Here is a 115343-nt window from a genome sequence, read left to right as displayed (position 1 = left end):
TCGGTGTGGTGACCCCCGAACCGTTGTGTAGTTGATTTTCAAGTATCGTCTGCGTGGTGTTCTGCTGTGGTCGTTCAGGCGGTGCTATAAACGCCCGGCCTGAGCTATTATCAATTTCACCCCAGATATCATCACCAACACCGGGTTGGATAACCTGTACCGAGAAACCGTCACCTCCGGTAGGATACGATCCGGAAGTCCGCAACGTAGGATAGAAGAAATAAATGGTTTCTCGTGGCATAACTTCCGGTCGGTCGGTAATGATGGTAGTCAATTTCCCGTCGAATAAGACCTCTTCGTCAGTAATGTTACTAACAACGCGCACGACGGGCGTCAATGTATCGTAACCCGAGTAGGCGTAACCTGGCGAGAGGGAAACCTCTCCCGTTTTACCATCGATGACCAGCTTGTCTTCTTCTGTTGCCAGCTCATAGGTCACATCCGGATTGGCACTGGGCAGAAGCGGAGCGGAGGTTTTACTATCCGTTTGGCCATATACCAAATTTTGATTTTTCGGCGTATAAACAAGATTTGTCGGCAATAGTGGCCCCACGTTCAAATGAAATGCTTTCTTAAATACCGCTTCGTACTTGGTAGTACCATCCTGCGTCGTTACTTTAATATCAAAATAGTAGTCGCCCGCGGTAAAAGTGTGTCCCGCAGCTACCGTGATTATACCATTGCTCGCTGTGTTCTCCGAAGCAAAAAAAGTAAGTGGGTTTCCATATTCATCCACATAACCTGCATCTGGACTAATGGGAATATCCACCGTATGGCTCTCGCCAATATGCACGTATTGCAGGTAGGAATCATCCAAAGATGAGCCGTCGCTCCTTGAAATACCCATCAGCTCAAACGTCGGTGTCAGCCCTCCGGTCTGTACTGTAGGTGGGGCCGTCACAATCTGGCCACCCTCCCGGGCATTGCCAACACTTACATACCGTAGATCGTAGGGAGCTCCAGGTGGGTTGGTTTTAAAATCGTCCTTACAAGAAAAGGAGACTACCACCCAACAGCAGAGCAGGAATAAAAGCCGTGTCTTATTTTTCATGATCGTATCGTTTATAAAAGCTAGCATATACACAACATGCTTCTTTTGGTTTTATAATTGTTTTTAAATAATGGTTTTAATAACTGCGTGTTGCAAATATCTAAAAACAATCCGCACAGCAAAGGGGGTAAAGTGTCTAAATTAAGGGGGTATTTTAAACCCTGGACATTTAACACCTTTCATTCAGACGATTACCCCCCTACCGCTCCAGTTAAAATTTCTTTAATTTGTTTGTCGCTAACAATTTGGTAAGACTAATGAGAAGAAATCAAATCAAACCTTTTCGTTCAGATCGGATGGACGATCTTTAAACGACATATTAGCTGAACAAACACATCGCTTTAAATAAATATACAACAGAATGAAGATAATCAAGTCAACCTTACTTTTATGCTCCTTGACGTTTTTTAGCTGCCAGATAGACGATAGCAGCAAAGCATTACTGGATAGAGGTGAAAAACAGCTTTCAGCGCTGCGCGACGTAGCGCTCCAAGAGAACAAGAATCCTAGAACCTTGACGAAGGACGGCCATATTCATTGGATACAATCTTCTTATGACTGGACCGAAGGGTTTTGGCCGGGTACTTGTTGGATGCTATACGAGGTCTCCAATGACAAAAAATGGAAGGAGGCAGCCGAAGCTTCACAGCAGTTATTTGAAAGACATAAAGATCTGACCACAGATCATGATTTGGGCTTCATTTTTAACAACTCATATGGAAAAGCTTATAGAATAACGAAGGAAGAGCGATATAAACGAGTATTGATTGACGCTGCCAACGCATTATCCACCCGCTTCAACGATACGGTGGGGTGCATACAGAGTTGGGACGTAGATCAGGGCTGGCAATCCGAGAGAGGTTGGACGTTTCCGGTCATCATTGACAATTTGATGAATCTGGAGATGTTATTTGAAGCAAGTAATATCACGGGCGATAGTAGCTATAGAAACGTAGCTATTGCACATGCCAATACAACCATGACGAACCATTTTAGGCCCGACGGCAGCTCTTTCCATGTTGTAGACTACGACCCGGAAACAGGTAAGGTGGCTCATAAAGTAACAGCACAGGGTTATTCGGATGAAAGTGCATGGGCGCGAGGACAAGCTTGGGCCTTATACGGATACACTATGTGTTATCGTTATACAAAGGATGGAAAATATCTTGATTTTGCAGAGAAAATAGCGGCTTTTATTCTGAATCATCCTAACTATCCCGAAGATGGTGTTCCCTATTGGGATTTTGATGCTCCCAACATCCCAAATGAAATCAGAGATGCTTCAGCCGGTGCCATTATCGCTTCTGCATTGTTGGAACTGAGCAAATATACAGATGATAAATATCTCTCATCTGCCCAGCATATTCTTGACTCTTTGTCAAGTGACACGTATACCGCAAAGAGCGGAGAGAACGGAAATTTTATTTTAAAACACAGCGTCGGAAGTATACCTCATGGAAACGAAATAGACGTTCCATTAAATTATGCTGATTACTATTATATAGAAGCACTGATTCGCCTTAGGGAAAGAGGGCTATAATGCTTAAATTTGACTCATAACTGTGTTTCGAATGAACATTTATTTCTTTTCTTTTGCACTTTTTTGGGGGACATTTTTTCAGACGGCATATGCACAAAAACTAAATACTATACCGGAGGATCTAAAATTCCAGCATTTCACTTCTGTAAATGGCTTGTCGCAAAGATCTGTAGCAGAGATTATACAGGATAAGAAAGGATATATCTGGTTCGGAACGCGAGATGGCTTAAACAAATTCGATGGTGAAAAATTTGTGGTCTATCGACACAATACAGCAGATAGTACTAGTCTAAGCAACAGCAATATACACGCTATATATGAAGATCAGGACGGGAATCTTTGGGTAGGTACCGAAGGGGGTTTAAACAAATACAATCCTATTTCTGACAACTTCATTCGTTACACATTCGCGGATTCCCCGAATGCCGTGGCGGATAACGTGATACGCGGGATTATACAGGTAAGCAACCGTATACTATGGGTCGCCACCGAAAACGGTATTATCCAACTAAATATAAAGACAAATGAGGTCAAAAAAATTCAAAAAAAACATGGAAAATCTAATTCACTGAGTGACAATAACCTACGATCCTTCCTAAAGGACAACGAGGGTAATATCTGGATTTGTAACACCAAATATATTGATGTGTACAACAGGGAGAAAGGCTTTTTTAAACGAATACACTATCCACAGAAAGCTGACAATAGTCGTATACATCTCAATGATCTACCTACCTTATTTATCGATAAAAAAAACACGCTTTGGCTTGGTTATGAGCAAGGTCTTGCAATGTACGACCGTTCCACCGAAAGTTTCATAGACTTCGAATTTCAGCATAAAAAAGCTGTTACATCATCCACACGTACGTTATGTGAAGATCATTTTGGAAATCTTTGGATAGGGAGCTATTCGGGGCTTTATATTTTAAGCAACGACCGCCAGAAATTAAAGCATATTGTACACGATCCGGACAATTTCACGAGTTTAAGCCAAAACTCGATTTATAGAATTATCCGTGATTCCCGCGGCGACATGTGGATTGGAACATGGGCGGATGGTGTCAACTATTATAACCAGGATAATGGTGCTTTTAAAAGCATCTATTCGGGCAATACCGATAACAAATTAAACTACAAAGTCGTTAGCGGGATAACAGAAGACGCCGAGGGAAACCTATGGATAGGTACGGAGGGAGGTGGATTAAACTTTTACGACAGACGCACACATAAATTCACCTACTACAACCATAACCCACATGACCCAAACAGCCTGAGTGCCAATAATATCAAATCAGTTCTAATAGACCGCAATGGCAATATCTGGATTGGAATACACGATGGTGGACTAAACTTTCTAAATCCCAGACAAAAACCCTTTAAATTTCAAAAAATAGATTTTCCTCAGAACCAAAATATCTCCTTAAAAGCCTATAAAGTTCTAACACTTTTTGAAGACTATAACGGAAATATATGGATCGGGACTCTTACGGGAGGTTTGATTTTTTACGATACACATAAAAAAACGCTTTCTAAAATCGACAAAGATATTAAAACCGTCATGAGTATCGCCCAGACCCACAATCCAAATGTCTTACTTATTGGCGGAAACAATGGCCTGGAAACCATTCATATTGAAACAAAGCAAAAACAGCGCATACAAGTCAAGGAAGTAGCCCAAACCGAGCCGCCGCTCTATGTAAATAGCATATTCGTAGCTCCAACCGGCTATTATTGGATCGGAACAGAAGGGCAAGGCTTGTATATATACAACCCTAAAAGAAAAACAACAAAATCTTATAGTACAAAAGACGGTTTACCAAATGATATTATTTATGGTATCCTACCCGACGACAACGGTAAGATCTGGATAAGTACCAATAACGGTCTTAGCCAAATAGAAACAGCATCCAACTCGATAAGAAACTATAACCAATCCGACGGGCTCCAGGGCAACGAATTTAATTATGGTTCTTTTTTTAAGACAAGTAAAAAAGAACTGTTCTTTGGTGGAACAAATGGGCTGACTTATTTCAATCCAAAGGACCTTCGAAGAAATACCTTCGTTCCACCTATTGATATCACCAATATCGACGTAAATAATACTTATTTCACTAAAATCACCGATTCCATTACCTCGATTACATTAACATACAATGAAAATAATTTCAGTATCGATTTTACCTCGCTTAGTTATATGCGTCCTGAGAAAAACGAATTTGCATATAAATTGGAAGGAAATGACGACAACTGGAATTACATAGGCAATCAGCGACGCGCCGTATACACCAATATTCAACAAGGGGAATACATTTTTAAAGTGATCGGCGCGAACAACGATGGAATCTGGAATGAGCGAGGGGCAACACTTCACATTCGTGTACTCCCTCCCCCATGGGAAACCTGGTGGGCGTATTTACTTTATTTCCTCGCGTGTAGCGGCCTGTTTCTTTACATCCGAAAATTGACACTTCTTCGTATAAAAGAGCGAAAAGAAAAAGAGCGAGCAGAAGAGACCAACCAATTAAAGCTGCAGCTGTTCACCGACATATCCCACGATTTCCGAACACCGCTGACATTAATTATTGGCCCGCTCGAAAAGATGGTTCACAAGAAGCTGGGCGACTCTCACATCAAACAGCAACATGACATTATGTTGAAAAACGCGAAGATGCTATTACAGTTGGTCAATCAGATATTGGATTTTAGAAAAAGTGAATCCGGAAAGCTTACCTTACAAGCTACAAAAAATAATATTATACCTTTTATAAAGGATGTAAAAAGCTCCTTTGATGAACTTGCAGATAAAAAAAACATCCAATATCGGTTCATCACGCGCCATGATCATATTCCCGTCTGGTTCGATAAGGCTAAGCTGAAAAACATGTTGTTTAACCTATTGTCGAATGCCTTCAAATTCAGTCATGACGACAGCGATATAACGATATATGTTTCTACTACCTCAAAGAAAGTGAATGGTAAGCTTGTGAATTATGTAAAAATTAGTGTCCTTAATTTCGGGCCAGTTATCTCCAAAGAAGATCTTCCGCTCATTTTTGAGCAGTTTTACCAGCTTCCTTACAAACAAAAGAATCTCGGATCCGGTATAGGACTTTCCCTGACCAAGCGACTCGTGGAGCTTCATCGGGGCAAGATCATCGTCAACAGCTCTGAAACCAAGGGTACACGTTTTAGTATCTTATTAAAGTTGGGAAACGAACATCTGGAAAAAAATGAATGTATAGAAGAATCAGCTATCTTCGAAAGATACGAAGAAGACTTCCAATACGTGGATGTAGGAGAAGATCAACTTGACCTACAGCAAGAGATAGGTATAGACACAGAACCTTCGTCCGACACCCATTTTGTGGAAAGCCGACAAAATCTTCTCATTGTGGAAGACAACATCGATCTTCAAAAGTTCATTCAAGAAATATTCAAGGACAAATACCGTGTTTTCACCGCCGAAAACGGAGAAGATGCTATTGCGATCGCTCATCAAGAGGCTATTGATCTGGTCATCAGCGACGTACAGATGCCCGTTATGGACGGTTTTGAACTCTGTCTGCGCATGAAAACGACGCTGATCAGCAGTCATATCCCCGTGATATTATTAACGGCGAAAACGTCTCCCATCCATCAGGAGAAAGGCTATCGTACAGGGGCAGATGCCTATATTACCAAACCGTTTAATGCAGAAATTTTAGAGCTTAGGGTCGACAATTTATTAAAAACAAGAGCCAATCTCGTCCGCAAATTTAAACAAGATACCATCTTGGAGCCTAAAAAGCTGACGTTATCTTCCCCAGACGAACTCTTTTTGGAAAAAGCCATTTCAGTTGTTGAACAACACATAAGCGATCCCGATTTCAACGTTGGCACATTCATCAATCAGATGAACATGAGTCGCACGGTTATTTATACCAAACTCAAAGCACTTACGGGTCAGAATCTTTCTACTTTTATACGGCTCATCCGGCTTAAGAAGGCAAGCAGACTGATTACCGAAACACAAATGAACGTGTCGCAGGTGGCCTACGAAGTCGGTTTCAACGACCTGAAGTATTTTAGGGCGAGTTTTAAGGAATTGTATAAAATGACGCCCTCGGAATACAAAAAACAATACCAAAAGAGAAAACATCAGGAATAGGAAAACACCATCTCCCGCATAAATACAATCAGGACAATCATCGCTAAAAATGTAGCCAACACCACGCCATTACCTGTAGCTTCTTTTTCGTTACGGTATAAGAAACGAACCGAAATAAGATTTATGGTAGCAGCAATTACATACAAAGCGATAGGCTTTTGTATAAATAAAGACGTTTGAATGGTCGTAAAGATTGTTGCTAAATGAGCTAGCAACGGAAAAACAACCCCTAATGCCGCTCCTACCCAAAAGTTATTTTTCATTTTTCATATCAAAACTCCAAGAATTTAATTCCGTGATGGTATGATGCGCGGTCATATCAAACTGCGTTGGCACAATGGAAACATAGCCATTACTCAAAGCATAAGCGTCGGTATCCTCCCCCCTATCTAATAATTGAAATTTACCCGTCATCCAAAAATATTCTCTGTCATATGGATCCAGACGTTCGTCAAACTCCTCGAACCATTTTGCGGTAGCTTGTCGGCATATTTTAATCCCTCTCAATTCCTTGCTGATATGCGGAAAATTTACATTTAATAACGTAGCCTTTTGCAGTCCATTATCCAAAACCTGCTGCGCAATAGTCCGCACGTACGGCCTGCAATGGGAAAAGTCGGCGTGATGGGAAAAATCATCCAACGAGAAACCAATCGATGGAATGTCCTCTATAGCTCCCTCAACGGCGGCAGACATTGTTCCCGAATATAGCACATTGATAGAATAATTCAGTCCGTGGTTGATACCCGATACACATAGATCCGGCTTTTTGCCTTTAAAAATTTTATTTACCGCAAGCTTGACACAATCCACGGGTGTTCCGGAGCATTTATACATTTCTACCCCTTCATATAAATCGATTTTATCCAAACGAAGCGGCTTGCCAATGGTAATCGCATGTCCCATTCCTGATTGGGGGCTATCCGGGGCGACCACCACGACATTGCCTATTTTCTGCATCTCCTCGAGCAGTACCTTGATACCGGGAGCCGTAATACCATCATCGTTGACGACTAAAATCGTCGGTTTCCTTTTCGCCATAATGCGAATTTAGGAAAAAGAAACTCTTCTTTATCATCTGATTTTATTTGTATCTTCCTCAAAAATATATTATGGAAAGAAGAAATTTTTTAAAATCGGCTGCTGTCGCAGGTTTAACAGGGACTTTACTCACATCATGCACCTCGGAACCAGCAGTACAGCAAGCAGAAAAAGCATCCTCGCATCTCGGTAGCGGTATCATTCTACACAGTGTATATTTTTGGTTAAAAGAAGATATTTCCGAGGAGGAAGAACAAGACTTTTTAAATTTTTTTGAAGAGCTTCGTAAGGTCCCCGGCGTGCAAACATTGCAATATGGGAAACCGGCGCCCACCAATCCACGGCCGGTCGTAGACAACTCATTTCAATACAATCTGTTGGTTACCTTCCAAAACATGGAGGACATCAACACGTATGAAACGCATCCCAAGCATACCGCTGCGGCAGAAAAATACAGTAAATATTGGACAAAAGTAGAGGTTAGGGATACGATCATTACGTAAACGTTTCCGAAGATACTCTTCATTCAATACACTTTAACTCTTATCTTAGAACATTTATCAGTTTAATCATTATAATATTATGGCAAAGCACACTGTCTTCGAGAGTCGATACGCGATTAGTCCCAATGAAACGAAAACATTGGATACCCAAGGACTTCGCGAAAACTTTCTGATCGAAACCGTTTTCGCACCGAACAAAATCCATTTTGTATATACTCACTACGACCGTTATATGGCTGGAGGCGCCATGCCTGTTGACGGGCGCTTACAACTGGAGACGATAGACGATCTTTTAAAGGAGCCCCATTTTCTTTCCAGACGCGAGTTAGGCGTTATCAATGTCGGTGGAGAAGGGAAGGTAGAGGTAGATGGTATCGTGTACGAAATTGGACACAAGGAAGCTTTATATGTAGGAAAAGGTGCAAAAGAGGTCTTTTTCAGCAGTAATGAAACCGCTAATCCAGCGAAGTTCTATCTGAATTCTACGCCAGCACATCACAGCTATCCAACAAAGCGTGTGACCAAAGCCGAAGCAAACAAGATAGAACTCGGCGCGATGGAAACGGCAAATCACCGCGTTATCAACCAGATGTTACTACACAAAGTACTCGATACCTGTCAATTGCAAATGGGCATGACGGAACTGCAACCAGGTTCCGTTTGGAACACGATGCCATCGCATACACATGATCGCCGTATGGAAGTATACTTCTATTTCGATCTACCAGAAGATCAAGCTGTTTCCCATTTTATGGGACCGATTGACGAAACCCGCCATATCTGGATGAAAAACGAGCAGGCAGTTATATCCCCACCATGGTCTATCCATTCGGGTGCTGGAACCAGTAATTATACATTTATTTGGGGAATGGCTGGTGAAAACCTGGACTATGACGATATGGACAAGTGTGCTATAACAGATCTAAAATAAGTTAACATCATGCAGAAAATAACTTGGCTTATCCTTGCTTGTGCCTTATTGGGCGCAAGCTGTGCCGAGCAACAAAAAGGTATCGTGGTAAGTAATCCAACAGATATAGCACGTGAAGAGCTTATCAGTATTCCCTATGCAGAATTTACGGCGCATTTTGATGTAGATTCTATCTTTTCGGTTAGATTGGCGGATTCCGAAGCAGAACTTCCATATCAGCTTGAAAAAAAAGGAAACTCCGTACCCGAAAACATCTTAATTTTAGTTCCTGTAGACGCGAAAGGCGAGGTTACGCTAACTATAACAAAACAAGATTCAGAACCGAAGTTCAAAGCGAAAACCTATGCTCGTTTTGTGCCGGAGCGTTTTGATGATTTCGCTTGGGAAAATAATGTGCTTGCTTTCCGTATGTATGGGAAAGCTTTAGAAGGCCGACCAGACGATGCCCAGGGAACCGATGTATGGGCAAAGCGCACCGAAGAGCTAGTCATTGATAAATGGTACAAGGAAAACGATTACCACACTGATCATGGTGAGGGACTAGACTATTATTCTGTGGGGCAAACGCTGGGCGCAGGAGATATTGCTCCCTACTTTGATAACAAGATACACTTCACCAAGCACTATCGGAAATATCAGATCCTCGATAACGGGCCGCTTCGCACCGCATTCGTACTTAGCTTTGATCCCCAGGAGCTAAATGGTCAAACAATCTCTTTAACAAAAACAATATCCCTTGACGCAGGAGAATACTTTAATAAAGTGGTTGTGAATCTTAAAAACCAACAGTCGAAAAGCACACCGATCGTTGTTGGGCTGGCGAGACGCGGTGAAAGTGAACCGCAATACGATTATAGCGAATCAAATCGCAGCCTAGCTTATTGGGAGCCGGATGTTCAAGGACATGGTCACACCGGGACTGCACTGATATTGGCAGAAAACCAACCTACCTTTATCGATAATGACAGCACACAATTTTTGTTAAGCGCTGAAGTTGAACAAAATCGCCCTTTTATATACTATAATGGTGCTTCCTGGAACAAAGCAGGACAGATAACTTCTGCCGATGAATGGAAAAATTTTGTCGAAAAACAAGTGGAAAAAATAAATAATCCGCTGACTGTCCGGCTCAAGTAGTTGGGATAAGGACTAAGGACAAGGCGGACACCTCTCCAACCGAGGGAAAAATAACGAGTTACGAACAACAAAATCACAAAAAAATGTCTGTTTTAAATACATTTGATTTATCCGGAAAAGTAGCCTTGATTACAGGCTGCAAACGCGGAATTGGAAAAGCGCTAGCGGAGGCGCTGGCTGAGGCTGGCGCTGATGTTATCGGTGTTTCTGCGACGCTAGAGTTGGCAAACTCAAAAGTCGCCCAATCTGTGGAAGCCATTGGACGCAAATTCTATGCTTATCAATGTGACTTCTCCAATCGCGAATCGCTTTATCAATTTATTGCCGAGGTCAAGAAAGACCACCCGGTTATTGATATTCTGTTTAACAACGCTGGTAATATTCTCCGGAAACCTGCAGCAGAGCATCCAGACGAGTATTGGGATCAAATCATAGAAATCAACCAAAATGCACAGTTTGTGCTTACGCGGGAGATTGGAAAAGATATGATTGCACGCGGATCGGGTAAAATTATCTTTACTGCATCGCTATTGACGTTCCAAGGCGGTATAAATGTTCCGGGATACGCCGCATCCAAAGGTGCGATAGGCTCCTTGACAAAGGCTTTTGCTAATGAATGGGCGTCTAAAGGTGTTAACGTCAATGCTATCGCTCCCGGTTATATCGCTACAGATAATACAGAAGCTTTACGCGACGATCCAGAGCGTTCCGCTTCTATCTTGGGTCGTATCCCTGCCGGACGTTGGGGTGAACCGGAAGACTTTAAAGGACCAGCCGTATTCCTGGCTTCCAAAGCTTCGGATTATGTGCACGGTACTATCTTAACCGTCGATGGTGGCTGGATGGGAAGATAAGTTCTTGCCTTAAACAAGAGAAATGGTGCGACAACGCAACATATTCGCACCATTTCTTGTCATTATAACAACGTTTTCCCGAAATCGTACAGCTACCCAAACCATCCAAGACATTTCCTTCCGTTTTATCGCCGAATCTGCTAAGCGCACAAGAACTAAAAATACCTGCCGTGTCACCTATATCGGCATCGATCCTACAGCGATACCGTATCAAGCTATGTCGTTTAAAAGATCTTTATTAAAGACATACCGCGCAGTGCCGTCATTTTATATTTCTGTAAAAGGTTAAAAACGAGCGTTGCTACTCTTAAAAATTAAGTTAAAAATTTTTCGTAGTTTTGAGAATGTTTCAATCCGTTTTTGTTTTTCCATAGAACTTATTGCGACCAAAATAATAATTAATAAGCGTGCTTATTGCACGTGGGTTTGTCGGCTACTATTTAGAAAGGAGAGAGCGTATGCGGCATATCGACTGTCATGAGGAAAGAATACATACCTGCGGAAAGGTTCAGTCTTTCGGCTATTTATTTGTATTTGACAGGCATGAACAATGTATCGCTGCGAGCGAAAATATGGAGCAACGTTGGCTCTGTACGGTATCTAGTGTAATCGGAAAGAGTATAGACGAACTTCTGTATTTTCTTTTGCCAAAATACAATACCCTTTTTCAGCATTTTAGAGAAGAAATCGCAGATCCCATATTTTACCGCTTTGTAGAGAAGGTGAATCTGGATGGTTCTGATTACTATGTTAGTATTTATCGATATGCAGAAAAGTTATATCTGGAAATAGAACAGAGTAACGGATTTGATCTAAAACAAACAAAACTCTATTACTACGCTAAACATCTCGAACGCGAAGACAATGATGTCTGGAAATCACTTACGCAGCTGATCAAGGAGATTATCCAGTTTGACCGCGTCATGGTTTATCGTTTTAAGGAGGATAAAAGTGGTCAGGTAATTGCCGAATCGATTAGCCATAATCTTGATTCGCTTTTGGGATACCGCTATCCAGAATTTGATATTCCAGAACAGGCACGAGCACTGTATAAAGCGTTTTTAGCCCGACATACAGCCGATACTGAAAGTATTGTTAGCCCTTTGATACAGTCAACAGGAGAAGATATAGATCTTACCCGCTGCAGTGTACGGGCGCTATCCCCTATACACCTCCAGTATTTGCGCAATGCGCAAGTTCGTGCAAGTGCTAGCTTTTCGATTGTTGTAGATGGTGAACTTTGGGGCTTGGTGGCTTGCCAAAACGTGTTACCCAAGCATGTCGATCTTGCACAAAGACACGCTTGTACGTTTTTGACACAGTATGCGGTCAACTACTATCTGGCTGTGTGCCGGAAACAGGAATCACAATATATCGAGCTAACAAGTCAGCTGGAAGCAGAACTGAAAGAGAAGCTGTGGTTAACTAATGACTTATTGGCCACTTTTAACACGTTCGCACATCGATTAATGCACAAGTTGGCCGCAGACGGCATGTGGATTGGCAATCATGAAGAACAACTTTCGTTTGGTCATGTACCGGCAGAACGCCATATCGCCACCCTTCACACAGTACTGGACGAACAGCAGGAAAATGTTTTTGCAACACATGAATTTAACTATACCGGGGGGCTGCAAACCAGCGAACAACTATTCCCTGGGATCATTAAAGCTAATCTTATTCCCGATTCGTCTTGGATTTTGTTATTTTTCCGGAAAGAATATAGAATAGAAGAAGTATGGGCGGGTAAACCAGAAAAAATCATACAGTATGACCCGGTTAGCAATCAGAAGTTTCCTTCTCCACGTACTTCTTTCGAGGCTTGGAAGCAAATCAACCAAGGCACATCCATCAAGTGGGAACAACGGGAAATCCAATTTATCGAACGTATCGTCCTTTTAGTACAACAGGTTCTGGCTAAAAAAGCTGGAGAGATACAACGACTAAACGAAGAACTTGTGAACGCAAACAATACATTGGATACATATAGCTATACATTGACGCACGACCTCAAAAATCCGCTATCTGCTATCCGGCTTTCCGCACAAATGATTCAAATGAAACCGGATCTAAGTGAGGCGTTTTTAAAACGATGTAGTACCAATATATTGGATGCTGTGCAATTGATGTCTGAAATGATGGAGAAGATGCACGAAGAGTTTGCAGCCAAAAGTTCGGTTGCACTGAAGCCTTACCTCATCGACCCGACAGCACATATTCAGTCTATTGTAGAAACAGCCAAACAGGAACATGGCGTGCACAACCTACATTTTGAACTTGGAGAAGTTTATCCTGTTTTCGCCGAAAGAACGCTTCTTTTTCAGCTGTTCTTAAATTTAATCGGCAACGCCATAAAATACAGCGGGAAGGAACAGCATCCTTACGTGAAAGTATATAGCAAGATTAACGATACTCACATATCCTATTTTATTGAAGACAATGGTATCGGGATGGACTTGAAAAACAATAATGATATTTTTGAGATTTTTCTGCGTATGCCAAATTCTACTGGTTATGAAGGATCTGGCGTAGGTTTATCTATTGTGAAGAGAATTGTCAATAGACTAAATGCAACAATTGCTGTGGAAAGCGAACTCGGCAAAGGTACATTGTTTCGGGTAGATTTTGTTCGACCCCGATAAACGGACAGCTGTATTAACGCAGATAAAGTCCTTTTTTATCAATAAAATCAATAACCTTATCCGGTACATAAAACTGTATACTCTTTCCGGCTTTTACTGCCTGACGAACAAAGGTAGAAGACAACTCCATTACAGGGGTATCTGTCATCGTAATAGATGGGTGATTTTTAAGCTCTCCCCCATCATGGCCTGGCCTTGGGTAGACAATAATTCGGTAATCACGAAGAATAATATCGGCATTCTTCCATTTATGAAAACCGACGAGATTATCCTCCCCCATAATCAGGGAAAACTCCCTTGTGGGGTACTTCTCTGCCAGATGGATTAATGTATCGATGGTGTATGAGGGCTGGGATAAAGAAAACTCGATATCAGACACCCGTAGCTTTTCGGCACCTTCGATAGCCAGGTTGACCATCTCTAGGCGGTCGTACATATTTCCCAGGTTCTTCTTTTCCTTAAAAGGGTTTTGGGGAGATACCACAAACCATACCTCGTCAAGCTCGGTATAGTTTGCCATATAATTGGCAATAATTAGGTGTCCGACGTGTATAGGATTGAACGAGCCAAAGAATAAGCCAATCTTTTTGTTTACCATTACTTATTCAAAAAATCCAAAACCAATTCTTCTGCTTCTGCACACGCGGTTTCCAGATCAAAATTGTTTAACACCACATCAAATTTATCTGCATAGCTCAATTCCAACTCAGCTTTGGCAAATCGTTCTTGCAATTTCTCTTCCGAATCTGTTCCGCGACCTCTCAAGCGTTCTTTCAATACTTCCAATGACGGAGGGTTTACAAAGATGGCTAAAGCTTCTTCTGGATATTTAGATTTTAGACGTAGTCCCCCCACTACGTCGATATCGAAAATAACCGACTTTCCCATGGCCCAGATGCGCTCTACTTCTGTTCTCAATGTTCCATAAAAAGTCCCGCTATATACTTCCTCGAATTCGATAAATTCTTGCTTTGCTATTTTATGCAGAAAATCCTCTTTAGAAATGAAATAATAATCTTTTCCATCTACCTCTCCGCTTCGAGGCTCCCGCGTGCTGGCAGAAATAGAAAACGAAATCTTATCTCCATGATTTGATAATAGCCGCCTTACGATAGTCGTTTTTCCTGCACCAGAAGGAGCCGAGAATATGATCAGTTTTCCACCCATTTCTTATAACACATTAAGTAGCTGTTCTTTTATCTTTTCCAATTCCTCTTTCATCCGCACAACGATCTGTTGGATGTGGGCATCATTCGCTTTAGATCCTAACGTGTTGATTTCCCGACCTATCTCTTGCGAAATAAAACCCAGTTTCTTTCCGTTGGAATCGCTTGCATTTAATGCTTCAACGAAATAATTACAATGACTTTTCAAACGGACTTTTTCTTCCGTGATATCCAGCTTGTCTATATAATAAACAAGCTCCTGCTCAAAGCGGTTCATGTCCACATTCTCCTTTCCAACCGCTTCATCTAGATAGCGGTTTAAACGCTCACGTATCAACGGAATACGGTTTCCGTCCACTTCTTCCACTTGCAACAGATAGGAAAGAATCAGATGTACGCGACTTTCCAGATCTTTCTTTAAAACCTCGCCTTCATCTTGCCGAAACTTTGTAAAGTTTGCAATCGCTGTATAGAAAGCCTCCATCAGTACCTTTCCCTCTTCTTCATCTACCGCATCTTCATTGGCATTCACAACTTCGGGCATCGTTAGCGCCATCTCAAAGATGGATGCCTTTGTTTCCCCTACCTCCTGCGCTATTTCTTGTAGTTGCTTATAATACTGCTTTAAAAGTGCTGCATTGATGTTCGAAGCTTTTGCTGTTTGGTCAACATATTCAGCCGATACGGTGATATTCACCTTACCGCGTTCGATCAGCTTGCTCGCTTCGGTGCGAAGCGCCAACTCCCGGTCAGAAACAACTTTCGGTAAACGCAAGCTAAGTTCAAGAAATTTGGAGTTCAGGGATTTCAATTCTACTGTATATTTGACGGTTCCATTTTCATGGCGTCCTATACCGTACCCTGTCATAGATTTTATCATACGCAAAGGTAAAAACTTTATATACTTTTTTCCCTCAAAAAAGTATCCAAACCGAACAAAGTGAGCTCATGAACTCCAAAATAAACACAAGTTCATAAAAATCGTCGCTGCGGACATTTGACATAAGAGATAGTGCTGAGGGTAGATAACTGCGATTATCAAATTTACGGAGGCAACATTAGATGTTAAGATGGGACAGTGAAAATAAAAAGCAAAAAAGGAAGTTTAAACTTCCTTTTTTGCTTTATTGCTTGCTATCTTTTCTTTAATAACTTCGAAAAATATCGGTAAGATAGATAGGAAAATGATGAGTAATACCACTTTTGAAAAGTTATCCCGAATAATAGGAATATTACCTAAAAAGTAACCTGCCAAGGTAATACCCACTACCCACAAAAAACCACCAACGACATTATACGTTAGAAACGTACCATAATGCATTCTGCCGATTCCCCCCACAAATGGAGCTAACGTCCGAACAATAGGTACAAAGCGTGCAATGACAATCGTTTTACTCCCATATTTTTCATAAAAAGAGTGGGTTTTTTCTATCTGCTCGTCTTTCACAACACGCTTTCCAAACAATTTAAATTTGGTTATCTGCATGCCGAAACGCCTCCCGATAGAATAATTCATCGAGTCTCCAGCAATGGCGGCAACCAATAGAAGGGCAATCATAATCCATACATTCAGTTCGTTGGGCTGCGCGGCCAACATGCCGGCGGCGAACAAAAGGGAGTCGCCAGGTAAAAAGGGCATAACCACAACGCCCGTTTCTATAAAAATAATCAAGAACAGGATAAGGTATGTCCAGGTCTGATAATCATTCACAATCTCCACAAGGTGCTTATCGATATGGAGCACAAAATCTATTAGTGAATATACTACTTCCAAAATGACGAGTTTAGATATTGTTCAACATAACTGGCATCACCAACATCAAAATATCTTCATTGTCTTCTTTCATCGCGGGAATCAATAATCCAGCTCTGTTTGGCGTACTCATTTCAATCACGACTTCACTTGAATTTAAATTGCTTAACATTTCCACTAGAAATTTAGCATTAAATCCAATTTCCATATCTTCCCCTTCAAATTGGCAATTTAAACGTTCGTGTGCTTCATTAGAAAAATCTAGGTCTTCGGCCGAGATATGTAGTTCACTTCCCGAAATCTTTAGCCTCACTTGATGGGTCGTTTTATTCGCGAAGATAACCACGCGACGAAGGGTGTTCAAAAATAACAGCCGATCTACCGTAAGCTTATTCGGATTTACTTGCGGGATAACAGCTTCGTAGTCCGGGTAGCGCTCATCAATCAGCCGACATATCAAATGAATATTTCCGAATTGGAAAAATGCATTGGTGTTATTGTATTCTACAGAAACGATCGTGTCATCAGATGGAAGCGAAGATTTCAATAGCGCTAACGCTTTTTTAGGCAAAATGAAGGATGTTGGTTTTTCCGAGCTTATGTCTGTACGGCGGTAACGGACTAATTTATGTGCATCTGTAGACACAAAAGTAATACTTTGCTCTGCCAATTGCACCAATACCCCTGACATCGCCGGGCGTAATTCATCACTGCTTACTGCAAAAAGTGTTTTGTTAATGGCTTCTGAAAGAATAGATGCATTTAGTGCTACGGTAGAAACATTATCTACTACCGGAATTTTTGGGAAATCATCCGCATTCTCTCCACTTAATTTATATTTCCCATCGCCCGCACTAATCTCAATAGCCAATGTATTGGTATCCACAGAAAATGCAACAGGTTGATCAGGAAGGGTCTTTAATGTTTCTATCAAGATTTTAGAGGGCATCGCCACCCGACCTTCTTCTTTTGCTTCGATCTGCAAAGATGTTACCATACTCGTCTGCAAATCCGTAGCCGAAATGGTCAATAAGTTATCTTTAATTTCGAACAGAAAGTTTTCAAGAATAGGTAACACTGTACTGCTACTCGAAGCTCCGCTAATTGATTGTAGTTGTTTTAATAAAATTGACGTGGATACAATAAATCTCATTTCCTGAATTTTATAGATTTTTATATGCAATATTACACAAAAGAATCTATATTTTATAAACTGAATACGTGTTAATTCTTATCGCAAATTAATTAATTAGTACCTTTGTGAGGTTAAAAGACATGCAGTTTAAGGATATTATAGGTCACCATACACTCAAAGCGCATTTGGTTCATACCGTAAAAGACAACCGGGTGAGCCATGCGCAGCTATTTCTTGGTCCGGAAGGGTCGGGAAGCTTAGCGCTGGCTGTCGCTTATGCACAATACATCAACTGCGAACAAAAGTCGGAAAATGATAGCTGTGGAACCTGTAGCTCCTGTCGGAAATATCAAAAGTTAATCCATCCCGATCTGCATTTTTCTTATCCATTTTTTGCGAGTGGGGAAAAAGACGTCGCTACTACTTATTTGGAAGAATGGCGCACCGCTTTTCTGAATAATCCTTATATGGGGTTGGATTATTGGCGCCATCAACTGGAAGCGGGCAATAAGCAGGCAAACATCAATATCGCAGAAGCACACGACATCATCAAAAAACTGAGTTTGAAAGCGTTTGAAGCTGAATACAAGGTGTTGGTGATGTGGCTTCCCGAATACCTCAATACACAGGGAAATGCGTTGTTGAAATTGATTGAGGAACCGCCCGAAAAAACGCTGTTCCTTTTCGTATCTGAAAATCAAGACAGGATATTAAACACCATCATATCACGTACACAGCTGGTGAAAATCCCCAAACTTTCACTTCATGATATGAAGCAATATCTAACAGAAGAAAAAACAATATCAGAAGAACGGGCAAACGAAATTTCCTTTATAGCCGATGGAAATATACAAACGGCTATAGATCTCATAGAAGAGCACACAAATCCCTATTTTGATATGCTCATCCATTGGTTAAGGTTCGTTGTAACCGATTCGGGTTTAAATATTATCCGTTTCTGTGAGGAGGATTTTCCTAAGCTAGGACGTGAAAACCAAAAAAATTTTTTACTTTACGCCATTAATGTGTTCCGTCAGGTTCTGTTGATACAGATGGACCTGTCACAAATAGTACTTTTACAGGGCGAGGAGTTAGATTTTGTTAAAAAGTTCGGCGATAATTTTAAAGGAGAGCAGTTGGAGGATGCTATTAATTTACTTGAAAAAACACATTATAAAGTAGAACGTAACGCTAATCCTAAAATTTTATTTTTAGATTTATCTTTGCAATTAGTTTTAATATTTAAATATCAAATGGAAATATCAAAAAACCCCATAGATCAAGGCCTTTAAAAAGATTAGACCCGGAGTTTACTTTCGTAAATGAGGATTTTAATTTTTTTAAGTAACGCAGCGATATGGGTTTCAGGTGTTCCAGAAACGTTCCGCCAACAGGTGGACTCAATATATATAAAAGGAAGAATATGGGATGTGGCAATTGCTCATCCGGAGGTGGGTGCGGTAGCGGTTCTACCGGAAAAACGCCTGCAGGATGCCAAAATAACGGCTCCTGCATGACCAGCGGATGTAATAAACTAGATGTATACGACTGGCTTTCCGACATGGATTTGCCAGCAAATTATAAACCCTTCAATATTGTAGAAGTGCGGTTCAAAGGATCGCGAAAGGATTTCTACATGAATACGGACAACCTTTATCTTGAAATGGGTGAAATGGTTGTTGTCGAGCCTTCTACTGGAGGGTATGATATTGGACACGTATCGTTAACCGGTGAACTGGTACGTTTACAGTTAAAGAAAAATAACGTAAAACCTGAAACGGTTGCCAAAAAAATATACCGAAAACCCACGGACGCAGACGTACAGAAATATAATACGGCAAAAGAACTGGAATGGGAGACCATGCACCGGGCGAGAAAGCTTGCCTTGGATCTGGGATTGTCTATGAAGATTTCTGATGTCGATTATCAAGGAGACAAAACCAAAGCAACCTTCTATTATACTGCAGAGGGGCGTGTGGACTTTAGAGAACTAATCAAGCGTATGGCAGAAGCGTTTCGTATACGTATCGAAATGCGACAGATCGGAATGCGGCAGGAGGCCAGCCGTCTAGGCGGTATCGGTTCATGCGGGCGGGAACTTTGCTGTTCTACATGGCTGACAGATTTTAAAACCGTCTCTACCGCAGCAGCGAGATATCAAAACCTTTCGTTGAATACGCTTAAACTGGCCGGGCAATGTGGTAAATTAAAGTGTTGCCTTAACTACGAGCTTGACAGTTATATGGATGCATTAAAGGATATTCCTACCAATGTCGATCGGCTGGATACCGAAGCAGGAACTGCCTTCTTGCAGAAGACTGATATCTTTAAAAGAATTATGTGGTATTCTTATCCGGGAGCAGAAAGCTGGATTCCGTTGGACGTCAACATGGTGCGTGAATACGCTGAAATCAATAAAAGTGGTCGCAAATCACAAGACTTGAAGGTCCATCAGGAGCCGGTGGAAGAAATTGAAAAACCTGCTTCCTACGACTACGAAAACGTGGTGGGCCAGGACTCTTTAACACGCTTAGACGAAAAGAATAAGAAACGAAGAAAGAAGAAGCCGAAAAACAAAAAAGAAACAAACGCAGGCGGAAACAAAATTGCCGAGTTAAAGAAAATAGAGACCAAAGAAAAAAAAGTCGTTACATCTAACGAAGAAAATGCCGGCGGAAACAAGCCTAAAAGGCGACTTAACAGAAATAAGGGTAAAAACAGGAATAAAACGCCAAATAACAATAAAGGCGATAGCTAGCAGTTGTTTTCAGATATGAAATTACATAAAAGGGTTGTTGGGTTTAGTCTGTTATTTTTCACACTGGCTTGTGCCAACCAGCCTTTTTATGATGTTTATAAATCGACAGTAAACAGACGATGGCATCATCATGAGAAGCAAGCATTCCAAGTGCATATAGACGAAAATGATGCGCAATACGATGTATGGATCTATATAAGGCATACTGGGGAATACGATTTTGCCAATTTGTTTTTCCTCTCGCATGAAACCGGACCGCAGTTAAAGGACAACTCCTATAGACACGAACTTAGACTAGCCACTCCAGATGGGCGCTGGATAGGAAAAAACGCGGGTAATCTATATGAGAACAAACTTCTTCTGAAAGAAAACTATGCTTTTCCGGATACGGGTATCTATACATTTGAGATCGAACAAAATATGCGGGAAAATCCTTTATTAAATATTACGGATATTGGTTTAAAAATTATTAAAAAGTAATGGTTAGGTTTATCCGTTGGTTGCTTTTTCCGTTTTCTATTTTATATGCAGCGGCCACACTACTCCGGAACTGGGCTTATGACAACCAACTTTATAGCAGCACCCCTTTTCATTTTCCCGTGATAATTATTGGAAACCTGTCGGTGGGTGGCACAGGAAAAAGTCCGATGACAGAATACGTGCTTCGTCTAATTAAACCTCACCTAAACGTAGCTGTTCTTAGCAGGGGATACGGGCGGAAAACCAAAGGATTCCGGTATGTTGAGATGCATGACTCTGCTGAACTTGTGGGAGATGAACCGCTCCAAATAAAACATAAGTTTCCAGATACGATGGTGACGGTTTGTGAAGATCGAGTGTATGGTATCCAACAGATTCAAGATCAAATCGATGCTGTGCTCTTGGATGATGCCTACCAACATAGAAAACTACGTCCGAGCTTTTCTATACTGCTACTTGACTACGAATCATTACAACACCCTATTATTCCACTACCGACTGGAAATTTTAGAGAGTTGCTCCACGGTTGTAAACGTGCGGATGTAATCGTCATTACCAAATGCCCGCAAGAAATTTCCGCACAAGTGAAGTTCTCCATAGAATCGAAGCTTCGAAAACATACGCTAGTACCCTTGTTTTATACAAAAATAGCCTATAAAAAGCTACAGACAACAACTGGCTTCTTATTGGATAACACACGTCTTGATGAAACTGTTGCAGTAGTCGTCACTGGTATTGCCAAACCTCAACCGTTGCTATCCCATCTAAGACCACAATTTAAAAGAATTATCCATTTGTCTTTTCGTGATCATCATAATTTCTCAAAGAACGATCTTGATAAAATAAGCCAAACCTTTCGGCATATCGGCACTTCTCAAAAAGTGATTATCACAACTGAAAAAGATATGCAACGGCTTTCATCTTCGTTCATAGCTCAACATCCCCTGTATTTTCTGCCTATAGAGCAAGAGTTCTTGTTTAACCAATCAAATACGTTTGATGCCATTGTAACGCGTGCATTCTCTTTTGAGTAGCGTTATTTTGTTCCTTCCAAAAGAATCCCACCCGGATCTGATTGCTTTATAATCAAATTATACGCAGATTAATAAGGATTTAGCACATATACAACCCTGTATTTATACGGAAACATAGTTAATAAATGTTAAATTGTAACATAAATAATACATTACAAACACTAAAGAAGAGAATAATCTGTTATATAGTTGTAATCTTTATGTTACACAGTAGATTTAACAATTAAAATATAATGACATGAAAAAATTATTTTTAACCGGGATCAGTTTATTATTTGCGCTGACGTTAACATTTGCCCAAGATGCAAATCCGGAAGACAAAGCAAAAGAAAAAGTAACAAAATTAACGGAGAAACTCACATTAACAGATGAGCAACAGACTTCGATCTATGACATTGTTTTGGAACATGCAAAAGCAAAACAGGCGTTAAAAGCAGACGCGTCACAATCGCCGGAAGCGTTAGCGGAGGCAAAGAATAGGTTGCAGGAGACGACAGACGCTCAAATCAAGGAAAAATTGTCTGATGAACAAAAAACATTATATGATAGGATAATCTCCGAACGTCCTAAAGAAGCAACTCCTACACCTACTACGCCGATGACACCACCTGTAGAACCAGCTGAACCAGCACAGCCGGCTGAACCAGCACAACCAATGGAGCCACAGCAGCCAATGGGTGAATAAATAAGGGGATTAATAACTTTACAAAAAATGCGAAACCTTAATCGGTTTCGCATTTTTACATTCAAAAATAAACTTAAATAATAATGTATATTTTATTTAAGACGATTTCAACTTCTTCTGGATATCCTGAACATACGTTTTAAACTTCTTATCTGTTTCAATTAAATCTTCTACTGTCTGGCAGGCATAGATCACAGTAGAATGATCGCGTCCGCCGAAAAAGTTTCCAATCGATTTCAAAGAGGATTTTGTGTGGTTTTTCGCTAAATACATGGAGATTTGACGAGCCTGTACGATCTCCCGCTTCCGAACTTTCGATTTGACCATCTCCACCGGTACTTCAAAATACTCACAAACCAATTTTTGGATATATTCCATGGAGATTTCCTTGTGCGTATTTTTTACAAAATTTTTCAGCATGGATTTCGCCAGGTTCAGGTCAATTTCTTTTTTGTTCAATGTAGATTGAGCTAAAAGGGAAACCATGGCACCTTCTAACTCTCGCACACTGTTGTCAATCTGTGTAGCAACGAATTCGACAACGTTCTCTGGTAATTCAATACCATCAGAATACATTTTTTTCTTCAAGATAGCCATTCGGGTCTCTAAATCCGGAATCTGAATATCTGCAGACAGTCCCCATTTGAAACGACTTAATAAACGTTCTTCTAAGCCAGATAAATCTTTAGGAGCTTTGTCTGATGTTAAGATAATCTGTTTACCAGATTGATGCAGATGATTGAAAATATGGAAAAAGATATCTTGCGTTTTTTCTTTACCCGAGAAGTTGTGCACGTCGTCCATAATAATCACATCCATGGCTTGATAAAAATTCACAAAGTCGTTTATCGTATTATTTTTTAACGAATCCACGAATTGCTGGCAGAATTTTTCGCAGGAAACATAGATGACCAGCTTATCAGGTAAATTCTTTTTAATTTCATTACCGATAGCTTGTGCCAAATGCGTTTTTCCTAAACCAACGTCACCATAAAGCATTAAAGGATTAAAAGAAGTACCTCCTGGCTTATTCGCTACGGCGAAACCTGCCGAACGTGCCAATCGATTACATTCTCCTTCAATGAAATTATCAAACGTGTAATGTGTGTTCAATTGTGGGTCTACCTGTAACTTTTTTAGTCCGGGAATAACGAAGGGATTTTTGATATTCTTATTTAAAGCCACAGGAACGGGAATAGATTGTTTTTTGCCCTCTGCACCATTCCCGTTGGAAGGGATATTCGTAGTATAAGGTGTATTGGCGGAAGATTTATCTACAATAATGTTATATTCCAAACGGCCTTGCTCACCTAAGAATTTCTTAATCGTTTTACGCAAAATACCCACATAGTGTTCCTCCAACCACTCGTAAAAAAATACCGACGGTACTTGAATAGTCAAAACGTTCCCATTTAAACCTACTGCTTTAACAGGCTCAAACCAGGTCTTAAAACTTTGCGCAGGTATATTGTCTTTGATGATCTGAAGACAGCTATTCCAAACACTTATACACGTTTTTTCCATTCTTAAATTGTTAATAACTTGAAAACCAATATTTGACAAAAAAATTGTTTAAAACTTTCTCTTAAGACGAAGATGACAAAAAAAAACGACCAAAAAAACTAAAATGTTAAAAAAAACATAACAATCTATTAAACAGACGTTTATATAAAAATTATTCGCTTTTATTGCCAAAAAACCTTGTCAAAACTATTTTTTCAACATACAGAATTTCGACTTTTAAATACCGCTTTTTCCAGATTAAAACACAGTATAATCTTCTTTAATGTGGAAAACTATTAGGCTTATTTCGTTTATAAATATAGGGAATTTTTGAACACAAAAAAAAGCAGAATTTGTTAAATCCCGCTTTAAGTCTTTCTATATCATTCTACTAAGACACCATGGTATCTGTTTTTATTCCTGCGGTCAATTTTTTAACCTGTATTACGATAGACGAAGCATCATATCCACATATTTTCCAAAGCTCTGCTTGTTCTCCATGGTCAACGATTTCATCGGGAATTCCTAATCGAAGCAGTTTCGCTCCATAACCATGGTCTGCCATAAATTCCAACACGGCAGAACCAACTCCTCCCATAATGCTCCCGTCTTCTACTGTGATAACTTTATTGAATTTCTTAAACACCTCGTGTAACAAATCTTCGTCCAACGGTTTTGCAAACCGTAAATCGTAATGGGCCGGGTAAATACCTTCTTCATTTAATGTTTGAACAGCTTTTATAACTTCATTTCCAATAGCGCCGAAACTCAGAATAGCTACTTCCTCACCGTCATGCAATTTGCGTCCTTTTCCAATTTCGAACTTGGCGAACGGGCGTTTCCAATCGACCATTACGCCATTGCCGCGTGGATAGCGAATGACAAACGGGCCAGTATCCGGTAATTGGGCCGTATACATAAGATTGCGAAGCTCCTCTTCGTTCATTGGAGCAGAAACAACCAGATTCGGGATACAACGCATATATACGATATCGTATGCTCCATGGTGTGTTGGACCGTCAGCTCCAACAACCCCTGCGCGATCTAAACAAAAGACAACGTTCAATTTCTGCAATGCTACATCATGGATAACCTGATCATAAGCCCGCTGCATAAATGAGGAATAGATATTACAAAAAGGTATCAACCCTTGGGTAGCTAAACCTGCACTAAAGGTCACCGCATGTTGCTCTGCTATGCCCACATCAAACGCCCGATTAGGCATGGCTTTCATCATCATGTTTAACGATGATCCAGAAGGCATCGCTGGCGTAATACCCATAATTTTATCATTGGCTTCCGCCAACTCTATCAAAGTATATCCGAAAACATCTTGATATTTAGGTGGTTGCGGTTTATCTAAAACCGATTTCTTGATCTCTCCCGTGATTTTATCAAATAGACCCGGAGCGTGCCATTTCGTTTGATCCTTCTCCGCTAATGCATATCCTTTGCCTTTTACGGTCACTACATGCAACAATTTTGGTCCGGGGATATGTTTAAGATCTTCGATGGTTTTTGCCAGTTTCGTCACATCGTGGCCATCTACCGGACCAAAATAACGGAAATTTAACGATTCGAATAAATTCGCATTCTTCAACAATGTTCCCTTAATACTTTGCTCCAGTTTTTTCGCCCACCCATAAGCATCCGGTCCATTCTTCGAAATTTTGGCCAATACAGCAATTAATTCGTCCCGAAATTTATTGTAACTCCTAGACGTCGTAATACTGGTTAAATACTCTTTCATCGCACCCACATTGGGATCAATAGACATGCAATTATCGTTGAGTATAACCAATAAATTAGATTTTTCAATCCCTGCATGATTTAAGGCTTCAAATGCCATTCCACCGGTTAACGCTCCATCACCGATTACCGCCACATGTTGTCTATCTTTCTCTCCTTTATATTCCGAGGCAACGGCCATTCCCAACGCGGCTGAAATAGAGGTCGAAGAATGCCCGACACCAAAAGCATCATATTCGCTCTCGCTTCTTTTTGGAAAACCAGATATTCCTCCTAGAATCCTATTTGTATGAAAGGTCTCTTTTCTGCCTGTTAATATTTTATGCCCATACGCTTGATGCCCCACATCAAAAATAACTTGATCGTAAGGTGTGTTCAATACATAATGTAACGCAACGGTTAATTCTACGACGCCCAAACTAGCTGCAAAATGTCCACCGTTCACAGAAACAATATCAACAATGAATTGCCTCAATTCACGACATACTTCTTCCAAATCACTTGGTTTCAGCTTCCTAAGGTCGGACGGATAATTTATTTGTTGTAATAGTGGACCTGCCTCTACTTGCATATTTTCAATTATATAAAATAAGTTACAAAACTAATAACTTATTCCCTAAACTACAGAACAATAAAAGTTTATTCTTGTTCTTTTTTCCTCAAAAAAGAACCAAAAAAATCGTCGCTTCAAATCTTTGAGGATAGAGGTAGTACTAAGAATGAGTTTCTACAGACCTCAAAAATTTGGATGCGACATCAAAAGTTAAGGAGGGTTAGTACAAGTCACAACTATTGTTAATAGAACGTAAATTGTGGATAAATATAATGTTGCCTTCGTGTTCGATTTTCTATTTTTGAGCAGGATATGCAAACAGGTTACGAAATCAAACTAGAGCAATTTGAAGGTCCTTTCGATCTTTTGCTTTTCTTCATCGAAAGGGATGAGTTGAACATCCATGATATACCTATCTCTAAAATAACAGATGATTTTTTAGACTATATTCAGAAAATGCAGTCCTTGAATATAGAGCTAGCCAGTGAGTTTATATTTGTAGCCTCTACATTGATGCGTATCAAGGCAAAAATGCTTTTGCCTCGACCAGAGCTGGATGACGCGGAAAATGAGATTGACCTGAAGAAAGAACTAACCCAGAAGCTTATTCTTTACAAGCAATTCAAGGGGATATGCGAAGAGTTACGTGTATTAGAAGAAAATCGAACAAGATTACACACCCGTGGGAATATTGCGAAGGACAATAAGATCGCAAGATATACCGATACAACGGATGAAGAGTTATCCTCGTTCGACCTATATAAACTCTTGATAGTGTACGAAAAACTAATGTTCAACTTTACCCATCGTATTCAAGAAGTTACTCATACGGTCGTAAAATTTCCATATACTATCGAACAGCAGAAGACGGCAATTGCACAATTGATAGAAATGAATAAAACGCTGGATTTCCAACAAATCATCAAAAATTCAGAGAACAAAGTACAACTTGTATTCAATTTCTTGGCGATCTTGGAAATGCTTCAACAACGTTTATTAGAAATAGAAATAGGGCTAGGATTCAATAATTTCTCCATCGGAAAAAAAGAACCTTGTTACGAGTCCGAATATGTAGCTTAGTTCTTTTTATTACTACAAGCCAGTATATTTCCTAAAGCTTGCGCTGTACGACGAAGATTCTGTTCCGTGTTTGCAAGTGCTTTCGTCAGCGGCATAGCTTCGTGACTAATGGGCAGGAGTACATCAAACATATCCAATAACGCAGATGAAGGTTCTAATGGTACTCTTCCTGCTATTCCCACAGTTGGAATTCCATATTGCTTTGCGAAAGAGGCCACGCCTACCGGAGCCTTACCTAACAGCGTCTGCTCATCGAGACTCCCCTCTCCCGTGATGAGCCAATCAGCCGTTTTTATCACGTCTTCAAAACCCGTCTTTTGCAGAAAATAAGCTATTCCATTTACCAATTGTGCATTCGCTAAAGCATACATGCCCGCAGCCGCACCTCCTGCTGTACCTCCAGAAACTACATCCGTCATATTCTTCCCCGTCGTTTGTAAAACAATATCACTCAATTGACGTAGAAAACTATCTAAAACTTTCACTTGTTCTGGAGAAGCTCCCTTTTGAGGTCCGAAAACGTGCGCTGCCCCCTCCTCTCCAAGAAGACGATTTTCTACATCACAAAGAATCTTAATGTCAATACCTAATATGCTTTTGTTCAACCCGCTTGTGTCAATACGTCCTAGATATTGTAATTGCTCGGGAATTGGGTTAAGTTCCTCTCCTTTCTTATCAAAAAATCGTACACCAAGAGCATGAAGTATACCACACCCACCATCTACCGTAGCTGACCCTCCCATCCCTAAAATAATCTGGTCTACCTTATGATGTTCCAGCGCGTGCAAGATTAATTGGCCGGTACCTTTACTACTTGCCTGAAGCGGATTTTGTTCTTCTTCTTTTATCAAACGGATACCCGATGCATCGGCCATTTCAATTATAGCAGTTTTCCCATCTTCTACCAGGCAATATGAAGCTTCAATGATCGTTCCTAACGGTCCCAAAACAGTCGTTGTCACTAACTTCCCTTCTAATTTTTCACACAAAAGTTTACATGTACCATCACCTCCGTCACCAATAGGAAACAGCGTAGTACAACAGTCTAGTCGGCTCTGGGAAAAACCTTCGCTTAGGGCCTCTGCAACCTGCCGAGCGTCCAGACTATGTTTAAAAGCATTCGGGGCAATAAGAAGATGTAACATAGGAGGAGAATAGCGTTCTAGACAATTCGATTTTTCACCTCTTCGGAAGACTTCAATTCATACAACTTTTTTAACAAAAAGCCGTATCGTTTCTCACTGGCAACAGAGGGGAGTTCTCTTGCCGCTTTAAAACCGGCAACAATTGCGGACGAGCTAATATTATTAAATTTAGCTAAAAAATCTTCTATATCCATCTCTTCCAAAAATCCGTCCACCAACCCGTATTCCATAGCTTCTCGAGCAGAAAAATAGTCGGTATGCAAACACAGCTGCAACATCTTTTTTTCCGGCATCACCTGCAATAAACTCGCCATAACTTGAAATGGGAATATTCCGAGATTTAACTCCGGCAATCTAAACTGTACGTTTTCCGAGCAGAAGACATAAGTACATCCGGCAATTATTAGAAATGCGCCAGCAATAACATTTCCTTCAACAATGGCTATCGACGGTTTGTGCAAACGGGCAAACACTTCTCCTAAAGACAGATCTTTATTTTTGATCTGCGGATTCTGCATATCCAAATCGACATCCTGAAAAATTTTCAAATCCATACCTGCGCAGAAAACAGGGCCTTCGGCTTTTAACATAACCACTTTAATGCCGTCATCGTCATTTACGCCTTGAAAAGCATGTGCTATTTCGTTCACCATCGTCGGTGTAAACGCGTTCCGTTTCTCCGGCCGTGCAAGCGTAACTTCCATCCGGAAATCTATTTTTTTTACCCTGATGTATTGATATGTTATTGTCTGCATATATCAAAGATATCGCTTTTCCATTCTTTATTTTACAGTCGCAATCAATTCCTGAAACTCCGTCAATAAAGTCTGTATTTTGCTTTCATTTGGTTTTCCGAAACGACGCAACAACATTTCCATAGGAATATTACCTACCAGATCATCTTGTGCAAAAGGACAGCCACCATAGCCCATTATGGCTCCTTCAAAAATACGACAGCCAGCCTCATATGCCGCTTCGATTTTCAAAAGTGCATTTTCTGCTCGACTATGCAGATGAATACTAAATTCTAACTTGGGAAATGTATGTTCTATTAACGTAAATAACATCTTAATGCTCTCGGGTGTTGCTTCTGACGTCGTGTCTGCAATGGAAAAACGAGATATTCCCAACGCGGAAACCCTTTCTATCCACCCCAATACCAAGTCGATATTCCAAGGATCGTTATAAGGGTTACCGAATGCCATAGAAATATACACAATCAGCTCCTGTCTACCTCCCACCATGATATTTTTAATCTGTTCTACCCGCTGAAACGATTGCTCCACGGTAGAATTGGCATTTCGTTGCTGAAATGTCTCAGAAATCGAAAATGGATAACCCAAGAAATCAATATTAGACAACGGTTTCGCAATTTCAGCCCCTCTTTTATTAGCAATAATCGCCAATAATTTTGTATCATTCTTCTTTTCTAATCCCTCTAGAACCTGTATGGTATCCTGCATTTGCGGAATAGCCTTGGGCGATACAAAACTCCCAAAATCAATACAATCGAATACGTTACTCTCCATCAGCTGATTGATATAAGTAATTTTTTTCGCTGTGGGAATAAAAGACTTAATCCCTTGAATAGCGTCACGAGGACATTCAATTAATTGTGTTGTTTCTTTATCAAACATCTTTTCTAATTTCTCTTGCTATAACCATCTTTTGTATGGCGCTTGTTCCTTCTCCAATCGTACATAATTTTGCGTCCCTAAAGTATTTTTCTGCCGGATAATCTTTCGTAAAACCATAACCACCATGCACCTGCACACTCTGATTAGATACCTCTACTGCAACTTCTGAAGCATAGTACTTCGCCATTGCACTTTCCTTGGTAACTTTTTGACCCATATCTTTTAAATGTCCTGCTCTTCGTATCAATAATTCAGCTGCATCGATTTTTGTAGCCATATCTGCTATGGTAAAACCAACATCTTGAAAATCAAATATTTTCTTATTAAACTGTTCTCGCTCATTTGCATACCGCAGTGCACACTCATATGCTCCCCGGGCAATACCTAATGAGAGTCCAGCAATGGAAATACGCCCACCATCCAACAACTTTAATGCTTGAACAAATCCGTTGCCTACCTCACCAATGACCTGATTTTTGTGAATGCGACAATTATCAAAAAACAAACTTGCCGTTTCTGACGCACGCATACCTAATTTGTCTATTTTTTTACCGGCAGTAAAACCAGGTGTCCCTTTTTCAATGATAAATGCTGTAACACCATGCTTATCTCCCTTATTACCTGTTCGCACCATCACAACAGCTACATCTCCACTAATGGCGTGGGTGATAAAGGTTTTGGAGCCATTAATTATAAAATAATCCCCGTCCTGTACAGCAGTTGTTGTCAAACCTCCTGCATCCGAACCAGAACCTGTTTCCGTAAGTCCCCAAGCGCCAATCCACTCCGCAGTTGCCAATTTCGGAAGATATTTTTCTTTTTGTTCTTCGTTTGCAAATGATAAAATATGATTGGTGCACAACGAGTTATGCGCCGCTAAAGACAATCCGATAGAACCACACACTTTTGATATTTCGTCAAGGATTGTGATATATTCTTGATACCTTAGACCGGCACCTTGATATTTCTCCGGAACCAATACTCCCATAAAGCCGTAATCCCCCATTTCTTTGAACAATTCCACAGGAAAAAATTGCTTTTCATCCCACTCCATCACATAAGGCATAATAAATTCCTTAGCAAACTGTCGGGCGCTGTCCCGTACCAAAGCTAATTGTTCATTCTGTTGTGTTTGCAATATCATATTTTAGAAGTTTACATCTATATTTGTTAAATATATAAAAAATAAGCTATATTTTAAAATATTCATATTTTCACCTATAAAAACAAATATGATATTAAAAGGTTTTCAATAGAAGACATTGCAGAATTTAAATTCCTGAAGGTTTTGTTATCTTTGGGAAAGGGGGATAAAGAATGGAAAACCTACTAAAGACACTCAAAAGCAAATATGAAAAACTTCTTCTTGGGGGTGGATTAAGCAAGATAGAAAAGCATAAAGAAAAAGGAAAAACGACTGCATGGGAAAGGGTCATTTATCTTTTGGACGACGATAGTCCTTATATAGAAATTGGTTCCTTCGCAGGGGATGGTATGTATGAAGAACATGGAGGTTGTCCAAATGGTGGAGTGGTTGTCGTCATGGGATATGTGAAAAATAGGTTATGTATCATCGTCTCCAACGATGCAACGGTAAAAGCCGGGGCCTGGTTTCCCATTACCGGAAAAAAGAATATAAGAGCGCAAGAAATTGCCATGGAAAATCACCTGCCCATTATTTACTTGGTAGATTCTGCGGGTGTATATCTGCCTATGCAGGACGAAATCTTTCCAGATAAAGAACACTTTGGCCGCATCTTTAGAAATAACGCCAAAATATCCGCGATGGGTATCCCGCAAATTTCAGCCATTATGGGCTCTTGTGTCGCCGGAGGCGCGTATTTACCTATAATGTCGGATTACGCATTGATCGTAGAAGGTACAGGTTCTGTTTTTTTAGCTGGTTCCTATTTGGTAAAATCTTCCATTGGTGAGGTCATTGACAATGAAACCCTAGGCGGAGCTACTACACATTGCGAAATATCTGGCGTAACCGATAATAAATATCCCGACGACAATAGTTGCCTAGACGCCATCAAAAATATTGTAGACAAGTTCGGTAAAACCGATAAAAATCAATTCTCGCGTATTACGAGTAAATCACCCGAATTTCCAGCAATATATATCTATAAAAATCTTCCCGAAGATCGCCTGAAACCCTATAACATGCTGGAAATATTGAAAGCCATTGTAGATAGAGATTCGTTAGAAGAATATAAAAAAGATTATGGTAAGACACTAATTTGCGCTTTAGCGCGCATTGACGGCTGGGCAGTAGGTATTGTGGCCAATCAACGCGAAATGGTTAAAGCGAAGAAACCTGGCAACGCCACCGAAATGCAAATGGGTGGTGTTATCTATTCGGATTCCGCAGATAAGGCCGCGCGGTTTATTATGAACTGTAACCAACAAAAGATCCCGTTGGTATTCTTTCAGGATGTCACCGGATTTATGGTCGGTTCCCGGTCAGAACATGGGGGTATCATCAAAGATGGTGCTAAAATGGTTAATGCGATGTCAAATTCAGTCGTGCCTAAATTCACTTTTGTCGTGGGCAACAGCTATGGTGCAGGTAACTATGCGATGTGTGGAAAAGCTTACGACCCACGATTGATATATGCTTGGCCTACCGCTCAAATGGCTGTTATGAGCGGTGCTTCTGCAGGGAAAACATTATTACAGATACAGGAAGCTGCACTTAAAGCGAAGGGAATATCGTTATCAGAAGAAGAAAAGAAAGAGTTGCTTTCCAAGATTGAGCAGCAATATAATCAACAGCTTAGTCCTTATTACGCTGCCGCACGCCTTTGGGTGGATGGCGTTATTGATCCAAAAGACACACGGAAGATTATTTCGATGGGCATAGAAGCCGCTAACCAAAACCCGACTATGGATCGGTATAATGTAGGGGTGATACAGGTTTAGATTCCTCAATTAGAATACGCATGCCCCCTGTTTTCTTCTGATTATATACTGCTTGTATATTAATATGGGGTTTATATGGGGATAACAGGGGGTTAGTAGGGGGTTAGTAGGGGTTAAACCCCTTTTAATACCCTATAATATCCCTGTAAAATACTTTTTAAGGGTTAACTTGGGGAGGAGCAGGACAAAAGCTCTGCCCTAGTGTGTGTACGTATATCTGTATATATTCTTCCAGACATTCGGGGTTACGCATTACATCTTTTGTAACAGCTTTCTCTATCGGATAACCGGAGAAAATTTTCTTAATTGGAATTTCCAGTTTTTTGCCGCTCAATGTATAAGGAATATCATTGACAACATAAAATAAGTCCGGCACATGCCGTGCACTATATTGCTTACGAAGTTCGATTTTGATCAGAGGAACAATAGTTTCCAATTCTTTTCCTAGATCCAATTGGATAAATAATAGCATCTTCGATTGCCCCTTCTCGTTATCCGTCGAAATGACCAAACTATCCCTTACACCATCCATTTCATTCACAACATTGTATATTTCTGCCGTGCCGATGCGTATACCACCTCGATTCAACGTAGCATCCGAACGTCCATACATCACAATACCACCATGATCCATAATAGAAATCCAGTCGCCATGGCTCCATACGCCTTTCCACTCAGAAAAATAGCTTTCTCTGTATTTTTCATGTTCTTTATCATTCCAAAAGTAAAGTGGCATCGAAGGCATGGGTTTCTTAATAATCAATTCACCGACTTCGTTATTTACGTCCTCACCTTGATCATTTATGGCTACGATATCTGATCCCAATGTTCGGCATTGAATCTCTCCAGCATACACAGGTAAATATGCACATCCAGATAAAAAGGCACTACATACATCTGTTCCGCCACTTAATGATATGATATGTGTACCTGGAAATTTTTTCTGAAGATTTTCGAAAGTAGTTACAGACAGAGGTGAACCGGTCGAACCTATTACCTTTGGTTCATAACTCTCTATTTTCAGATCATAAATAGCTGAAAAATATGCCGCCCCTCCTCCTAAATGATGCACGTTTGCCTGTTTTACAAATTGCCAAAATGCCTGGTGATCATAATGGTGGATAGCTCCATTAAACAAACAAAGTGTAGCTCCACAGAGCAAGGAAGACAACGCATAATTCCACATCATCCATCCTGTGGTAGAATACCACAAAAAATTCTCTCCTGATTGTACATTTTGATGGATAGCCAAGGCTTTATAGTGTTCCAACAAATTTCCTCCGGTACTGTGTGTGATCGCTTTGGGTTTGCCTGTCGTACCCGAAGAATATAAAATCCATATCGGATGAGAAAAAGGTACGCGCAAAAAATGTAATACCTGCGGAAGATAATTAGTAAATATCCATTTCCAGTCTTCTTCATAAACAGCAATTATTGTCTCAATCGACGGAATATGATTTTGGATAAAATCCAATGTTTCTCTTTTAGAGAATGTTTTGCCATTGTATTGATAATCCAACTCCATAAATAATATTTTAGGTTCTATTTGTGCAAAACGCTCGACAATGCTCTTATCACCAAAATCTGGTGAGCAACAAGACCAAATGGCACCCAAAGAATTCGCGGCTAAAAAAATAGCGACCGTCTCCGTTGTATTGTTTAATATACCTACTACCCTATCTCCTTTTTGAATACCTTTTTCTTTTAAAAATTGCTGTATGGAGGATACCTTTTCACGCAGCTCATTCCATGTGATGTCCTGGTAATTTCCTATCTCATCTGTATACTTTATAGCGGGATCAGCGCCTTTTTTCTTGCAAAAGATATGTTCCGCATAGCTTAAAGAAATACCTTCAAACCATCTAGCATCAATAAAATCGGTATTTGTATTTTTCCATTTTAACACCTGTTCATATTCTCCATCATAATCTATTTTAAAGTACAACAAGATAGCTTCCCAGAAACTGTCCGGCTTTTCAATCGACCATTGATGAAAAGCCGTATAATCCAGAAAGCACCGATTATAGCGCTGTTCTACAAATTGTTGAAAATCATAAAGGACGGATGATTTAATATATTGTTCAGACGGTATCCAGATAGGCTGCTTCATTGTGTTTACGACTGATTAACAGTCCTAAAGATAATAAAAACCACCAAATTTTCCCACCACGGGGTAACAATTCCAAATTGTGCTTGTGGTACGAGCTTACCTATCAGCACCTTTAAAAGCATTCCAACCTTGCGCTTTAATCGGATGTACATTTCCCGATTTGGAAATCATTTCACAGCCAGCCGCTTCTTCCGTTATATAACCGATTATCGTAATATCCAACTGATTCTTTACTTTATCGTATTGCTCCTGCGGAACAGTAAACAGTAGCTCGTAATCTTCGCCTCCATTTAGCGCACATACTGTTGGATCTAAACCAAATTCACGAGCAGTATCGTAGGTCATCGGATCGATTGGTATTTTATCTTCATATAATTTACATCCTACCTTAGATGCATTGCAAATGTGTAATATCTCCGAAGCTAGCCCATCGGACACATCAATCATCGCATGGGGTTGTATACCGTAAATTTCAAATAATTCCACCACATCCTTACGTGCTTCCGGTTTTAGTTGTCGCTCCACAATATAGTCTTTTCCCTCCAAATCCGGCTGAATCTGTGGATTCTCCAAGAAAATTTGCTTTTCACGCTCCAGAAGCTGTAATCCTACATAAGCACCGCCCAAATCACCACTTACACAAAGTAAATCACCTTCTTTTGCGCCTGAACGATAAGCTATTTTAGCTGCTTCCGCATATCCAATACTTGTAACAGAAATAACTAAACCTTGTGCGGACGCCGAAGTATCACCACCTATAAGATCCACGTTATATTTTTTACAAGCTATCAGTGCTCCCTCATAGATTTCTTCTACCGCTTCCAACGGAAATTTAGAAGATAAGCCTATCGAAAAAGTAATCTGTGAAGCTTTGCCATTCATGGCATAAATATCGCTTAAATTGACTTGTACCGCTTTATATCCCAAGTGTTTTAATGGAACATACCGGAGATCAAAATGAATACCTTCGAGCAATAGATCGGTGGATATCAATGTTTTCTTGTCAGAAAAATCCAATACTGCCGCATCATCACCGATACCTTTTACCGTTGACGGTTCCGTAAGCTCTACCGTCTTGGTTAAATGCGCTATCAAACCAAATTCTCCTAACTCGTTTATTTCTGTTTTGTCTTTGTTATCAAACATTTTATCCTTATTCTTTTTGTCCTCTTCCCACAACAACTTATAATCCCAATCTTTCAGATATTTCCAACATCCGTTCGATCGGTTTTCTTGCACGTTCAACCACATTCATGGGCAAATCTACTTCCGGGCGTTCGTAATATAGACAGTTATAAAGTTTTTCCAAGGTATTCAGTTTCATGTGCGGACAATCATTACAAGCACAGACATTATTTGGTGGCGCAGGGATAAAAGTCTTCGTAGGACTAGCTTTCTGCATCTGGTGCAAAATACCAGATTCTGTAGCAACAATATATTGTTGTGCACTATCCTCAATTGTGAATTTTAGCATCCCAGAGGTGGATCCGATATAATCCGCTTCTGCTAAAATATGATCTTCACATTCCGGATGAGCTATGAATTTCGCTTCTGGAAACTGTTCCCTTAAATCCGCAATCTTATCCTGAGAAAAAATCTCATGCACCATACATGCACCATTCCATAACACCAAATCACGACCGGTTTTCTTTTTGACATATTCCCCCAGATTACGATCGGGTCCGAAGATAATTTTTTGATCTTCCGGTAAGCTTTCCACGATCTGTACCGCATTGCTCGAAGTACACACAATATCCGATAAAGCTTTTAGCTCCGCAGTACAGTTGACATAGGTAATAACCACATGGTCTGGATATTTCTCCTTAAACTTAGCAAACAGATGGGGTGGACAACTATCTGATAACGAACATCCTGCTTTCAGATCGGGCAATAATACTTTTTTTGAGGGAGATAGAATCTTAGCTGTTTCAGCCATAAAATGTACACCAGCAAAGACAATAACATCCGCATCCGTCTTAGCAGCTTGTTGAGATAATCCTAAGCTATCTCCAATATAATCAGCAATATCTTGAATCTCAGCCTCTTGATAATAATGTGCCAAGATAACTGCATTCTTTTCTTTTTTAAGTCGCTGAATTTCAGCTACAATATCTATTGTAGGGTTGATAGGTTCATCTATATAGCCTTTCGCTTCCAAATCCCTTTCAAAAATTGCATTCATTAGTTCTCTCTCTATTTAGCTTCCTTAGTTTGACTAAACAACGATACAAAGGTAAAGAAAGAAAATCAAACGAAATCCACATTCCCTTTTTTCAATAAATGATAATGTTTTTTTAAAGAAAGAATCTTGTTGTTTATTAGCTTGTGGAAATTGGGGATAAGTGACTGAAATTTTATTTGGAAATATGTTTATTCTTTCGTTTTCCACAGGTTGTCCACATTGGAGAGAAGTTTAAGGCTTGATTTTCAATGAAGTGATTTTTTGATATTTTCTTTTTCTATAATTTTTTGTTGAATGTTTGTTATTTACAATTTGTTAATATTAGGTTGATTTTATCTTAACTTTTATATCTGTTTTGTGGGAATTGCATGCCAATTGTGGAAAGTTATAAAGTTTTCATTTTTAGTTCACCCTTTTTATACAGGTTTTCCACATATTTTGTTAATTTGTTCCCTATAATAAATAGAGCATTGTTCCGCTATATACTTTATGATACATAGACACGTAGATTTTTTGGTAATTGGTTCTGGCATTGCTGGGTTGAGTTTTGCGCTTAAAGCAGCCGAATTGGGTAAAGTATTGATAGTCACCAAGTCTAACGAAGACGAATCGAATACCAAATATGCGCAGGGAGGGGTAGCTGCCGTTGTGGATAAATCAGATAGCTTCGAAAAGCATATTACTGATACACAGACAGCTGGAGATGGATTATGCCATGTGGATGTTGTGGAAAACGTTGTTAGGGAGGCTCCGGAAAGGATTAAGGAGCTTATTGATTATGGTACCAATTTTGATAAGGTTGACGATGAGCATTATGATCTAGCTCGAGAGGGAGGACATTCCAACCATCGTATTCTTCATTATAAAGATATTACAGGCTATGAAATAGAGAGGGCACTGCTGGAAAAGGTGCATCAACATTCGAATATCGAGATATTAACACATTATTTTGCTGTCGATTTAATCACCCAGCATCATCAAGGTGTCCATGTTGATAGAAGTACTGATGATATCCGCTGTTTTGGGATCTATGCATTGAATACGAGAAGCAATACGATTGAAACCTTTCTTAGTAAGGTGACATTGATGGCCTCTGGAGGCGCAGGCCATGTATATGCGAGTACGACAAATCCGACAATCGCTACAGGTGACGGAATTGCAATGGTATATAGAGCAAAGGGTAAGGTCAGAAACATGGAATTTATCCAGTTTCATCCCACATCATTATACAATCCGAAGGAATCACCATCTTTTCTTATTTCTGAAGCGGTGCGCGGTTTTGGCGGAATTTTGAGACGAGCGACTGGAGAGTCCTTTATGGAAGAATATGACGAACGAGCATCTTTAGCGCCACGCGATATTGTTGCTAGAGCGATAGATAATGAAATGAAGAAATCTGGACTTGATTTTGTTTACCTGGATATTACACACCGTAAGAGAGCAGATATCATTGCCCATTTTCCCAACATTTACGAAAAATGTATTTCGGTTGGATTGGACATGACAAAAGATTATATCCCGGTGACGCCTGCAGCGCACTATTTATGTGGTGGTATCATGGTAGATGAAAAGGGAAAGACTTCTATTCATAATTTGTATGCTTGTGGAGAATGCTCTTCTACCGGGCTTCATGGAGCTAATCGTTTAGCTTCAAATTCTTTGTTGGAAGCAGTAGTATATGCTCATCGAATTTTTAGCGATGCCTCCTCAACGCTAGATACATTGGATTATGCTACGAATATTCCGAGTTGGGATGAATCCAAGGTCCAATTGATGAATGAAGAGATATTGGTTACGCATAACTTACGTGAAACGCAGAAATTGATGAGCGATTATGTAGGGATAGTGCGATCGGATTTTCGTTTAGACAGAGCAATGAGGCGACTTGGATTTCTTTATGAGGAGACGGAGGAATTTTATAAAAATACTAAGTTATCGGTGAAATTGTGTGAGTTGCGTAACGTTATACAGGTTTCCTATTTAATAGTTAGATCAGCTATGCAACGTAAGGAAAGTAGAGGTTTGCATTATACGACGGATTTTCCATATAAGTCTGAAGAATTAAAGGACACGGTTCTATAATATTTTTAAAGTTAGACAGAAAATATGCCTACTATTTTACCAGTAAAGGATGTATATCCGCAGATTCATGAATCTGTTTTTATAGCTGACAACGCGACAATCGTAGGTGAGGTCGTCATCGGAGAACATTGCTCTATTTGGTTCAATGCCGTGATAAGAGGAGACGTGAATTATATCCGTATAGGAGATTATACCAATATCCAAGATGGTGTTGTTATCCATTGCACGTATCATCAAAACGGGACTGATATTGGTAGCTATGTGAATATTGGGCACGGTGCCATTGTGCATGGGTGTGTGGTACATAATTATGTGCTGATTGGTATGGGCGCTATCGTGATGGATAGAGCTATTGTAGAAACGAACGTCATTGTCGCTGCTGGTGCAGTTGTTTTAGAAGGCACGGTATGTGAATCGGGTTATCTATATGCTGGGGTTCCAGCCAGAAAGATAAAGCCATTAACAGATGAGCAATTGGCCATGCTACAGCAATTGCCACACAATTATGTGTTATATAGTTCGTGGTTTTAAAAGTACTTTATTTTAAATCGATTGTCTCATTTTGGTCCCAATTCGCCCGGATCGTAAATGTTTTATCTAAGTACCAGATATTTTCTGCTTGTTTTTTTGCGTAAACGTCTGCCGGATCCCATCTTCCGTTATTGTTCGCGTCATAAATAATCCGTAACGAATATTTACCTCCGGGATAATTATTATAATTAATTTTAGGATTTGATGCATGAAGAGGCCGTCTATCAAATACCTTTTCTTTTGCTTCGTCAATAAGTTCTACAATGTAGTTCATCGTAGAATCCAATCCATTTACAGTGAAATTGATATTACCATAATTATCTGATTCATCTAGGGTAAATCTCGTCTTCGATTCTAAATTGATGTCGTCAAATGGTGTGCGCATAGCTCCTTCTTGAATAACCAACTCGTAGTCTCTTTTAGGACGCCAGTTGTAACGTATATGATATAAGTTTCTATTTATGGTATCCTGCTGTAATTGGAAGTTTCTTCTGGAAACGGAGTCTTCATGAATAAGGATTTTTGATTTATCAACATTAGCCAGTGGGCTTGCACTTGTCAATGTAATATGACGGACACGATCTACCTTATTTGTAATGCTTAATATAGGTTTAACCTCCCTATCGAATTTTGCGTTTTTATTTGTTCTGATAAAGATAGTATCTATTATTTCGCCTCTATCTCTTAATTCTATTTTTATAGAATCAAGTTCTGTTTTTGGTATATAGATTTTGGCTGAGTCGTTATTAAGACTGTACTTTTCTATTTTATTATTATCTAATTCTGCGGGAAATAGAATTTTTGTCTCCGGTTGTTCTATTGGTTTTGTAAAGGTTAATAGGATATAGCCAGTTGGTTCAAATTTCTTTTCCAACGTACGAAAGTCTTTAGGATATGCTTTTGTTATTTCAAGTTTTATATTTGCTATATCCTTATCTAAGTGTATACTATCTTTCAGAAAACCGATCCATTCATCATTTCCGTTAAAAATACGGTCATTATTCTGCTCCTTTAATGCATAGATTCTATAAGTATCTTCCCTTAGATTACTGAATTTAAAATTGCCGGAGGTATCTACGTTGGCAAATATGTTAGCTTTTCTTTTTCCAAATATAGAGTCTTGTGATGTCGGAATTAGAAGAATCTTTATGTTTTCATCTTTTTTTTGATCGAATTCTCTCGTGAAACCATTGATGACCGAGCCGCTAATGGAAAGAGAGTCGAGTTCATCTCCTGTTGCAAATACATAGTTGTAATCTATAAAGGGGTTGCTTTCGTTGTAATCTACTAATCCCTTACCAAAATTGATCGTGTAGGTGGTATTCTCTTCCAATGAATCAGGCAAGGTAATAATCAGATCTTTTTTTCTTACTCGATAATCTACGATATCCTCAACATCCGGACTTATACTAAATTCTTTGTATTGGTTATTCAATTTAATGAATTCATCAAATCGAAGAGTAATCCTTTTTTCAACAAAATTTGTCGTGAAATTCGATGTGGAAACCTCTAGCAATTTTGGCGGTATGGAATCTTTCGGTCCTCCTGTGGGACGCTGCATGTTTGCGCATCTTGTTAAGCTAGAAAGCATCAATAGAATAAAACTATAGATAACTATATTTTGTAAATTTGTAATTTTAAAGCTATCTAACGCACTTTTATGTATTTTGGGCTTATGACTCATAAAATTAAAAATAATCTCTTATAAGGCTTTATTTGAAGTTTTATTATTAATTATTAATGTATTGAAAATCAATTAATTAACTCATATGTACCATTAATACACTGATATCAGATGGAGAAACTCCTGAAATACGTGAGGCTTGCCCCAACGTTCGTGGTTTTACTTTTAATAGCTTTTCACGCGCTTCGATGGAAAGGGATGTAAGCGAATTGTAGTCGAAATTTGGATTTATTTCTTTGTCTTCCATCTTCTTCATTCTATTTACTATCTCCATTTCTTTTGCGAAGTAACTGTCATACTTAACCTTTATTTCTGTTTGTTCGATAGTTTCCTCTTCATATTGATTCAGCAAGTTACTAAATTCTGTGTTCGCTTTTGCAATATCGGTGATGTTGATTTGCGGTCGACTTAATACACTGAACATTCTTGATTTTTGGGTCAGTGGACTGGAACCTACTTCTTCTAGAACGGGGTTCATCTCACTTATTGAAACGCTATTTTGTTTCATATAATTCACTAAGTAGTCAGAATCTGCTACTTTTTTATTCACTTTTTCTAGACGTTCGTCAGTTACCAGACCTAATTTGTGTGCAAGAGGCGTAAGTCGAATATCTGCATTGTCTTGTCGCAAGAGAAGTCTATGTTCTGCTCTAGAAGTAAACATACGATAGGGTTCTTCGGTCCCTTTGGTTACCAGATCGTCTATCAGGACTCCTATATAGGACTCTGAGCGTTTTAATATCAACTCGTGTAGATCATTAATTCGTTGGTGGGCGTTTACACCTGCGATGAATCCCTGTGCTCCTGCTTCTTCATAGCCAGTCGTTCCATTAATTTGACCGGCAAAGAATAGGTGTTTGACTTTTAGCGTTTCTAACGTTAGATCCAGCTGCATAGGAGGAAAATAGTCATATTCTATAGCGTATCCGGGTCTATACATTTTCGCGTTTTCAAAACCCGGTATTAAACGCATTGCTTTCAATTGTACATCTTCCGGAAGAGATGTGGAAAAGCCGTTTACATATATCTCTACTGTTTTGAAACCTTCTGGTTCTACGAAAATTTGATGTCTATCTCTTTCGGCAAATCGGTTTATCTTATCTTCGATAGATGGACAGTATCGAGGACCTAATCCTTTTATGCGACCGGTAAACATGGGTGACTTTTCAAACCCTGTTTTTAGCACTTCATGGACTTTATCGTTGGTGTAGGTAATCCAACAGCAGCGTTGTTCCGTCGGTATATCAACGTCAGTATAGGAGAATCGTCCTTTTTTTTCATCTCCCCACTGCTCCTCCATTAGAGAGTAGTTAAGGGATCGTCCGTCCACGCGAGGAGGAGTTCCTGTTTTCATCCTACCAGATTCGAAACCCAAAGTTGTCAATTGTTCTGTAAGTCCCGTTGCTGCTTTTTCTCCCGTACGCCCCCCTCCTATCTTTTTTTCGCCTATGTGTATTATACCATTTAAAAACGTACCATTTGTAAGCACCACCGCGTCTGCTTCTATTCTAATACCAAGCGATGTAACAACCCCTCGTGCCCGTCCGTTTTCAACAATTACTTCTTTGACGGTATCTTGCCACATATCGACGTTAGGAAGAGATTCAAGTGTGAGTCTCCATTCCTCTGCGAAACGCATCCGGTCATTTTGCGAACGCGGACTCCACATTGCCGGACCTTTAGAAAGATTCAGCATTCTAAATTGTAACGTTGATTTATCTGCGATAATACCGGTATATCCACCCATTGCGTCAATTTCTCTGACAATTTGACCCTTCGCTACACCCCCGATGGCCGGGTTACAACTCATTTGAGCAATAACCCCCATATTCATCGTTATCAATAAAACTGACGATCCCAGAGTGGCTGCTGCTGCTGCTGCTTCACATCCTGCATGACCAGCGCCCACTACTATTATATTATACTTATTAAACATTTTATTTATGTACTGATGTTCCACGTGAAAAATATATGTCTTAATGTTGTTTCACGTGGAACGAATTATATATATTCCGATAGTTCTAACCAACGTTCCGATTTAACATCAAGCTCTTTTTGTAATTTTTCTATATCTAAGGCAATCGACGTTAACTCTTGATGATCCGAGACGGTATTTAATATATTCGTTTTTTGCTTGATTATAAGTTCAATTTCGGTAATTCCTTTTTCCAAAGATTCGTATTCGAGTTGCTCTTTGTAGGATAGTTTTTTCTTCTCTATTCTTGATTTTCGTGTAGACTTCTCGGGTTGTACGTTTTTTATTTGATTTTTTTCCTTACGTGTATTTTCCTCCTGTTCCAGTTTGTAGTCCGCGTAGTTGCCATTGCAGATGATTAAGTTTCCTTCACTTTCAAAAATGAAAAGTTGTTCTGTTAACCTATCTATTAAATATCGGTCGTGGGAAACTAATAATAGTACGCCTGGATAATTTTCCAAAAAAGCTTCGAGAACATTTAATGTATCAATGTCTAAATCGTTGGAAGGCTCATCGAGTATTAAGAAGTTTGGATTAGACATCAACACACGCATCAATTGCAAGCGTTTCTTTTCCCCTCCACTCAAGCGGCTTACTAAATTGTATTGCTTTTCTGGAGGAAATAAAAATAATGTTAATAATTGCGAAGCTGTAATGACGTCACCATTGGCCATTTCAATATAGTCTGCTATATTTTTTACGATATCTAATACGCGATCGTCTTCTTTAAATATAAGACCTTCTTGTTTGTAATATCCAAATTTGGTAGTTTCGCCTACCACGACATGACCGTGGTCTGGAGATAATACCTGCGTTACCAAATTTAGAAAAGTTGATTTTCCGCTCCCATTTTTTCCAGCTAGTCCTATTCGGTCGCCTTTCTTAAAAGTGTACGAAAAGCAATGAATAATTTTGGTATTGGAAAACGATTTTGAAATATTTTCTAGTTCTAATATTTTGGAACCTTGCCTACTCATCTTCACGGAAAGTTGTACATTTTCCGCTTTCTGTATTCCTTTCGACTTTTCCTCTAAATTGTAAAAAGCGTCGATTCGTGCTTTTGATTTGGTTCCCCGTGCTTGAGGTTGACGACGCATCCATTCTAATTCCCGTCTAAGTAAATTCTGTGCTTTTTCTGCCGTTATCGCATCTATAGCTTCGCGCTCGGCTTTCTTTTCTAGAAAGTATGTATAGTTTCCTTTATAGATATATAAATTTCCTTTATCTAGTTCTCTTATTTCTGTACAAACATTATCTAAAAAATACCTATCATGGGTAACCAGAAGAACAGTCTTGTTTCCTGTGGTTAATAATTTTTCCAACCATTCTATTGTTTCTATATCTAGATGATTGGTTGGTTCATCTAAAACATAGACATCAGGCTCGTCTATTAGCAATTTAGCCAAAGATAGACGTTTTTTCTGTCCACCAGATAAACTGTCTATTGTCTGATTAAAGTCTGAAATTTGTAGCCTATTTAAAATTGTTTTAATGTTATGCTCGTATTCCCAAGCTTCCATGGCGGACAATTTGTCAGTAAGTTCCGCTAATCGTTGTTGGTCTATTTTATTGCTATTCAATAAATTTTCATACGCTTTTATTAACTGCTGCTGTTCATTATCCGGGCTATAGATAAAATCGTTAATGGTTTCCATTCCGCTAAAGCTTGGTTCCTGAGACAAGAAGCCGATTTTTATACCTCGTTCTTTAACAACTTTTCCTGCTGTCGGAACTGTCTGTTCTGCGAGAATTTTGAGCAAAGTTGACTTACCTGTTCCGTTGATACCTACCAAGGCCACTCTGTCCCCTTTTTGTAAGCCAAAATGAAGATCAGTAAATAACCACCTATCATGGAACGAATGACTGACTTGCTCTGTTGCTAGAATACTCACTTATAATTTATTGATAATAAAACATTTGTATATTTATTTGTTTTTTCAATGATTAATATACAAACTATATAAAAAATTCTTTTGCTCGTCGTAAATGGATATAAATTTCCGAGTACAAAAGTACGTAAATATCGTCGTAAATACGTGTTATTTTATAAGCGCGTGTTGAATTGCTTTTTGATATTATTTGAGCTTAACATGGAGTTACTTTTTATTAAACCAAAAGAACAGTTGTATTCTGTTTTAGTTTAATTTAAATGAAGCTATCAAATTGAACCGTGGAATTTCTACATGGAATATGCTACCATCTATTTCCTTGATCATCTCATAATAGCCTTCCATATATCCTATCTCACTTTTTAGGTTACATCCTGAAACATACTGATACACGGCTCCGGGTGCTAATATAGGTTGTTCTCCCACTACACCTTCTCCTTCAACTTGTTTAAATTCGCCAATCGAGTCAAAAATGTCCCAGTGTCTGTTGATAAGTTGTATCGTAACATCCCCAAGATTCTCTATAGTTATTTGATAGGAAAACATAAAATGCATCTTTGAAGGATTGGAATACTCGGGCTGGTAGACAACGTCGACAGATACTTTTACGCCGGATGTTATTTGTGTATTCATCTATCTAAACGCTCGTTCTTTAACTGTATGTCGAATACTCTAAATAGTTCATTTGTTAAATGAACACTTTAATCGAGAGCAAATTATCAATTATCTTTTTAAATATCAAACCTAAAATAAAAACATTTTAATATGCAATTTAATTGTGGACTATATAAGATGAGTTTATTTCGCTCCTCTGTCATTGAAAGCTTGTCTTAAAGAGGAATTTGATTTTAAGTTTTTAAAAAACGTTTTTACGCTTTCGCTCGAAAGGGGATCTTATGAAGATTGTAAACAAAAATGTTTGAAAACCAGTATTTGTCATAACAAGTCTACATGGCGTAAAATATTTTAGTAGTTTTGGGTTATGTCTTTAGGAGCGTTATATCTTATACCTGTACCGTTAGCGGAAAATACGGAGAAACAGTCATACACCTTGTTTCAGCAGGAACTCATTAACCATATTGATGAGTACATCGTTGAAAATGAAAAGACAGCAAGACGATTTTTGAAGCAAGCAGGATTAAAAATTCCACAAGGTGAACTGAAAATACACGATTATGGCAAACATGTCCGTGAAAAGATAGATTATAATTGTATTTTTAAATCGGTCATGGAGGGAAAGGATTTGGGATTGATGTCAGAAGCTGGTTGTCCTGGCGTTGCTGATCCAGGTGCCGATGTGGTCGCCGAGGCACATAAAAGAGGGATAAAGGTTGTTCCATTGGTAGGTCCGAGTTCTATTTTGTTAGCGTTGATGGCTTCAGGATTTAGCGGACAAAAATTTACTTTTCATGGCTATCTTCCGATAGACAAAGCTGAAAGAGTAAGGAAAATTAAGGAATTGGAGTTTCAATCACAAAAAGACCAACAAACACAGATATTTATAGAAACACCTTTCCGCAATAACGCCTTATTTGATGATTTGATTAAAAATTGCAAACCGAAAACGAAGCTATGCGTAGCTTGTAATTTGACCGCATCCGACGAGCAGGTATTAACACTTTCGGTTTCGGAATGGAAAAATAGAAAACCCGAGCTTCACAAGAAGCCCACTATATTTTTGATGTATGTTCAAAGTTAAATATATGCCATGTTAGATATAATGCCCGAAAATATAACCCGTGATATGGCATTATATATGCTTATTGGTGGAGTAATCAGGATTATTATCTGGATATTCTTCGCCCTAACCCTTTATCGAACGTTAAAACTGGTAAAAAAGGATAATTTGTGTATACTGCCGAACCAAGCGTGGTTCGTGGCGGTACCTTTATTTAATATATACTGGAACTTTGAAGTGGTAAAACGTTTAACAGATTCTCTTAATAATGAGTTTTATGATCGAAAAGTAAAAGTAGAAGAAAGGCCCACACAAAAATGGGGTCTTATATTTGCATGGACTTTTTTATTGACTAATATTCCATTACCTCCATTTGTGCTGACGATTATCAGTATTTTGCATTTGGTATATTTTATCACTTATTGGGTTAAGGTTAATGAATATAAAACACTGCTGCGCATGCATGTTGAACATTACGGAAAAGATTTTATAGCAGAGAATAAAGAAGATGAAAATTAGAGAGCTTACCCAATACTTGGAACAAATCGCACCGTTGGCGTATCAAGAATCGTATGATAATTCGGGATTAATTGTCGGTCATCCGGATGATGAGATACAGCAGGCATTGGTTGCTTTAGATTGTACGGAGAATGTCGTTGATGAAGCCATACGAAAGGGTTGTGATATTATCATTGCGCACCACCCGATTGTATTTACAGGTTTAAAAAAACTAAATGGTAAGAATTACGTAGAACGTGTCGTTATTAAAGCGATACGACATGGTATCGCGCTGTATGCTATTCATACTAATTTAGATAATGTCTTGGGTGGAGTAAGCAGTAAAATTGCAGACAAGTTAGCACTAGAATCGCATGCGATTTTACGTCCTAAACGAAATTTGCTTAAGAAGCTGGCTGTTTTTGTACCGCGCACACATGTAGAATCGGTTCGGGAAGCGTTATTCAGTGCGGGTGCCGGTGCTATTGGGGATTATAGTGAATGCAGCTACAATACGTTGGGATATGGTACATTCAGACCGTTGGAGGGCGCTAATCCAGCAATTGGTAAAGTCAACGAACAGGAACGTGTTGAAGAAACGAAGATAGAGGTTATTTATCCGGAAAGATTGGAACGCTCTATCTTGGTGGCGATGTACGCTGCACATCCTTATGAAGAAGTAGCACATGATGTTTTTGCTTTAGAAAACACGTTGCAAACTGCGGGTTCAGGCGCTATTGGTAATTTACCATCTCCCATGAGCGAAATGGACTTTTTAGGATATGTGAAAGATCGGTTGAATGTACAAGTTATCCGACATACGAAATTGCGAGATAAGCCTATTTCCCGTGTTGCCGTTTGTGGAGGTGCTGGCGGATTTCTCTTAGAAGATGCAAAACGATCCGGTGCTGATATTTTCATTTCGGCAGATTATAAATACCATGAGTTCTTTGATGCAGAAGAGAATATCGTTATTGCAGACATAGGACATTTTGAAAGTGAACAATTTACGCAAGAATTATTATTGGAAATTATTCAGAAAAAATTTGTTAACTTTGCTGTCCTATTGACAGAAATAGAGACAAATCCTATTAAATATTACGTTTGATAATGGAACAATCCGTAGAACAAAAGTTAAAAGCATTATGGACGCTACAGTCCATCCATACGAAGATAGATAAGATTCGCCAAGTGCGTGGTGAGTTACCTATTGAGGTTGCTGATCTGGAAGACGAGATCGCAGGTCTTGATACCCGAATTGAAAAAATCAGAACAGATTTGGATGATTTGGAAGATTCCATCGTGAATCGTAGAAATATGATTAAAGATGCACAAGCTGCGATTAAGAAATACGAGGGCCAACTCAATGAAGTAAAGAATAATCGGGAATATGATGCTATATCGAAAGAGATTGAAATTCAAGGTTTAGAAATTCAGGTATGTGAAAAACGTATTCGTGAAGCTGAATTCGAAATAAAGAATAAAACAGAACTTTACGACAGTACGCAGAAAAGTCTGGAATATAGCAAAGGTGAACTGGATGTAAAAAAGCAAGAGCTTGAAACCATTACTGGCGAAACACAAAAAGAAGAAGACGCGCTATTGGACAAGGCGGCCAATGCCGAAACAAACATTGAAGACCGTTTGCTAAAAGTTTACAATAAACTCCGCGGAACGTTCAGAAACGGTCTAGCCGTTGTTTCTATTGAGCGTGATAGCTGTTCGGGATGTTACAATAAAATTCCACCTCAATTGCAATCAGAAATCCGTCAGCGTAAGAAAATCATTATTTGTGAACACTGCGGAAGAATAATTGTAGACGAAGGGATTGTTTTCGAAGAAGAACACGCCTAGTCTTGTTTTTAATAATATAAATAAATAGCCCCGCGAGAACCGCGGGGCTATTTATTTATTAATAAAGCAATGGACTCCTGCAACGAATGCACGAACTCTCTTTAACCTTAAATGCTTAGTACTTCCCCTCTCCTCAAAGATTCCTCGCGACAAGTTTTTATGGACAAGTGTTTATTTTAGTGTCCATGAGCTCACTTCGTTCGGTTTTGCTTCTTTTTTTACAGGAAAAAAAGAAGGTAAAAGATCTGTTATGAATCCTGTTAATATAAAAATTCTATTATTTTTGAATATGAATTATCCAACAATCCGCCTGAAGAATTTTTCGAAGACTTCACAAGCATTTTTCCTTTCTTTTTTTCTTTTTTTTGGAGCAAAAGCTCAAGAAGAAACACTCCTTTTGCGAAGTCCAGATGTCAGTGACAAGTACATTACTTTTGTATATGCCGGAGATGTGTGGATAGCCGACAAAAACGGGCAGAACCCGCGCCGTTTAACTGTAAATCCAGGAGTAGAACAGAATCCGATGTTCTCGCCAGACGGACAACGTATAGCGTTTACAGGTAATTACGATGGTAATACAGATATTTATGTGATGTCTATACACGGTGGAACACCTAAACGTGTCACCTTTCATCCCACAGCTGACGTGCTTCGCGGCTGGCTGAATAACGACGAAGTTTATTTTACAAGTACACGGGAATTCAACTATTCTTTAGGTTCTCGATTATATAAGACATCATTGGATGGCGAGTTGGCTTCTCCCTTGTTGATGCCGGAAGCTTATCAAGGAAGCCCCTCTTCTGATGGGCGTTATTGGGCATATATTAAGAATGCGGATCCCACAGAACGGGATCGTGTGGCTTTCAAACGCTATCGCGGTGGCGGTATGCCCTCTATTTGGATATTTGATACCGAAACAAAGGAGGTGGAAGTAATTCCTGGAGAAAGAAGCAATGATGTGAAGCCGGTCTGGCTCGGTGGCAAGGTTTATTTCCTTTCGGATCGTGACAAAATAGTCAATATTTTCAGCTATGATACAAAGACAAAAAAACTTGAAAAACTGACAAATTACAAAGACTACGATGTGCGTACGCTCAACGGAAAAGGAAATGAGCTGACATTTGAATATGCCGGTCGTTTACGTATTCTCGATACTGCGACTAGAAAAGTAAATAGTCCAGCTATTAACGTCTATGCTGACGCTATGTATAAACGACAGCATTATATTGATGTGGGAAAGGATATTCGTTCCTATACTATATCCCCTACAGGGCAAAGAATGCTGTTCGAAAATCGGGGCGAGATATTTACTATCCCTAAAGAAAAAGGTGATGCCCGGAATATTTCCAATGCGCCTGCATCGCACGAACGTTTTCCTGCTTGGTCACCCAATGGCAAATGGATTTCCTTCATTTCAGATAAAAATGGGAAATATGAATTAGTGCTACGCGACCAAATGGCAAAAGATGAACCCGTTTACATTTCACTAGGACAAACAGCTTTCTATTATCAACCCGTTTGGTCTCCCGACAGCAAGAAACTTTTCTATAATGATGCTCACCTTAATCTCTATTACGTAGACATCGAAACAAAGAAGGTAACTTTGGTAGACAACGATCGCCTTAGTTCAACAACGGGCAGGGTATCCAACCATTTCCAGCCATCGTGGTCTTATGATTCCAATTGGATAGCCTATATAAAAAGTTTAGGAAATGGCATTCGCACGCTTTTTATGTACAACTTGAAAACAAAGCAATCTACGCAGATTACAGATGGTATGAGCACTGTCAATCAGCCTACTTTTAGCCGAGATGGAAAGTATCTTTTCTTTTCGGCAAGCACCAATACCGGGTTGACAAATTCTGGATTACATATGACGGCCTATGAAAGAAATGTAAATTATAATGTTTACGCATTTATTCTTTCGAAGGATACACCCTCCATTTTTAAGCACGAAAGTGACGAAGAGAAGATAAGAGATAGTAGTAAGGAAGCGGATGACGAGAAGAAAGAAAAGAACGATGGTTCTGAAGAAAAGCTAGAGGATAAAAAAGCAGACAAGTCTTATACGAAAATTGATCTAGATGACATAAATCGCCGGATAGTTGCTTTACCACTGTCTCCAGGCCGATATTGGTTAAACGGTGCAACGGAAAATATGCTGACCTATATGCGAGATAGTAAAATAGGTGTATACGACTTAAAGAAACTGGAAGACAAGGTGCTTATTGAACACGCGTCCGGATTTGATATCAGTGCGGACGGTAAGAAAATGATATACAGAAGCAACCATGACTTTTTTATCGTGGATTCCGGAAAAAAACCTGCTCCTGGCAATGGTAAAATAGAAATTAAAAACTTGAAGCAGTTGGTAGACCCTGAAGCCGAGTGGAGACAGATTTTCTACGAAGTATGGGCCATGCAAAGAGAATTTTTCTACGTGGAAAATATGCATGGTGTGGATTGGGATGCCATGAAGGTAAAATATGAAAAATTCTTGCCTTATGTAGGCCATCGATCCGATTTGGGCTATTTATTGAATGAAATGATGGGTGAGATGGTCGTAGGGCACAATTACATTTATCCGGGTGATGAACCATCGACGCCTTCGGTGCATACAGGAACATTAGGAGCAGATTTTGAGGTGGAAGAAAATGGGTACAAAATCAATAGGATCTATACGGCGCTAGATTGGAATCCGTCGCTCAAAGCGCCATTGGCGGAACCGGGATTAAACATCAACGAAGGAGAATATATTGTTGCCGTAAATGGTACCGTGTTAAATAAGTCAACTAACATTTACCAGTTGCTGGAAAACACCGTAGATAAACAAGTGACGTTGAAAATAAATGATATGCCTTCGTTAAAAGGTGCGCGAGAGGTTGTCGTAAAACCGATATCCTTTAGTGGAGAAACAAGTCTACGCCGGATGGATTGGGTGGAATCCAATCGTAAAAAAGTGGATAAGCTAAGTAAAGGACAGATAGCATACGTATATATGCCAAACACCGGACCGGAGGGATATACCTATTTTAACCGTTACTATTTTTCCCAGATGGATAAGAAAGCGCTTTTATTGGACGAGCGTAATAATGGGGGTGGTTGGGTCGCGGATTATGTCATCGATTTGCTATCTAGAGAACTTATATCTGGTTGGCGGATTCGTGACGGTAAAAGTTTTACGACACCGGGGAACGGCATCTATGGTCCCAAAGCGATGATTATAAACGAAAATGCAGGCTCAGGCGGCGACATGATGCCTTATATGTTCCGTTACAAAGGGCTCGGAAAATTGGTTGGACGTACCACCATGGGCATATTGGTGGGCATTTCCGGATATCCTCCATTGTTGGACGGTGGACGTATCACTTCACCAAACTTCGGAATATTCGATTTGAATAGTAATTACATCATTGAGAATGAAGGCGTAGCACCCGATGTTTTTGTAGAGCAGATGCCAAAAGATTTGCTCGAAGGTAGAGATCCTCAGTTGGAAAAAGCCATCGATATTTTGTTAGAGGAGATGAAAACCTATCCCTATAACGAACTGAAAGATCCTAAAGACCCCGTTCGGGTAAAGTAACAAAACATAAAAAGGAGTGAATTTCACTCCTTTTTATGTTTTAACATGTTTAAATACCTATTTTTAGCATTATGAATGCGTCTGATATGCAACAAAGGAACCCTTGGGTAGATTTGATTTTTCTGATCATAGTCATGTTTTTCTGTGTTTTCACGGTTTCGCTGTTTCTCGGCGGGCTGGGATATATTCTTTTTGGAAATATCGACTTCTTTACTGATGTGTCAGGAGCTAATCAGGCGCAGAACTATTATACTTATGTAGTATTGGGTGTTAGCTCTGCTGCTACATTTATTGTACCAGCTTATATTTTCCAGCGTAGGAATAAAACGGAAGAATTGTTTCCATGTCAGGATCTCACAAATTGGAAAACCTATGCCTTAAGTATATTGTTTCTTGTTGCCTTTGCACCTTGTATGTCATTAATTTCGGATTGGAATGCCCATATGAAATTTTCGGAGTCTTGGCGCGATATAGAGGATTGGATGCGGGTAAAAGAAGATGAGATGGCTTTATTAACCGAGCGTATTGTTATGACCACTGCCTGGGATCGATTGTTGTTAAACATTGTTGTCATGGCGATTTTGCCTGCCATAGGTGAAGAGTTATTCTTTAGAGGCGCGTTACAACAGATAGGTACGCGAATTTTTAAAAATGAATATGTTGCCATTTGGCTTGTTGCGCTTGTTTTCAGTGCTATACATATACAGTTTTACGGTTTCTTTCCTCGTCTGCTCTTGGGTGTTTTTTTTGGTTATATGGTGGTTTGGACGCGAAACATCTGGACGGCTGTCATCGCCCATTTTGTTAACAATGGCATGGTGGTTATATTGGGTTTCTACTACGCTACACAAGGTAAAAGCTATGCTGAGCTCATGGAAAACGATTCTTATCCAATAATTGTGTATCTTGGCAGCTTCGTTTTTAGTATCATCATTGTTTTTATATTTTATCAATACGTAACAAGAACAAAGTTATATGGAAAAAGGTTGGATTAAAATACAAACCTATACAGATGTTATTCGGGGGGAAATAGATAAACAAATGCTGGAAGAAAACGGCATTCCTGCGGTGTTGCTCAACAAGCAGGATTCATCCTTTATGTTTGGAAAAATTGATCTTTTCATCAACGAAAACGATTTTGAACAAGCCCAAAGGCTAATACAGGAAAGCGGATCGGAAGAAAATGAGAACTAGGGCGATAACAGGATTCTTTTTTATTGTGATTTTGATAGGCGCTGTTTTGCTGGGGCCTTATGTGTTTGTTTCTCTTTTCTCGTTAATAGCGACTTGCTGCGTATACGAGTTTTATCGCATGGTGCATACCGAAAACACGCAACCATTATTTTTTTTGGGTGTAGGCGTTACTGCTCTTGGATTGGCTTTGGTGGGCTTTGTGTTTTTAGATCTACTACCCTATTCCGTTCTCTCCTTTGGTATAGTAGCTATTCTGTTAGTTTATATCGCTACTCTTTTCCGAAAAACGACACATCCCATTCAAGATGTAGCATATTCGCTTTTTGGATTGATCTATGCGGCCACACCATTTATTTTCTTTATAGGATTAGGCTTTGTGAAAGATACCTATAACGCCTATATCCCGCTTGGCTTTTTGATTCTTCTTTGGACAAATGACACGGGGGCTTATCTCGCGGGGAGAAGTGTGGGACGCCGTAAATTATTTGAACGAATTTCACCTAATAAAACGTGGGAAGGATTTATTGGAGGAGTTGTATTGGCGGTCATTGCCGGTGGTATACTTTCGCATTATTTTGGTGTTTTTCCAGTGTGGAGTTGGATGTGTATGGCTTTGATTATCGGTATATTTGGAACTTTCGGAGATCTGGTAGAATCTATGCTCAAACGAAATGTAGGGGTTAAGGATTCTGGAAATATATTGCCAGGACATGGTGGTCTATTGGATCGATTTGATGGTTTGTTTATAGCAGCACCATTGGTATATTTGTTTTTAAAAAGTATGCTCTGATATGACGATAGAAAAACAAACATTGGACTTTTTAAATCAACTCCGCAAAAATAATAATCGGGATTGGTTCCAGGAGAATAAAACGATGTACGAGAAAGCGTTGGTTAACGTAAAAGACTATATTACCCAACTTATTGCTGAATTGGCAGAATTCGATCCTCATATCAACACCGATATCCAGGCCGCACGTTGTTTATTTAGGATATATCGTGATACTCGGTTTTCAAAGGATAAGACACCTTATAAGACGTGGTTTGCGGCAGGAATATCGGTTGACGGGCGAAAATTGGATGGCCCGGAATACTATCTGCATATAGAGCCCGGAAAGCATTTTCTCGCAGCAGGATATTGGCGTCCGGAAAAGCATCACTTAAATGCCATTCGGCAGGAGATCGACTACAGCTACCAGGAGATGGTCGATGCACTTGCACAGGGGGGATGGACAGTTGAAGACTTGTCTACGGAAGATAAATTGAAAAGAGCTCCCGCAGGATATAGTGAAGACGATCCCCATATCGAAATATTGAAACTGAAAAGTTTTATTTTATACCAATCCTTTAACGACTCTGAGATAACGGACACTAAATCTTTGCATAAGGTGGTAGACACTGCGAAACGGATTCTACCTTTTAAACGCTTTATCCACCAGGCTTTGGATCAATAAGGTAAACTAATTTTACCCATGCATACCGCCGGAGAATCTTTAATTTGTTGCATATAAGATGCTGAACCTGCTATCGTCTCATTAGCGAGGACAGCAAAAAGGCATGCTTCTTTGGCATCTGGGTTTAAACCTAAGGTGCTGAATGACGATACCCTAATCGGTGAAAGAGCTTTACGGATGTTTTTCATCAGTAAAGGATTGTGGAGACCTCCCCCGCTAACATATACATGCACATTTTCAAGGTCTTTCGATGCACGTTTAATACCATCCGTTATCGTTTGCGCTGCAAACTTATTTAATGTTGCCAAAATGTCTTCAGGCGCAAGTGTGGAGGTGTGGGAAACAGATTGGGCGTTTTTCAAATAGGTTAAATTAAATAGTTCGGGCCCTGTAGTTTTTGGAAAATCCTCACGGAGAAAAGATGATGTTAACAACGTTTCCAGAAGCGTGAAATGTACAGTTCCGTTTTCGGCGATTTGCGCGTTTTCATCCATTTCTAAACCAAACTGATCATAAACAAATTGATTCATCATCGTATTTCCTGGCCCGAGATCGGTGGCATATGCTTTTAGGTTGCTTCCATGTTTAGGAAGGAATGTGAAATTGGAGATACCGCCTATATTGAGTAGAAACCTGTTTTCCATTTCGGACGTAAAAAGAAGGTAATCTCCATAAGCCGCTAACGGTGCTCCCTCTCCCCCTGCGGCTACGTGCTTTTGTCGGAAATCTGAAAGGGTAATGATACTTGTTGTGTGGGCAATATGATCGCCATCTCCAATTTGTAAGGTGCTGTTGGGAAAATTTGTATCCTCGGTTAAGCGTTGAGGAGCATGGTAAACGGTCTGTCCATGACTAGCAATTAAATCCACATCTGACGGAGAAATCTCCCACCGTTCCAATGCTTGGTTGATGAATTCGCCGTGTGTCCTTCCGATATAAGCGTGTAGCCCCGACAGTACTTGTTGATCTACTTGACGTTTGGCAAATATTTCCCGAACGTATTTGCGAAAAGCGGAATCATATGGAATGGTGATAAAATTTTCGAGAAATAATGTAGTACCTTGACCACTATTGCCTATACGGCATAATGCGATGTCCAAACCGTCCAATGACGTTCCGGACATTAGACCGATGATACGACGCTCTTTTTGTTTTGCAATTCGGTACAGTTTTTCAATTTGTGGATTCATAAGGTGAAGATAGGAAGGAATTTTTGGTTATGTCGGTGGATAGTTATATTTTTGGGCAAATATTATACGTATGAATTTTCCAGTAGAATTAAAATACACGAAAGATCATGAATGGGTTCGTGTTGAAGGTGACGAAGCCGTTATTGGGATTACCGATTTCGCACAACGCGAACTAGGAGACATTGTTTTTGTTGATATCAGTACCGTAGGAGAGGAAGTTGCTGCAAATGAAGTTTTTGGTACGGTTGAGGCTGTTAAAACGGTGTCAGATTTATTTATGCCTGCGGCAGCTATGGTATTGGAAGTAAACGATACTATCGATGCATCTCCTGAATTGGTTAATACAGATCCGTACGGTGAAGGTTGGATAATCCGCGTTAAATTGAGCAACCCCGCTGATGTGGATGGACTGTTATCCGCAGATGAGTACAAAGAAGAGATAAATGCTTAAATAAAAAATAAAAGCCGCTTTATAAAGAGGCTTTTACTTTTTTATTCTATTGTCACTTCCACTTCCTTCATTATTTTAGCACCTTGTATTTCAACACTTGTTTTTAAAGCGCTAGTTTTAGTGAAATGAGTTTCCTTATCTAACGTGTAGTTGCCCGATACAGTTCCAATTTCGTTTCCGGAAAGGTCCAACATTTTACTGGCAACATTGATGACATAACCTTCGGTATTCTCTTCACTATAGGTAGAAACTGTCTCTATTTTTGAGAGAAATGGGTGATCGTCCATTTCATTAATATTATCCCAAGACTCACCGGGAGCTACGGCTTTATCGGGGAAAGATGGGGAAATGTTAGTGAAAGCACTGGGGTCGAATCCGTTAGAGGATATGCTTGACGGCAGATCAATATCGATTGTTTTGCCTTTATCTGTAATTACTGCTGAAATCTTTTGGTCAACTATTTTCGAAAATTGCTCTCCAAGCATCTTCGTCGTTTCATCTGTGGACACTGTTTCCGAGTTATACGACACAGTGTTCATATCAGCATTTATATCAATCTTAATCGCTTTTATCACATTTTCAAGCCTGAAATTCTCGTCTTCTTTCTTTGATGGATGCAATTCCATTTTCATGTTCATATCCATAATGACGCTCTGAGGGCCGTCTATATCTGTTTTGATTAGCATATTGAGTTGAAGCGGTTTTCCAACCTCTGGATTCAGTTTAAAATCTACCGCTTCTTGGGCAAATGTAGATAAACTCATGCATAAGGCAAAGCAAGTAATAAGAAGTCTTTTCATCTAGTACATTAATGAAGCGTGAATATAGGGAAAATTGGGTAAAAGAAAGAAATAAAAAAGGTCTTCCATATCATACGGAAGACCTTTTAACTATTTTTTATTCCCTCCGAGAGGTTTTAGAATTATTTGGTAATATAAGACACTTCTTTTACTGCTTTTACCACTTTAGCCACGTTTGGCAAACTTGCTTCTACTAATGTAGGGGCGTAACCAAGAGGCACGTCGGCAGATGTTACGCGGATAACCGGTGCGTCAAGGTAATCGAACGCATCCTTTTGAACCTTGAATGCTATTTCGCCAGAAATAGAAGCCAACGGCCATGCTTCTTCCACGACAACTAAACGATTTGTTTTTTTCACCGATTCGATGATGGCATCGTAATCTATAGGACGAACGGAACGTAAGTCGATCAATTCTACACTAACGCCTTCTTTTGTTAATTGCTCAACAGCAGGGATAACAACGCGTGGAACCATTTTACCAAAAGATACAACGGTTACGTCTGTACCCTCTTGTATGGTGTGTGCTTTACCGATTGGTAGATAATATTCTTCTTCCGGTACTTCACCTTTATCGCCATACATCACTTCAGACTCCATAAATATGACAGGATCCGGGTCAAGGATAGATGTTTTCAACAAGCCCTTCGCATCGTAAGGATTGGAAGGGATAACAACTTTCAAGCCGGGCGTATTTGCGTACCAATTCTCAAAATTTTGGGAGTGTTGCGCACCCAGCTGACCTGCATTACCTGTTGGCCCGCGGAAAACAATCGGACAAGAGAATTGTCCGCCACTCATCTGGTGCAATTTTGCAGCTGAATTGATAACTTGGTCGATAGCAACCAACGAGAAGTTGAACGTCATAAACTCGATAATGGGTTTTAGGCCATTCATTGCTGCGCCAACGCCGATACCAGCAAAACCAAGCTCTGCTATAGGTGTATCGATAATACGTTTCGCTCCGAACTCTTCGAGCATGCCTTGGCTTACTTTGTAAGCTCCGTTATATTCAGCGACTTCCTCGCCCATCAAGAATATCTTATCATCTTTACGCATTTCTTCGTTCATCGCTTCACGAAGCGCTTCTCTGAATTGTATTTCTCTCATCAGTTGTAAAATTGTGTCTTTTTTGAATATCGCAAAACTACTAAATAATTTGATATTTTGTAGTGGACTATAAGCAAAAAAAGCGTGAAAGTGCCGTAAATATAGAATTGTTTTGACAATAGGAAAAGGCTTAGCAGCTGCGATTTAAAGATTCCAGAAATTCTTCCAAAAAATCATTTAGATTCTTGATCGCTAATCCAATTTCCCAAGTATCTCGGTTTCTGGGCTCAATATAATTAGAAATAGCCCGGAATTGTAAACAATAAATTTTCTCCTGTTCGGCTACAAAAAAAACCGCAGCGCCTTCCATTGATTCAATCAAAGGCTTTTTATAGCGCTTTTGAAGCCGGATAATGCTGTCGACTGCACCGTGTACATTATTAACGGTAATACCTTTTGCTTTGTTGATTTGAGGGAGCAGCGTATTGGCCGGAGGGTTCTCTGCATATATCCGTTTGCCGAAACCAAGTTCTTCGATCGGTATAAATAAGCCATTATCATCAGCTCCCAATTCAAATATTTCGTCGGTACATATTTGATATACCTCTCCCAAACATGCTGATCGATCCAGTATCCCACCGATGCCAACGTGAATAAGTAAATCAATTTTATGTTTTTGTAAATACCTGGTCAAGGTATAGGTTGTGGCAACCATACCCACACCAGTCGTGAGATATGGTATACCGTGCTCTTTCAGGAAAGAAAGAGAAGGCTTTATTTCTTCGGTAGTGGCGGCTACAACTAAAATCTGCATATGAAGGAATCGCTTTAGCCAGTGAAGATACTAAGAATCTAGTTTTTATCCCCTATCTTTGTCTTATGATTTATATCACAAGGCGCGAACGGTTCAGCGCAGCACATAAGCTATATCGGGAGGATTGGTCTCAAGAGCAAAATGAGGCTGTATTTGGAAATTGTTCGAACCCTAACTGGCATGGCCACAATTATGAGCTTTTCGTAACGGTAAAAGGCGAGATAAATCCCGAGACAGGTTTCTTAATCGACCTCAAGAAGATGAAGAGTATCATTTTGGAGCATGTGATCAGTAAGTTAGATCACAAAAATGTGAATCTTGATGTGGACTTCATGAGCGGTAAGAAAGCTTCTACAGAGGTTATCGCTGTGGAAATATTTCGGGTGTTAAAACCGTATTTTGATCAGGAAAACGTTCAATTACATGCTGTTAAGCTGTACGAAACAGAGAATAATTTTGTCGAATATTTTGGTTAAAAAATAAGTGCCATTTTTAATTTAAACAAATGAGTAATCTAACATCCTTCGAAAGTGAAGAACAAGATGGTTATATCAAAATTGATCAGTATAATCAAAAACACGTAGAAGAAATTGCGGCCTGTTATCCCACCATTTTACGGGCTATTGGTGAAAATCCCCAAAGGGAGGGGCTGATTAAAACTCCTGAGCGTGTTGCGAAGGCTTTGCAGTTTTTAACGCATGGATACGATGTTAACGCTGCAGAAGTATTGCGAAGCGCCATGTTTGAAGAAGAGTATAGCCAAATGGTGGTGGTGAAAGATATTGAGGTTTATTCTATGTGCGAACACCATATGCTTCCTTTTTTTGGAAAAGCCCATATTGCTTATATTCCCAATGGGCATATTGTGGGATTAAGTAAAATCCCACGTGTGGTGGATGCATTTGCAAGACGTTTACAGGTACAGGAACGGCTAACTAACGAAATACGGGATTGCATACAACAAACGTTAAAACCCGCAGGTGTTGCCGTGGTGATGGAATGTAAGCACATGTGTATGGCCATGCGTGGTGTGCAGAAACAAAATTCAGTGACAACGACCTCTGCTTTTACCGGCGCGTTTCAAAATGATGTTACACGATCGGAATTTCTAAGACTGATTACGGCATCGTTGGATTAAGAGAATAACGCGTTAAAAAAGCCCTTCTTGATATCAAGAAGGGCATTTTTTTTTTTATAGACATCGAACAATAGTACCTTAATTTATGTTAAATTTTTTTGTAATAGGGGCGCTGGATATTAATTTTGCGGCTATGCTTGAAAATGAAGACGCATTAAACGCGTATTTGGAGAAGACATGTGATATAGAAAATGGGCTTCTAAAGCGGATAAATAGGGAGACCTATTTGCGTGAAACGATGCCTCACATGTTGTCTGGTCATTTTCAAGGAAGAGTTCTTGCGATGTTGGCGAAGCTAGTGAGACCAAAAAGAATATTGGAAATAGGTACATTCACTGGTTACGCTACATTATGTTTGGCTGAGGGGCTTGATAAAGAAGGGGTATTGCATACGATTGATATCAATGAAGAGTTAGAGGAGCGTGTACAAAGCTATTTTGATGCTTCTTCTTTTCGGGACCAAATAAAGTATCATGTCGGAGATGCGGCCGAAATCGTCTCAACAATAGAAGGTGATTTTGATTTGGTGTTTATTGATGCAGACAAAAAGAGAAATTTGTATTATTTTGAAACACTCATTGACCGTGTTTCCTCTGGAGGATTGCTCTTGATAGATAATGTACTTTGGAAAGGAAAGGTTTTGACGGATAATCCGGATAACCAAACAAAGAAAGTAATTGAACTAAATGAAACCCTGGCAAGGGACAGCCGTATAGAAAAGCTGATCTTGCCCATTAGAGATGGACTTTTTGTATTACGCAAAAAGTAATGGTTGAACAAAAATAAATGATATGCAAAAAACAAGTATTGGTAGGTATATAATAATACTACTAATGTTTGTGTTTACGGTCACGTCGACCATTGCACAAAAGTTTTCACCAAGTAGCTATATTGCGCAGCACAAGGATTTAGCTCAACAATTAATGAATGAAACAGGAGTGCCAGCTTCTGTTATCCTAGCGATAGCGTTTCACGAGAGTGCATATGGCAACAGTAAAGTAGCAAAGCACTTAAACAATCACTTCGGAATTAAGGGTAAAAATAACAGCAAAACCATCCGCTCCGCCTATAAGGGATATGGGTCTGTGGAGGAATCCTATCGTGATTTTGTAGGACTGATGCAACGGCGGAAAGCAAACAGGGTACTGTTCGAGAAGTATGATTCAGATGATTACGAGGGTTGGATCAAAGGTATTTTTAAAGCGGGTTATACAAGGTTAAGCAGTTGGACGCCTAAAGTTTTGGCTACGATAAGGCGCTACAAACTGGATGAATATGATAGGATACAAACAGAGCCGGTATCAAAAGGAATGTTAGCAAAAAGTGGAACAGCAAAAATTCAACAGGATATCTTGCTGCGTTCTATGGAAGCTAATGATGCGTCTGCAGATTTTATGGCAGGTGAGACGCATGTCGTAACAAAAGGAGATACGCTTTCGGAGTTAGCGACACGCTATAATACATCCGTCGACGCCTTAAAGAGACGGAACAACTTACATTCTTCGAAATTATCTATCGGCCAACGTTTGCTGTTATAATCAAAAATTAGGAACTTCGTGGAAAATAGGTAGTGATTCCGATGAAAAATAAAGGTCTATTTTCGATGTTTGTTGCTGCCTTATTGGTATTAGGGTCCTGTGCTTCACGCAGAACAACATTACAACATCCGGATTACGGAAAAAATAAGACAGGTCAAGTTCGGACCCCAACCCGGGGGGGTACCTCGACATCCGGGCTATCCTATATAGAGCAATATAAGGATATAGCCATTGCTGAAATGAATGAATACGGTATTCCTGCCAGTATAAAGTTAGCACAGGCGCTGTTGGAATCGGGTAATGGGAACAGCTATCTAGCGCGAGAAGCCAATAACCATTTTGGAATAAAATGTGGTGGTGTGTGGCAAGGAAAGTCGGTTACACGTCCAGACGATCATGTGCGGGATTGTTTTCGCGTATACAATAACCCCCAGCAATCATTTCGTGACCATAGCCAGTTTCTGTTGAGAAAACGTTATCAAAAACTATTTACATTAGATAAAAACGATTACAAGGGTTGGGCAAAAGGTTTGAAAGAAGCGGGATACGCTACGAACCCGCGCTACCCTGAACTGCTCATTGATCTTATCGAGCGGTATCAGCTTTACCGATACGATCGACCGGAAATATCTTACGTCAATAAGGAGAATCGAGAAGAAAAAGTAGAAGATATTATTCATGAAAGGGAAGTAAAAGAACCAGAGACAGCCAGGAATACCGAAGTAATCAAAAATGCGGTAGCTATGGTCATTTACGAAGTGAAAGTGAATGATACACTCTATAGTATTAGCCAGCGTCATGGCGTAAGTACAGATCAAATCAAACAATTAAATGGTTTGGCTTCTGATGATCTGTCTGTCGGTCAATTATTGGTTATCTCGAAATAAATGCCCCAGAGCGGTCAACCAATTGATGATTTTTTTTGGATGCCGTCACTAAAAAATGTTAAATTTTCGTATTATAAACTTCTTTCCCTTAGTTTTATAAAGTGAAGATCCGAACGTATATCGTCTTATTTTATTTGTTTCTAAATGTGCCTGTTGTCGTGGTTGCACAGACTAAATCCGTGCAGGGAATCGTGTTGGATAAAGCTACCAATCAACGTGTGGGTAAGGCTTTTATTAAAAACGATGATACAAAACAAAATACGTTCAATAATGCCCGGGGAGAATTTGAGATTGGGGTATCTTTGGGGGATTTGATAATTACGTCTAAAGAAGGTTATCTGACGGATACCATCAAATATGTCGGACAACAAGTATTAATGGTATATTTAGATCGTACTTCCATTTACATTCCGGAGGTAAGAGTGGTAGCGCGGCGCTCACCGGAAGAAGTGCTAAAGCAAAGAAAAGAGGAATTTAACAAAGCATACAAACTTGCCGACCCAGGATCCATATTCAGTGTTGGACAGACGGGCGCCGGTCTCAGTATTGGATCTATATATAATATGCTAAGCCGGGAGGGAAAAAATGCACGCCGCTTGACGCGTTTTATTCAACGAGAATATGAAGAAGACGTGATTGATTCGAAATTTACACGTGATCTCGTCAGTAATACTACAGGTTTAACGGGTGAACGCCTTACCATTTTTATGAGTAACTATAGGCCTACCTATTATTTTGTTTCTATTGCCTCGCCTTATGAATTGACAACTTATATTAGAAGCAAGTATGAAATATTTAAATTAAATCCTAACTTGCGCTTTTTACCAGAGTTACCAGAAATTGATTTAGAAGTAGATAAATAAAACGCCATGTTTAAGAGCATAAACTTTCTGTTTGTTATTTTATTACTCGTTGTGAGCCAAAAGAGTATAGCACAAATCGATCTTAAGAAGTTAAGGGCAAAACCTGATACTAATATTGTGGAAAAACCACAGGCACCAGTATCTAATCTACAAGAAGTAGCAGTTCCCATCCCGCAGTTGGATCTAGAGGTCAATTATTGGAAGCACTGGACGAAATTTGGGATAAATATGAATCAAGCGTCGTTTAGTGAGAATTGGAGTGCAGGGGGAGTAAATTCAATAGCGGTAGGTTTGCTTGGGTGGCATAAATCAGAATACAATAAGAATAACTTTCAGTATGTTACAGAATTGGATTTAAGATATGGAAAGATTCGGAACAAAGAGCAGTTGGCAAAAAAAAACAACGACCGGATTTTCTGGGATCATAAAATAGCGCATAAACTCTCTAAAAGTTGGGCGCTTTATTTCGCAGTAACGTTTGAATCTCAGTTCGATGCCGGTTATAAATATGGAAGAGATAGCGAAACGAATGAGGAAATTATTACCGATACGATGTCTAGATTTATGGCTCCAGGTTATTTTACGGAATCTTTCGGTTTGGAATACAAACCGGACAACACGTTTTCATTGCGTCTAGGTACAGGTACGGCTCGGCAAACGCTTGTAGTGGACGATCGTATTTCACAAAAAGAAAATGAAAAAGACAGGTTTGGTGTTGAGCAAGGAGCGCGTTTTAGAAATGACCTCGCTTTCCAGATAACAGCCAATCTTGATAGAAATTTATCTAAAAACCTAAATATAAAGTCTAGATATAATTTGTTTGCTGACTATAAAGAGTTAAGTGACCCAGACCATCGTTTGGATGTCATACTAACCGCTAAAGTTACCAATTTGGTGAACGTATCGTTGACGGGCATTATGGTTTACAATTCCGCAGAGGCGGATAAAGTACAATATAGCCAAGCTTTGGCCTTAGGTTTGACTTATGCATTACCAAGATAGTATTATTGTTTATCGAGGGAGAAAGTATTGTTGCGTTTGAGAAAGTTTTGTTATTTCATTTTTGTTGTATTCCTGTTGGCGTCTTGTAGTACACCAAAACAGCGTGTATTACGTAATGGAAATGCACCCCTGCTCCGCGCAGACACCCTTAAAATCAATCCAGACTCGATAAAATTACCTTCAATAACCGAATCGTTAGCTGAAAAGCAGGTTATGGCATTACCGGTAGCAATCACTACCGAGGATAAAATCAACATGTTGATGCGTGAAGGTATCAATAAGAATGCCGATTGGTCAGAAGCAGCGCATTACGACGTTAGAAAACCGAATTTTGTTATTATCCACCATACCGCACAACATAGCTTAGCACAAACCATACGGACTTTTCAATTGGAACACACCAAAGTATCTGCACATTATGTGATCGGTAAAGATGGTCGTATCGTGCAAATGTTGAACGACTATCTACGTTCTTGGCATGCGGGAAAATCAAAATGGGGAAATATTACAGATATGAACTCGGTATCGTTAGGGATTGAGTTGGACAATAACGGAAGAGAGCCCTTTCCGGAAGCCCAGATAAATGCACTTGTGACGCTATTGGATACGTTAAAAACGAAATACCAGATACCATTTACTAATTTTTTAGGTCATGCTGACGTAGCTCCGACGCGTAAGAATGACCCCAGCGCATTGTTTCCTTGGAAGCGATTGGCAGATCGTGGCTTTGGAGTATGGTATGACGAAAGTAACCTCATTTCTCCTCCGGATAACTTTAACTATATCGATGCGCTTCGTATTATTGGCTATGATATTGGTAATCTAAATAAGACGATTACGGCATTTAAACGAAAATTTATTGTTACGGATATTAGTGAGACATTAACGGAGTACGATAAACGCGTTTTGTATAACCTATATCGACGGTACTTTTGATTTCAACATTATTTGTAAAATCAACCCAAAGGTGATTACACATACACAGCCAATCAGGTTGAGCCATAGATAAGCCATGATATCGGCTTTCCAGATACTGAAAACGACTACTTCGGAAAGTACCGCAGCCCAAAATACCGCCTTTCCACCAATACGTTTCACATAAAAAGCAACAAGAAAAATTCCGAGAATGGTACCGTAGAAAAGCGACCCCAAAATATTGACAGCTTCTAAGAGGTTACCGAGCTGGCTGGCGTAAAGTGCTACAGCAAGTGTAATAATGCCCCACACCAATGTAAACAACCTCGATGCATTGAGGTATCCCCTATCGGATCCCTTTTTGTTGATAAAACGTTTATAGATATCCACAACGGTCGTTGATGACAACGAATTTATAGCACTGGCTGTTGCACCCATAGATGCAAGGAAAATGATGGCAATCAATAATCCGATAAGTCCTTTTGGAAATGTATTCGTTACAAATGAAAGGAAAATATAATTGTTATCGTTAAGTTCTGCATCAGGATTATTTTTTTGCAATAATGCTTCTACCTCTTTTCGCAATACCTGATCCTGTTGATTTTTCTCGTGTAAAGCTTGCCGGGAAGCATTGATTGTTTCAGAATCATCAACTTTAATGGCCGTGACCAATTTTTCTACCCATTCTTTTTTTTCTTCGCCTATAACCTCATGACGCTGCATTATAGCAGCGTATTCATCACTGTACTGACTATTTTCTATTTTGGCAACTTCCACATTATTAAAAAACAAAGGAGGTGTATGGAACTGGTAATATGCAAATACCAAGATACCAATCAATAAAATACAAAATTGCATCGGTACTTTTAGGAGGCCATTCATAAGAAGTCCTAATCTTGAGTCCCGTATAGACGATCCCGTTAGATATCGCCCTACTTGACTTTGGTCTGTACCAAAATAAGATAGCTGCAGGAAGAATCCGCCAATAAGCCCTGTCCATACCGTATATTGATTGTTTAGGTCGAAGCTCCAGTCTATCGCGTTGGTTTTACCAGATTTACCGGCAATGTGTAGCGCTTCGTTAAAACCAATATCTGCAGGCAGATAATGGATAACCATGACACCGGCAGCCAAGAGAGCGGTAAAAATGATACCCATTTGAAGCAATTGGGAATAAGAAACTGCTTTTGTTCCACCCCAAACAGTGTAGAAAATGACCATCGTTCCAATTATGAGCGTGGTATAGGTTACGTCGAGATGCAGGATACTCGAAAGGATAATTGATGGAGCGAAGATGGTGATCCCCGTAGAAACTCCCCTTTGAATTAGAAAAAGTAGTGCCGTGAGTACTCGTGTATTCACATCAAATCTTTTTTCTAAAAACTCATAGGCGGTATAAACCCTCAACCGGTGGAAGATGGGTACGAAAGTAATACAGAGCACAATCATGGCCAACGGCAAGCCAAAATAGAACTGCGCAAAACTCATTCCGGACGAATAAGCAAGTCCGGGCGCGGACAAAAACGTAATGGCACTGGCCTGTGTTGCCATCACAGAAAACCCTACGTTATACCAAGGTAGTTCACGGTCGCCTACAATGTAGCCATCAATGTTTTTGATTCCCCTGCTCTTGTAAATGCCATAAACAACGATGAGCAGGAGCGTAAAAAAGAGTACTATCCAATCAATAGTACTCATGAATAATATTTAGTGAACCAATACATGAGTAAAACGCATACTGCGAGCCATATACAAACGTGTATATAGAACTGTCGCCAGCTTTTTACAAACGGTGGAAGCCCCTTATCTGTCACTTGGTTTATGTGGGAGGATTACGCTGATGAAAAATATAGCGAAAATTAATCCAATAACTAATCCGGAGATAAAACCTAAAAACGTTCCACACGCAATGATGGAGATTAAGCCACCGAATACGGTGCCGAGCAATAGGATGATACCTTTTACATTTAGGTTTTCGTTGTTTTCTACTTGATTTTCCATTATACTATATTGTTTCTATTTTTCTTTTGCTAACAAATTTACAAATAATCTATTAGCTCCGGGAACTCCAGCGGGTAATTGTCTGAAAAAAGATAGGGAAGTATAAACGAATTTACCTTTTCCCATTTTATATATGAGTAAGGAGCCGTGGCGTTGTGGCTCGTTTTTATCTCCCATGGCAAGCGGCGTGCGATAGCTTGGGTCGATGTCTTCTGCAAAGTAAAGGCCCCGCTCCTGCACCCAGCCATCGAAGTCTTCCGAAGTAATCTTGTTCGGATAATTTAACACCAGGTCTTCTGGATCAGTGAAGCTGACTGTGGCGTCCTCTTCTGTTACTCTGGCACGGGTAATCGTAAATGGTGCCGGCTTTGGCGAAAAGTGTTCTTCCTGTAGTCTGGAATTTACGTTGTATTGCATTAAAACAACACCACCCTCCCGGATGTATGCATAGATCAATGGCAGTTTTTGCGTTATGCGTGTGTGAATATTTAGGGCGCGTATACCAAATACGATGGCATCGTACTGCTGCAGTACACTGGAACTGATTTTAGTTATATCCAGAATATCGACGGCTGTGCCGATGTTGCGCAATGCCTCCGGAACAAGATCACCCGCCCCCATGATGTAGCCAACTCTTTTTACAGGATTAATCAGTGTGATAGGGCGTAGTTTTACCTCGGCATCGGGAAACCACGTTTGTCGCGGAATGTGATCGTATGTAATTTCGCGAATTTCTTTTAACTTTTTCCCCTCAACCGTGAAGTTCAACGTTGCTTCCTTTCGTCCGGCATCGACATTCGTTATCTCGATAGTTTTCGAGAGGATGTTCTGCCCATTTGGAAAGGATAAAGCCAATTTTTCTGGAAATATCTTCCATCCCGTAGAAGACAGGTGTATATCGACCTGTGTTTCTGCCTCAGTACCATGCTTTTGGAACGTAACCTGCAACGGTTTCCGCTCGCCTTGTTGAACAAGCAGATTATTGACGTCGACTGAGGCTGTAACCGTTGGAGCGATTTCTATATATTCGTGTACTTCTCCTCTTACAGGGTCGACATAGCGATAATGTATGGGCGTTTCTATATGAAGGGGAATACCTGCGAGATTAAAATGAATATGTGCAGCAGGTAAATCCGGGCTCATCGGATAACCAAAGTTCTCTCGATCAACGTCAAACTTACCTTGTGTATGTGGTTTGCGCAACCAATACGGTTGGGTGATGTTTGTCGGTGGGAGAACCTGTTCAAAGGTTGTCACCTCGTTTATCGGAAGCGTCTGGCCGATTTTTTTTTCGTTAATGCGTAGAAGTTCCACGTGGACATCGGGATTGCGGACCACTATTTCCGTTTGAAAGGTTATTGGTTGTCCTTCGACTAAGCGCAATCTAGGTGTAAGACTTTCGACTTTTATCCCCGCGCAGGCAAGCATAATGTTTTCTACCTCTTTGCTCTTTCTTTCTTTCCAGTAATCATCTTCTAGCTTTTGAATATCTTGCCATATTGCTGCGAGTTGGGGAATAGAGGACTGTGGTTCGTTTGCATTGAAAGAGGATAAAAGTTGCTGGATGCCCAATTGAATAGACTCGCTGTGAGGAATACGACCCCAAGATAGGTCAATGCCATCGAATAGATCTTCCGTCGCCTTCATGCCAGCGACGTTTTCAAAAGTTTCAAGTGATATGCCATTGCTACTTGCCGAGCCGAAGCCTTGGCTTTTGTGTTGTGATCGGCTGATGGCGGACAGTTCCCCATAAGATTTACCTAGTAATGGGTTGTACTGACCTATATCAATGCGAAGCCGATTGGAGTCATCTCCTTGGAGACGCATAAAACTGGCGGTATTCCAGAGCAGGCGCTTAGCCTGCCAAGGCTTTACCTCATTTAATTGATCAGGAAACATTTTGGGGTCGGCGGCTGCTATAAAAGCTTCGTGCGCAAGGATAGCGGAAGCTTGATGATGGCCGTGCCCGCCACGTTCATCTGGAGGAAAGCGGGTAATAATAACATCAGGTTGAAGTTTTCGGAGAAGCCAGACGGCTTCCCGTAAAACCTCTTGTTTTTGCCAAAAATTAAAGGTCTCGTCGTAAGTTTTTGAGAATCCAAAATCGAATGCGGACGAAAAATATTGCTCTCCCCCATCAACTTGTCGTGCTCGTAAGAGTTCCTGGGTACGTATTAGCCCTAATTCAATTCCTTGTTCGGTACCAATTAAATTCTGACCACCATCCCCGCGTGTCAGCGAAAGGTAAGCCGTACGAACCTTACGTTCGGAAGCCAGATAGGATATGAGTTTTGTGTTCTCGTCATCGGGATGCGCAGCAAAATATAAAACAGATCCCAAGACGTTCAGTCGTTCCATTTGTAGCCGGATGTCCGATGAACTGCTGGAAAAGACGGATTGCGCTAAAGAAAAATGAACAGCAAAAAAAGATATAAGAAAAATGCAGGTGACGTGTCGTTTCATAATGCCTAAAAATAGGAAATATTTAAAAATAAAAGGAATCAGATGCTTTTCTGATTCCTTTTACCAACAATTAAAAATCTTTTTTGTCTAAAACTTCCAATTCGACCCAGCGAATTTTGAAAAAACCAAACGGGAACAGTCGATAGTTTTAAAATAGTAACCTTATAGTGATAGTAAAAATAGGATTAATAAGTAGGAATCGTTCGCTTGTCGACAAAAAACTTTTCCACACCGACAAAGTTATAAACACATGGTGTATTATCTATTTATCGATGGCGCCGAGAACCCGTTGCATAAAGCCATTCAACGCTTCTTTTTTAGGAGTTCCTTCTTTAATCAACTTGTGCACCTCAATAGCCCCATACATATTGGAAATCAGCTCTCCTATCACGTCGAGTTCTTCATCTTTAAGCGAAGGAATCTCCGTTAGGGATTCTAATGTTTCAATGGTTTCTAATACAAAATCCGCGTCGTTCTGTTCTATAAACTCGATCAGGTGCTTAATTACTGGTAACTTCATTTAATAGTTCGATTAAACCGTCAATTTTATTTGTTTGTACTTGATTTACTAGTTTTCCGTCTTTATATGCAGCGAATGTCGGTAAATTGTTCACATTAGCAAGCTTTCTCGATTCTGGAAACTTTTCTGCATCAACGATGACAAACGCAACATTATCGTTTTCTGAAGCTAATTTTTTGAATTTTGGTTTCATGATACGGCAATTTCCACACCAAGATGCCGAAAATTGTACCATGACGGTATTATTGTTGTCTACAATTTCTTGTAGAGCATCTTTTTCTAACTCTTGTAACATAATAATCTTTTTGAAAAGAAAGGAGAGAGAACCTCTCCTTTCGGGCTTAAATATTTCAACTAGTTTGCAGATAGGTAAGTAGCAACGCCTTCACGAGTAGCGTTCATTGCATCTTTACCTTCTTCCCAGTTCGCAGGGCAAACCTCTCCATGTTTTTGGACATGGGTATACGCATCAATTAAACGGATGTACTCTCTTACATTACGGCCTAGTGGCATATCATTTACAGATTCGTGGAATACTTTGCCTGTCTCGTCGATAAGGTAAGTCGCACGGTAAGAAACGGCAGATCCTTCTACCAAAGTACCATATTCAGGATGCTCTACTTCTTTCATTTCCAAAATACCCAATACGCTTGATAGGTTGCGGTTAGTGTCCGCAATAAGTGGATATTCTACACCTTCGATGCCACCGTTGTCTTTTGCTGTATTTAACCAGGCAAAGTGAACCTCGGCCGAATCGCAAGAAGCACCGATCAAGATCGTGTTTCTCTTTGCAAACTCTTCAGCAGCCTCTTGGAAAGCATGTAGTTCTGTTGGACATACAAAAGTGAAATCTTTTGGATACCAGAAAAGTAAAACTTTTTTGTTTTCTGCTTTTGCTTTTTCGAATACGTTGATCGTGAAATTGTCACCTAAATGATCAATTGCATCAACTGAAATGTTTGGAAAATTTTTACCTGTAAAACTCATAATACTTATATTTATTTTGTTCTTTCTTTTTGCATTACAAAAGTAGGTTTTTTATTGACAAAAAAACATCAAAAATCTTTATACGATATTGTCAAAATCTATAAGCTTTATTGGTTTCCTATAATTAATGGTTATAGAATTAGTTAAGAAAAAAAACTATTTTTGTACCATTAGCATTGGCCCCGTAGTTCAACGGATAGAATAGATGTTTCCTAAACATTTGATAGCAGTTCGATTCTGCTCGGGGCTACTGAAGTAGCGAAATAGGCATTAAATTTTTTCGTTTAGTGCCTATTTTTTTTATGTGTTATTATTTCAGAGCTAAATTTCTATATCATCAATCCAGAGTTTGTCTTCCACACAGTCTTAAACGCGGTTTGTGCGTATCAGAATACTTTCGCGTTGACAAATAATACTAATTATTGATATAATTATACAGTGGTGTTTACATGCCTTTTATTCTATTTAGCTCCTCTGCCAGCGCTTTAACTTTTTCGGGGTATTTTGTGGAAAGATCATTCATCTCTTCCGGGTCTTCTTTGAGATTGTAAAGTTGCGGAGCGTTACTTAGACCTGTTTCGATGGTTTTATTTGCTAGCCAGTCAGGTACTTCTTTTGACAGAGGCTCTATATATTTCCATGCTCCAGACCTTATAGACATCGTAAAAGATTCCTGAAGCATGCTTTTTCTTCCATCACTAGAATTCCCAAGTAATACTGCAGACATGTTCTTACTGTCCGGAGCGTTTTTATCACCCACTTGCTGTCCCGTTAATGCCGCTAAGGACGCAAATAGGTCTACTTGGTTAAATAGCGCATCACTTCGTCCCGGTTTGATTACATCCGGCCAGTAAGTAATTGTAGGCATACGCGTACCTCCTTCATAGGCGCTATACTTGCCCCCTCTATATATACCTGAAGGTTGATGCTCTCCTATTAATTCCACAGCATTATCGGCGTAACCATCATCAAGTACAGGGCCATTATCACTACTAAATATGACCAATGTATTTTTATCGACTCCTAATTCACGGAGATTTTTCATTATTTCGCCTACCATCCAGTCCATTTGTACAATATCATCACCTCTAGGTCCCATTTCCGTGGCACCTACAAATTTTGCATTTGGGGATCTTGGAACGTGGATGCTTGGTAGCGAGTAATACATAAAAAATGGCTTATCTTTATGTTTTGTAATAAACTCCTTAGCCTTTTGGGATAAAACGGTGGCGAATTCCTCATCTTTCCAATGGGCGCTGCTACCCCCGCTCATAAAACCTATTCTACTAATACCGTTAATTATTGTGCCGCTGTGTTGTGTATCAGCTTTCATCTTTAACAGTTCAGGGTGTTCCAAACCCGTTGGGAGTGTACCAATTTTGCGGTCGTAACTAACTTCTATAGGATTTTCTTTTTCTGAGTTTACGACACGCTGGTTTTCTACAAATACGGTAGGCACCCTGTCTGCCGTGGCTGGAATAAGAAAGCTATAATCAAAGCCAATTTCTTTTGGTCCCGGTTTGATTTCTATATTCCAATTAGGCTCTCCATTACCCAAACCTAAATGCCATTTGCCAATTACGCCTGTTGCATAGCCAGCTTTTTTTAACATATCAGCAATAGTTACCGTTTCTGGATCAATAATTAAAGATGCGTCTCCGGGTAATATAGCCGCGTTGTTTCTAAAGGCGTAGGTGCCTGTTAACAATGAATATCTGGAAGGTGTACAGGTTGATGCCGAAGAATGCGCATCCGTAAAAAGTAACCCGTTATTTGCCAGCTTATCGATGTGTGGTGTTTTCACAGCTTTTGCGCCGTAACAGCTTAGATCTCCGTAGCCTAAATCATCCACATAAATAATCAGGATATTCGGTTTTTGACGGGGCTGTGTTTGTTTCGGCATACATGTGACTAATGAAACGAAGGTAATAGCGACACTCAGGAGCGTTAATTTTTTCAATTTCATCAATTTAATGCTGGTTGTCATTATCTTATCTGCTCTATTGTTTTTCTAAAAGTTTTGTAAAATCCGGATGCGATAATGGATTGGTGTAATACTCACCAAAAGGATCGGGGTTATATGATTTTTGTAGAAATAATGGATTTAAAAACCAAGAATCCGAAGAAACTTTAACCTCTTTTGTATATCCCTGTTGAAATAACGGATAGGTCGCCAATACGACGTTGTACGCCTTAAAATAGCGATAATAAGTATGAAGGTAATTTGGAATATACCAATCCTGAGAAAGGAACATCTCTTCCCACTGCTGATAAGGTATTTTGCCTGTATTGACCAGCGTTAGCCATTCATGAATTTTGATATGAGCTGGAAGTTGGTATTTCTGAACAAAAGCTAGGCCTTTCGCATTGCCGGCGATGCTATCACCAAAGTGTTTATTATACAATCTAAACAACGAAAATTCCGGAACGATAATAGGCTTGTTCGGCATTAAAGTTCTCACGAAATCTAAGGCCTGCGGTATCTGTAATGTATCTGCAATATGCAAGTGTACAGCTAAACCCTTTACCTCTGCCTGGCTTTGTGCAAATTTAATTAGCTCGTATACACCGGGTGTCTGTTGTTGTTTTTTCTCAAAAAGCGCAGGCAAGGACCCCGCATAAATCTCTGGTAGCGTCCATGTGGGATGATTTTTATAGTATGCTATAATATGATTCATTAGACGCTCCGTAAATACAACTAGCGGCACTTTTCCTTTATCATTATATTGTAGGTCGCTGTCAATTGTCTCCAGGTTAGGTTCGTTTGCAAGTTTAAAGATGTCGACGTAAGCCCCCACCCTATCCATTATCTTATCTACCGTTTTAAAGTAGGCTGCTTCGTTCGCAGATCCTGGTTCCGGTAAAGTTAGATTTCGTCGCTTAAAGTCCCATCTAAAACCAAAGGCAATACGATAGCCCATCTTACCTGCTTCCGCTATTTTTTGTAAGGCCGTGTCGGTTTCAGCGATTAACAATCCATCGACATAGTCGAGAATACGGGGTGTAGCACGAATCCATTCCACATTAATTTTTTTTACATATTTAAAATCGATATTTTCCGGATTATGATTAAAATTCAGCCCGAATTGTTGAGAAAACACAGGGTTAAAACTAGAGCCACAAATCAATAAGACGGCGAAAATATATTTTAACGAACTCATCATCATATCTTGAATTTAGTTATAGGAAGAGTAAAATTTATTTGCCCTGTCGGAATCGGGCATTAGTTTCCCATTTTCCCATTTAACCGGAACGACGGCAGGCCGACAAGTAACGGGATAGCGGGTCCCCATTGTTCCTCGTGGATTAAAGAAGGTGGAAGACCATAAATCACCGTTGCCATCGGTAAAGATATTATTATGGCCTCCCTCGATAATTGCCGGGTAGCGAGGCCCATAGGGACCATATATATTATCCGATTCAGCTACGACAACATCATAACTATGCAATGATTTTAAATCTTTTCTATCGTCTCTGACGTAAGTATAATCGCCATCAGGCTTCAGTACCGACCAGACAGTTTGTAATAACTGATATTTGCCGTCATGTTTAGTCATATACACTCCCTCAATATACGGTTCGGGGTCATAAGGTGTTTCAATAAATTTACGGTAGGGTTCGGCAATATCACTTAAATCGGGTTTCATTTTCGCAATATAGTGGTTGTGCGCAACGACATACACCTCACCGTTATCATCTTCAAATAAACTAGCATCAATATTTTCGTAAATAGGTGCGGTCGCATTTCCTTCAATATTTATATAGGGTCCTTGCGGCAATCCAGAAGTGCTTTCCAGAATGAAAGAGCCCCCTCCTCCATTTAAGCAAGCAATGATCATCCACTTCTTCTGACTGGCTATGTAATGCAGTTCCGGAGCCCAGACCGCTCTATACAAAGAGTCCAGCGGATCGTTATTGGGCGAAACAGCACCTGCTTTTAATGGTTTTCCTTTTTTTTGCCAATCTGCGGCATCTGTGTCAAAACTCCAGATAAGACCCATAGATTCCCAATTTTTCATATCTTTTGATTTCCACATATATAGCCCGTCGTTAAAATCCCAGCAATGTACCCTTCCCTCGGGAAACACACGATCCGGTGTCGCTGTTGTACCCGTTAGATAGTAGTTTCCATCAGGACCGTACATAATGAACGCATCTCGCATCCATACATCCAAAATGGGGCTAACCACCTGTGGAACAGTTAATGTTTTATTTCCAATGGGGGCGGAGGGGTCACTGAAAGTTGTTCGCGTATTCGAATCGTTGCCTTTTTGAACCCCACATGCTGTTACGGAAAGTAATAGCGAAGCAAGGAATATTTTGAGTTTGTGAAGATTATTAATAAGCATAAGCTGTATTGTACTTGATATAATAAATATTAGTTTTTTTCTGTTACTTGTTTAATTGTCTCAATTTCCTTTTCGCTGAACGGTGTACCATCTTTTCTTATCCACGGCTGCCTTTTATACCATTGGTTTGCTTTTTCTACTGTCCATACACCGTTTTGTGCACTTATAGTGATCGATAAGAGCAATAAAAGCCCTGTTAAAATCTTGTTCATTTTCTAAATCGTTTACTTTTTTATTTACATTCTTTTAATTATATCCGGAATTCTGAATACAAAGTTTATTTGCCTGGATTTCAGATTGTGGGATAGGAAACAGTAGTTTATCTGTTGTCGCCAAATCGGACGAAATGCCCCGGGCAATAGCTGAAGACAAAAACGTTCCTTGACGGATCAGATCCTCCCGGCGTTTTCCTTCCGAAATAAATTCCCATCCTCTTTCTCTAAAGATCGCGTCCCGGAAATCTTCCTTCGTGGGCGTGTCCGTTAAGCTCAGATCGGCAAGACCTGCTCTTGTCCTCACTTGATTAATTAAAGAAAAACATTCGGCAGGAGGTGTACCTGTGGCTAATTCATTTAATGCTTCCGCCCGGGATAACAGAATGTCAGCATATCGGATAATCGGAACATCGTTTCCACTATTATTTCCCACCGTATTATTATCCCAATATTTAAAACTACGTGCGTTATCACCGTTCAAAAGGTTAACGGTTGCATTGCTGTTATTAATGTAGCTGGTGCAGATTAGCGAACGTCTTTTATCATTCGCTGCGAGGCTATTTACAAAGTCCGTTCTTAAACGATATTGTGTCGCAAAATTGGCCATGGTAGATTGGTAAATGAAGTCAGGAACTTGTGGCGTGCTTTTAAAGCCGGCGGGCAAGGCTCCTGCCATAAACCAGTTTCCAAAGTCTACTTCGTTTCTACAAGGCAATACCAGCAACATTTCCCGGTTGTCAATACCTTTATTCTCTACTTTAAAAAGGTCTTTAAATTCATGCTGTGTCGTGGAGTAGTAATTGAAATCCATGACAGCTTTACAAGCATCGGCAGCTTTTTGCCACTGCTTTGTGTTTAATAAAAACTTTGCTAAAATACCTGTTGCATTTCCCTTGTTAAGGCGTCCAAACGTTTCCTCCTGCCCCGGATTGGGTAGATCTGGAATGGACTCCATAATTTCGGTTTCAATGAATATCTTCATTTCGTCGTGAGTAGCGCGGACTAGATCTCCCGACTGTGAAGTTGAGATTCTTAACGGAACAGGACCAAACCAGTTGTATAAAATGGCATAAGCCTGCGCCCTTAATACGCGAGCCTCAGCTTTTATTTTTTTCTTTGTTACTTCATTGGCATTAAGCTGATCAACATTGGCAATAACGTCGTTGGCGTCCCTTATGCACCGGTAGTTCGGCGCCCAAACATCGCCCTGAAAGCTTAAAACGCCCGTATCCCAGGTAAAATTCATAATATGTATCAATTGGCCATTTTCTGCACCACCGGAATTCAATGCCATATCTGTGCACATCTCGGAGTTGTTAATCACAAACCGGGAGTTTTGTTGTGTTTGTTGGTGTGCATAAGCAGAAAAAAGTAATGTCGTTATCCCTTTTTCCGACGTTAGTACATTACCCGGAGCAAACTCTGAGTTTGGTGTTACATCAAGCAATCTTTCGCAGGAGCTAAAGCCTAGCGGCAGAGCTAGTGCTACAATGCTTATATATTGATATATCTTTTTCATCTGTATAAATTTTTGAATCTTAGAATTGAACATTTATTCCTCCAGTAAAAATTCTGGTTAGCGGATACGAGTTATAATCTACCCGTAGCACATTATCTCCTATGGCGTTTACAGCAGGGTCGACACCCGAGTATTTCGTGAACGTATGGAGGTTCTGGCCGTTAACAAATACGGTTGCATGGTTGATAAATTTATTTTTTGGTAACGGTAACTTGTAGGCTAGCCTAACAGATTGTATTCTTAAATACGACGCGTCTTCCACGGTTTTGTTCGTTACATTTTTATTCCCCTGCGGGTCACCTGGAATAAAGGATGGATATTCATTCGTTGGGTTTGATGGTGTCCAGCGGTTTAAATATAAGTCTGCTAATTTGTTTCTTCTGAAATCAACCGGATAGTAAGAGTCTACCAGGCTACTATTTAACATTTTTGCACCATGTGAGCCTTCCAGAAATATAGCAAGCGACAAGCCTTTGTAACTTACAGAGGTATTGAATCCATAATAGAAGTCAGGTAGTGAGCTACCTAGGACCATCCTGTCGTTGGTATTAATGAGGTTGTCTCCATCGATATCCTGGTATTTTAGATCGCCCGGTCTAACACCAGGTTGTACCGTAGAAAAGTCATCATCCGTTTGCCACACACCTTCGACAATATAGCCGTAAAAAGAGCCGATAGATTCTCCGGGTTTTAGAATGCTGTATTGTCCGATATTTCCCGGCCCCTCGCCGATAAACTGCTCTACACTACCCAGACTAAGCACTTTATTTTTCAGTGTTGTGATATTAAAACCGATATCCCATTTCAGATCAAGTTTATCCAATAGTATACCATTTACGGCTGCCTCAATCCCGGTGTTTCGCATACTCCCTACGTTTTCCGTTCGAGCCGCAAAACCAGTGCTTAACGGTTGAGGAACACTGTAAAGAAGGTTATATGTTCTTCTATTGTAATAATCTACGCTACCCGTAATTCTGGATTTCCATAATCCAAAATCTAAACCAATATCCACTTGTTGAGCAGACTCCCATTGCAATGCCGGATTTGGGCTTCGTGACGGAGCCAGTGTACTTACCCGTTGACCGTTGAAAACAGCATCTCTACCACCAGAATAGGTCGAGAAATATAAGTAATTTACATTCGGTTGATTTCCGATGGCACCATAGCTTGCTCTGATCTTAAGCTCGTCTACCGCGGAAACATCCGCAAGGAAATTTTCCTGCTTCATTTTCCATGCTAGCGCCAAGGAAGGGAAATACCCGAATCGGTTATCTGGCCCGAATCTGGCCGAACCATCTGCTCTGATAGAAGCCGTAACCAAGTATTTGTCCATCAATGCATAGTTGACTCTTCCCAAATAGGAAAATAGGATGTTTTCCTGCACACCGTTTCCTACACCATTTAAGGTCGCTTCCCCAGATGCCAAGGCATAATAAGTTAGATCTGGTAAGGCAAAATTTCGGGCATTTGCGATAAGTGTACTAGACGTATACCGTTCATAAGTAGAACCGGCGACGGCATTGATACGATGTACACCAAAAACTTTATTGTAATTTAACGTTCCTTCTAGCAGGTAATATCCTCTTTTCCCATCCCTTACATCAGCGTAACCGCCATAAGATGCACCGGTTAACGTAGACGGGTCGATCCAGAACGATCGTTTTGAATTGTTTAAATCTACTCCTATTCGTGCTTTAGCCGATAAAGATGGGATAAAGAAATATTCGGCAAACATATTTCCAAAGGTGCGGTAGGTATCCCCGACAGAATATTGCCCATGGATAACAGCCAGTGGGTTGTCCATCGGCGCCATCAGCGGAGAACGGAAATATGACAGATCGGTATCTAAAGCTGGAGATGTTGGATCATAATTCTGTGCCATATATAATGCACTGGCATTGTCATTGATTCCGGTTCCATTCGCATTGTAATTGTCGCTAATATAGGATGTAGAGAGGCTTATTCCTATGTTATATTTAGAAGGTAGACCGGTTTCTAAGTTTACGGAAGCATTATATCTGGTTGTTCCTGAATTTAACATGACGCCGTCCTGATCGAAATAACCAGCAGATATATAATACTTTGTATTACTGCTCCCCCCACTAAAAGAAATATCATGTGAGTGAATCGGCGCATTTTTCAACAACAACTTTTGCCAATCTGTATTGTAATTTGTACCTGTAACAGGTATATAGCTACTGGTATTTAAATTACCGTCCGCTATAATACCATTTATTGCAGAAGTATATTCGTCGCCGGTCATATAACGCTGTGTATTGGCTACCTGCTGTTGGCCAAAAGTTGCGTTATAATTAACCGTTGTTGCACCTTCCCTTCCCTTTTTCGTCGTAATCAACACAACACCATTCGCACCGCGAGAACCATAAATTGCCGTTGCAGAAGCATCTTTCAAAATCTCTATAGAAGCAATGTCTGCCGGATTTAATGTATTTAACGGTGATCTATTGTTGGGGTTATTCGTCGCCCCTCCGACACCGGGAGCCCCGATTGCTGCAGCATCGTTAATCGGCATACCATCAATCACATATAGCGGTGCGTTGTTCCCGGTGATAGACGTTATTCCCCTGATTTGCACACTCATCGCGGCACCCGGTTCTCCACTTTTTTGATATATCTGCACGCCGGGAACCCTTCCCTGCAATGCCTGTTGCATATTGATATTTGCTCCTTTGGTAAGATCTTCTGCTTTTATGGAAGCAACTGAGCCGGTTAGGTCACTTTTTCGTAATGAACCATATCCAATCACAACGACTTCACTCAAGGTTTTATCTTCAGGTTCTAATGTAACATCTAAGGTGGTTCGACCGTTCAGCGGAATTTCTTGCGTGGCATAACCGATATATTTAAAAATCAATACCGCGCCTGAGGTGGATAAATTTAGTGTATAGTTCCCGTTGCCATCTGTCGCCGTAGTATGGGTTGTGTTTTTCACGGAAACGCTAACGCCCTCAAGTGGGCTTCCATTGGTACTCGAAACGTTGCCTTTTACATGACTTTGCTGTGCATGTAAAGCTCCCGACAAGGCAAACAATAACAATGCAATAAGATACTTTAGCCTATTGCTAAGCGATGGGATCATCATGTGGTCCATTTTAGTTTAATTTTAGTGTATATTGGTTTGGTAATTAATTACAGGGGTTTTCTTCATTCGCCATGCGGACAAACTGATCAAAATAGCTGTAGGATTTTTGACTTCTCCCGTTTAATAGCTCTACCGAACGGTTCATGAACAAACCGTTTAATACCCAAGGATCTGTATTTACTGTAAAATCTGTGTTTAAAGGGTACGATTGTCGCAACGCATAGAACGTCAGAAATACGTTTCCGTCAGACTTAAAAAGATTGTACGCGGCACATAAATAATTCCTCCGGTTAAATAAATAAGGGGTGTTTTCCCAGAAAGCATACCATTCTTCGGCAGGCCGTGGATTTTTTAATGCATAGTCGATGTATTGAAAATTTTTCGTCACACCTGCTGGTGGTGGAAAAATTTTATCGGTAGTACTTTCATTTGCTTTTGCCAAAAATGCCGCCGAGATATCACCATTGTTATTATTTCGCCAATGGCGCATGAGGGAAAACTCGGTCACCAAGATTTTTTGATCTTCCCGTATTTTTCCCTTAACGAAATTAAGGGCGGTCGTGATCTCCTCTGTTGCAGAATGGTGGATATGGATGTCTACACCCTGTAGGTAGTCCGCAGATTTGATAAAAGCCAGCATAGCATTATGGCCCGCGTCATTTTGATTGGCCGTGCCAAACAACTCGACCATAGCGCCCAGAAAGATCGGCTTTTGTATATTATTCAGCTTGAAATAATTATTGGTTCGCTCACAAGCGGCTTTATAAAAAGTATTCAACGGTTCGTTCCAATCTGCTCTTTCCGCCTCAATAAAGGGCTCATTTCCAACAATCAGCACATCGGTATAAGGCATTACTTTCGCCAAAAGAGGTTGTATAAAGTTCAGATAATTGGTCCAATCGGCGCTATTCACAGCCGGGAATCCATGTTTTTTGAAATTGAATTTTAAACTTAATACGGTTTTATATCCCTTTGACTTCAATTCATTAAAGGCCGCAATTTTAGCGTCTACATCCAACGTTCCCGCCTTATATATATCCAGCACCTCAACAAAGCACCTTACCCATTCTGTCTCGGTATCCGCCAAATCCTGATAATCGGTGACATCTACCTGTTCATTTAAATTTATACCCATCTTATAGGTGTAGTCTAATTCTACGGGTTGATCCAGTTCGGGATCTTTCACGGTCATTGTGGCATGTTCTTCTTTACAAGAAATAGCCAAGAAAGCAATACATAAAAGCTTCCATCTGAAATTTAATGTTATCATTTTTTAAAGTTTATAATTTTGGATTTTTCATTATTGTGCAGCAGGCTTAGGAAATACCTGATATTGGTTTGCTAATTGATGCCACTTTTCTTTCATTTGACTTACTCGGGCAGGGAATTTTTTAGCCAGATTATTTGTCTCTGTGCGATCTACAGCCAAGTTGTATAACTCCCAATCAGCCTTCTCCTCTAGCCTAACAATTTTCCAGTCTCCTTGTCGAAGGGCGGCAGCACCATTATGTTCCCAAAAAAGTTCATCATGAAGCTGGTTTGTTATCTTTCCGTTTAAAACGGGTAGTAAACTCTTCCCGGGTGAGGGTGTAATCGTATTACCTTCGAAAGTCTGTGGATAGGATGCACCGGAAACCTCGATACAGGTCGCCATCAGATCGATGATATGGGCAGGAACTCGGTTAAATTTATTTGTGCTGTTGATTCCCTGTGGCCAATAGGCAATAAATGGTGTATTTATTCCGCCCTCGTGCTCCTTCGCTTTCCAGTATCGGAAAGGTGTATTGATAGCGTTTGCCCATTGTCGACCAATACCCATATGGGTTGTTTGTGATCCTGGCAATACATCTTTATTTACAGAGAAGCTTACTTTTTCTCCATTTCTGGTTGTTCCTGACCGATCGTAGCCAGGTCCAAATTCTTCCGGCCGCTCAGGGCTAGCTCCGTTGTCTGAAAGAAACATAATAAAGGTATTTTCCAGCTCACCAGTTTTTTTTAATTGGTCGATAAGCTTTCCGACGTTTTGATCCAAGCAGTCGACCATGGCAGCATGTACAGCCATGGCCCGGGCGTCCCAAATAGAATCCGGATTGTTTTCCCAAGTTTTGCCATCATGCATAAAATCAGATAACGGTATCTGTTTGGGGTTTATCATTCCCAGATGAATCATTTTCTGATACCGCTGTGTTCTAATATGTTCCCACCCTTTTTTATAGGTGTCTTCGTACTTTTGAATATCTTTTTCCAATGCTTGGAGCGGCCAATGCGGAGCGGTGAAGGCTACATACATGAAAAAAGGATCTCCATTTTTTGCGAAATAATCGATATAGGCCACAGCAGAATCTCCAAGGACATTCGTATAATAGAAATCGGCCGGAACATTTTTTACCGGAGTAGTACCGTTAACTAAGGAAAATGGATCAAAAAAGTCCACTACACCCCATATATTTCCGTAATATTTCTGAAAACCTTTGTGCGTGGGATAAGACGAGGTATCCGCAAATGCTTTATCTTGAATTTGATGATCGAGCCAGCGTAATTGCTCTTCTTTTTCTGGAAGAGGCTTGGTTTCTGAGACATGCCATTTTCCCACCATACCCGTTTGATATCCTGCGTCCTTTAAAACTTGTGCGATAGTCACTGTATTGGATGTGAGCTGTCCTCTATACCCAGGAGCCTTTTGATCTGTTGTCATGTTTCCTATTCCAGCGGTGTGCGGATAGAGACCGGTAAGCAATGAAGCTCTTGTAGGACAGCATCTGCTCGCGTTATAAAAGCTGGTGGATCGAACACCTTGACTAGCCAACCAGTCTAGGTTTGGCGTATTAATCTCTCCACCATAGCAACCTAAGTCAGAATAACCTAAATCGTCTGCTAAGATGACAATAATATTGGGCCTTTTTGCCGCAACCTTAGATTGAGCAAAAGCAGAGCCTATTATGGAGCATACGAAAAAAAGTATACTTGATACGTTGAGAATGATTGTTTTCATGTGTGATTTATAATAGTTTACAGAAACAATGTTAGCACAAAAATATTTTTGCGAATAGCACACAGGTTAAAATATTGAGGATTGTTGTTTATAAATATGCTGTTAACAGCAGCAATATGTAGGATTACGGATTTTAATTTAGAAATTAGCCTAAACTAATTGATAAAACGATGAAGTACGCTAGCCTTATTGTTTTTTTGCTGCTTTGTATTGCTGTCCGTGTATCTGGTCAGGATATCCACTTTAGAAAAATCACCTCTAATCACGGATTGTCTCATAATACCGTCTATGCCATTACGCAGGATGAAAATGGATTTATGTGGTTTGGTACCCGGGAAGGCCTTAATCGGTATGATAGTTATCAAATAAAGAATTATTACATAGAAAGCTCGAAGATTGGTGGGTCAGCCAATAGGATAAGTTCGTTATATAGCTATAAATCGTTCCTATATGTGGGGACAGATGATGGTCTTTATATCTATGACTCCCGTACAGATCAACTCCAAAAAAGTGAGCTTATTCCGTCTCCATTAAATGTATTATTTGTGTTTGGGGAAAAGGAAGATATATATGTTGGTACAGCACGGGGCTTGTATAAACTCAGCAATAATAAATCCGAACTTTTAAGTGGCCATCATATAGCTAAAGCAATGTGTGCTATTGCTGAAAACCAATTTTTATTAGCGATTGGTAATTCCTTAACCATTATAGACAGAAACGGCATGGTTCAAAAAACGTTTGCATCTGCTTCTTTAGCAGAATTAACACAAGACAGCTATATTTTCAATATCTATAAAGATAAAAATGAGCATGTTTGGTTAGCCACCAATCGGGGATTGTTTACCTACGACATTAAAAATCAAAAATTTTCCAAACTAAAGTTTGCCAATTCGGAAACACCAGAAAGCAATACCGTCCGATCCGTATCGGGGAATAAAAAAGACATGCTTTATATAGGCACAGAAGAAGGATTATATATCTACAATCTAAGAACCGGACATTCAGAAAATTATCAGCAATCTTTCCATAACGATCCCAAAAAGCTAAGTGATAACGCTATTTATTCGACCTATTTCGCAAAAGATGGTTCTGTTTGGTTAGGAACATATTTTGGTGGGGTAAATTATATGCCATCGAATACCTATGGATTTAGAAGTATTCGGGCTAACGACAGAGAACAAGGTCTCACAGGCAAAGCCGTAAGTCAAATGATGGAAGACAGAGAACAGAAGATATGGATTGGTACAGAAGACGGTGGAATAACAATTTATGATCCGGCAAAGGAAACTTACCGCACCATAAATAAACAGAGTTCTCCCTTTTATTTAACGACCAACAATGTACACGCTATCCATGACGATGGATATGGTAATATTTGGGTGGGAACATTCCTAGGGGGGCTACACCAGTTTGATACCCGGCGAAATACCACCACCGTATATCTAAAAAAACAAGGAGATCCCAGCTCCTTATCGAATGATCAAGTATATGCGATTTATCGTGATAGTCGTGGAAAATTGTGGATAGCCACACAAAACGGACTGAATTTGTTTGATTATCAAACAAAGAAGTTTACCTTATTTAAGCCCGAGATCATGCAGAACATATTCATTTATGATATTATTGAAGATAAAAATAACGACTTATGGTTTTGTACGAGGCAAAGTGGCATTTATAGGTATCGTCCTTCCTCTGATGATCTCATTCGTTATACAACGACATCTAAGGAACCGGCAATACGCAGCAACCAAATTATCAGTGTTTACCAAGATCGTAAGCAGCAGTTATGGTTTGGCACGCTAGATGGCGGTGTATGCCTTTATAATCCAGAACAAAATGAATTTAGAAGTTATACGATCGAAGACGGTTTGCCTAACAATAACGTATATGGAATACTGGAAGATAAGGAGGGTATTATTTGGCTTACGACAAATCGCGGAATTTCCAGGCTAGATCCGAAGACCAACAAATTCACAACTTACGATAATAAACATGGGTTGCCATCCAATCAGTTTAATTTCAAATCCTATTTAAAAAGTAGTGACGGCATGTTGTATTTCGGAAGTATAAATGGCTTGTGTTTTTTCGATCCCTTGACCGTAGAGAATAATCACACATCACTGCCACTCATGTTTACCGACTTTCAGTTGTTTAATAAAAGTCTCGTCCCGCAGGAGTCCGCCATTCTAGAAAATCAGATAAATGATACCAAAAGAATAAAGCTGGCTTACAATCAGAATGTGTTTACGATAAGTTACGCAGCCATAAATTATGCTAATCCCGGTAGCACAGCGTATGCCTATTACCTGGAAGGGTTTGAAGATAAATGGAACTATGTAGGAGGCAAAAATAGCGTCACCTATACGAACTTGTCGCCAGGAAACTATGTGTTCCACATCAAAGCTTTAAACGTCGCCGGTCTTGCCCGTAGCGCAGAAAGGACGATAGAAATTTATGTAGCTCCTCCATTCTATCGGAGCCATTTCGCCTATTTTGTATATTTTTTATTGGTTGTGGCTGTGATATGGATGTATACGAATTTTGTTAAATTTCTTGACCATAAGAAAGTAGAAATCCAACTGGAACGCGTTGAAAAGGAGAAAATGAAGGAGCTGACACAGCATAGGCTTAACTTTTTCACCTTTATTTCGCATGAGTTTAAAACACCACTAACCCTTATCCTGGCATCCATCGATAAATTTCTGGAGAATACGAGTTCCGAGTTTAAAAAAAGTACGGAATTATCTACAGTCAAAAGCAATGCTTCCATCCTGTTTAAACTTATACAGCAGTTGATGGAGTTTAGAAAAATCGAATCCGACCATGCGTCTATTAATCTTTCAAAATCAGATATGGTTGACTTTGTTAAAAAGGCCACCTATCATTTCGAAACAATAGCTATTAAAAAGAACATTGATTTGACCTTCGTTTCCACTAAACCATTGTTGGAATGCTACTTTGATCAAGATAAAATAGAGAAGATATTGTTCAATATCCTTTCTAATGCGATGAAAAATACATCAACAGGCGGTATCGACGTCGCGCTTGATTTTGATGAGCGGAACGATGCCCAGCAATTAGTTACCATACGTGTAAATGATACCGGGCGAGGGATGTCTCCAACAGCGCTTAAAAATATTTTTAACCCCTTTTATAAATCGGGAGCCAATAAAACAGATACGGAAAGTAGCGGTATTGGGCTTGCTCTTGTTGACAGCCTTGTAAAGTATCTTAATGGAACAATTCATGTTAAAAGTGTACAAGACAAAGGAACCTCCATAGAAATAACGTTGCCCGTTCTCATACGCTTGGATCATGTTCCAAAAACCGACCAGAACTCCGAGTCCCCGGAAAAGACTGCGCCCGTTAAACAAGAAAAACCCTTAGATGTGGCCTCAATAAGCAAGGACGCAAAAACGAAATATACATTACTTATTGTAGAGGACAATAGAGAGTTAATGACATTTTTATCGAAGCATTTTTCTCGTCATTACGAAGTAGTAAACGCATCAAACGGATCGCTCGCGATAAAGAAAATTAATAAAACACCTCCTGATATTATTATAAGTGATGTGAAAATGCCTAAAATGGATGGGATCGAACTTTGTAATTGGTTGAAAAGTGATGAAAGATTCAACTATATTCCCGTAATCCTGCTTTCAGATAGTAGTATAGAAAATATTAAAATTGATGGATTGGATGTGGGTGCTGATGCATATGTAAGTAAACCGTTTAATCTGAAAGAGCTGGAATTGTTGGTCAACAACATGGTTGAATCAAGGGTTAAGTTGCGCGAACATGTTATTAGTTTAAGCGCTTTTAAAGGCGACACACTCCCGAGTAACAACAAAGATCAGGAGTTTTTGTCAAGATTAAGTGAAATCCTCGAAAAGGAATTTGCTAATCCAATGCTAACTATTGAAGATATTGCAAATGAATTGAATACAAGCAGAACATCATTACATTTAAACCTTAAACGTATTCTGGATAAAAATGCAACCGAGCTTTTGAATGAGTACCGTCTTAAAAAAGCTATTATTATGCTCGAAAATGATATGCCCATTAATGAGGTTGCTTATCATTGTGGGTATAGCGACCCCAATTATTTTAGCCGGGTATTTAAAAAGTATTATGGGCAGACACCATTGCGTTACAAAAGAAAGGAGTAAGATCTAAACAATATTTGTTAAATTGGGTTTTATCCCATAAGAGAGCAATAACCCATACATCATGACACAGAAAATAGCCTCACTTAAAAAGCTTCAAGAAAGTGGTAAGAATATCCATAGACTTCCATTCTCTATTCGGATTTTGCTGGAAAATGTTTTGCGCAATCACGATGGCTTTGCGATTACGGATGATCATCTGGATACGCTTATTAACTGGGATGCCGCCGGAACAGATAAAGATATCCCTTTCAAGCCGGCGCGGGTGTTGATGCAAGACTTTACGGGTGTACCTGCGGTTGTTGACATTACGTCTATCCGGGCGGAATTTGTACGAAGGGGGGGAGATGGTGCGAAGATTAATCCGGCTATTCCGGTAGACCTCGTCATTGATCATTCTGTGCAAGTAGATTATTTTGGAACGGATTATTCCTATCAGGAAAATGTGAAACTAGAATACGAACGAAATGCCGAACGGTACCAATTATTGAAATGGGCGCAACAGGGATTGGCCAGCCTTACCGTAGTTCCGCCAGGAATGGGCATTTGTCACCAGGTCAATCTCGAGTATTTAGCAAAAGGTGTTGTGGAGCGAGAGGGTTGGGCATTTCCCGATACCTTGGTCGGCACCGACTCACACACGCCGATGGTTAACGGTATCGGTGTTCTCGGTTGGGGTGTTGGCGGTATAGAAGCGGAAGCAGCGATGCTGGGGCAACCTGTATACTTTACCTGCCCACAGGTTATTGGACTTAAGCTCACCGGCGAAATTCCCGCCGGATGTACCGCTACGGATATGGTATTGTCCATAACCAAGATATTACGGGATACCGGCGTGGTCGGTAAATTCGTGGAAGTATTTGGTGATGGCCTAGACAAATTAACGGTGACCGATAGAGCAACGATCTCAAACATGTCACCGGAATTTGGGTGTACCGTAACGTATTTTCCGATAGATGACCAGACACTCGACTACATGGAGCGTACCAACCGATCGCCGGAACAGATTAATTTAGTACGGGAATACTGTCAGGAAAATATGCTCTGGCGTACGGGAGATGAAGAGATCGAATACTCCAAGGTCGTAGAACTAGACCTAAACGCGTTGGAGCCTACGGTTGCGGGGCCCAAACGTCCACAAGATAAGATTCTTGTCAAAAACCTTCATTCTTCCTTCAGAACGATTCTTGATAAAGATTTTCAACGAAACTACGTTGCCTTTGACGACCGTCGCGAGCATGCTTGGTTAAATGAAGGTGGATCGGGGACACAGTTCGTCCAAGAGGCTACGGATGAACATAAAGAAACTTTGGCAACAGAAACCACCGATCTTCGAAGTGTGAAAATCAAGTTAAAAAATGGCGAATACCGGCTAAGCGATGGCAGTATCGTTATTGCAGCAATTACCAGTTGTACAAATACATCAAATCCCAGTGTGATGATAGGTGCAGGCTTAGTGGCCAAAAAAGCCGTAGAAAAGGGGCTTCGCACCAGATCCTGGGTGAAAACAAGTTTAGCGCCCGGATCTAAAGTTGTTACAAAATATTTAGAACGCTCGGGTTTATCCACCGATTTGGAAGCGTTGCGGTTTCATACTGTGGGTTATGGATGTACGTCCTGTATCGGCAATAGTGGTCCGTTACCAACGCATATTGCGGAGGCAGTCGATAATAGCGAAATGGTCGTAGCCTCGGTCCTTTCCGGAAATAGGAACTTCGAAGCACGGGTTCACCCACAGGTGAAAATGAATTTTTTAATGTCTCCTATGCTGGTTGTTGCCTATGCCCTTATTGGCCGTGTTGATGTGAATCTTATGCAAGATCCCTTATCTTATGATCCGAATGGAAACCCGGTTTATTTAAAAGATATCTGGCCGACGCAAGAGGAGATCAACCAAACGATCAAAGAGGCGATGCGAAAGGAAGATTTTAAGGAGGTGTATGATGTGATTTTTGACGGCGACGACACCTGGAAAAGGCTTGAGGCTCCTGAAGGTCGTGAATTTATTTGGGACGACAATTCTACCTATATTCGGGAAGTTCCATTCTTTAAGGATATGCCTACCGAGCCATCGCCGCTCACAGAAATCGAGCATGCGCGTGTTCTGCTTTATTTAGGCGATTCTGTAACAACCGATCACATTTCGCCGGCTGGCTCTTTTAATGAGGAGAGCGCTGCAGGGAAGTATCTTTTGAGTAAGGGGATCGAAAAGAAAGACTTTAATTCATACGGTTCACGAAGGGGGAATCACGAAGTCATGATGCGGGGAACGTTTGCGAATGTGCGTATCCGAAATAAGATTACCGATCGAGAAGGTGGTTATTCGACCTATTTTCCGACGAAGGAAACCCTGACCGTATTCGATACGGCCATGAAATATCAGGCAGACGAGACACCCCTAGTTGTTCTAGCGGGCAAAGACTACGGAAGCGGTTCCTCCAGAGACTGGGCTGCGAAGGGTTCGAGCTTATTGGGTATTCGCGCGGTAATCGCTGAAAGTTTTGAACGAATCCATAGAAGCAATCTGGTAGGAATGGGGATACTTCCCATAGAATTTCCATCTGGCGAGAGTGCAGCATCACTGGGGCTAACAGGAGAAGAAGAGATTAGTATAACGGGTGTCTCCGCAAATCTAAGACCTTTTAAAACGGTGAAAATACGAGCGATAAAAGCCTCTGGTGAGACGATTGAATTCGACGCCAGAGCACGACTAGACTCGGATATTGATGTCGAATACTTTAGGCATGGAGGCATTCTGCAATACGTTTTAAGAAGTTATCTAAGCAGTTAAAATTAACCTTATTGGATATTTATATGCTGTCGTTCGGGCGAAATCGTTACGAAACAGCTGTCCTGTACTGTCCTGCAAACGTTGCCGGCAACGTTTGCGTGATTTTTTATTTCCATTTATTACTTTTTACTACCTGTATTACCTTATAATTGTAATAGGATATTAACGCTAACAAGATATAAACAGACGTTGTCGATAAGCGAACCCGATGGCGAATACCAATTGAATCCGTTAACAATCCAAAAAGAAAAAAGCAAAGTATCATAATCTAACAATAGATTATCGTTCTTATTAATTTATGCAACCAGTTTAAATCATTTATTAAAATTATCATGAGGATATTCAAAGCTTTAATGTTGATGCTCTTCTTCGTTCATGGGGTTTTTGCACAGGAGCGTAGTATTACCGGTACGGTGTATGACGAAGACAGAAAACCGATGCCCGGAGTAACGGTAAAAGTGAAAGGCGCGAGTCAACAAACCAGTACAGACGAGAATGGCTATTATACCATCCCTGTTTCGACTGGAAGTGATGTGCTTGTCTTTACTTCTATTGGGTATGTAGTACAAGAACAGGCCTTGCAAGGCAAAAACAGCGTTATGGTGACGATGCAAGTCGATGCAGCCGGTTTGGACGAAGTCGTCGTCATCGGTTATGGTGCCGTTAAGCGAAAGGACCTGACTGGAGCGGTGGCTTCGGTAGATGCGAAAACGATTACCGCAGCCCCTGTCTCTTCGGCTTTAGAGGCGATCCAAGGACGCGTAGCTGGTCTGAATATTAATACAACGGAAGGGTCGCCCGATGCGGAACTGACCGTTCGGGTGCGAGGTGGCGGATCGATTACGCAAGATAACTCGCCGCTATACATTGTCGATGGTTTTCCTGTCAGCTCGATCGCGGACATTGCACCGCAGGACATCGAGTCTATTGATATCTTAAAGGATGCATCATCCACAGCGATATATGGTGCCCGCGGTGCTAACGGCGTTATTCTCGTTACGACCAAAGGCGGCAAATCCGGGAAGACCGCTATCAGTTTCAACGTGTTTACCGGTTCCCGCAACCTGGCCAACAAACTTGACGTACTGTCTCCACTAGACTATGTTACCTGGCAATATGAACATTCGCTTTTGGCCAACAAGCCTGAAAACTACACCCAATATTTTGGAAATTATCAGGATATCGATCTTTATGCAGATGTCGAACCGAATGATTGGCAGGAGATTATATTCGGAAGAACAGGCAACACCTACAACCAAAACTTAAACCTCAGCGGTGGTGGAGAAAAAACACGATTTAGTGTGAGCCATAGCTTTGTAAAAGACCGGGCGATTATGCAGATGTCTGACTTCCAACGGCACAATGCGAATTTTAAACTGAATCATAAGTTGTACGATGGCTTAACATTGGATATTGGCGCACGTTATTCGGATACACAGGTTAATGGTGGCGGGATGAACGAGCAGAACGAAGTTTCTTCGGCCGATTCCCGGTTGAAGTACGCCATGTTATATCCACCATTTCCGGTAGCCGGCCTAACCACAACGACCGAAACAGATGACGACTTTAATCTATACAGCCCAATTGTAGCCATTTCCGATAACGATCAATATTACAGACGGAAAACGGTTAACTTAAATGCAGCCCTCTCCTATCAGGTGTTGCCGAACCTCCGTTTACGCTCCGAGTTTGGTTACGATAACTACCGGAACGATCAAGACCGGTTTTATGGTGCAACAACTTACTATGTAAGAAATGTACCGGCGGGGGACCACCAAGGCAAACCGGGGCTTATCTTGACCAATACCAACCGTAACGGTTGGCGGAATACGAATACAGCTACATATACCTTGGATGGTATGATGGGCGAAGACCATAAGTTGAATGTAATGGTTGGGCAAGAGTATTTATTTACTGAAAATCAAGTGTTGACCAATGCCATTCACAATTTTCCCGAATCCTTTTTGTTTGATGACGCTCGGAAATTGACAACACAGGGGATACCTAGTTCTGTAAACAACTATTTCGACCCAGATGATAAACTTTTATCCTTTTTTGGACGTGCTAATTATGACTTTAAAGGAAAATATCTGTTGAGTGCAACTTTCCGTGCCGACGGATCCTCGAAGTTTTCACCAGAAAACCGCTGGGGCTATTTTCCTTCCGTATCCGGAGCTTGGCGACTATCCGATGAGGAATTCTTATTGGATGCAAAAAATTGGCTAACGGATCTGAAGCTTCGGGCGAGCTACGGATCTGCGGGAAATAACCGTATTCCTTCGGGCTTATTGGTGCAAGAGCTTGTAAATAGCACAACACATTGGGTGAACGGCTATAGTAACTATTGGGCTGCATCGAAAATTATGGCCAATCCCGATCTAAAATGGGAAACAACCGTGACACGGAATATCGGTTTAGACTTTACCTTGTGGAATGGCCGCTTAAGTGGAACTATTGATGCCTATCTCAATAAGACGAAAGATTTACTAATTAAATTCCCCACATCTGGAACAGGTTATGACTATCAGTTCCGTAATTTGGGAGATACAGAAAACAGAGGTATCGAACTTTCTTTGAATGGTGCCGTTGTCCGTAAAACAAATTTTGACCTATCTCTAAACGCGAATATCGCTTTTAACCGAAATAAAGTGTTAAGCCTAGGTTCGTTAGAAAATTATATAGAAAGTTCGGGATGGGCGTCAAGTGCGATAAATAGTGACTATATAGCGATAGAGGGTCAGGCCATCGGACGGATGTATGGTTATAAAAGTGATGGCCGATATGAAGTGTCTGATTTTAAAGGCTATGATGCGGAAGCAAATCAATGGATCTTGAAGGAGGGGGTAGTTAATGCGAAGGATGAGATTGGCTTGATCCGTCCCGGATCGATGAAATTGAGAGATTTGGACGGGGACGGTATAATAACAGAAGCCGATCGAGAGTTTATTGGAAACGCGAATCCATTACATACCGGTGGTTTTTCGATCACCTCGCGGATTTACAATTTTGATCTGGCAGCCTATTTTACTTGGAGCTATGGCAATGATATTTATAACGCCAACAAAATAGAATATACGTCAACCAGTCAGTATAATTCCCGCAACATGATCGGAGAAGTAGCAAGCGGTTCGCGCTGGACAAATCTTCGCCCTGATGGTACGATCAGTAACGATCCGGCGGAGCTGGAAGCGATGAATGCGAATACCACTATGTGGTCGCCGTATACTCGCTCGTTTACATTTACCGACTGGGCGGTAGAGGATGGCTCTTTCTTACGGCTTTCTACTGCGACGATCGGTTATACTTTTCCGGAATCCATTACCTCGAAACTGAAAATGCAAAATTTACGGATTTATGCTTCAGGTTATAACTTGTTTCTGCTTACCGATTATAGCGGGTTTGACCCGGAGGTCTCGACCCGTCGGAAAACGCAGTTAACACCGGGAGTAGATTATTCGGCCTATCCGAAAAGCAGATCCTTTGTATTTGGTTTGAATGTGAATTTTTAATTTGAAAACAATGAAGCGAATTATAAACATAGCCGTGCTGGCAGCAACAGTTTTATCGGTAACCGCCTGTAAAGATGCATTGGAAGCACCAACAAAATCTTCTTTGGACGAATCGGTTGTTTTTTCGTCACTGGCTCTGGCGGAAGGGGTCATTCCAGGAATTATTCAATCTTTTGGGGAGACAAACTCCTATCGGGGGCGGTACCTCGTTTATTATGGCACCAATACCGATGTGGAGGTGCACAACTCCCTCAAAGCAATAGACGATGATAAATCGCGATTGGGTAATTACAATACCAATGTTGGTAACCAACAAATGAATACGGACAATAATGCTTATGCGAAATTCTATGAGGGAATTGAACGGGCGAATATGGCGATACGGGGTTTACGAACGTATGGCGAGGTGGAGACAAATGCACAAATGGCTCAAATTCTAGGCGAAGTGCTGGTTCTTCGTGCAGTATTGTACAACGATTTAATCAAAGGTTGGGGCGATGTACCAGCACGTTTTGAGCCCATAAACACCGCGACGACGTATTTGCCGCGGGCAGATCGGGATACAATCTACAAACAGTTATTGGCAGACTTAGATGAGGCGGCGAACTTATTGCCTTGGCCAAATGAATCCTCTAAAACTTCTTCTGTTGAGCATGCAAGTAAAGCGTTTGCCAAAGGTTTACGTGCCCGTCTTGCATTAGCAGCAGGAGGCTATGCACAACGGTTAGACGGCACAGTACGACTGAGTCAAGATCCAGATCTTTCAAAGGAGAAGATGTATGCACTAGCTAAACAAGAATGTTTGGATATCATCAACAGCAATACACAACGCTTATTGGGCTTTGAAGAAGTTTTCCGTCGTTTTAACCAGGAAAATCTAGCGGCGGGTGGAGAATCCATGTGGGAGATCCCCTTTAGTGAAGGGCGGGGCCGTGTCATTTTTGATTTAGGTGTTAGACATTTAAAGACAAGTCAATATACAGGACAAAACCGTGGCGGTACTGTGGGCCCAAATCCGATTATGCTGTACGAATTTGATAAAGACGATGCACGACGTTTCGTATCCGTTGTTCCTTATGAGTGGGATCGTGCGGGTGAAGTGGCTGATGCCGGGGCATTTCAGGTGCCTTCTTCCTTAGGGCGTTTATATTTCGGCAAGTACCGCTACGAATGGATGGGGCGGCGTGTTACCTCGACAAATGATGATGGCCTAAACTGGATGTATATGCGTTACGCGGATGTGGTGTTGATGGCGGCAGAGGCGATTAACGAGCTGGATGGTCCACAGGCTGCAGCACCTTATTTGAAAATGATACTGGATCGGGCCTTTCCAACAAATGCTGCAAAAGCGGAAAGCTTGCTGGCAGAAGCAACGGTGTCGAAAACAGCATTTTTTAATGCCATTGTTGATCAACGAGCCTTAGAGTTTACAGGAGAGATGTTGCGTAAAGGGGATCTTATCCGTTGGAACTTGCTTGGTACCAAACTGGCTGAAGCCAAAGAAAAACTGGAGCAATTAGAGAATCGGACAGGGAAGTACGCAGATCTTCCAGAAAAGATTTACTATCAGACTAACGACGATGATGAGACGATCACCATTTATGGTTTAGATTTTGGAGATACGGATGCCGCAGGCGCTGCATTGGGCTATACATCGAGTAAAACGTGGACGATGGTTGCAAATGAAAATGAAACAAAGTTCTGGGATGCATTGGTTTATCCCGGTAAAGATCCGAATAAACAGCAGTATTGGCCAATATGGGAAAACTTCATAGCAGGCTCCAACGGCATGTTAAATAACGACCATTTAATTAAACCTTAAGATGTTGAAATCATGAAATGTAAATATATAATATGGTTTTCCGCAATGATTTTGGGATTGGGTTTCTCATCTTGTAGCGAGAACCTTTTAGAGGAAATTACAGAATTGAACCTCGATCGGGCATTGTCGCCAACAGAATTAACCGCCCAGATAGTAGACCGCACAAATGTTCGGTTAAATTGGAGACGCGTAAGCAATGCGCAATCCTATAACGTTGAAATTTTCGATAATGCCGAATTTTCGGGAGTGGCAGCAGCCACGGCTGACGGTGTCACGATGGATCAGCTTCCGTATACGATTACCGGACTGGAGGGCGAGACAATTTATTATGTCCGTGTACAGGCTATTGGCGAAGAAATCCGTGAGTCGAAGTGGATCAGTGCAACGTTTACGACGGACATAGAACAAATTTTGAACGAGGTCGATACCGAAACGCTCACAGCAGAATCGGCTACGTTAACGTGGCCCGCGGGTGAAGTCGCTACCGAGATCATCTTAATGCCGGGAAATATCCGTCACACGGTGACCTCCGCAGAAATTGCAGCAGGATCCGTTACGATCACAGGACTAGTGAGTGATGTCACGTATACGGCTACTTTGAAAAACGGGGAGAAGACACGCGGAATCGTTTCCTTCACGACCTTGTTGGGAGAGGGTGTAATAAAAGTTACTGCGGAAGATGATATTTTGGCTGTGATTGCTGCTGCGGAAGAAGGGGCAATACTGGCGATCGAACCGGGAACATATACCATAAACGATAACATTGCAATTGATAAGACGATCACCCTGCAGGGATATAGACCCAATGATAAACCAGTTATCCAAGGAGCTATCGTGCGGATTTCTAAGAATGCAGGGCTGACGCTCAAAGATCTTATCCTGGATGCAACTGGAGGTGCTTCAGACCAGACAATTGTGTACGATGATGACGATCTCGTGAATCCATACGGCGATTTCTTAATGCAAGATTGTGAAGTGAAAAACTATGTAAAAGGGATATTCTATGCGAGTAAGAAGGCGAGAGTGTCATCCGTGACCTTTAGAAATAATATCATCCATAATATTGAGTGCGACGGTGGAGATTTTATTGACTTCAGACATGGTATGGCCGATAAACTTGATTTTGTAGATAACACCGTGTATAATAGTGCTGCTGCGCGCGACCTATTCCGGATGGATAGCGACGGGTCGACAAATTTCCCAGGGGTGGCGAGTCAGGTTAACATTAGTCAAAATACGTTTTACAATGTCATTAACAATAACACAAAACGGTACCTATATGTCCGCCATGCAAATCACAGCATATCGTTTACGAAAAATCTAATCGTTGCGAGTGAAGGGTATTATACAAATCAAGGTGCGACGACCATTTCAGAGCTTTCGGGCAATAATTACCATAACGCACCAAATTTCACGGCAAGTTCAGTATCAAATGCCAAAAATGATACAGGAAATTATACGTCCCTAAATCCTGAGTTTACAGATCCAGAGAATGGCGACTTTACGGTCAATAACCTAGATTTGAAACTAAACGGAATCGGCGCTGCGAGATGGCGATAACCTATAAAAGGCTGAGAGAGCCGCATCACTGATCGATGCGGCTCTTTTAACAGATATCAATCTAATCGTATCTCCACGTTCAAAGCAAGTTGATGGAGTGAACTAATAATGATATACAAATGAGAAACAATATATACTTTCGAATAAAAAGCATCGTATTTCCTTGGATCGGAATATGTCTACTGTGGACAACGATAGCGTGTGGAAAAGATATATCCAAAACGGAAGAGCCCGTAATAGAAAAAGAAGAGGATGAAACCCCGCCGCCTGAACAGACAGAGCCCGCTGTGGCATTTCCGGGTGCCGAAGGATATGGACGAGAAACCACCGGTGGCCGGGGTGGCCGCGTCATTAAAGTAACCAACTTAAACGATGCGGGAACAGGGAGCTTGCGCGCAGCTATTGAACAATCGGGATCCCGGATTATTGTTTTTGAAGTTTCGGGAAATATCAAGCTGACACGCCGGCTCAATATCAACAACGGAGACCTCACCATTGCCGGTCAGACAGCGCCGGGCGACGGTATCTGTATTCAGGATTATGAAATGGTTGTCGGAGCGGACAACGTGATTATCCGTTTTCTGCGTTTTCGAATGGGTGATTTGACACAAAATGAACAGGACGCGCTTTGGGGACGCTATCAAAAGAACGTGATTATTGATCACTGCTCCATGAGCTGGTCTATCGATGAGTGTTCGTCCTTCTACGCAAACCAAGATTTTACGATGCAATGGTGCATTCTTTCGGAAAGCCTAAATCAATCCTTCCACGGAAAAAACGATCACGGCTACGGGGCCATCTGGGGAGGCAACAGAGCCACGTTCCACCATAATTTAATTGCACATCACAACAGTCGGAATCCCCGCTTTGATGGTGGGAACCGGCCGGGTACAGGCGGCATGAGTCCGGTAGGCAAGGATCAGGTAGATTACCGCAACAACGTAATTTATAACTGGGGAGCCAACTCAGCTTACGGAGGAGAAAACGGTAGTTACAACATGGTGAACAATTATTACAAACCAGGGCCGGGCACACGTAGTAACCCACGTCGGATCATGCAAGTGTCCAAAGAAAACGCCGCGGAATATGCGCCCGGACATGGTGTGTTTTTCGTGGAGGGAAATTATATGTGGAATCATGACGGTGTCACCCAAAACAATTGGGCCGGGGTAGACCTCAGCGGAGGTGTTGCGCAGGCAGCTGCACGGGTCGATCAGCCCTTTCCATACGTAGCCTTATCGGTAGCACACACAGCCGAACAAGCATACGAGCAGGTCTTGGAAAAGGCAGGAGCTTCCTATAAACGCGATGCTGTAGACGCGCGGGTGGTACAAGAGGTGCGCGATGGCACAGCAACCTATAGCGGTTCGAAAACGGGCTATTCGGGAATTATCGACTCCCAAACGGATGTGGGTGGTTGGCCCACGTTGGCACAAACTACGCCACCGACCGATACCGATGGAGACGGCATGCCTGATGCGTGGGAGATTACGAATAAACTCGATCCCAATCTACCGAACGCTAACGGAAATGATTTAAGCAAGGTGTATGATAACATCGAGGTATATTTCAACGGTTTGGTAAACGGGTTATATTAAAACCCGATTCCGAAACTTTTATTCCTTGAAACCGTTCCTATCATATAAAACAACAAACAAGAATGTTATGAAAGGGATAACACATTTAAAGAACTTAATAGAGATCAATAACGATCGCACACTAGGATTTAGAAAAGCACTGGAAGATCTGGAACCCGTAAATGCCGACCTTAACCTCATCTTTACAGAATCGGCCGCGCAAAGTGAACATTTTGCTCAACAACTTACTATTTTAGCAGAACAACATGGCACAGAAGTGGATGAAGCTGACGAAAGCGTGGCCGGAGCTATTCATCGCGCTTGGATCGATGTGAAAGCACTGTTCGGGGGTAAAGATCGAAAAAGCATCTTAGAAGAAGCTGAACGGGGTGAAGACGCCATCAAGGCTGCTTATAAAAAGGTGATGGATAGCGGTGATTTGACGGGGCAGGCATTGGAAACGGTACTTGATCAGGCAGGACAAATCAGAGCCTCTCACGATAGAATTAAAGCGCTACGCGATAGCGCTAGTTAGCGATCAAACAAGGATAATGCTCAAATGACGCATTGAACAGTGCAAACGTTGCCGGCAACGTTTGCACTGTTTTTTTATGCTATTTACTATGTATTTACTTATCAAATACTTATTGTTGTAAAAGCGTTAATAAACCGAATATAAATATAAACCTCGTTCAGATGAAGAAGTTAATCCTATCGATGTTCTCCATTTTTATGATAATACAAACTTTTGGGCAAAAAAACTATGTTCAGATGGCAGATTCTGACATGAAACGTAATCCAGAGGCGTGGATGCTTGATTTTTCAAAAACGTTGAAATGGAACTATTGCCACGGCCTGGTGATGCAGTCTATATTACAAGTTTATGATAAGACGGACAACACAAAATATTATGATTATGTGTATGATTACGCAGATACGATGGTGAATGCTGATGGAACAATCAAGACCTATAAGCCGCTGGAGTATAACATAGACCGCGTCAATACCGGCAAAATTCTTTTCCCTATTTTGGCAAAAACGAAAGAGGAGCGGTTCAAGATAGCACTGGATCATCAACGGGAACAGATGCGCACACATCCACGCACAAAAGATGGGAGCTTCTGGCATAAAAAAGTCTATCCGCATCAAGTATGGCTGGATGGCTTATACATGGCAGGACCTTTTTTAGCACAATATGCAAAAGAAAATAACGAAGCAGCGCTATTTGATGATGTCGCTTTGCAGATTGTGGACGTCCGGAAATATTTGTACGACTCCGAAACGGGGCTTTACTTCCATGGATGGGATGAAAGCAAACAGCAACGTTGGGCAGACCCCAAAACCGGGCTCTCCCCACACTTTTGGTCACGTAGCATAGGTTGGTATATGATGGCCATCGTAGATGTTTTAGATTTTTTACCGGAAGATCATAAGGATCGACCTGAAATTATCAAGATTCTACAAGAACTATCCGCCTCGATTGAAAAATTTAGAGACACGGAAACAGGTATGTGGTACCAAGTTACCGATTTAGGAGATAGAGAAGGAAATTATCTAGAATCAACCGGCTCCATTATGTTTATTTATACGTGGATTAAAGGTGCTCAAAAAGGCTATTTGGACAAGCGTTATTTGAAGAAAGGGGAACAAGCTTATGATCAGTATCTACAACGGTTCGTCAAGACAGAGGCGGACGGCTCCTTATCCATCATGGACTGCTGTTCCGTCGCCGGATTGGGAGGCGAAAAGAACTATCGTGACGGAAGTTTCGAATACTATATTTCTGAACCTATTCGGGATAACGATCCTAAAGCGATAGGACCTTTTATTATGACTAGCGTACTCTTAGATAGGTAGGCGAGTAAAATGTAAACGTAAGATGCTTTTTTGGGGACGCGAATGCAATCGGTTGCAAGGAGCAACCTCTTGTCGGTCAACAATGAAAGTATTTAAAGGTAACACGAAAATGAAACGATTTAATTTTTCTCTGCTGTTTTTCTGTTTGTGGTTCACTTTTCCCTTTGTCAGCAGCGCGCAGCAATATCCTTTTCAAGATGCGAATCTGCCGTTTGAGAAGCGCGTAGCGGATTTACTGGGTCGGCTCACATTGGAAGAAAAGGTGGCATTGATGAAGGATGTGTCTGTTCCGATCGAACGATGGGGAATCAAAACATACAATTGGTGGAATGAAGCATTGCACGGGGTCGCCCGTTCGGGTATCGCTACAGTATTTCCTCAGCCCATCGGTATGGCTGCCTCCTTTGATGACGAAGCTGTTTTGAAGGTTTTCGACGCCGTGTCAGACGAAGCGCGGGCAAAGCATCGTTATTACTCAACCCAAGAGGAATATGGCCGCTATCAAGGCCTCACGATGTGGACGCCAACGATTAATATTTATCGTGATCCGCGTTGGGGCAGAGGAATAGAGACTTATGGTGAAGACCCATATCTGACGAGCCGGATGGGAGTAGCGGCTGTTAAGGGATTACAAGGACCAGCCGGTAAAAAGTATGATAAATTACACGCTTGTGCCAAACATTTTGCGGTGCATTCAGGCCCGGAATGGAATAGGCATTCGTTCAATGCAAACAACATTAAGCCACGTGACTTGTGGGAGACGTATCTCCCGGCTTTTGAAGCTCTCGTTAAAGAAGGGGATGTAAAGGAGGTTATGTGTGCCTATAACCGCTTCGAAGGGGAGCCATGCTGCGGAAGCAATCAGTTGCTGACGCAGATTTTACGCCAAAGATGGGGCTTCGAGGGAATTGTGGTGGCCGATTGTGGAGCAATTCGGGACTTCTATGGCGAAAATGCGCACGAAACGCATCCCGACGCAGCGGCGGCTTCTGCTGACGCGGTTTTGAGCGGAACGGACTTGGATTGCGGCGCTAGTTATAATGCCTTAGTCGAGGCTGTACGCAATGGACATATCAAGGAAGAAGATATAGATGTCTCTGTGAGGCGATTGCTTTTGGCACGCTTTCGGCTGGGCGAGATGGACGATCCGGCTCAGGTTCCTTGGTCTAACATACCTTACGACGTCGTGGCTTCAGCGGCACATGATAGCTTGGCGTTGGACATGGCTCGTAAATCCATGACGCTATTGCTTAATAAGGACGATATACTTCCGTTGAAACGAGGAGATCTTACATTGGCGGTGGTAGGACCCAATGCAAACGACTCTATAATGCAGTGGGGAAATTATAATGGGACGCCAGGGCGAACGATTACCATTTTGGAAGGTATACGGGCGGCTTTGGGTAAGGACGATAAACTGATATATGAACAGGGCAGTGGCCTGGTCGAGAATACCTTGATGGAAAGTGTTTTTCATCTCTGCCGCTCGGAGGAAGGACAGGGCTTTAGTGCGAAATATTGGAACAGTAAGTCGAGAAGTGGCCTTCCGGATGTGCGCACGCAGGTGAACACCCCGTTCAGCTTTTGCACGATGGGGGCTACGGTATTTGCGCCGGGAGTGGATTTAACGGACTTTACGGCTACCTATAATACGACCTTTACACCGCAGAAATCGGGCGAGGTATTTTTTGATTTCTATGTGAACGGGACGGTGAACCTGTCGGTGGACGGAATAGAAGTGAAGGGTACGCGGGCGAACCACGGAAGCAGGAAGATGTCGCACAGTATGACCGTAGAAGCCGGCAAACCGCATGCTATTCAAATCGATTTTGATTACAATAGAGGCGATGCCCAGCTCGTGTTCGACTTCGGCTATAAAGAGGAAATCGACATCGCGAAATCTGTGGAACGTGTAAAGCATGCCGATGTGGTGATTTTTGTGGGGGGAATATCTCCATCTTTGGAAGGCGAGGAGATGGGGGTAGACTTACCGGGTTTCAAACGAGGCGACCGAACGGATATCGAATTGCCGGATGTACAGCGCCGATTTATAAAAGCGTTGAAAGATGCCGGAAAAAAAGTCATATTAGTGAACTGTTCCGGCTCGCCAATTGGATTCGAGCCCGAGGCGGACAACTGTGAAGCTATTTTGCAAGCGTGGTATCCCGGCCAATCGGGTGGAAAAGCCGTTGCCGAAGTAATCTTTGGCGATTATAATCCTGCCGGACGGTTGCCGGTAACCTTCTATCGGAACGTGGAACAATTGCCGGATTTTGAAAATTATGATATGGCGGGGCGCACTTACAGATATATAGAAGAACCCCCTTTATTTGTCTTCGGACATGGACTTAGCTATACAACGTTTCAATATGGTCAACCACGACTTAACAAAAAACAAATCAATCCAAGCGAAACGGTTCAGCTGGTTGTACCGATTTCCAATACCGGAAAAATGAGCGGACAGGAAGTAGTACAGGTATACCTTCATAAGCCGGACGACAAATTCGGTCCCCAAAAGACGCTAAGAGAATTTAAACGAATAAATGAGTCGGTGGGCGAGACCGTGGATGTAGTATTTGAGCTTTCGGATAAACAATTGGAATGGTGGGATGAAGATAAACAGATGGTGGACACTGTACCCGGTAATTATGAAATTATGGTTGGGGAAGTTCGCAACAACAGGATTTACAGCAGGTCGGACTACAAATAACCGCTATAAGATGAAAGTATTGATAGCGTTGTTTTTGTCAAGTCTTGTATTGCTTGTTCATGCTCAACCCTCGATCCCGAGGGACACATCTTTCACCTTACACGGTACCTACCTGAAAGAGCGGAAATACCGTCCGTATATCCGCATTGCGGAATCAAAAACTCCGGTGATATCGTATTTAGATCAAGAATACGATAGGGTCGGAGATAGGCCTTTGCTTTTAGATGTATTCCGCCCTGATGGAAGCGCCTCGAAGCGTTATCCGGGTGTGCTATTGATTCATGGAGGAGGATGGCAGTCGGGTGATAAATCTCAGATGCATACTATTGGCAAGACATTAGCTGCTAAAGGTTATGTCGCCGTTGCGGTAGAATATCGCTTATCTTTAGAGGCCAAATATCCGGAAGCCGTCTATGATTTGAAATCGGCCGTAAGATGGATGCGTGCAAATGCCGATAAAATCCAGTTGGATACAAAGTACATAGCCAGCTTGGGAACCTCGGCCGGTGGGCAATTGGCTAGTCTACTGGGTGTCACGAATGGAAACCTTGATTTTGAGGGACAAGGTCGAGGAAATGCCGAGCAGCTATCCAATGTCCAAGCTGTTGTCAATATAGATGGAACGCTTGCGTTCCGGCACCCAGAGTCTTCGGAGGGCACTGCCGCATCTAATTGGTTGGATGGATCCTATGAACAGAATTCAAGAAACTGGGAATCCGCGGCTCCGCTAAATCATGTTTCACGACATTCGGTGCCGATTATATTCCTGAACAGTTCTATTCCGCGATTCCATGCTGGACGAGACGATATGATCAAAAAGCTCGATCGTTATGGTATTTATTGGGAAATTCGGGAATTCCCCGATACGCCTCATCCATTTTGGTTCTTCAACCCTTGGTTTCAACCGATGATGGATTATACGATCGCTTTTTTGGATGGGATTTTTGAATAAGGGTTGTATGCATGATTTAAGATTAATTATCTTTATAGTTATACTATATACTAGACTAACATATGATTGATTGTAGAACCTTTATCGTACTTTTCTTTATTCGGTTCGCTGTCTTCCCGTCGGTGGCCCAATCGGACTTTTCACTCCCGATCGCCTACGACAGTTTAATAGCGAAAGCCAAACAACTGGATAAACCCATGTTCTTTGTGGCGCATCAGCGTAGCGAGCAGTTTTCTCCCTATGACGGCTTAACAATATCAAAAAAAACGAAAGGCCTCCTCACAGAAGCCTTCGTTTCGGGCGTGGTACGGGTTGCTCCGGAAGACGTTAACCATGCCGTATCGAAGACCTACCACCTTCGTACTCCTATATATCTCTTTACCGACAAAGATGGCTATCCGATACTACGTTATAACAAACAAATCAAACAGGAAGATACCTTGCTGAAATTGATCGACTCCGCTAAGACCATCGCTGCAGGCGAGACTATGGGAAAGCTAATAAAGCAATATAAAAAAGGTTTCCGTAGCCAGTCTTTGTTACGAAAGTTGCTGGAGCTATATCAGATATTCGATCAGTATACAGACCAGCAGGTATTAAATGATTACGTTTCTAGGCTAACGGTACAGGAACTGAATAATTTTGAAACGGTGGCGTTTTTGTTGCGCAGCGGCCCGGCTTATGATAGCCAAACCTACCAATTAGCTTACACCAACCGCAAAATGGTGGATAGCCTCTATGCAACCCTGCCCTTGCCTACTCGAAAAGAAATAAACGGGCGTATACAGCGTCAAACCTTTCGGGAGGCACTGGATAAAAAGAGCTTTGCTTTGGCCCAGAACTTGGGGAATCGTGTCGCGAATACTTGGCAATCACATCATCTGCGAGGCAATATGGCTCGAAGTTACTATCCGATGAAGTATTTGCAGCTTTGCAGGGATACGATACCGTATCGCTCCTACGCAAGAAATCATTATAACAATTATTTCTATCGTCTAGACCAGGATTCCTTAGCCAAGGTGGATTACGCCAATAATCAAAATATGAATATCTCGAGAAGAGGATTCGTGTTGGACAGTGTCGAAAATCTACGCTTTCAGAACTGGTTGGAAAAGCATCGTCCACGGTACGTAAAAACGCGGGTGGACAATTTAAATTACGGAGCGAACCAACTGCTGGCCTTTGGAAAAGAGGATCCGGAGGTGTTGTTCGATGGCATCCGCTGGATGCATAAATCTATTGCGCTACTCCCTGATCGCGGGCAATCTCACCATATCCTCGCGAAACTGCTATATCAAATCGGTTTTTATGCTGAGGCTGAAGCTGCGCAACAGCGTGCGGTTGAGCTGTATAAACCGCAGAAGCATTACTACAAGCGAATGCAAGAAGTGCTGAAGCAGATGCAGGACCGCTCTTGGAACGGGAGCTAATTATTGCCGCTTTTGACGAGGATCAGCTATATTTAACGAAATCGGAAGTGTGTAGGCCACACGAACTGGAACACCCCGTTGATAGCCTGGCGCCCATTTTGCTGACTTTTTGAGCATTTCAATGCCAGCGGCAGCGGTGCCATATCCCAGATCGTTTACGATTTCAAAGTCGGTTGGGTTACCGGCTGTATCAACCACAAAACGGAGGATGACTTGCCCTTTTACACGAGCCCGAACTGCTTCTTTGGGGTAGCGATAATGCTGTGCCACAAACCGCCTAAGGTTTTGCACACCGCCTGGGTACTCCGGATGAACATCTCTTTCCTCGTATGGAAGCGTTGTTCCAACACTATCGGTGCTAACGCCTCGAGTAACGAATCCATCCTCGTACCATTCCTCAAAGCGATACTTCCCTTTCCGAAAAGACCCCTCCCAGCGGCCATCCCGCAAGCCTTCCCTGTACAACCCTCGTTCGAAATCGACGCCGTTGTCATGGGGGAGCGTTATCTGGCCATTGCCTTGCTGCACCTGTATTTTCCCCGTGGAATCCGCATAGTAGAGCAAGCGCTTATTCGTGCCATCCCATGCTGGCCGCTCTTGTCCGTTTTTTGGTTTCAAATAAACCTTTACTTCCTTCAAGACGCCGTTTTCATAATAGCGGTGTGCCGTATCAATCCGTTTGTTATCGGTGTAATAGGTGGTAGCCTCCAGAGATCCGCTATCATAATAGGTTTCTACCAAGCCTTCCAAACGCAGTCGCATCGGATCGGGAGCTTTCACCCATCCATGGCGCTTTAAGTTTCCGTTTTGATAATAATCGTTTAGCTCATAAAGTCCTTTCTCATTTGGCTTTATACGCAGTATGCTGATATATTCCGCCGAATCCTTATGCGCGGTACGACCTCCGTTTTTAGTGACGTAGGACACAATGGTTTCTTGTGCTCTTGATAGTGGGGAAGCGAAAAAACACAGTAAGAACAATGCAAATTTGCAGGAGTCGATTATCAGGTGCTTCATATCGGTGCAATCTAAGTAAATGTTGAATTTTTTGTTAAAATAGAAAAAATAAGTTAATTAGTGGATCTTTAACAGATCTTAGCGTATTATGAATTAAAGCGTTTTCTAGTGTTAACAAAATGATGTTGAGAAATTACACCATTCTTTTATCAATTTTTGGTGTTCTTTTATCAATTTTTAGGGCTTTACTTTTCTTTCCAATCCTATCTTTGTTATGTAATCCATTTATGATAAAGATATTTAGTGCAATATAGATATCCAAATTTTTAATATAAACGATATAATTATGATTAAAGTAATCTACTATCTTTTGCTTTCTTTTTGTAGTCCTATTGTGCTGATGGCGCAGAAGCCGGTTCCTGTAAAACCTCGTATACTTATCAGTACGGATATTGGAGGGACAGATCCAGATGATAACCAATCGATGGCTCACTTTTTAATGTACAGCGATCTTTTTGAAACCGAAGGCCTCGTTTCTTCGCCATCTTATGGCAGCGGGAATGTGTCAGAGATATTGCGGATGATCGACCTTTACGAAAAGGACTTACCAAAATTGAAACAGCATTCCGATAGCTTTCCGTCTCCGGAATATCTGCGCTCGATCAGCAAACAGGGAAGGCTCGGAGCTGCTCCTTATCGTGGATATATGACGGCTACCGAGGGATCGGACTGGATCATCAAATGTGCCCGGAAAGCAAGTGAGCAACCGCTATGGATCCTTGTGTGGGGCGGCTTAGATGATGTGGCCCAAGCATTGCACGATGCACCCGATATCCAGGACAAAATAAAAATATACTGGATTGGTGGTCCGAATAAAAAGTGGAGCACTAACAGTTATGCTTACATTGTGGAGAATTTTCCAAGCCTTTGGTTCATTGAGAATAATGCTTCCTACCGTGGATTCATTGCCAACTACAAGCAAATGGATGAATTTAACGGGAAATACTACGATGCATTTATCGGTGGTGCTGGCAATCTGGGCGAAGACTTTAAAAGTTACCTGGGCGGGAATATGAAACTGGGAGATACGCCATCTTTGCTTTATACGATGGACGGCGATCCGAATGATCCGACAAAAGAATCATGGGGTGGTAGCTTTGTAAAATTCACGCACAGCCCACAGATTATATTCGACCGACCAACAACAGCGCAGGATACTGTTCAGATTTACTCCATCATGGAATTTCGTGTGAAAGGTCCCAAAATAGACATTCCATCCGATTCGATTTGCATGCACATGACGATTAATAAGCAAACCTGGGGTGGATTTTATTTAGGAGACGGAATTTATGCAATAAGACATGCGACCTATGCGCTTGGAACAATGCCGTATACCATCGTTTCGGACATTCCGGGTTTCCCGGAGCAGAACGGTGAGATCACCATTGAGAATGTGTGGCCAGGCAAAACCCGTGAAACAGATTACAAGTTGGGGGACAACTGGTTTACAGATAAAAGCGATGCATCGTTATTCGATAAAAACTTGCACGGCTTCAAAACGGTATCTAAATGGCGTACTAATGTCATGAGAGATTGGGCTAAACGCTGGGATTGGCTTCGATGATAGGAATAAATAAAAATCATAACAACATGAAAAGTATTCTTATTTTGTTACTGTCTGTTTTTTCCGTTGTATCAGGATTTGCACAGCATCACATTCCCGCTTTTCCGGGAGCCGAAGGTTTTGGACGCTATGCTACCGGTGGACGTGGAGGAACGGTATATCATGTAACCACGTTGGAAGACAGTAACGAACCGGGTACATTCCGCCATGCTGTCTCTCAGCAGGACGTACGCACGGTGGTATTTGATGTAGCGGGAACTATTTTCCTCAACAGCCGCCTTAATATCGTCAACGGCAATCTGACCATTGCCGGACAAACAGCACCCGGACAGGGGATTTGTATAGCACGCCATCCGGTATCCGTTAACGCAGATAACGTGATTATTCGTTACGTGCGTTTTCGCGTGGGTAATGAGGGAGATGGAGAGCCGGACGGATTAGGAGGTTCAAAAAACCGGAATGTCATCATCGACCATTGTTCCATCAGCTGGTCGGTTGATGAAACCTGTACATTCTATGGCGGCGAAAACGTAACGGTACAATGGTGCCTGATTTCGGAAAGCCTTCGTACAGCCGGACATGCGAAGGGAAAACACGGTTATGGAGCCATTGTAGGCGGACACCGGTCTTCCTTTCATCATAATCTGATGGCGCATCACGAAAGCCGTATGCCGCGTTTGGGTCCTCATGTTTCGACGCAGGAACGGGAATATGTGGATATGCGCAACAATGTGTTTTATAACTGGGCGGGAGCCGGATGTTACGGTGGGGAAGGAATGCACGTGAACATTGTCAACAATTATTACAAGCCCGGTCCGGCAACACCGAAGAACAGTCGCGTCCGCTACCGTATTGCTGCGATCGGCGTCCGTACTTCCGAATATGTAACCGGAAAGAACGGTCAACCCAACGCATGGAAACCCATGGAACATGTTTGGGGGCGTTTTTATGTAGACGGAAACGTGGTAGAAGGAGATAAAGAAACAACAAAAAATAACTGGCCAAAAGGAATCTACGCGCAAATTGCGGATAACAATGATAACACGTTTACGGAACAAGTGAAAAAAGAGATGCGCCTTTCCTCCCCGTTGGAAACCGACGTTATTACCACCCACACGGCTCAGGAAGCGTATCATTTAGTTTTGCAACATGCAGGGTGTTCAAAACAGCGCGACATCATTGATGCACGCATCGTTGAAGAAACGAAAAAAGGAATAGCGACTTACTTTGGCAGTATTTCTTCTGACGCTAAGAATTATCCCGGACTCATAGACGTTCCTCATGATGTAAAGTCTTCGAACGCAGAAAGTGCGTGGCCCGATTTGAGCGACAGTGGTGTTAACCCCGAATTGCTGAGAGATTCTGACGACGATGGTATACCCGACTGGTGGGAAAATTCAAACGAGTTGAATCCAAATGATGCTTCCGACGGCAATACCGTAACATTGAACAAAGCGGGTTATACCAACTTGGAAGTGTACCTGAACAGTTTAGTGAAAGAGTAATTACACAGAAACAAAACAGTGAAAGTCTCTAAAAAAGGCAAAGTCCCCATTTTGTACATGTACATAACGCCAACCGCAATGTAATTAACGACAATGTACAGTGACATAATCATTATGTCACTGTAGTTGTCGGTTTTGTACCGTGTCAAAACGTACTTGTTGCCTGACATCACGACAATGTCCTTTGGATGGTCGATGACCGCACGGTACTTGTCAAAGATGTCACGTGCGTGAACGACGATGTCCTTGTAGTTGATCGTAAAGTCACGTAACAGAATCATTCATGCACGTGACATGTTCACTATGTTCCTGCACAAAACAAAAATGTCCCGTGCAGGCATTCACATGTACATGTACATAGCGGCAAAGATCAGTACGCCAGGCAACGAAACTATGTCAGCGTGCGACAACGTGATACGTCTGTCCGCCGACGAGACATTTCCGTTCGACTACTGCTGATTAACAAAGGTATACACCCCACCTGCCTTCGTATCAAATTCTACCAATTTCGTGTCGGGTAAAACAAATCCTTTCAAATGCGCCTTGTCCGATGTTAATGGTTCTTTGATCGGATGCACCCGATAAAATGGATTCGGGTTTTCTCCTTCTGCAATGTCCAGCAGGTGATCACTTTTCAAATTTGTTTCCTGCGCTAAACGAAGGCGACAGTTTCCGCCTAATGTTGACTTAACGATAAGGGTCGTTAGTTTGCTACTATCCCAGGACATATCAATTTCAAAACCGCCGCGAACTTTCAAACCACGGACACTGCCACGAGGTAAAGCATCGGGTAAGGCCGGAAGGATAAAAATATTCCCGTCATAAGACTGTACCAACATTTCTGCAATACCAGACGTACAGCCAAAATTCCCGTCAATTTGGAAAGGGGGGTGCGCATCCAATAAATTGGGATAAGTACCGCCGCCCTGTCCTTTATCGCCCACTGGTGGACTCAGCTGTTCCTGAATGAGTTTATACGTTTGATTACCATCCAATAGACGAGCCCACCAGTTTACTTTCCAACCCATGGACCATCCGGTGGACTTATCGCCACGGTAGATCAACGAGTTGACGGCTGCTTCTGTTAGATCTGGATTGCGGAAAGGCGATATCTGCCCGGCCGGATATAACCCATACAAGTGAGAGATGTGCCGGTGTTGGTCAGTCGTTTTATCCAAGTCCTCCAACCATTCTTGCAATTGGGTGTGCTGACCGATCTGCATGGGTGGTAGTCTGTTCAGTGCCACTTTAACAGAGTCTGCTAATGAGCGGTCTACATCTAATATTTTTGCAGCATCGATAAAGTTATGAAACACATCAAAGATCAATTGATTATCCATGGTGGTACCGGCCGAAACACCGACACTACCCGGCAGGTACGAGTTTTCTGGCGACATCGACGGGCTGACGACAAGCCATTGTCCTGAACGGTCTTCGTGCAGAATATCGAGGTAAAACAGTGCTTTCCCTTTCAGAATATCATAATATTTCTGCAAAAAGGATGTTTGTCCGTTGTACAGGTAATGCTGCCAAATATGTTGGCTTAACCAAGCACCTCCCATCGGCCACATGCCGTAATAACCGCCATCCACAACACCTGTAATGCGCCACAGATCCGTGTTATGATGCATATTCCATCCACGGGCATGGTACATTTCCCGTGCGCTTTCCTGTCCGGTTACCGAAAGATCTTCCAACATCGAAAATAGGGGCTCGTGCATTTCCGATAGATTAGTCACCTCGGCAGGCCAGTAGTTCATCTCAGTGTTAATGTTGACGGTATACTTACTGTCCCATGGCGGAGATAGCTTCTCATTCCATATACCCTGTAAGTTCGCTGGCTGACCACCAGGCTGCGAGGAACTGATCAGCAGGTATCGCCCAAATTGAAAATATAAAGAGACCAATGCCGGATCGTGTGCTGTTGCAAATTCTTGTACCCGTACATCGGTTGTCTTATTAGCCTGTGCCGAGGTGCCCAGATCCAGCTGAACCCGATTAAAAAAATGTTGGTATTTTTTGCTGTGGTTAGCCAGTGCCTTGTTGTATTTTACACCTAGCGCCTTGTCCAATATGGTTTGCGCCCGTTTGGACGGGTTTCCACTTAAATCGTTATACCGATTGAAATTGGTGCCGACAGAAATATACAAGATGACCTCATCTGCATCTTTGATGTCAAAGCTATTCCCGTTTACGGTTAGTTGGCCTCCTTTTAGGACCGGACGCACAATACCCTCAAAATTTACTTTCCCCGTTTTGCGATCCACTGATCCGCTGGTACCCGACAGGTTCAGCTGTTTTTCTGTTGCGGTTAGCGCGTGTATCTTATGGGGAGTGCTGAGCCCCATGGAAAACGAAAGGGCATTTTTCTTGGAGGAAGTTAAACGAACGATGACAACATCGTCCGTAAAAGAAGCAAACACTTCTCGATGATATTGAACGCCGTCCACCTTATACGATGTGCGTGCTACCGCATCTTGGATGTCGAGCTCGCGATAAAAATCACGGAATGTCTCGTGCCCTGGGAAACTTAACCAAAGACTTCCAAAGGTTTGGTAAGGCATACCGTAATCTAAATCGTCCGGTGCTTGTCGCGGGAAGGTGACATTCGACAAATCTTGTGCTTCTCTGGCTTTTCCTTCGGCCAGTAGTTTTCGGATCGCGACAATCTTGTCGTATGTATTTTTGGGTACATTATTACCCGGTTCACCTGCCCATATCGTTTCTTCGTTTAGTTGTATTTGCTCCTTCGCTGGATTTCCAAAAACCATGGCACCAAGTCGACTGTTTCCAATCGGCAGCGCTTCGTTCCAATCGGTGGCGGGTTTATCATATTTCAGTTTTAGTTCCTGCTGTGCTTGCAACATGGTCCACGGAGCGAATAGTACCGTGGCGGCTAATAAAATCGTCTTTAGCATATTTTTATTCCTCATTATTTCTGTTTTTAATTCAGTTTTACAGCTTCTTTCCTTGCCCCATGATGGAAGCTTATACTGCCTTTATCAATCGGGGTGTTTTCAATGACAATATTAGACGAATTAGAACCATGCACTGCAACGGTTTGTGGTTGCTTCTTATCGAATTGCAACCCTTTAAATGCAAGATTTTTTGCACTTTCGATATACAATAATGGCGCTTCCGTTTGGGTATTTAGCATCGCATTTTCTATCGTAATATGCTGGGCATCTTTTATTTCAACCCCTTTATTCACGGCCAGGTTTAAATTCTTCATATGAATGTGCTGTACGGGCATTTCTGGCAGCCCACGTACGAAAACACCTACTTTTCCGCCATTACAATTGATGTTTTCGATGAATATATTTCTGATTTGCGGGGTTTCCGCCGTTACGGGCGGAATTTCTTGTACTTCGTTTGCTGCTGGTGGTTTGGTCCAGTAATACATATCAAAGAAAATGGCTTCGTCAACAATATCTGACATGTTTATATCCCGAATATGAATATTTTCCACAATCCCGCCACGCCCACGTGTCGTTTTAAAACGTATTCCCTTGTCAGTTCCCATGAACGTGCAATCTTCAACAAAAATATCTCGCGCTCCGCCGGACATCTCGCTGCCGACGACAAATCCACCATGACCTAAATATACTTTATTGCGACGGATAATAACTTTTTCTGTAGGAATTCCACGCCTACGTCCTTCTTCATCTTTTCCGGATTTGATACAGATCGCATCATCACCTACATCCAAAATACAATCTTCAATGAGTACATTGGAGCAGGATTCGATATCAATACCATCACCATTCTGTGCATAATCTGGGTTTTTGATTTTAACATCCCTAATCGTAACATGCCGGCTCATGAGTGGATGGAGGTTCCACGCGGGGGAGTTTTGGAACGTAACAGCCTCCAACAATACCTGTTCGCAATTCGTTAACACCAGTAAGTTGGGACGGAGGTAGT

At 41.0% G+C, this 115343-nt stretch carries 90 protein-coding genes and 1 tRNA gene (2 of these 91 cut by a window edge); 49 read left to right on the top strand and 42 right to left on the bottom strand.

From position 1 onward, the window contains the following. Nucleotides 1–1051, bottom strand: the 5' portion of a protein-coding gene (locus G5B43_RS10035; protein ID WP_165294609.1) for a hypothetical protein. 554 nt of this gene lie to the left of the window's left edge; only the first 1051 of its 1605 coding nucleotides appear in the window; it begins with the start codon at nt 1049–1051; its stop codon lies off the left edge, out of view. 361 nt (nt 1052–1412) lie between these two features. Here G5B43_RS10035 and G5B43_RS10030 point away from each other — a divergent pair, with 361 nt between their 5' ends. Together G5B43_RS10030 and G5B43_RS10025 are read left to right on the top strand one after the other, a co-directional pair. Further along, complete coding sequence (locus G5B43_RS10030) at nt 1413–2591, top strand: glycoside hydrolase family 88 protein (RefSeq protein WP_165294608.1); 1179 nt, start codon at nt 1413–1415, stop codon at nt 2589–2591. A 31-nt stretch (nt 2592–2622) separates the two neighbouring features. Then, nucleotides 2623–6738, top strand: coding sequence for a hybrid sensor histidine kinase/response regulator transcription factor (locus G5B43_RS10025; protein WP_165294607.1), 4116 nt, complete (start codon nt 2623–2625; stop codon nt 6736–6738). Here the strand turns inward: G5B43_RS10025 and G5B43_RS10020 are convergent. Beyond that, entirely contained in the window at nt 6729–7001 is a 273-nt protein-coding gene (locus tag G5B43_RS10020; protein WP_165294606.1) for a hypothetical protein, read from the bottom strand. The genes G5B43_RS10025 and G5B43_RS10020 overlap by 10 nt on opposite strands. Then, a complete protein-coding gene (gene surE / locus G5B43_RS10015) occupies nt 6991–7779 on the bottom strand; it encodes a 5'/3'-nucleotidase SurE (RefSeq protein ID WP_165294605.1) in 789 nt (262 codons plus the stop codon). The genes G5B43_RS10020 and surE overlap by 11 nt, the downstream gene beginning before the upstream one ends. 71 nt (nt 7780–7850) lie before the next feature. On the opposite strand from surE, the gene G5B43_RS10010 reads away from it, so the two are divergent. The 5 genes from G5B43_RS10010 to G5B43_RS09990 all read left to right on the top strand — a co-directional run bounded on the left by G5B43_RS10010 (nt 7851) and on the right by G5B43_RS09990 (nt 13846). Next, nucleotides 7851–8282, top strand: a complete 432-nt coding sequence (locus G5B43_RS10010) for a Dabb family protein (RefSeq protein ID WP_165294604.1) — start codon at nt 7851–7853, stop codon at nt 8280–8282. A 79-nt stretch (nt 8283–8361) separates the two neighbouring features. Beyond that, nucleotides 8362–9213: a 5-dehydro-4-deoxy-D-glucuronate isomerase gene (gene kduI / locus G5B43_RS10005; protein ID WP_165294603.1), complete on the top strand. Its 852-nt coding sequence runs from the start codon at nt 8362–8364 to the stop codon at nt 9211–9213. 9 nt (nt 9214–9222) lie between these two features. Further along, nucleotides 9223–10350: a DUF4861 family protein gene (locus tag G5B43_RS10000; protein WP_165294602.1), complete on the top strand. Its 1128-nt coding sequence runs from the start codon at nt 9223–9225 to the stop codon at nt 10348–10350. An 83-nt stretch (nt 10351–10433) separates the two neighbouring features. Continuing rightward, on the top strand, nt 10434–11204 hold the full coding sequence (locus G5B43_RS09995; protein ID WP_165294601.1) for an SDR family oxidoreductase: 771 nt from the start codon (nt 10434–10436) through the stop codon (nt 11202–11204). Between the two features lie 407 nt (nt 11205–11611). Beyond that, on the top strand, nt 11612–13846 hold the full coding sequence (locus tag G5B43_RS09990) for an ATP-binding protein (protein WP_317167505.1): 2235 nt from the start codon (nt 11612–11614) through the stop codon (nt 13844–13846). A gap of 13 nt (nt 13847–13859) precedes the next feature. On the opposite strand, the gene nadD is transcribed toward G5B43_RS09990, so the two are convergent. The 5 genes from nadD to dnaN all read right to left on the bottom strand — a co-directional run bounded on the left by nadD (nt 13860) and on the right by dnaN (nt 17918). Then, on the bottom strand, nt 13860–14444 hold the full coding sequence (gene nadD / locus G5B43_RS09985; protein ID WP_165294600.1) for a nicotinate (nicotinamide) nucleotide adenylyltransferase: 585 nt from the start codon (nt 14442–14444) through the stop codon (nt 13860–13862). Continuing rightward, nucleotides 14444–15013: a guanylate kinase gene (gene gmk, locus G5B43_RS09980; protein ID WP_165294599.1), complete on the bottom strand. Its 570-nt coding sequence runs from the start codon at nt 15011–15013 to the stop codon at nt 14444–14446. Before gmk ends, nadD begins: the two co-directional genes overlap by 1 nt. 3 nt (nt 15014–15016) lie before the next feature. Beyond that, nucleotides 15017–15892, bottom strand: coding sequence for a YicC/YloC family endoribonuclease (locus tag G5B43_RS09975; protein WP_165294598.1), 876 nt, complete (start codon nt 15890–15892; stop codon nt 15017–15019). 225 nt (nt 15893–16117) lie between these two features. After that, nucleotides 16118–16786 carry a DedA family protein gene (locus G5B43_RS09970; RefSeq protein ID WP_165294597.1) on the bottom strand — a complete coding sequence of 223 codons (669 nt, stop codon included), beginning with the start codon at nt 16784–16786 and terminating at the stop codon, nt 16118–16120. A 10-nt stretch (nt 16787–16796) separates the two neighbouring features. After that, the gene (gene dnaN, locus G5B43_RS09965; RefSeq protein WP_165294596.1) at nt 16797–17918 is read right to left on the bottom strand and encodes a DNA polymerase III subunit beta; all 1122 of its coding nucleotides are present in this window, start codon (nt 17916–17918) and stop codon (nt 16797–16799) included. A 122-nt stretch (nt 17919–18040) separates the two neighbouring features. Between dnaN and G5B43_RS09960 the strand changes: the two genes are divergently transcribed. The 6 genes from G5B43_RS09960 (at nt 18041) to G5B43_RS09935 (ending at nt 22857) form a co-directional block, all read left to right on the top strand. Further along, entirely contained in the window at nt 18041–19192 is a 1152-nt protein-coding gene (locus G5B43_RS09960; protein WP_165294595.1) for an ATP-binding protein, read from the top strand. A gap of 30 nt (nt 19193–19222) precedes the next feature. Further along, entirely contained in the window at nt 19223–19417 is a 195-nt protein-coding gene (locus tag G5B43_RS09955) for a hypothetical protein (protein ID WP_165294594.1), read from the top strand. Next, nucleotides 19414–20658, top strand: a complete 1245-nt coding sequence (locus tag G5B43_RS09950) for a regulatory iron-sulfur-containing complex subunit RicT (RefSeq protein ID WP_165294593.1) — start codon at nt 19414–19416, stop codon at nt 20656–20658. The genes G5B43_RS09955 and G5B43_RS09950 overlap by 4 nt, the downstream gene beginning before the upstream one ends. Before the next feature lie 15 nt (nt 20659–20673). Then, nucleotides 20674–21138, top strand: coding sequence for a gliding motility lipoprotein GldH (locus tag G5B43_RS09945; protein ID WP_165294592.1), 465 nt, complete (start codon nt 20674–20676; stop codon nt 21136–21138). Continuing rightward, nucleotides 21138–22172, top strand: a complete 1035-nt coding sequence (gene lpxK, locus G5B43_RS09940) for a tetraacyldisaccharide 4'-kinase (RefSeq protein ID WP_165294591.1) — start codon at nt 21138–21140, stop codon at nt 22170–22172. The genes G5B43_RS09945 and lpxK overlap by 1 nt, the downstream gene beginning before the upstream one ends. A 238-nt stretch (nt 22173–22410) precedes the next feature. Further along, nucleotides 22411–22857, top strand: coding sequence for a hypothetical protein (locus G5B43_RS09935; RefSeq protein ID WP_165294590.1), 447 nt, complete (start codon nt 22411–22413; stop codon nt 22855–22857). A gap of 96 nt (nt 22858–22953) precedes the next feature. Here the strand turns inward: G5B43_RS09935 and dnaA are convergent, their stop codons facing one another. After that, the gene (dnaA, locus tag G5B43_RS09930) at nt 22954–24381 is read right to left on the bottom strand and encodes a chromosomal replication initiator protein DnaA (RefSeq protein WP_165294589.1); all 1428 of its coding nucleotides are present in this window, start codon (nt 24379–24381) and stop codon (nt 22954–22956) included. A gap of 370 nt (nt 24382–24751) precedes the next feature. After that, nucleotides 24752–26680 (bottom strand): 1-deoxy-D-xylulose-5-phosphate synthase, encoded by a 1929-nt coding sequence (gene dxs, locus G5B43_RS09925; protein ID WP_165294588.1) that lies wholly within the window; start codon nt 26678–26680, stop codon nt 24752–24754. Between the two features lie 294 nt (nt 26681–26974). Between dxs and G5B43_RS09920 the strand changes: the two genes are divergently transcribed. Then, the gene (locus G5B43_RS09920) at nt 26975–27742 is read left to right on the top strand and encodes a segregation and condensation protein A (protein ID WP_165294587.1); all 768 of its coding nucleotides are present in this window, start codon (nt 26975–26977) and stop codon (nt 27740–27742) included. Here the strand turns inward: G5B43_RS09920 and G5B43_RS09915 are convergent. From G5B43_RS09915 to G5B43_RS09900, 4 genes are read right to left on the bottom strand one after another with little or no spacing between them, the layout of a single operon-like run. Next, a complete protein-coding gene (locus tag G5B43_RS09915) occupies nt 27739–28887 on the bottom strand; it encodes a glycerate kinase (RefSeq protein WP_165294586.1) in 1149 nt (382 codons plus the stop codon). The two genes, G5B43_RS09920 and G5B43_RS09915, sit on opposite strands and share 4 nt — an antisense overlap. Before the next feature lie 17 nt (nt 28888–28904). Continuing rightward, entirely contained in the window at nt 28905–29642 is a 738-nt protein-coding gene (locus G5B43_RS09910) for an enoyl-CoA hydratase/isomerase family protein (RefSeq protein WP_165294585.1), read from the bottom strand. Nucleotides 29643–29669: 27 nt separating this feature from the next. Further along, nucleotides 29670–30524 carry a hydroxymethylglutaryl-CoA lyase gene (locus tag G5B43_RS09905; RefSeq protein ID WP_165294584.1) on the bottom strand — a complete coding sequence of 285 codons (855 nt, stop codon included), beginning with the start codon at nt 30522–30524 and terminating at the stop codon, nt 29670–29672. Beyond that, entirely contained in the window at nt 30517–31668 is a 1152-nt protein-coding gene (locus tag G5B43_RS09900) for an acyl-CoA dehydrogenase family protein (RefSeq protein WP_206367311.1), read from the bottom strand. The genes G5B43_RS09905 and G5B43_RS09900 overlap by 8 nt, the downstream gene beginning before the upstream one ends. A gap of 173 nt (nt 31669–31841) precedes the next feature. Here G5B43_RS09900 and G5B43_RS09895 point away from each other — a divergent pair, with 173 nt between their 5' ends. Further along, nucleotides 31842–33449 carry an acyl-CoA carboxylase subunit beta gene (locus G5B43_RS09895; RefSeq protein WP_165294583.1) on the top strand — a complete coding sequence of 536 codons (1608 nt, stop codon included), beginning with the start codon at nt 31842–31844 and terminating at the stop codon, nt 33447–33449. A 157-nt stretch (nt 33450–33606) separates the two neighbouring features. Here G5B43_RS09895 and G5B43_RS09890 read toward each other — a convergent pair whose 3' ends face one another. From G5B43_RS09890 to nadA, 3 genes are all read right to left on the bottom strand, one after another. Then, complete coding sequence (locus G5B43_RS09890; protein WP_165294582.1) at nt 33607–35559, bottom strand: acetoacetate--CoA ligase; 1953 nt, start codon at nt 35557–35559, stop codon at nt 33607–33609. A gap of 96 nt (nt 35560–35655) precedes the next feature. Continuing rightward, nucleotides 35656–36705, bottom strand: a complete 1050-nt coding sequence (gene thiL / locus G5B43_RS09885) for a thiamine-phosphate kinase (RefSeq protein WP_165294750.1) — start codon at nt 36703–36705, stop codon at nt 35656–35658. Between the two features lie 37 nt (nt 36706–36742). Beyond that, the gene (gene nadA, locus G5B43_RS09880) at nt 36743–37741 is read right to left on the bottom strand and encodes a quinolinate synthase NadA (RefSeq protein ID WP_165294581.1); all 999 of its coding nucleotides are present in this window, start codon (nt 37739–37741) and stop codon (nt 36743–36745) included. Nucleotides 37742–38230: 489 nt separating this feature from the next. Here nadA and nadB point away from each other — a divergent pair, with 489 nt between their 5' ends. After that, nucleotides 38231–39823: an L-aspartate oxidase gene (nadB, locus tag G5B43_RS09875; RefSeq protein WP_165294580.1), complete on the top strand. Its 1593-nt coding sequence runs from the start codon at nt 38231–38233 to the stop codon at nt 39821–39823. A gap of 24 nt (nt 39824–39847) precedes the next feature. Continuing rightward, complete coding sequence (locus G5B43_RS09870) at nt 39848–40354, top strand: gamma carbonic anhydrase family protein (protein ID WP_165294579.1); 507 nt, start codon at nt 39848–39850, stop codon at nt 40352–40354. A gap of 7 nt (nt 40355–40361) precedes the next feature. Here G5B43_RS09870 and G5B43_RS09865 read toward each other — a convergent pair whose 3' ends face one another. The 4 genes from G5B43_RS09865 to apaG form a co-directional block, all read right to left on the bottom strand. Next, entirely contained in the window at nt 40362–41915 is a 1554-nt protein-coding gene (locus G5B43_RS09865; RefSeq protein WP_240904832.1) for an Ig-like domain-containing protein, read from the bottom strand. A gap of 199 nt (nt 41916–42114) precedes the next feature. Beyond that, on the bottom strand, nt 42115–43974 hold the full coding sequence (gene mnmG / locus G5B43_RS09860; RefSeq protein WP_165294577.1) for a tRNA uridine-5-carboxymethylaminomethyl(34) synthesis enzyme MnmG: 1860 nt from the start codon (nt 43972–43974) through the stop codon (nt 42115–42117). A gap of 65 nt (nt 43975–44039) precedes the next feature. Beyond that, nucleotides 44040–45905 carry an ABC-F family ATP-binding cassette domain-containing protein gene (locus G5B43_RS09855; RefSeq protein ID WP_165294576.1) on the bottom strand — a complete coding sequence of 622 codons (1866 nt, stop codon included), beginning with the start codon at nt 45903–45905 and terminating at the stop codon, nt 44040–44042. A 243-nt stretch (nt 45906–46148) separates the two neighbouring features. Then, nucleotides 46149–46535 (bottom strand): Co2+/Mg2+ efflux protein ApaG, encoded by a 387-nt coding sequence (apaG, locus tag G5B43_RS09850; protein ID WP_165294575.1) that lies wholly within the window; start codon nt 46533–46535, stop codon nt 46149–46151. Nucleotides 46536–46884: 349 nt separating this feature from the next. Here apaG and G5B43_RS09845 point away from each other — a divergent pair, with 349 nt between their 5' ends. From G5B43_RS09845 to G5B43_RS09805, 9 genes are all read left to right on the top strand, one after another. Beyond that, complete coding sequence (locus tag G5B43_RS09845; RefSeq protein WP_165294574.1) at nt 46885–47601, top strand: SAM-dependent methyltransferase; 717 nt, start codon at nt 46885–46887, stop codon at nt 47599–47601. A gap of 45 nt (nt 47602–47646) precedes the next feature. After that, nucleotides 47647–48099, top strand: coding sequence for a hypothetical protein (locus tag G5B43_RS09840; RefSeq protein WP_240904831.1), 453 nt, complete (start codon nt 47647–47649; stop codon nt 48097–48099). Then, a complete protein-coding gene (locus G5B43_RS09835; RefSeq protein WP_165294572.1) occupies nt 48089–49186 on the top strand; it encodes a Nif3-like dinuclear metal center hexameric protein in 1098 nt (365 codons plus the stop codon). The genes G5B43_RS09840 and G5B43_RS09835 overlap by 11 nt, the downstream gene beginning before the upstream one ends. Before the next feature lie 2 nt (nt 49187–49188). Next, nucleotides 49189–49932 carry a zinc ribbon domain-containing protein gene (locus G5B43_RS09830; RefSeq protein ID WP_165294571.1) on the top strand — a complete coding sequence of 248 codons (744 nt, stop codon included), beginning with the start codon at nt 49189–49191 and terminating at the stop codon, nt 49930–49932. A gap of 289 nt (nt 49933–50221) precedes the next feature. Further along, nucleotides 50222–53515: a S41 family peptidase gene (locus tag G5B43_RS09825; protein ID WP_165294570.1), complete on the top strand. Its 3294-nt coding sequence runs from the start codon at nt 50222–50224 to the stop codon at nt 53513–53515. 86 nt (nt 53516–53601) lie between these two features. Then, nucleotides 53602–54510, top strand: a complete 909-nt coding sequence (locus G5B43_RS09820) for a CPBP family intramembrane glutamic endopeptidase (protein ID WP_165294569.1) — start codon at nt 53602–53604, stop codon at nt 54508–54510. Continuing rightward, nucleotides 54491–54709 (top strand): DUF2007 domain-containing protein, encoded by a 219-nt coding sequence (locus G5B43_RS09815; protein WP_165294568.1) that lies wholly within the window; start codon nt 54491–54493, stop codon nt 54707–54709. Before G5B43_RS09820 ends, G5B43_RS09815 begins: the two co-directional genes overlap by 20 nt. After that, nucleotides 54699–55499 carry a phosphatidate cytidylyltransferase gene (locus G5B43_RS09810; protein WP_165294567.1) on the top strand — a complete coding sequence of 267 codons (801 nt, stop codon included), beginning with the start codon at nt 54699–54701 and terminating at the stop codon, nt 55497–55499. Before G5B43_RS09815 ends, G5B43_RS09810 begins: the two co-directional genes overlap by 11 nt. A gap of 1 nt (nt 55500) precedes the next feature. Next, the gene (locus G5B43_RS09805) at nt 55501–56163 is read left to right on the top strand and encodes a DUF2461 domain-containing protein (protein WP_165294566.1); all 663 of its coding nucleotides are present in this window, start codon (nt 55501–55503) and stop codon (nt 56161–56163) included. Here the strand turns inward: G5B43_RS09805 and G5B43_RS09800 are convergent. Next, entirely contained in the window at nt 56157–57353 is a 1197-nt protein-coding gene (locus G5B43_RS09800) for an anhydro-N-acetylmuramic acid kinase (RefSeq protein ID WP_165294565.1), read from the bottom strand. The two genes, G5B43_RS09805 and G5B43_RS09800, sit on opposite strands and share 7 nt — an antisense overlap. Nucleotides 57354–57423: 70 nt before the next feature. Between G5B43_RS09800 and gcvH the strand changes: the two genes are divergently transcribed. Beyond that, nucleotides 57424–57804: a glycine cleavage system protein GcvH gene (gcvH, locus tag G5B43_RS09795; protein WP_165294564.1), complete on the top strand. Its 381-nt coding sequence runs from the start codon at nt 57424–57426 to the stop codon at nt 57802–57804. A gap of 41 nt (nt 57805–57845) precedes the next feature. Here gcvH and G5B43_RS09790 read toward each other — a convergent pair whose 3' ends face one another. From G5B43_RS09790 to mqnB, 3 genes are all read right to left on the bottom strand, one after another. Next, nucleotides 57846–58604: a hypothetical protein gene (locus tag G5B43_RS09790; protein WP_165294563.1), complete on the bottom strand. Its 759-nt coding sequence runs from the start codon at nt 58602–58604 to the stop codon at nt 57846–57848. 122 nt (nt 58605–58726) lie between these two features. Beyond that, complete coding sequence (locus tag G5B43_RS09785; RefSeq protein WP_165294562.1) at nt 58727–59713, bottom strand: pyruvate dehydrogenase complex E1 component subunit beta; 987 nt, start codon at nt 59711–59713, stop codon at nt 58727–58729. Between the two features lie 130 nt (nt 59714–59843). Next, nucleotides 59844–60467: a futalosine hydrolase gene (gene mqnB, locus G5B43_RS09780; protein WP_165294561.1), complete on the bottom strand. Its 624-nt coding sequence runs from the start codon at nt 60465–60467 to the stop codon at nt 59844–59846. A 65-nt stretch (nt 60468–60532) separates the two neighbouring features. Here mqnB and G5B43_RS09775 point away from each other — a divergent pair, with 65 nt between their 5' ends. The 8 genes from G5B43_RS09775 to G5B43_RS09740 all read left to right on the top strand — a co-directional run bounded on the left by G5B43_RS09775 (nt 60533) and on the right by G5B43_RS09740 (nt 66831). Then, nucleotides 60533–60943 carry a 6-pyruvoyl trahydropterin synthase family protein gene (locus G5B43_RS09775; protein ID WP_165294560.1) on the top strand — a complete coding sequence of 137 codons (411 nt, stop codon included), beginning with the start codon at nt 60533–60535 and terminating at the stop codon, nt 60941–60943. Between the two features lie 29 nt (nt 60944–60972). Next, nucleotides 60973–61605, top strand: coding sequence for a GTP cyclohydrolase I FolE (folE, locus tag G5B43_RS09770; protein ID WP_165294559.1), 633 nt, complete (start codon nt 60973–60975; stop codon nt 61603–61605). 85 nt (nt 61606–61690) lie between these two features. After that, complete coding sequence (locus G5B43_RS09765) at nt 61691–62374, top strand: O-methyltransferase (protein ID WP_410528483.1); 684 nt, start codon at nt 61691–61693, stop codon at nt 62372–62374. A gap of 22 nt (nt 62375–62396) precedes the next feature. Further along, the gene (locus G5B43_RS09760; RefSeq protein ID WP_165294558.1) at nt 62397–63143 is read left to right on the top strand and encodes a glucosaminidase domain-containing protein; all 747 of its coding nucleotides are present in this window, start codon (nt 62397–62399) and stop codon (nt 63141–63143) included. A 41-nt stretch (nt 63144–63184) separates the two neighbouring features. Then, a complete protein-coding gene (locus G5B43_RS09755) occupies nt 63185–64030 on the top strand; it encodes a glucosaminidase domain-containing protein (RefSeq protein ID WP_165294557.1) in 846 nt (281 codons plus the stop codon). Between the two features lie 101 nt (nt 64031–64131). After that, nucleotides 64132–64893, top strand: a complete 762-nt coding sequence (locus G5B43_RS09750; RefSeq protein WP_165294556.1) for a hypothetical protein — start codon at nt 64132–64134, stop codon at nt 64891–64893. A gap of 6 nt (nt 64894–64899) precedes the next feature. Further along, complete coding sequence (locus G5B43_RS09745; protein ID WP_165294555.1) at nt 64900–65895, top strand: DUF3078 domain-containing protein; 996 nt, start codon at nt 64900–64902, stop codon at nt 65893–65895. A 36-nt stretch (nt 65896–65931) separates the two neighbouring features. Then, on the top strand, nt 65932–66831 hold the full coding sequence (locus G5B43_RS09740) for an N-acetylmuramoyl-L-alanine amidase (protein WP_240904830.1): 900 nt from the start codon (nt 65932–65934) through the stop codon (nt 66829–66831). Here the strand turns inward: G5B43_RS09740 and G5B43_RS09735 are convergent. The 6 genes from G5B43_RS09735 to G5B43_RS09710 all read right to left on the bottom strand — a co-directional run bounded on the left by G5B43_RS09735 (nt 66811) and on the right by G5B43_RS09710 (nt 72781). Further along, on the bottom strand, nt 66811–68508 hold the full coding sequence (locus G5B43_RS09735) for a sodium:solute symporter (protein ID WP_165294554.1): 1698 nt from the start codon (nt 68506–68508) through the stop codon (nt 66811–66813). The genes G5B43_RS09740 and G5B43_RS09735 overlap by 21 nt on opposite strands. A 105-nt stretch (nt 68509–68613) precedes the next feature. Further along, nucleotides 68614–68811, bottom strand: a complete 198-nt coding sequence (locus tag G5B43_RS09730) for a hypothetical protein (protein WP_165294553.1) — start codon at nt 68809–68811, stop codon at nt 68614–68616. A gap of 15 nt (nt 68812–68826) precedes the next feature. Beyond that, a complete protein-coding gene (locus tag G5B43_RS09725; protein WP_240904829.1) occupies nt 68827–71169 on the bottom strand; it encodes a PIG-L family deacetylase in 2343 nt (780 codons plus the stop codon). A gap of 367 nt (nt 71170–71536) precedes the next feature. Continuing rightward, the gene (locus G5B43_RS09720; protein ID WP_165294551.1) at nt 71537–71794 is read right to left on the bottom strand and encodes a DUF6952 family protein; all 258 of its coding nucleotides are present in this window, start codon (nt 71792–71794) and stop codon (nt 71537–71539) included. Next, the gene (locus tag G5B43_RS09715; RefSeq protein WP_165294550.1) at nt 71775–72089 is read right to left on the bottom strand and encodes a thioredoxin family protein; all 315 of its coding nucleotides are present in this window, start codon (nt 72087–72089) and stop codon (nt 71775–71777) included. Before G5B43_RS09715 ends, G5B43_RS09720 begins: the two co-directional genes overlap by 20 nt. A 59-nt stretch (nt 72090–72148) precedes the next feature. Beyond that, nucleotides 72149–72781, bottom strand: a complete 633-nt coding sequence (locus G5B43_RS09710) for a peroxiredoxin (protein ID WP_165294549.1) — start codon at nt 72779–72781, stop codon at nt 72149–72151. Nucleotides 72782–72959: 178 nt separating this feature from the next. On the opposite strand from G5B43_RS09710, the gene G5B43_RS09705 reads away from it, so the two are divergent. Beyond that, nucleotides 72960–73031: transfer RNA gene (locus tag G5B43_RS09705), tRNA-Arg, on the top strand. A 195-nt stretch (nt 73032–73226) separates the two neighbouring features. Here G5B43_RS09705 and G5B43_RS09700 read toward each other — a convergent pair. From G5B43_RS09700 to G5B43_RS09665, 8 genes are read right to left on the bottom strand one after another with little or no spacing between them, the layout of a single operon-like run. Further along, nucleotides 73227–74747, bottom strand: coding sequence for a sulfatase family protein (locus G5B43_RS09700; RefSeq protein ID WP_165294548.1), 1521 nt, complete (start codon nt 74745–74747; stop codon nt 73227–73229). Between the two features lie 34 nt (nt 74748–74781). Further along, nucleotides 74782–75948 (bottom strand): hypothetical protein, encoded by a 1167-nt coding sequence (locus G5B43_RS09695; RefSeq protein ID WP_165294547.1) that lies wholly within the window; start codon nt 75946–75948, stop codon nt 74782–74784. A gap of 9 nt (nt 75949–75957) precedes the next feature. Further along, nucleotides 75958–77130 carry a family 43 glycosylhydrolase gene (locus tag G5B43_RS09690; protein ID WP_165294546.1) on the bottom strand — a complete coding sequence of 391 codons (1173 nt, stop codon included), beginning with the start codon at nt 77128–77130 and terminating at the stop codon, nt 75958–75960. A gap of 29 nt (nt 77131–77159) precedes the next feature. Further along, a complete protein-coding gene (locus G5B43_RS09685; RefSeq protein ID WP_165294545.1) occupies nt 77160–77342 on the bottom strand; it encodes a hypothetical protein in 183 nt (60 codons plus the stop codon). Nucleotides 77343–77376: 34 nt separating this feature from the next. Next, nucleotides 77377–78864 (bottom strand): RagB/SusD family nutrient uptake outer membrane protein, encoded by a 1488-nt coding sequence (locus G5B43_RS09680; RefSeq protein WP_240904828.1) that lies wholly within the window; start codon nt 78862–78864, stop codon nt 77377–77379. 19 nt (nt 78865–78883) lie between these two features. After that, entirely contained in the window at nt 78884–81976 is a 3093-nt protein-coding gene (locus G5B43_RS09675) for a SusC/RagA family TonB-linked outer membrane protein (protein WP_165294544.1), read from the bottom strand. A gap of 34 nt (nt 81977–82010) precedes the next feature. After that, nucleotides 82011–83237 carry a hypothetical protein gene (locus G5B43_RS09670; RefSeq protein WP_165294543.1) on the bottom strand — a complete coding sequence of 409 codons (1227 nt, stop codon included), beginning with the start codon at nt 83235–83237 and terminating at the stop codon, nt 82011–82013. Nucleotides 83238–83267: 30 nt separating this feature from the next. Next, a complete protein-coding gene (locus tag G5B43_RS09665; protein WP_165294542.1) occupies nt 83268–84959 on the bottom strand; it encodes an arylsulfatase in 1692 nt (563 codons plus the stop codon). 170 nt (nt 84960–85129) lie between these two features. Here G5B43_RS09665 and G5B43_RS09660 point away from each other — a divergent pair, with 170 nt between their 5' ends. From G5B43_RS09660 to G5B43_RS09610, 11 genes are all read left to right on the top strand, one after another. Next, nucleotides 85130–89128: a hybrid sensor histidine kinase/response regulator transcription factor gene (locus G5B43_RS09660; protein WP_165294541.1), complete on the top strand. Its 3999-nt coding sequence runs from the start codon at nt 85130–85132 to the stop codon at nt 89126–89128. Between the two features lie 61 nt (nt 89129–89189). Continuing rightward, nucleotides 89190–91916 (top strand): aconitate hydratase AcnA, encoded by a 2727-nt coding sequence (gene acnA / locus G5B43_RS09655; RefSeq protein ID WP_165294540.1) that lies wholly within the window; start codon nt 89190–89192, stop codon nt 91914–91916. A gap of 332 nt (nt 91917–92248) precedes the next feature. Then, nucleotides 92249–95425 (top strand): SusC/RagA family TonB-linked outer membrane protein, encoded by a 3177-nt coding sequence (locus G5B43_RS09650; RefSeq protein ID WP_165294539.1) that lies wholly within the window; start codon nt 92249–92251, stop codon nt 95423–95425. A 10-nt stretch (nt 95426–95435) separates the two neighbouring features. After that, nucleotides 95436–97247 (top strand): RagB/SusD family nutrient uptake outer membrane protein, encoded by a 1812-nt coding sequence (locus G5B43_RS09645; protein ID WP_165294538.1) that lies wholly within the window; start codon nt 95436–95438, stop codon nt 97245–97247. Between the two features lie 12 nt (nt 97248–97259). Beyond that, nucleotides 97260–98807, top strand: coding sequence for a DUF4957 domain-containing protein (locus G5B43_RS09640; protein WP_165294537.1), 1548 nt, complete (start codon nt 97260–97262; stop codon nt 98805–98807). 119 nt (nt 98808–98926) lie between these two features. Next, complete coding sequence (locus tag G5B43_RS09635) at nt 98927–100405, top strand: pectate lyase (RefSeq protein WP_206367309.1); 1479 nt, start codon at nt 98927–98929, stop codon at nt 100403–100405. 67 nt (nt 100406–100472) lie between these two features. Beyond that, entirely contained in the window at nt 100473–100919 is a 447-nt protein-coding gene (locus G5B43_RS09630; protein ID WP_165294536.1) for a ferritin-like domain-containing protein, read from the top strand. Between the two features lie 161 nt (nt 100920–101080). Further along, nucleotides 101081–102241 (top strand): glycoside hydrolase family 105 protein, encoded by a 1161-nt coding sequence (locus G5B43_RS09625; RefSeq protein ID WP_165294535.1) that lies wholly within the window; start codon nt 101081–101083, stop codon nt 102239–102241. A 109-nt stretch (nt 102242–102350) separates the two neighbouring features. Continuing rightward, a complete protein-coding gene (gene xyl3A, locus G5B43_RS09620) occupies nt 102351–104951 on the top strand; it encodes a xylan 1,4-beta-xylosidase (RefSeq protein ID WP_165294534.1) in 2601 nt (866 codons plus the stop codon). Then, nucleotides 104851–105903 (top strand): alpha/beta hydrolase, encoded by a 1053-nt coding sequence (locus G5B43_RS09615; RefSeq protein ID WP_240904827.1) that lies wholly within the window; start codon nt 104851–104853, stop codon nt 105901–105903. Before xyl3A ends, G5B43_RS09615 begins: the two co-directional genes overlap by 101 nt. 62 nt (nt 105904–105965) lie before the next feature. Further along, the gene (locus G5B43_RS09610; protein WP_165294532.1) at nt 105966–107333 is read left to right on the top strand and encodes a hypothetical protein; all 1368 of its coding nucleotides are present in this window, start codon (nt 105966–105968) and stop codon (nt 107331–107333) included. Here the strand turns inward: G5B43_RS09610 and G5B43_RS09605 are convergent, their stop codons facing one another. Then, on the bottom strand, nt 107334–108350 hold the full coding sequence (locus tag G5B43_RS09605; protein WP_165294531.1) for an energy transducer TonB: 1017 nt from the start codon (nt 108348–108350) through the stop codon (nt 107334–107336). A gap of 286 nt (nt 108351–108636) precedes the next feature. Between G5B43_RS09605 and G5B43_RS09600 the strand changes: the two genes are divergently transcribed. Together G5B43_RS09600 and G5B43_RS09595 are read left to right on the top strand one after the other, a co-directional pair. Beyond that, nucleotides 108637–109914 carry a nucleoside hydrolase-like domain-containing protein gene (locus tag G5B43_RS09600; protein WP_165294530.1) on the top strand — a complete coding sequence of 426 codons (1278 nt, stop codon included), beginning with the start codon at nt 108637–108639 and terminating at the stop codon, nt 109912–109914. Nucleotides 109915–109940: 26 nt separating this feature from the next. Continuing rightward, nucleotides 109941–111419 (top strand): polysaccharide lyase family 1 protein, encoded by a 1479-nt coding sequence (locus G5B43_RS09595; protein ID WP_206367307.1) that lies wholly within the window; start codon nt 109941–109943, stop codon nt 111417–111419. Between the two features lie 449 nt (nt 111420–111868). On the opposite strand, the gene G5B43_RS09590 is transcribed toward G5B43_RS09595, so the two are convergent. Both G5B43_RS09590 and G5B43_RS09585 read right to left on the bottom strand, forming a co-directional pair. Further along, a complete protein-coding gene (locus G5B43_RS09590) occupies nt 111869–114337 on the bottom strand; it encodes a glycosyl hydrolase family 95 catalytic domain-containing protein (protein ID WP_240904826.1) in 2469 nt (822 codons plus the stop codon). 26 nt (nt 114338–114363) lie between these two features. Next, nucleotides 114364–115343 carry the 3' portion of a glycoside hydrolase family 28 protein gene (locus G5B43_RS09585; protein WP_410528482.1) on the bottom strand. The gene runs 685 nt beyond the window's last position, so 980 of the gene's 1665 nt are visible here — the last part of the coding sequence; its start codon lies beyond the right edge, outside the window; it ends in the stop codon at nt 114364–114366.

The organism is Sphingobacterium sp. SGR-19 (assembly GCF_011043555.1).
Taxonomy (GTDB): Bacteria; Bacteroidota; Bacteroidia; order Sphingobacteriales; family Sphingobacteriaceae; genus Sphingobacterium.
This window is presented reverse-complemented; position numbering and strand designations above follow the sequence as displayed.

Excerpts from the sequence above, each read along its gene's own strand:
- G5B43_RS10030 (WP_165294608.1), top strand. The coding sequence starts at position 1,413 with ATGAAGATAATCAAGTCAACCTTACTTTTATGCTCCTTGACGTTTTTT.
- G5B43_RS10025 (WP_165294607.1), top strand. The coding sequence starts at position 2,623 with ATGAACATTTATTTCTTTTCTTTTGCACTTTTTTGGGGGACATTTTTT.
- G5B43_RS10020 (WP_165294606.1), bottom strand. The coding sequence starts at position 7,001 with ATGAAAAATAACTTTTGGGTAGGAGCGGCATTAGGGGTTGTTTTTCCG.
- surE (WP_165294605.1), bottom strand. The coding sequence starts at position 7,779 with ATGGCGAAAAGGAAACCGACGATTTTAGTCGTCAACGATGATGGTATT.
- G5B43_RS10010 (WP_165294604.1), top strand. The coding sequence starts at position 7,851 with ATGGAAAGAAGAAATTTTTTAAAATCGGCTGCTGTCGCAGGTTTAACA.
- kduI (WP_165294603.1), top strand. The coding sequence starts at position 8,362 with ATGGCAAAGCACACTGTCTTCGAGAGTCGATACGCGATTAGTCCCAAT.
- G5B43_RS10000 (WP_165294602.1), top strand. The coding sequence starts at position 9,223 with ATGCAGAAAATAACTTGGCTTATCCTTGCTTGTGCCTTATTGGGCGCA.
- G5B43_RS09995 (WP_165294601.1), top strand. The coding sequence starts at position 10,434 with ATGTCTGTTTTAAATACATTTGATTTATCCGGAAAAGTAGCCTTGATT.
- nadD (WP_165294600.1), bottom strand. The coding sequence starts at position 14,444 with ATGGTAAACAAAAAGATTGGCTTATTCTTTGGCTCGTTCAATCCTATA.
- gmk (WP_165294599.1), bottom strand. The coding sequence starts at position 15,013 with ATGGGTGGAAAACTGATCATATTCTCGGCTCCTTCTGGTGCAGGAAAA.
- G5B43_RS09975 (WP_165294598.1), bottom strand. The coding sequence starts at position 15,892 with ATGATAAAATCTATGACAGGGTACGGTATAGGACGCCATGAAAATGGA.
- dnaN (WP_165294596.1), bottom strand. The coding sequence starts at position 17,918 with ATGAGATTTATTGTATCCACGTCAATTTTATTAAAACAACTACAATCA.
- G5B43_RS09960 (WP_165294595.1), top strand. The coding sequence starts at position 18,041 with ATGCAGTTTAAGGATATTATAGGTCACCATACACTCAAAGCGCATTTG.
- G5B43_RS09955 (WP_165294594.1), top strand. The coding sequence starts at position 19,223 with ATGAGGATTTTAATTTTTTTAAGTAACGCAGCGATATGGGTTTCAGGT.
- G5B43_RS09950 (WP_165294593.1), top strand. The coding sequence starts at position 19,414 with ATGACCAGCGGATGTAATAAACTAGATGTATACGACTGGCTTTCCGAC.
- G5B43_RS09945 (WP_165294592.1), top strand. The coding sequence starts at position 20,674 with ATGAAATTACATAAAAGGGTTGTTGGGTTTAGTCTGTTATTTTTCACA.
- lpxK (WP_165294591.1), top strand. The coding sequence starts at position 21,138 with ATGGTTAGGTTTATCCGTTGGTTGCTTTTTCCGTTTTCTATTTTATAT.
- G5B43_RS09935 (WP_165294590.1), top strand. The coding sequence starts at position 22,411 with ATGAAAAAATTATTTTTAACCGGGATCAGTTTATTATTTGCGCTGACG.
- dnaA (WP_165294589.1), bottom strand. The coding sequence starts at position 24,381 with ATGGAAAAAACGTGTATAAGTGTTTGGAATAGCTGTCTTCAGATCATC.
- dxs (WP_165294588.1), bottom strand. The coding sequence starts at position 26,680 with ATGCAAGTAGAGGCAGGTCCACTATTACAACAAATAAATTATCCGTCC.
- G5B43_RS09920 (WP_165294587.1), top strand. The coding sequence starts at position 26,975 with ATGCAAACAGGTTACGAAATCAAACTAGAGCAATTTGAAGGTCCTTTC.
- G5B43_RS09915 (WP_165294586.1), bottom strand. The coding sequence starts at position 28,887 with ATGTTACATCTTCTTATTGCCCCGAATGCTTTTAAACATAGTCTGGAC.
- G5B43_RS09910 (WP_165294585.1), bottom strand. The coding sequence starts at position 29,642 with ATGCAGACAATAACATATCAATACATCAGGGTAAAAAAAATAGATTTC.
- G5B43_RS09905 (WP_165294584.1), bottom strand. The coding sequence starts at position 30,524 with ATGTTTGATAAAGAAACAACACAATTAATTGAATGTCCTCGTGACGCT.
- G5B43_RS09900 (WP_206367311.1), bottom strand. The coding sequence starts at position 31,668 with ATGATATTGCAAACACAACAGAATGAACAATTAGCTTTGGTACGGGAC.
- G5B43_RS09895 (WP_165294583.1), top strand. The coding sequence starts at position 31,842 with ATGGAAAACCTACTAAAGACACTCAAAAGCAAATATGAAAAACTTCTT.
- G5B43_RS09890 (WP_165294582.1), bottom strand. The coding sequence starts at position 35,559 with ATGAAGCAGCCTATCTGGATACCGTCTGAACAATATATTAAATCATCC.
- thiL (WP_165294750.1), bottom strand. The coding sequence starts at position 36,705 with ATGTTTGATAACAAAGACAAAACAGAAATAAACGAGTTAGGAGAATTT.
- nadA (WP_165294581.1), bottom strand. The coding sequence starts at position 37,741 with ATGAATGCAATTTTTGAAAGGGATTTGGAAGCGAAAGGCTATATAGAT.
- nadB (WP_165294580.1), top strand. The coding sequence starts at position 38,231 with ATGATACATAGACACGTAGATTTTTTGGTAATTGGTTCTGGCATTGCT.
- G5B43_RS09870 (WP_165294579.1), top strand. The coding sequence starts at position 39,848 with ATGCCTACTATTTTACCAGTAAAGGATGTATATCCGCAGATTCATGAA.
- G5B43_RS09865 (WP_240904832.1), bottom strand. The coding sequence starts at position 41,915 with ATGCAGCGTCCCACAGGAGGACCGAAAGATTCCATACCGCCAAAATTG.
- mnmG (WP_165294577.1), bottom strand. The coding sequence starts at position 43,974 with ATGTTTAATAAGTATAATATAATAGTAGTGGGCGCTGGTCATGCAGGA.
- apaG (WP_165294575.1), bottom strand. The coding sequence starts at position 46,535 with ATGAATACACAAATAACATCCGGCGTAAAAGTATCTGTCGACGTTGTC.
- G5B43_RS09845 (WP_165294574.1), top strand. The coding sequence starts at position 46,885 with ATGTCTTTAGGAGCGTTATATCTTATACCTGTACCGTTAGCGGAAAAT.
- G5B43_RS09840 (WP_240904831.1), top strand. The coding sequence starts at position 47,647 with ATGGCATTATATATGCTTATTGGTGGAGTAATCAGGATTATTATCTGG.
- G5B43_RS09835 (WP_165294572.1), top strand. The coding sequence starts at position 48,089 with ATGAAAATTAGAGAGCTTACCCAATACTTGGAACAAATCGCACCGTTG.
- G5B43_RS09830 (WP_165294571.1), top strand. The coding sequence starts at position 49,189 with ATGGAACAATCCGTAGAACAAAAGTTAAAAGCATTATGGACGCTACAG.
- G5B43_RS09825 (WP_165294570.1), top strand. The coding sequence starts at position 50,222 with ATGAATTATCCAACAATCCGCCTGAAGAATTTTTCGAAGACTTCACAA.
- G5B43_RS09820 (WP_165294569.1), top strand. The coding sequence starts at position 53,602 with ATGCAACAAAGGAACCCTTGGGTAGATTTGATTTTTCTGATCATAGTC.
- G5B43_RS09815 (WP_165294568.1), top strand. The coding sequence starts at position 54,491 with ATGGAAAAAGGTTGGATTAAAATACAAACCTATACAGATGTTATTCGG.
- G5B43_RS09810 (WP_165294567.1), top strand. The coding sequence starts at position 54,699 with ATGAGAACTAGGGCGATAACAGGATTCTTTTTTATTGTGATTTTGATA.
- G5B43_RS09805 (WP_165294566.1), top strand. The coding sequence starts at position 55,501 with ATGACGATAGAAAAACAAACATTGGACTTTTTAAATCAACTCCGCAAA.
- G5B43_RS09800 (WP_165294565.1), bottom strand. The coding sequence starts at position 57,353 with ATGAATCCACAAATTGAAAAACTGTACCGAATTGCAAAACAAAAAGAG.
- gcvH (WP_165294564.1), top strand. The coding sequence starts at position 57,424 with ATGAATTTTCCAGTAGAATTAAAATACACGAAAGATCATGAATGGGTT.
- G5B43_RS09790 (WP_165294563.1), bottom strand. The coding sequence starts at position 58,604 with ATGAAAAGACTTCTTATTACTTGCTTTGCCTTATGCATGAGTTTATCT.
- G5B43_RS09785 (WP_165294562.1), bottom strand. The coding sequence starts at position 59,713 with ATGAGAGAAATACAATTCAGAGAAGCGCTTCGTGAAGCGATGAACGAA.
- mqnB (WP_165294561.1), bottom strand. The coding sequence starts at position 60,467 with ATGCAGATTTTAGTTGTAGCCGCCACTACCGAAGAAATAAAGCCTTCT.
- G5B43_RS09775 (WP_165294560.1), top strand. The coding sequence starts at position 60,533 with ATGATTTATATCACAAGGCGCGAACGGTTCAGCGCAGCACATAAGCTA.
- folE (WP_165294559.1), top strand. The coding sequence starts at position 60,973 with ATGAGTAATCTAACATCCTTCGAAAGTGAAGAACAAGATGGTTATATC.
- G5B43_RS09765 (WP_410528483.1), top strand. The coding sequence starts at position 61,691 with ATGTTAAATTTTTTTGTAATAGGGGCGCTGGATATTAATTTTGCGGCT.
- G5B43_RS09760 (WP_165294558.1), top strand. The coding sequence starts at position 62,397 with ATGCAAAAAACAAGTATTGGTAGGTATATAATAATACTACTAATGTTT.
- G5B43_RS09755 (WP_165294557.1), top strand. The coding sequence starts at position 63,185 with ATGAAAAATAAAGGTCTATTTTCGATGTTTGTTGCTGCCTTATTGGTA.
- G5B43_RS09745 (WP_165294555.1), top strand. The coding sequence starts at position 64,900 with ATGTTTAAGAGCATAAACTTTCTGTTTGTTATTTTATTACTCGTTGTG.
- G5B43_RS09735 (WP_165294554.1), bottom strand. The coding sequence starts at position 68,508 with ATGAGTACTATTGATTGGATAGTACTCTTTTTTACGCTCCTGCTCATC.
- G5B43_RS09730 (WP_165294553.1), bottom strand. The coding sequence starts at position 68,811 with ATGGAAAATCAAGTAGAAAACAACGAAAACCTAAATGTAAAAGGTATC.
- G5B43_RS09725 (WP_240904829.1), bottom strand. The coding sequence starts at position 71,169 with ATGGAACGACTGAACGTCTTGGGATCTGTTTTATATTTTGCTGCGCAT.
- G5B43_RS09720 (WP_165294551.1), bottom strand. The coding sequence starts at position 71,794 with ATGAAGTTACCAGTAATTAAGCACCTGATCGAGTTTATAGAACAGAAC.
- G5B43_RS09715 (WP_165294550.1), bottom strand. The coding sequence starts at position 72,089 with ATGTTACAAGAGTTAGAAAAAGATGCTCTACAAGAAATTGTAGACAAC.
- G5B43_RS09710 (WP_165294549.1), bottom strand. The coding sequence starts at position 72,781 with ATGAGTTTTACAGGTAAAAATTTTCCAAACATTTCAGTTGATGCAATT.
- G5B43_RS09700 (WP_165294548.1), bottom strand. The coding sequence starts at position 74,747 with ATGAAATTGAAAAAATTAACGCTCCTGAGTGTCGCTATTACCTTCGTT.
- G5B43_RS09695 (WP_165294547.1), bottom strand. The coding sequence starts at position 75,948 with ATGATGATGAGTTCGTTAAAATATATTTTCGCCGTCTTATTGATTTGT.
- G5B43_RS09690 (WP_165294546.1), bottom strand. The coding sequence starts at position 77,130 with ATGCTTATTAATAATCTTCACAAACTCAAAATATTCCTTGCTTCGCTA.
- G5B43_RS09685 (WP_165294545.1), bottom strand. The coding sequence starts at position 77,342 with ATGAACAAGATTTTAACAGGGCTTTTATTGCTCTTATCGATCACTATA.
- G5B43_RS09680 (WP_240904828.1), bottom strand. The coding sequence starts at position 78,864 with ATGAAAAAGATATATCAATATATAAGCATTGTAGCACTAGCTCTGCCG.
- G5B43_RS09675 (WP_165294544.1), bottom strand. The coding sequence starts at position 81,976 with ATGGACCACATGATGATCCCATCGCTTAGCAATAGGCTAAAGTATCTT.
- G5B43_RS09670 (WP_165294543.1), bottom strand. The coding sequence starts at position 83,237 with ATGATAACATTAAATTTCAGATGGAAGCTTTTATGTATTGCTTTCTTG.
- G5B43_RS09665 (WP_165294542.1), bottom strand. The coding sequence starts at position 84,959 with ATGAAAACAATCATTCTCAACGTATCAAGTATACTTTTTTTCGTATGC.
- G5B43_RS09660 (WP_165294541.1), top strand. The coding sequence starts at position 85,130 with ATGAAGTACGCTAGCCTTATTGTTTTTTTGCTGCTTTGTATTGCTGTC.
- acnA (WP_165294540.1), top strand. The coding sequence starts at position 89,190 with ATGACACAGAAAATAGCCTCACTTAAAAAGCTTCAAGAAAGTGGTAAG.
- G5B43_RS09650 (WP_165294539.1), top strand. The coding sequence starts at position 92,249 with ATGAGGATATTCAAAGCTTTAATGTTGATGCTCTTCTTCGTTCATGGG.
- G5B43_RS09645 (WP_165294538.1), top strand. The coding sequence starts at position 95,436 with ATGAAGCGAATTATAAACATAGCCGTGCTGGCAGCAACAGTTTTATCG.
- G5B43_RS09640 (WP_165294537.1), top strand. The coding sequence starts at position 97,260 with ATGAAATGTAAATATATAATATGGTTTTCCGCAATGATTTTGGGATTG.
- G5B43_RS09635 (WP_206367309.1), top strand. The coding sequence starts at position 98,927 with ATGAGAAACAATATATACTTTCGAATAAAAAGCATCGTATTTCCTTGG.
- G5B43_RS09630 (WP_165294536.1), top strand. The coding sequence starts at position 100,473 with ATGAAAGGGATAACACATTTAAAGAACTTAATAGAGATCAATAACGAT.
- G5B43_RS09625 (WP_165294535.1), top strand. The coding sequence starts at position 101,081 with ATGAAGAAGTTAATCCTATCGATGTTCTCCATTTTTATGATAATACAA.
- xyl3A (WP_165294534.1), top strand. The coding sequence starts at position 102,351 with ATGAAACGATTTAATTTTTCTCTGCTGTTTTTCTGTTTGTGGTTCACT.
- G5B43_RS09615 (WP_240904827.1), top strand. The coding sequence starts at position 104,851 with ATGAAGATAAACAGATGGTGGACACTGTACCCGGTAATTATGAAATTA.
- G5B43_RS09610 (WP_165294532.1), top strand. The coding sequence starts at position 105,966 with ATGATTGATTGTAGAACCTTTATCGTACTTTTCTTTATTCGGTTCGCT.
- G5B43_RS09605 (WP_165294531.1), bottom strand. The coding sequence starts at position 108,350 with ATGAAGCACCTGATAATCGACTCCTGCAAATTTGCATTGTTCTTACTG.
- G5B43_RS09600 (WP_165294530.1), top strand. The coding sequence starts at position 108,637 with ATGATTAAAGTAATCTACTATCTTTTGCTTTCTTTTTGTAGTCCTATT.
- G5B43_RS09595 (WP_206367307.1), top strand. The coding sequence starts at position 109,941 with ATGAAAAGTATTCTTATTTTGTTACTGTCTGTTTTTTCCGTTGTATCA.
- G5B43_RS09590 (WP_240904826.1), bottom strand. The coding sequence starts at position 114,337 with ATGCTAAAGACGATTTTATTAGCCGCCACGGTACTATTCGCTCCGTGG.